This is a genomic window from Ensifer aridi, from assembly GCF_002078505.1.
In the GTDB taxonomy this organism is placed as follows: Bacteria; Pseudomonadota; Alphaproteobacteria; order Rhizobiales; family Rhizobiaceae; genus Sinorhizobium; species Sinorhizobium aridi.
Genome location: NZ_LUAV01000004.1, coordinates 220,966 through 326,540 on the forward strand (window position 1 = coordinate 220,966; position 105,575 = coordinate 326,540).

Here is a 105,575-nt window from a genome sequence, read left to right on the forward strand (position 1 = left end):
AAAGTGCTACAGCGCCCTTTGTGCGTCTGAAAAGACGCACGGCGCTGTAGGGTGAGGGGCGATCGCAGACGCGTCGGGCTATGATCAGAGGAAGAAGTCGTCGACCCGAAGGCTCGTCACGCCGTTCACCTTGATCTGGAAATCGGCGTAGCCGTCACCATTGACGTCGCCGGAAACGACCCCGTTGATAACGTTCAACTCACCCGCTTCTCCCGAAAAGCCGCGGTTACCGATGAAGGTGAAGCTCTGATTTCCGCTCCAGGTGGTATCGGCGTCGATCGTCGAAAGGTCGATGACGTCCCATTCGGACCGGTGGAAATCGGTGATCACGTCGCGCCGGCTGCCGACTGCGGTTTCCGCGATCGCATTGAAATCGAAATTGTCCGCGCCGGTACCGCCGGTGAGATAGTCGAACCCGGTGCCGCCGCGCAGGATGTCGGCCCCCGAGCCGCCATGGAGGTTGTCTGCGCCCGAGCCGCCGTCGAGGAAGTCGTCGCCGCTGAGGCCTTCGAGGACGTCGTTGCCGCCGAGACCGCGCAGCACGTTGGCGACGGAACTGCCGGCAATGTCGTCATGGCCGTAGTTCGTGCCGGTCGCGTTCTCGATGCTGATCAGGTCTTCACGGCGGCCGCTTGCCGTGGTCGCGTATTTGTAGCCGAGATCGATGGTGACGCCGCGGCCGCGCTCCGAGCTCCAGTCGTCCTGGAACTGGTAGCTGATCGTGTCGATGCCGGTGCCGCCGTTAAAATAGTTATTGAAGCCGACGGAGAGGAAAGTATCGTTGCCGCTCTCGCCGTAGTAGTCGCTGGCATAGCCTTCGATTTCGAAGCGGTCGTGGCCGCTGCCACCATAAACGACATCGTAGGAGCTAGCATCGCGTGTGCGGATGTCGGCGACATAGAGATCGTTGCCGCCGCCCAGATAGATATCGTTGCCGCCTTCGAAGTAGTTGACGACGAGGTCGTTGCCGTAGCCTGCATCGACGAAGTTGTATCCGCCGTAGCTGTCGGTCCGGTTCAGGTAGATGTCGTCGTCGCCGTCATAGGCGTAGATCTCGACGGCGATATAGCCGTTCTGCTTGAGGATGTCGGCGTAATTCGTACCGTAGATGCGCGTGACCATTGCTGGACCTTTCAGCGAAGCCGTTGAAATCTAACGCCGATCATGAGGCGGCAAAGCTGAATGGCCCGTGAACCGTTTGCGGCGCTTTCGTGAATTCACGAGGGCCGTTCGAAGACCGGCCTCGACTTCGATTCCCCGATCTCCCCGCCGCGGCCGAGACTGCCATAGGGTTGAATGCCGTAGGCCGCTAGATCGAGCTTCAGCTTCTGGGCACCGGTGAAGTGGACCGCATGCCAACCAGCAGCCCGGGCACCCTCGACATTGGCGAAACTGTCGTCGATGAACATCGTTGCTGTCGCTTCGAGGTCGAAGGCCCTCGCATGGGTCCTGTAGATCTCGACATCGGGCTTGATAAGGCCGACATCGCCGGAAACCGTGACGCCGCGCGGCAGTGTCAAGAAGGGGTAAAGCTTTTGCGCCTCGCGGAAGGTGTCGGAGGCGAAATTGGTCAGCATCGTCACGTCCCGGCCATCGGCGATCAAGCTCTCCATAATGCTTACCGTCTCGACATAGGCGTGCGGCACCATCTCATGCCAGTAACGACGGAAAGCGCGGATGTGCTCCTCCCGCTCGGGATAATCGCGGATGAGGAGGGCTTCCGCCTCTTCCCATGACCGGCCGCGATCCTGTTCCACGTTCCACTCCTGGGTGCAGATATTGGCGAAGAACCATTTGCGCTCCTCCTCGTCCGGGATGATCCGGGAATAGGGGAGGTGTGGGTCGTAGTGAATCAGCACCTTGCCGATGTCGAAAACGATGTGGCGGATTTCGATGCCGTTCATTGGCAATTCCTGCGCGATTAACGACTTGCGATTAGAAATTGGACTCGTCCGACTTCGCTTTACTTCGCTTTGAACGCCTGCGGTATAGCTTTTGCGATTGCCTTCTTCATGACGGTCGGAAGCGCCTGCTCCTTGAGCGAGCCGATCGGTTCCCACCAGCCGTTTGCCGCCCCCCGGGCGTGTCCGACACTGGCGCGATAGACGGAAAGGCGCAACTCGAAATGCGTGAACACGTGACTGACCGTGCCGCAGGGCTCCCAGGGAGCGGCGAAAGGCTGCGCCTCGATCGACGTGTCGCCGTCGCGACGCGCAGACCAGTCCGTGCCGGGGACCTCGGTCATGCCGCCGAGGAGACCCTTGTCGGGTCGCTTCTGCAGATAGACGGCTTCGGAGCTGTCGATCGCCACGAAAGCGGCACCGAGGCGCAGCGGCTTTGGCTTCTTGGCAGCCTTGCGCGGAAACGTCTCCGGGTCGGCCGTCACCAGCGCCCGGCAGCTTCCGCGGAAGGGACAGAGCGAGCAGGCCGGACGTCTCGGCGTGCAGATGGTCGCGCCGAGGTCCATCATTGCCTGCGCGAAGTCGCCCGGCCGATCGGCCGGCGTGAGGCCGAGGGCGAGGGCCCGCATCTCGGGCTTGGCGGCCGGCAGTGGCGTCTCGATCGCATAGAGGCGAGAAATCACGCGCTCGACATTGCCGTCGAGAACGGCGCTTCGCCGGTTGAAGGCGATCGCCGCGACGGCCGCTGCCGTGTAGTCGCCTATGCCCGGAAGCAGCTTCAGCCCTTCCTCGCTCTCCGGAAAACGGCCGCCGTGCTCGCGCGCCACCACCTCGGCGCATTTCTTCAGGTTGCGGGCGCGGGCATAATAGCCGAGCCCGGCCCAGGCCTTCATCACGTCCTCGGTCTCGGCGGCGGCGAGATCTTCGATCGTCGGCCAGAGCGAGAGGAATTTTTCGAAATAGGCCTTGACCGCCCGAACGGTGGTTTGCTGAAGCATCACCTCGGACAGCCAGACATGGTAGGGATCGGCGGCTGCACCCTTTTGCGCCATCGGCGGCGAGACTCTCCACGGCAGGTCGCGGTGGTGGCGGTCATACCAGTCGAGGAGGAGGGCGACGTCCATCGCCTGAGGGGTTTCGCGCATCATTTGCCGGGGAGTCCTTTTCCGGCCTATACTTGGCGGAGGCCAGCTCCTGCTGCAAGGCTCTGTGACAATTGCAAACAGAAAGTCGTTCCGTGAGTGAGGGAAAAGCCCGTCGAGGCGTCGTTCAGATCAGCGAAGTCGCCAACGGCCTGATCGATCCGGTGCTGGCGAAGCGCGCCGGCATCAATACGATGCTGCTCGGCTCCTGGGACGAGATCGCTGGCCAGGAGTTCGCCGATTGCACCCGGCCGGAGAAAATCGCCTGGCCGCGCCGCGCATCCGAGATCGGGGCCGAAGGCGGCTACCAGCCGGGGGTGCTGACAATCGCATGCGAGGGCGCGCGGGCGCTCTTCCTCACCCATGCCCAGGGTGAATTGATCCAGCGCATTAACGGCTTCTTCGGCTTCCATGCGATCGGTCAGGTGCGCATTGTCCAGAAGCCGGTATCAGCCCCGCCGAAACGCAAGGGTCGGCCGCGCCCCCTTGCGGGTGAGGCTGCCCGCCGGCTCGAGGCCATGGTGGAGGGCATCGAGAGCGAGGCGTTGAAGACAGCGCTTACGCGGCTCGGCACGGCCGTGCTTTCGTCGCGCCGGTGATGAGCGCGACCGTGGCGCCGCTCGTCGTTTGCAGTCACAATTCTTTGAACTCTGTTGAAACTGCCCCCCTTGTCGCCCTGCGCCGGGCAAGTTATCGAAATCACACCTCAAATTTCCCTCAAAAGAACACGGGTCCTTCCATGTCCGCTTCCGAGAAAAGCCTTCCGAAACGCCTGCTGAGCGGCGTCGCCATTGCGGCGGTCGCCCTTGTGCTTGCAGCCTGCAGTGAAGAAAACAAGGAGGCGGCTTCCAAGGCGCCGGCTGAGACGACGACGGGCGCGGACGCTACGACGACCGCCTCGACAACCGCAGCACCGGCCGCTTCCGGCGAGGCGAAGCCGGCAACTACCGAAGTGGCGCAGGCAACCAGCCCGGCCGCCAAGGTCGAGCTGCCGCAGCCGGAAGGCAGCGTCGATGTAGCCAAACTCATGGAACCGGGAGCGCTTCCGGAAATGGCGGTCGGCGAGGTCAATGCGCCGGTGACGATCGTCGAATACATGTCGATGACCTGCCCGCATTGCGCCAATTTCCACAACAACACCTTCGACGCCATCAAGACCAAATACGTCGACACCGGCAAGGTGCGCTTCATCGTGCGCGAATTCCCCTTCGATCCGCGCGCGGCGGCTGCGTTCATGCTGGCGCGCTGCGCGCCGGAGGGACAGTATTTCCCGATGATCTCGATGCTGTTCAAGCAGCAGGAGCAATGGGCCGCCGCCCAGAACGGCCGCGATGCGCTGCTGCAATTGTCGAAACTCGCCGGTTTTACACAGGAGAGCTTCGAGGCCTGCTTGACGAACCAAAAACTTCTGGATGATGTGAACGCAGTCATGCAGCGCGGCGCCAAGGAGTTCGGAGTGAAATCGACGCCGACCTTCTTCGTCAACGGTGAGCATTATTCGGGGGACATGTCGGTTGACGTTATGTCGGCCCTCATCGACAGCAAGCTCTGATCCTTCGCTTTTCCTGACAACGGGCGACGGCGGCAGCCGCGCGCCCGTTTTTCTTGTTTGCAGGGCAGACCCTGCTGCGAAGGGCAGAGGGGGAAGACGGCTCTTCGCCGCCCCGGCGTGCCCCTCATGAAGTTCAACAAGCTTCGCCTGCTCGGCTTCAAATCTTTCGTCGAACCGACGGAATTCATCATCGAGCGCGGCCTGACCGGGGTCGTCGGTCCGAACGGCTGCGGCAAGTCGAACCTGGTCGAGGCGCTGCGCTGGGTGATGGGCGAGAACTCCTACAAGAACATGCGCGCCTCCGGCATGGACGACGTGATCTTTTCCGGATCGGGCAACCGGCCCGCGCGCAACACGGCAGAGGTCGGCCTCTATCTCGACAATAGCGACCGCACGGCACCCGCCGCCTTCAACGACAGCGACGAGATTCAGGTGACGCGCCGCATCGAGCGCGAGCAGGGCTCGGTCTATCGCATCAACGGCAAGGAGGCACGTGCCAAGGACGTGCAATTGCTGTTCGCCGACGCTTCGACCGGCGCGCGCTCGCCATCGATGGTCGGGCAAGGGCGTATCGGCGAGCTGATCGCCGCGAAGCCCCAGGCGCGTCGCCAATTGCTCGAAGAGGCAGCCGGCATTTCCGGCCTTCATTCGCGCCGGCACGAGGCCGAACTGCGATTGAAGGCGGCGGAGACCAATCTCGAGCGGCTCGACGACGTCACGTCCCAGCTCGAAAGCCAGATCGAGAGCCTGAAGCGCCAGTCGCGCCAGGCGAACCGCTTCAAGATGCTCTCGGCGGAAATCCGCCGGCACGAGGCGATCCTCTTCCATATGCGCTGGGTGCAGGCCAAGGAGGCGGAAGCGGAGGCGACGAGCCAGTTGAACCAGATCACCGCGCTCGTTGCCGAGAAGGCGCAGGCGCAGATGGAGGCAGCCAAGGCTCAAGCGATCGCGAGCCTCAAACTGCCGGAGCTGCGCGAGAACGAGGCGAAGCTCGCAGGGGCGCTGCAGCGCCTGCAGATCGCCCGCGCGCAGCTCGAGGAGGATGCGGGCCGGATCCTGCGGCGCCGCGATGAATTGCAGCGGCGGCTGGCACAGCTCGCCGAGGATATCGCCCGCGAAGAGCGGCTCGTCGCCGACAATGCCGGCATTCTTGCGCGCCTGGAGCAAGAAGAGGCGGAGCTCAAGGACGTGCTCGCCGACGCGGACGCCCGCGCAGCGGAAGCGCGCGAAACGCTGGAGGCCGCCAACGAGAAGCTCACTGCCAGCGAAGCCGATCTCGCTCGTCTGACGGCTGAACGTGCCGAGGCACAAGCGGCGCGCAATCAGATCGAGAGGACGCTGCGCGATCTCTCCGAGCGGCAGGCACGTCTGGCACGGCAGCTTTCCGATCAGGCGCGTGATCTCGACGAGCTCGACCGCCAGATGGCGGTTCTCCCCGATCCCCATGAGAAGGGGCGGCAAGTGGATGCTGCGGAGGCTGCGCTTGAGGAAGCCGAGGCCACAGTCCTCGCTGTCGAGGAGAGTCTTTCGGAAGCGCGCGCCGAGGAAGCTGCCGCCCGCCCGCCGGTCGACCAGGCGCGGGCACGCCTGAACGGCATCGAGACGGAGGCGCGCACGATCCGCCGGATGCTGGAAGCGGCTGGCGCCAGCGCCCATCCGGCGGTCGTGGAGGAGATGAGGGTCGAGCGCGGCTTCGAGACGGCGCTTGGCGCGGCCCTTGGCGACGACCTCGACTCGCCGCTCGAACAGGCGGCGCCCTCGCACTGGCGCATGCCTGGCGACCACGTGGACGATCCAACCTTGCCTGACGGTGTTCTACCGCTGATCGATTGCGTACAGGGACCGGAGGCGCTTAGGCGAACGCTACGCCAGATCGGCATCGTCGAAAGCGAGGGGGAAGCGGAGCGCCTGCTGCCGCTCTTGAAGACCGGCCAACGGTTGGTGACGAAGGAGGGCGCGGTCTGGCGCTGGGACGGCCATGTAACGGGTTCCGAGGCGCCGAGTGCCGCGGCTTTGCGGCTTGCCCAGAAGAACCGCCTGTCGGAGCTCGAGAGCGAAGCGGAAGAGGCGGTTGAAGCCTTGCGCCGCGCCGAGGCGGATCTTGCTGCCGCCGGCCAGCGCATCCGCGCCGAGGACGAGCGGCTCCGGCTTTCGCGTGAAGCCCAGCGCATGATCGCCCGGCAACTCGGTGAGGCGCGCGACGCGCTGGCGGCTGCCGAGCGGGCTTCCGGCGATCTTGCGCGTCGCCGCGCGGTGCTCGCCGAGACGAGGCTCCAACTGGAGGGGCAGGCCGATGACGTGGCCGAACAGATCGAGGCGGCGAAGGAGGCTTTCGCCGATCAGCCCGATCTTTCCGAGCTCGAGCTCAGATTGCGCAGCCAGACGGCGGAAGTCGCGACCGACCGTGCGGCGGTTGCCGAAACGCGCGCCGCCCATGACGGCCTTGCCCGGGAAAACGAAGCGCGGCTGCGCCGGCTTTCGGCGATCGCCGGGGAGCGTGAGACCTGGCGGGCGAGGGCGGCGAGCGCCGAGGAGCACATCGCCACACTCCGCGACCGCGAGGCCGAGGCGCGCGAGGAGGTCGAGGAACTTGTCGATGCGCCCGACGAGTTCGACGACAAGCGCCGCGCCCTGATGAACGAATTGCAGAAGGCGGAAACGTCACGCCGGGAGGCGGCCGATATTCTCGCCGAGGCGGAAAACCGCCAGCGCGAGGCCGATCGCCTCGCTGCGACGGCCCTTTCCGAATTGGCCGAGGCACGTGAAAAGCGCGGCCGGGCCGAAGAGCGGCTTGTCTCGGCGCGTGAGCGGCGCGTCGAGATCGAGGCACGCATCATGGAGGCACTCTCCTGCCCACCCCATGAGGTCGTGCGCCTGACGGGTCTTGGCCCCGACGAGGCGCTGCCTGACATGCGCGCCGTCGAGCGCGAGCTCGAACGGCTGAGGATCGAGCGCGAGCGTCTCGGCGCCGTCAACCTGCGCGCCGACGAGGAACAGAAAGAGCTTTCCGAACGGCTGGCCGCCCTCTTGAAGGAGCGCGACGACGTTATCGAGGCGATCCGCAAGTTGCGGAGCGCCATCCAGAACCTCAATCGCGAGGGCCGCGAGCGGCTGATCGCCGCCTTCGACGTGGTGAATGGGCAGTTCCAGCGGCTCTTCACCCATCTCTTCGGCGGAGGCACGGCGGAACTGCAGCTCATCGAGAGCGACGATCCGCTCGAGGCCGGGCTCGAAATCCTCGCCCGCCCGCCCGGCAAGAAGCCGCAGACGATGACGTTGCTCTCCGGCGGTGAGCAGGCGCTGACGGCAATGGCGCTGATCTTCGCCGTTTTCCTCACCAATCCGGCGCCGATCTGCGTGCTGGACGAAGTGGACGCGCCGCTCGACGACCACAATGTCGAGCGCTACTGCAATCTCATGGACGAGATGGCGGCCTCGACCGAGACACGCTTCATCATCATCACCCACAATCCGATAACCATGGCCCGCATGAACCGCTTGTTCGGCGTCACCATGGCCGAACAGGGCGTCTCGCAGCTCGTCTCCGTCGACCTGCAGACGGCCGAGCGCCTGCGCGAAGCGGTCTGAGCCTGCCGTCCTCGGGCCATTCCAGTCTTCTCTCAAGATTGATGCACTGCAGCAAAAATCTTCGCCAAGTGCATTTTCAGCCCGAAGCATATACTGTAGATCGTCTTGAAAAGCTGTTTCTGGGTGGAGAACAGGCATGACGAAATGGGTTTACACCTTCGGCGGGGGCAAGGCCGAGGGCAGCGCGGAAGACCGCGACAGGCTCGGGGGCAAGGGCGCGAACCTCGCGGAGATGTGCAATCTCGGCCTGCCGGTCCCGCCTGGACTCACGATCGTCACCGATGCCTGCAACAGCTATTTCGACAACGGCCGAACCATGCCGGATGGCCTGCGCGAGCAGGTACGCGAGGGCATCGCCCGCATGGAGGAAATCACCGGCCGCGTCTTCGCCGACACCACCCACCCCCTTCTGCTCTCGGTTCGCTCCGGCGCTCGTGCCTCGATGCCTGGGATGATGGACACGGTCTTGAACCTCGGTCTCAACGACCAGTCGGTGCATGCGCTCGGCCATGATGCCGGTGACGCGCGCTTTGCCTGGGACAGCTACCGGCGCTTCATCCAGATGTATGGCGATGTCGTCATGGGCGTCGATCACGAGGTCTTCGAGGAAATCCTGGAGGACGAGAAGGCGCGCCTCGGCCACGAGCAGGATACGGAGCTTTCCGCCGTCGAATGGCAGCACGTGACCTCGCTTTATAAGGACGCGATCGAAGAAGTGCTCGGCGAGCCGTTTCCGCAGGATCCGGAGATTCAGCTCTGGGGCGCGATCGGCGCCGTCTTTTCCAGCTGGATGAACCCGCGGGCCATCACCTACCGCCACCTTCATGGCATACCGGCGGGCTGGGGCACTGCCGTCAATGTCCAGGCCATGGTCTTCGGCAATCTCGGCAATTCGTCCGCGACCGGCGTCGCCTTCACCCGCAACCCCTCGACCGGCGAGAGGGAGCTCTATGGCGAGTTCCTCGTCAATGCCCAGGGTGAGGACGTCGTCGCCGGCATCCGCACGCCGCAGAACATCACCGAGGCCGCCCGCATCGCTTCCGGTTCGGACAAGCCTTCGCTGGAAAAGCTGATGCCGGAGGCCTTTGCCGAGTTCGAGCAGATTTGCAACACGCTAGAGCGGCATTACCGCGATATGCAGGACCTCGAATTCACGGTCGAGCGCGGCAAGCTCTGGATGCTGCAGACGCGCTCGGGCAAGCGCACCGCCAAGGCCGCGCTGAAGATCGCCGTCGACATGGCGGAGGAAGGCCTGATCTCGAAGGAAGAGGCCGTAGCACGCATCGATCCCGCTTCGCTCGACCAGCTCCTGCACCCGACGATCGATCCACACGCCCGCCGCGACATCATCGGTTCCGGCCTGCCGGCCTCGCCAGGTGCTGCGACCGGCGAGATCGTCTTCACCTCCGAAGAGGCGGTGCATGCTGTCAAGGAGGGCCGCAAGGTCATCCTCGTTCGCGTCGAGACGAGCCCGGAAGATATTCACGGCATGCATGCTGCGGAGGGCATTTTGACGACACGCGGTGGCATGACGAGCCATGCGGCCGTCGTTGCGCGCGGCATGGGTACCCCTTGCGTCTCCGGTGCCGGCAATATCCGCGTTGATCACCGCAACGAGCTGCTGATCGCGCAGAGCGTGACGCTCAAGAAGGGCGACGTGATCACAATCGATGGGTCCTCCGGCCAGGTGTTGAAGGGGGAGATCCCCATGCTCCAGCCGGAGCTTTCCGGTGATTTCGGCAAGATCATGCAATGGGCAGACAAGAGCCGCCGCATGACCGTGCGCACCAATGCCGAGACGCCGGCGGACGCGCGCGCCGCCCGCTCCTTCGGCGCCGAAGGCATTGGCCTCTGCCGCACAGAGCACATGTTCTTCGAGGACGACCGCATCAATGTGATGCGCGAGATGATCCTGGCGGAGGACGAGGAAGGCCGGCGGGAAGCCCTTGCCAAGCTCCTGCCGATGCAGCGCTCGGACTTCGTCGAGCTTTTCGAGATCATGCACGGCCTGCCGGTGACGATCCGCCTCCTCGATCCGCCGCTGCACGAGTTCCTGCCGAAGACCGACGAGGAAATCGCCGACGTCGCACGTGTGCTCTCGCTCGATCCTGCCGAGTTGCGCCAGCGAGTGGAGGCACTTCACGAGTTCAACCCGATGCTCGGACATCGCGGCTGTCGCTTGGCGATCTCCTATCCCGAAATCGTCGAGATGCAGGCGCGCGCCATTTTCGAGGCGGCCGTCGAGGCTGCCCGCGACACCGGGGCCGCAGTCGTCCCCGAGATCATGGTGCCGCTCGTGGGTCTCCGAGCCGAGCTCGACTACGTCAAGGAGCGGATCGAGGCGGTGGCCAAAGACGTCATCGGCGAGGCCGGAGTGAAAATCGACTACCTGATCGGCACGATGATCGAGCTGCCGCGAGCCGCGCTCCGGGCGGACACGATCGCCGAGTCGGCCGATTTCTTCTCCTTCGGCACCAACGACCTGACGCAGACCACCTTCGGCATCTCGCGCGACGACGCCGCTCTGTTTCTCGCAACCTATCAGCAGAAGGGGATCATTGAGCAGGATCCATTCGTCTCGCTCGATTTCGACGGCGTGGGTGAACTGATCCAGATCGCCGCGGAGCGCGGCCGGCGGACCAAGAACGGTCTGAAGCTCGGCATTTGTGGCGAGCATGGCGGCGATCCCGCCTCGATCCGCTTCTGCGAGGAGGCTGGTCTCGACTATGTCTCCTGCTCGCCCTTCCGTGTGCCGATCGCAAGGCTCGCCGCCGCGCAAGCGGCGATCAACGGCGGCGCTGACGCCAGGGCCGAGGCGTTGGCGGCAAGCTGACGGCTGTCGGCATCACCTCTTTCGCTTTGGATTTTAGGTCCTAGCATGCGCTTGCCCCAGCCTACCCGGGCGACGCGCATCAGTACCAATAATAGGGGCCTCGTAGGAAAACGTCGTTGCCGTAGCGGAAGGCGCGCGTTTCCGCGCGACGGTCGAGGTCGATGCGCTGCAAGCAGGTGGCAAACGCGTCCGTGCCTCGGCGGAAGCCATAGGAGGCGCAGGTATTTTCGTCCCGCGCGCGCCGCTCCTGCGGCGTCGTCGTCTGGCACGCCGTAGCAAACAGTCCCGCCGCCGCGACGGCAAGCAGTCTCATGGTTATCTTTGTCATCTTTGCCTCCTACAGCGCCGTGCGTCTCTTCAGACGCACAAAGCACGCCGTAGCACTTTGAATTGCTTCATGCTTTTGTCCTTCAAACGGGCACGATTTAAGGAAACTGCAGTAGTCGGCGTTCCTTGGCGGGAACAGAGACCGGCGGCCCGGTTCGCCCTTTCGGCCATGGGTCGCGTCTCGCTCCAACGCATGTCGGCCAAAAGTGTGCAGCGGTTTTGAGACAACGACGTGCACAAACAAGGGCCGTCGCCCGAATTCGATTGAACGCGACGCGCTGTAGGCGCGCGATGAACTGGCGGGCATCAAGGGACGACGCATGACGTGAAGTCCGTGGGCGTGATTCAATCGGACGATATCATGCGCCTGCGGTGCACGGCCGGTCAATCGCCGCGGGCCCGCCGCTCAGAACCGTTCGAGGACGCCGACGAAGGCCTCGGCAAAGCTCCTGAGGCCGGCGATGCGCTCGCTCGGCTGCTCGACCCGGATGGTGCTACCGTCCTGATCGAGGCAGACGATGAGGATCATCGGCGTCTTGTCGTCGGTCTCGCCATGGCGCAAGGCGGCAATCGTCAGGCAATCTTCGATCAGGCCGGAGGCGGGCAGGGCAAAGAGGAATTCGCCACCGATATCGTCCGCCACCGAGCGGATGAAGGCGGCAAAATCGTCCTTGCCTCCGGAAAAGCGATCGAGAGAGAGCTCCAGCTCCAGAAGCGCCATTGGAAGGGCGGCGTCGCCGGCCGCATGCGAAGGGGCGGGGAGCGCTATGTCCATGCTTGTCTGCACTGTGGCCATGATATCTCTCCGTTGGTTGCCGAGCCTCTTGTCCTTAAGCTGCGGCCAAACTCCCCAAGCGACTTGCGCCTCCGATTGGCTGTCCGGTCGCAAGGTTCGCGGCCGGAATCGTGAACCTGAATAAGTGGTTAACGAGAATGGCGAATTTGCGGCACGCGCAAGAGTGGCATATCTTATTCGATACCACCGGCGCCTTGCCGCCCCCGCGCGGGTCATGGTCCAAAGCACCGCATCCCGACCGCCGTAGCGCTTTGAATTTGCCGCACGATTTCTGACTCTAATCGATTCCGATTCAGGCAATCATGCAGTAAGAAGGCGGTGTGTGCCGAAGCCTCGGGGATTGATTCCGCTAGATGATTGTCCGCTACGAGCGTCCCTATTCCTATGCTGCCCATTGGGCACGCCGCATTGCCCGCATCGCCTTTGCGGTGTTTCTGCTGGCGTTGCTGGCGCATCGTTTCGGTCCCCTGACGACGCCGCATTTTCTGGCGCTGGCCTCATTTGCCGCCGCATGCGCCCTTATCGCTGTCTTGCTTGCAGCCGTGGGGCTCACTCGCCTGTGGCAGGTGGCGGCGATCGGCGGCAAGGCTTCCGTATCGGCGCTCTTTTATGCGGCGCTTCCGCTCGGGTTCTTCGGCTATGGGGCAGCGCAGTATTTCCTGCAGCCGGCGATCTACGACATCAGCACCGACACGGTGACACCGCCGCCTTGGATCAAGGAGCCCGTGGTCGAGGAGAGTTGGATCAGGCGCAACCCTGCCGTGACGCCACAGGACCGCGAGGCCCAGGTCGCCGCCTATCCGGGACTCACCGGCCGGCGCTACGACGGGGCGCTCGACCGCGTATTCCAGGGCGTGCGCAAAGTGGTCGGGGAGACGCGGATTGCCACCACCGCCGAGTTCGGGGTCGAGAACGCGAGGCCCGATCTCGGGGACCTAGCCGTGCGTCCCGGCGCGGGTGTGGATACGAGCACGGAGCCGGATGTCATTCCGGTGCCGGCCACGCGGCCCGCGCCGGGCATCGACGGCGGCATTCCGGGCCGGCGCTCCGGCGACATCGTGCTGCAGGGCGAATGGCGGACGCTCGTCGTCGGCTTCCGCTTCGATGTGCTGATCAGATTGCGCGAAGAGGCGGAAACGACTTTCGTCGACCTGCGCGTCGCCTCGCGTTACGGCCAGCACGACCTCGGTATGGGCGCCGAGTTCGCGGAAGAGTTCCTGCGGGCGCTCGATGCCGAGCTCCTGGGGATCGCCGGCGACTAACCCGCATTTCAGGAGAGGATGAACCGGCCGCGCTCCTCTGACGTCGGCACGTAGCATGTCTGTCTCCGGCCGGCGATGCGATAGCGGTTCTTGGCGACGAGGTCGTAGATCGGATCGCGGAAGTGCCGCGGCATGACGCGCAGGAGAGCGGCGAGCGACCAGGGCAGCCCGAGGCCAGACAGGGTGCGGATCGAGGCGTCCGACTTGAACCATGCAACGCCGTTTTCGATCAGTATATTGCTCTCGAACTCTGTCGTATCGAGGCCGTAGTGAAGATAGAGTGCGAGGCCAAGCGGCGATTGCGCGGCGAGGAAGCGATAACGTCCGTGGCGGTCATGGGCGAGCACAAACTGCACCCAACCGGAGCAGAAGATGCATTCGCCATCGAAGACGATGAGCGGGTGATCGTCGGCAAAGGGTGGCACGGCCGGGTCGTCGAGATAGCTGTAAGCGGAACGAGACGCGCTCATCAGGCGCCCCCGCCGGCGAGGCGATATTCGCCGAAGAGCGACGGCGGGCCGTCGGTCTCGACGCGGCCCTGCTCGATCAGATCCTCGATATGAGCGAGCAGCGAAAGTGCGGCCGCCCCGTGTAACCGCGGATCGGTCGAGGCATAGATCACCTTCACCATGTCCGGGATTTTCCGGTCTCCGGCACGCAGACGCTCCAGCACGGCGCGCTCGCGCATCTTGCGATGTGCCTTCAGCGCCCGCACGAAGGCGCCGGGCTCCCTGACGGGACCACCATGACCGGGAAGATAGAGCCGGTCGTCGCGGAGAAGCAGCTTGTCGAGAGACGCCATGTAATCCGCCATGGCGCCGTCCGGCGGCGCGACGATGCTCGTCGCCCAGGCCATCACATGATCGGCGGAAAAGAGAACGCCGCTGCCGTCTAGCGCGAAGGCGATGTGGTTGGCCGTGTGCCCCGGTGTCGCCACCGCCGTCAGGCTCCAGCCGTCACCCTCGACCCGCGCGCCGTCGGCGAGCGCGATATCGGGCACGAACTCCATATCCGAGCTTTCGGCGAAGGGATTGGTCTCGCCCTCGTGCAAGGGACGCGCCGCCCGGTGCGGGCCCTCGGCAACGATGATGGCCCCGGTTTCCGCCTTCAGCCGGCGGGCGAGGGGCGAGTGGTCGCGATGCGTGTGGCTGACGGCGATATGCGTCACCTCGCGTCCGTCGAGCGCCGCCATCAACGCATGGAAATGCGCCTCGTCCTCCGGCCCCGGATCGATGACGGCGACCGAGCGGCGGCCGACGATGTAGGTATTGGTGCCGTGGAAGGTGAAGGGGCCGGGATTGTTGACGGTGATGCGCTGCACACCGTCCGCAACGGTCACCGCCTCGCCGTGGGCAGGCTTGAAATCGAGGTTGAATTCCGGTCCCTGCATGCGTCTACGCCTCGCATTCACTATATATGGAGGACATCGTTTTGCCCCTCACCCTAGCCCTCTCCCCGCTTGCGGGGATAGGGGACTTGGACGGCGCGGCACATCCCTTCTCCCCGCGCGCGGGGAGAAGGTGGCGGCAGCCGGATGAGGGGCGGAGTCGATCTCGGTGGAGGACGTCGGAACGACGGGTGGGCGGTCACGGAACTTACTCATCGAGATCTCCATTTGCGGGCGACAATAGGCCAAAGGGCGACGTGAGGAAACGGCCTCAATCGCCGGTTTCGTCGCGATCTGCGCTTGGCGCCGAACCGGGCGGCAGCGTGCGCAAAGGCGCTAGCCAAGGCAGACACGTCACAAAATCTGCGTGCAAAGCGAAGTTAAGCATTGTGAGCGTGCGCGAGCTTTGCTAATCAGGCGCTCGATTTGGCGAGGTGACTTCTCGCCGGCTTCAAGTTGGGGCGTAGCCAAGCGGTAAGGCAGCGGTTTTTGGTACCGCCATTCCCTGGTTCGAATCCAGGCGCCCCAGCCACCTCACTCAGTATCTTCTAAGAAGAGAAGCCCGCCGACTTTCGTCAGCGGGCCGGAAAATTTCACGTGGCGTAAGCGGTCACTCCGCCTTTGCCCCACCCAAAAACTCTTCGCACCAGCTCGGGCCGTTCGCGCGCTTGCGGTCTCCGACGAGGCGGATCGAGCGGATGACGTAGTCGGAGGAGACGGTGAGCTGGACGGAGCAGCTTAAGTATTCCGTGCGGGCCGGCGAAATGCGCTTGCCGCGTTTGCCGTCGGCGGTCTTCTCGTATTCGGCCGGGATCCTGCGGGTCTTGTAGCCGCCCTTCCAGCTATAGACCGTGTCGCTGCCGGTTTCGACGTCGGAAATGGGCGGGCCGAACTGGGCGAAGAAGGTGCCGGCGGGCTGGCCGAGCCAGCGGCTCTCGACCGCGTTTCTTGCCACTCCGGTCGTCGTCGTGCAGCCGGCAAGCGCCAGCACGAGGCCGGCCGCCGTCATCATGCGGAAATTCATGTCTCTGTCCCTTTGGTCTGTCCTGAAATCAGCGGCGCGGAAGGCCGGTGTCCCCCGGTTTTCCTTGCAATCCGCCGAGGCTCTAGCGCCAAAACCGGCGAAAGAAAATCGGCTGAAAGCCTTCCGAATCAGGAAAATCCGAAGCGTTGCAGAAACGCCCTATGTCGACGGGCGACGAAGGAGCAGGCGAGGTTTTCAACCGCTCGAATTTTTGGAGAGCACCATGCTTTTTTTGAGGAGGGCGCTTGTGAAATCGAAAATGCTGTTCTATAGAGGCGCCGCTGGTCACGGAGTGTAGCGCAGTCTGGTAGCGCACCACGTTCGGGACGTGGGGGTCGCGTGTTCGAATCACGCCACTCCGACCAGCCAAATCAATCGCTTAGATGGTTATGCTTTCAGCTTGGTCTTTAGCCGGATCACGCGCGACGCTTCCAGGCGCTCCAACATCACCTTCGAAAATCCAGGACCTCGCGCGGAATGCGCAGCTTGCCGGAAAAGATCCGGTCAGCCGAGCTCACTGACGATCAATCCGGTTTATTGTTCACCGGGAAATAGTCCGTTCCCAAAACGCCGTCTTATCCGGGTGAACGATTGGCGCGAATATTCCTTCAACGAACATATCCTCTCGTGAGGCAGCGATGTCGAAGGAACCGATTTTCACCCTGCGCGAAATCCTCATCTGGTCCGCCATTCTGGGCAGCGTCGTCGGCTATCAGCTTTGGAACCATGCCGATCCGCCGCCGCTGACGCTCGACCTCACCGCCATAGAGCGGCACGCCTGATCGCTTGCGGCCGGCGAAGACCTGCGGCGATTTACTCGTCCTCCGGGAGCCCGTTGCGTCTTGCGGCGCGCAGCAGGTCCAGTTCGGGCGCGGCAGGGCCGAACTCGTCTTCGAGCCGGTAGGCTTCATCCTCGTCGAGGCGACATTTCCTGCCGAAAGCCTCAATCGTGATTATGCGGCCATGAGGCGCCTCGTCTGGTGTCTCATGTCTGCTGTTGCCGAGCATCGCCGCTCCTCCTGTTTTCGTGGCAGAAAAGGCTAGAGCGACGCAGTCGGTTTGGAAGCTGTGCCGACGCGTGCGGCTGGAAATTTTATGGGCACCAAAAATCGGTGCGATGCCAAAAGAAAGGGGCCTCGCGGGCCCCTTCCGTAAATCAGCTATTTACCTGTTACTGGTCGATCGTGTCGATGATCTCGACCGCTTTGCCGGCCGTGACGCGGCGGACCTCCACGTCTTCGCGGCGGTTTGCGAAGAGTTCCGTTGCCATCAGCTGATCGGCGAGATCGGCCGGCAGCGACAGGATTACGCGGCTCTCCTCGGTGTGGATGCCGCCGAGTGCGGCGCGCTTGGCGGTGATCATGCCGCCGGCAACGGTGTTGTTGGTGTCCGGATCGATCAGGATGAAGGCGCCGGTCGTGCGGTTCTGCTCGTAGGTGTCGAAGATCGCCTGTTCGTCGAAGGCGAGGTGCACCTTGCCGATAGCGTTCATCGGCAGCTCGTCCGCATGGTTCCACTTGCCGGTCTTGAGCTCGAGCTGACTTACCGGCTGCACCTGCACGCGCTGGCGGCGGCTGCCGGACTTCAACCAGTAGCGCTTGCCCGGCTGGATACCTTCCGGCTGCAGCGCGACAAGCTGCGCGTCGAAGGCAAGGCCGATCATCGGCTGGCTGTCGATCGTCGCGATCACGTCGCCGCGGGAGACGTCCACCTGCCGGTCGAGCACGAGCGTGATCGCGTCGCCGGCGACCGCCGCATTGCGCACGAGGTCGAAGGTGACGATCTTCGTCACGTTCGCCACCATGCCGGAGGGCAGGATGACGACGGAATCGCCGGGTTTCACAGAGCCGCCGGCAACCGTGCCCTGATAGCCGCGGAAGCTTTCGCCGGGGCGCGATACGCGCTGCACCGGCAGACGGAAGCCGACGGTCTGGGCCGAGCGGGTCGTCGCGAGCTCCAGGACTTCGATCAGAGTCGGGCCCTCATACCAGGGCATGGAGGCGCGGCCGTCATAGACGACGTTCTCGCCCTTGAGCGCCGAGACGGGGATCGCGGTCACCTGGCGCACGCCGAGCGACAGCGCCAGTTCCTTGAACTCGTGCGAAATCTGCTCGAAGCGGGCGCGGTCGTAGTTCGTAAGGTCGATCTTGTTGACCGCGAGCACGAACTGGCGGATCCCCATCAGCGTCGCGATCGTCGCGTGGCGACGGGTCTGCTCGAGCAGTCCGACACGCGCATCGACGAGCAGCACGGCGAGGTCTGCGGTCGAGGCGCCGGTCGCCATGTTACGCGTATATTGCTCGTGGCCGGGCGTGTCGGCGACGATGAAGGAGCGCTTGTCGGTCGAGAAATAGCGATAGGCGACATCGATGGTGATGCCCTGTTCGCGCTCGGCCTGCAGACCGTCGAGAAGCAGCGCGAAGTCGGGCAGGCCGAGATCGTTCTGCTTGCCGTTGGAATCGCGCTGGAGACTTGCCGCCTGGTCTTCCTTGACTGCCTTGGTGTCCCAGAGCAGCCGGCCGATCAGCGTCGACTTGCCATCATCGACGCTGCCGCAGGTGATGAGGCGAAGGGGACGGGTGTCGCGCACGACCCGCGCCGTCTCCTGCACCGGGAGGGCAACGGCGGTTTCGTCCAAGGCTGCGTTCGCGAGTGCCGGTGCAGTCATCAGAAATATCCTTCGCGTTTCTTCTTTTCCATCGAGCCGGCCTGGTCGCGGTCGATGGCGCGGCCTTGGCGTTCGGAGACGGTCGCGGTTTCAAGTTCGGAAATGATGTCGTCGAGCGTGGTTGCGCTGGAGCGGATAGCGCCGGTCAGCGGGAAGCAACCGAGCGTGCGGAAACGGATCACTTCCTCGCGCTTGGCCTCGCCCGTAAGCAGCTCGAGACGCGGGTCTTCGGCAAGGATCATCATGCCGTCGCGTTCGACGATCGGGCGCTTCTTGGCGAAATAGAGCGGTACGATCGGGATCTCTTCCGCCTGGATGTAGCGCCAGATGTCGACCTCGGTCCAGTTGGAGAGCGGGAACGCACGCACGCTCTCGCCCTTGCGGATCATGCCGTTATAGATGTTCCAGAGCTCCGGTCGCTGGTTGCGCGGGTCCCAGCGGTGATCCGGCGTGCGGAACGAGTAGATGCGTTCCTTGGCGCGGCTCGCCTCCTCGTCGCGGCGCGCGCCGCCGAAAGCAGCGTCATACTGTCCGGCGTCGAGCGCCTGGCGCAGTGCCTCGGTCTTCATGATGTCGGTATAAAGCGCCGAGCCATGCGTGAAAGGGGTGATGTTCTCGGCCGCACCGCGCGGATTGGTGTGGACGACGAGGTCGAGGTCGTATTTCTCGACCATCTCGTCGCGGAAGGCGATCATCTCGCGGAACTTCCAACCGGTGTCGACATGGAGCAGCGGGAAGGGTACGCGGCCGGGATAGAAGGCCTTGCGTGCCAAGTGCAGGAGCACCGACGAATCCTTGCCGATCGAATAAAGCATCACCGGCCGCTCGAATTCCGCCGCGACCTCACGGAAGATGTGGATCGCTTCGTTTTCGAGCGCCTTCAGATGCGGGTCGAGCGGCGGCTTCGTGCTCTGCGGGTTATGCAGTTCCGTTTCCGGATGAGTATGGGGCATTGCAAACTCCGGGAGGATATTTTCTGGTCGACGCCGCGCTTGGCCGTCAGGCGGCATTGCTGGCGTTCGGGATGACGGAGGAGGCCGCTTCAGCGACGTGCAGACCGCACTCACGCTTCTCGTCGTTCTCCCACCACCAGCGGCCGGCGCGCTCGGGCTCGCCGGGCTTGATGGCGCGCGTGCAGGGCTCGCAGCCGATCGACGGATAACCGCGGCCGTGCAGGGGATTGACGGGAATGGCTTCTGCCGCGACATGGGCACGGATCTTCTCGATATCCCAGTCCGCCAGCGGATTGATCTTGATCAAGCCACGCTCGGCGTCAGCTTCCGCAAAGGGGGTGGCGGCACGGTTGCCCGACTGGCCGCGGCGGAGACCCGTGATCCAGTAGCTTGCCCCTTCGAGCGCGCGAGCAAGCGGCTTCAGCTTGCGCACGCCGCAGCAGGCATGCCTTGCCTCGACACTTTCATAGAAGCCATTCATCCCGTATTGCGCGACATAGGCTTCGATATCGGCTTTTTCGGGATAATAGCGCTTGATCAAGATGCCGTAGGTCTCCTCGGTCTTGTCGATGAGCGCGACCGTCTCGTTGAACAGGCGGCCGGTCTTCAGCGTCGAGACCTCGATGTCTAGGCGGTTGGTGCCGATCCCGGCGGTGATCACCTGATCCTCGATGCCGAGCGATGTCGTGAAAACCGCGCGGCCTTTGAGCCCGGCGACGAGCGCCAGCCGGCCGGCAAGATCCAGGCCTTCAAGCTTCTCGTTGAGAGCCTTCGCTTTGGCTTCGAGGGATGGCGTAGTCATGGCTCAATCCTGTTGCAATTTGCACGGAATATCGCAGCCGTTTGTGACAAAGGACAGAAAAACGGATTTCTATTGCCTCAGGATCAGAGCAAATATCTCTCTGATCCATAAAGTTCTAAGAAAACCTAGTAAAATAGTAGATTATTCTGGTCGCCGTTGCGAGGCGAGCATCGCATGGCTGCACGGTCCGATCAGCGACGCCTGTGCCGTTCAAGAATTGTTGAATACCCTGTCTTTCCACTCCGCGCGCTCCAGTTTTCAGGCTGATTCTGGATCACATGAGAGGAGACAAAGATGGCGAGATTCCTGCCACGTCGCATATTCCTCGGCGGTGCTGTCGGCCTGCTTCTCGTCACGGGCGCTTACGCGCATCACGGCTGGTCCTGGGCGGAAGAGGAGCAGATGGAGCTCTCCGGGACGATCCGCCGGATTTCGATGGCGCCGCCGCATCCGACCCTTCAGGTCGAGACGAAAACCGACGGTATCTGGCGCGTCGAGCTCGGCAATCCACGGTTGACCGAACGTTCAGGCTTCGTCGAAGGCGTCGCAAAGGTCGGTGACCCGATCGTCGCGCTCGGCAATCGCTCGCTCGATCGCAATGAGAAAAGGATGAAAGCCGTGCGGATCACCGTCGCCGGAAAGGTCTATGATATCTATCCGGAACGAATACGGACGAATTGATGGATGGCTTGCTGGAGTGGATCGGAGCCCTGCCGTTCGCCGTCGCGATACGGCGTTCGGCGACCCTCTACATCTTCGCAAATGCCGCCCACATCTTGTCGATCGGGATCATCGTCGGCTCGATCCTGCCGCTTGACCTGCGGCTGATCGGGTTTTTCCGCAGCGTCCCGGTCGGGGTGGTCGGACCGTATCTTTCGCGCGCAGCAGCAACCGGCGTTGCGCTGGCCATACTCACCGGCTTCTGCCTCTTCAGCGTCCGGCCGGTTGAATATGCCGGCAATCCCGCCTTCCTGACAAAGATCACGCTGCTCACCCTTGGCGTTCTCAACGCGGCTTTGTTGCACATGACACCGCAATGGCGGGCCGCCGTCAAAGGCGGACCGCTCTCCCTGAGGGTCCGCCTTTCGGCGCTGCTTTCCATGATGATCTGGATCGGAGCGGTGCTAGCCGGCCGCTGGATCGGTTTCCTTCTGGAGTAATCTTACCGGTCGCTCACCGCCCAGCGCGGATTGATCCAGGGCTCCTGGTTCGAGCGGGCGAGCGGCTGCTTGCCAAGGATGTGGTCGGCGGCCTTTTCGCCCGTCATGATCGACGGCGCGTTGAGATTGCCGTAGGTGATGTGCGGGAAGATCGAGGAGTCGACGACACGCAAGGCGTCGACGCCGATCACCCGCGTCTCCGGATCGACCACCGCCATCGGATCGTCCTTCGATCCCATCTTGCAGGTGCCGCAGGGGTGATAGGCGCTTTCCAGGTGCTCGCGCAGGAAGGCGTCGATCTCCTCGTCGGTCTGGACCTTCTCGCCCGGCTGGATTTCCGGGCCGCGATAGAGGTCGAAGGCTTTCTGGCCGAAGATCTCCCGCGTAAGCCGCACGCAATGGCGGAATTTCTCCCAGTCCTCCGGATGGCTCATATAGTTGAAGCGGATCACCGGATCGGCTTTCGGCTCGGAGGAGCGAAGCGCGACGTTGCCGCGCGACTTCGACAGATTGTAGCCGACATGCACCTGGAAGCCGTGCGTGTTCGCCGCCGCCTTGCCGTCATAGCTGATCGCCACCGGCAGGAAGTGGTATTGGATGTCCGGCTGCTTGACGCCCGGGGCCGAGCGCAGGAAGGCGCAGGACTCGAACTGATTGGAAATGCCGAGGCCCTTCTTGAAGAGGAGCCACTGCGCGCCGGCAACCCCCTGCCAGAACCATGGCAGCCAGGAATAGAGCGAGACCGGCTTCGTGCTCACCTGCTGGAAATAGAACTCCATGTGGTCCTGGAGGTTCTGCCCGACGCCCGGACGGTCTACCTTCACCTCGATGCCCACGTCCTTCAGATGCGCTGCCGGACCGACGCCCGAGAGCATCAGGAGCTTCGGCGAATTGAAGGAGGAGGCGGAGACGATGACCTCGCGATTGGCCTTCACCACCTCGATGCGTCCGCCGCGCTCGATCTCGACTCCCGTCGCCCGGCCGTTCTCGATCACGACCTTGCGGGCGAGGCAGCGGATGAGTTCCACATTCGGGCGCTTGAGCGCCGGCTTCAGATAGGCGGAGGCGGCCGACCAGCGGCGACCCTTCCAGGTCGTCTGCTCCATGAGGCCGAAGCCCTCCTGCTTCGAGCCGTTATAGTCCTCGGTGACTTCGAACCCGGCCTGCTTGCCTGCTTCGACAAAGGCGTGGAAGAGCGGGTTCTTGACCGGGCCGCGCTGGACGTGCAGCGGGCCGTCGGTGCCGCGCCAGCCGTCTTCGCCGCCATGCGAGTGCTCCATCCGCTTGAAATAGGGCAGCACGTCGGCATAGGCCCAGCCCTTGGCGCCGAGCTCCTCCCAGCGGTTGAAATCCTCCGAATGTCCGCGGACATAGACCATGCCGTTGATCGACGAGGACCCGCCGATAACCTTGCCGCGCGGCGCGGTGATGCGCCGGTTGTTGAGGTTCGGCTCGGGCTCGGAGAGATAGCCCCAATTGTAGCGGTTCATGCTCATCGGCCAGGCGAGGGCTGCCGGCATTTGGATGAAGGGGCCGACATCCGAGCCGCCGAACTCCAAGACGATGACCGAATGCTTGCCGTCTTCCGACAGGCGATAGGCGAGCGCCGAGCCTGCCGAGCCGGAACCGATGATGACGAAATCTGCCTGCATGCGATTGTCTTTCTTCTAGGTCCATGCCCCTCATCCCGGCTGCCGCCACCTTCTCCCTGTTTACGGGGAGAAGGGAGATGCCGCGCCGCCCGAATCGCCTCTCCCCGCGTGCGGGGAGAGGGCTAGGGTGAGGGGCAAATGCTGTCAGTACGGCGCCTCTACCTTCCCCATGCCGACATAGACGGTCTTGAGCTCGGTGTAGTGATTGAGCGCCGCGACCGAATTCTCCCGCCCGAGGCCAGATTGCTTGGAGCCGCCGAAGGGGATTTCTACGGGGCAGAGGTTATAGGTATTGATCCAGAGCGTGCCTGCCTCGAGCTGGTCGACGACCCGGTGGGCGCGGGCGAGGTCGGCGGTAAAGACGCCGGCGGAAAGGCCGAATTCGGTCGCGTTCGCCCGCGCGACGACCTCCGCCTCGTCGTCGAAGTCGAGCACGCACATGACCGGCCCGAAGATTTCCTCGCGCGCGATCGTCATCTCGTCGGTGACGTCGGCGAAGACGGTCGGCTGGATATAGGTGCCTTCGCCGCTCACATGGTTCGGAATGCCGCCGCCGGTGATCAGTCGCGCGCCTTCCGCCTTGCCCTTTTCGATATAGGAGAAGACCTTGTCGCGCTGCGCCTGGGATACCATAGGCCCGAGCTGCGTCGCCTCGTCCATCGGGTCGCCGATGACGATCGCTTCGGTGCGCTCCTTGAGCCGTGCCAGGAAGGGTTCCTTGATCGTCCGCTGCACGAAGACGCGCGTGCCGTTCGAGCAGACCTGACCGGTCGAATAGAAATTGCCGAGCATGGCGCCGCCGATGGCGCTTTCGAGGTCGGCATCGTCGAAGACGATCAGCGGCGACTTGCCGCCGAGTTCCATGGTGACGTGCTTGAGTTCGGCCGCGGCAGCACCCGCCACTTTCCTGCCCGTCGGCACCGAGCCGGTCAGCGACACCTTGGCGACGTCGGGATGATTGACGAGAAGGGGGCCTGTCGTCCGGTCACCCTGGATGACGTTGTAGAGGCCCTTGGGCAGGCCCGCTTCCACCAGGATCTCGGCGATCTTCAGCGCGCCGAGCGGCGTGTTTTCCGATGGCTTGAACACCATGGCATTGCCGGCGACCAGCGCCGGCGCGCCCTTCCAGCAGGCGATCTGCTGCGGGTAGTTCCAGGCGCCGATGCCGACGCAGACGCCGAGCGGCACCCGCTTCGTATAGGCGAAGTCGCCACCAAGCGGGATATAGTCGCCATTGAGGGCTGCAGCCGCAATACCGCCGAAGAACTCGAAGCTGTCGGCGCCCGAGGTCGGGTCGGCAACGATCGTTTCCTGGATAGGTTTGCCGGTGTCGAGCGTCTCGAGTTCCGAGAGTTCGCGATTGCGCTCGCGCATGATTTCGGCTGCGCGCTTTAGGATTCGGCCGCGCGCCGTCGGGCTCATCGCTGCCCATTCCGGCTGCGCACGCTTGGCCGCGGCGATCGCCTTCTCGACGATCGCCGGCGTCGCGGCATGGAGGCGCGCGATCACCTCACCGGTCGCCGGATAGATGCTCTCGATCACCGTGCCGGCGGCGTCTTCGACATATTCGCCGTCGATAAAGTGCGAGGCTTTCGGTTGGGCTCTCATCTTATTCTCCCCGCGGATAGCGTTTGGATTCCTCGAGATTGTCGAGATTCATGTGGTTGCGCATGTAGCGTTCGGATGCCTTCTGCAGCGGCTGGTGGTCCCAGGGGTAATAGGCGCCGTTCCGGAGCGCCTCGTAGACCACCCAGCGCCGCGCTTGACTTTCGCGCACGGCGGCATCGAAGGCCTCCATGTCCCAATGCGCGGCGCGCATGTCGCGGAAGGCAGTGAGCGTCGCCTGATCGACGGGGCCGCGCGGATGCGCCGCGAGATTGGTCAGTTCCAACGGATCGGCTTCGAGGTCGTAGAGCTGGTCCGGGTCGAGCGCGCAGTGAATATATTTCCACTTGCCCTCGCGGATGGCGACGAGCGGGGCGTAGGAAGCCTCCGCCGCATATTCCATCAGCACCGGCTCCGTGCGCTCCGCGCCGTTGATCATCGGAACGAGGCTGACGCCGTCGGTCCAGGGCTTCACCTCGCCCATCGAAATGCCGGCGAGATCGGCCAATGTCGGCGTCACGTCGAGGTTCGACGTCGGCGCCAGATGCAGGCCGGCTGTCACACCCGGTCCGGCAATCATCAGCGGCACGCGCGCCGAACCCTCGAAGAAGTTCATCTTGAACCAGAGGCCGCGCTCGCCGAGCATGTCGCCGTGGTCGGAGCAGAAGAGGATGAGCGTGTCGTCGAGCATCCTCGTGCGCGTGAGCGTGTCGATCAGCTCGCCGATCTTCTCGTCGAGGTAGGAGATATTGGCGAAATAGGCGCGGCGCGAACGGCGGATGTTTTCTTCTGTCACGTCGAAGTTCTTGTAGTCGCAGGAGAACATGATGCGCTGCGAATGCGGGTCCTGCTCCTCGAGCGGGATGGTGCCGACTTCCGGCAACAGGTGCTCGCAATTTTCGTAGAGATCCCAGAACTTGCGGCGTGCCACGTAGGGGTCGTGCGGGTGGGTGAAGGAGACGGTGAGGCACCAGGGCCGCCGGCCGTCGTCATCGTTCTCGCGCGCGAGTTGATAGAGCTTCTGGTTCGCCAGAAACGCCACTTCGTCGTCATATTCCATCTGGTTGGTAATTTCGGCGACGCCTGCGCCGGTCACCGAGCCGAGATTGTGATACCACCAGTCGATGCGCTCGCCGGGCTTGCGATAGTCCGGCGTCCAGCCGAAATCGGCCGGATAGATGTCCGTCGTCAGCCGCTCTTCGAAGCCGTGCAACTGGTCCGGCCCGACGAAATGCATCTTGCCGGAAAGAGCGGTGTAGTAGCCGGCGCGGCGCAGGTGATGCGCATAGGTCGGGATCGAGGATTGGTATTCCGCCGCATTGTCATAGACGCGGGTACGGCTAGGCAATTGCCCGGCCATAAAGGACGCTCGCGCCGGAGCACACAAGGGAGACGACGTATAATTGTTGCGGAAGCGCGCCGAACGCGCGGCCAGCGCCTTAAGGTTCGGCGCATGCAGAAACGCGGCGGGGCCGTCGGGAAAGAGCTTCCCGTTCAATTGGTCCACCATGATGATCAGAATATTCGGCTTCGCGGCGGTCACGTTGTCAGGTCCTCGATGTTCGATTTGTCTTGTGCTCATTACGCGCGTGCAGGCGGCTGCCCCTCATCCGGCTGCCGTCACCCTCTCCCCGCAAGCGGGGAGAGGGCTAGTCCTCGGGTTAAACCCGAGGAGAGGGGCAGTCTTCACTGTTGCGCGCCCGCAAATGCGCATTCACATAATCTTCCGTCAATGCGATCGAAGCCTCGATGCTGATCGGCGCCGATTTCAGACTTTGCCGAATGTAAAGCCCGTCGATCATCGCGGCCGCGCCCTCGGCGAGGCGTTCCGCGTCATCGGCCGGGCAAAGCGCCTTTAGGCTTGCCAGCAGATTGGAGCGCAGTCGCCGCGCATAGATGACGAGGAGCCGGCGGACCTCCTCGGACCGCTGCGCTTCGGAGTAGAAGGCGAGCCAGGCGGCGACGGTTTCGGGCGCGAATTGATCGGCGCGGAAGCTGATGCGGATCAGCGCGCTCACCTTTTCGCGCGGCGTCGCCGCAGCCTTCAGCGCACTCACCGCGTCCTCGCGCAGCTTGCCGAGCAGGCTGCGGATCGTCGCGATCAGCAATTGCTCCTTGCTGCCGAAATAGTGATGCGCGAGCGCGGGCGAAACGCCTGCTGTCCGCGCGATGTCGGACATCGTGACGGAAAGCGTACCCTGATCGCCGATCACGCGCAGCGCTGCATCGACCAACGCCTTGCGGCGTACCGGCTCCATTCCGATTTTCGGCATGCTAGAACTCCTTGGCGATCATCAGTTTATTTTTGATTGACTCATCAATCAATAAAAATTTTCCGCTTTTTCCCTTTCTTTTTGCTTGGAAATCCGGCTCAATCATCGGGTGGAGATCGTGCTTGCCTGCAGCACTGGAGGTTGAAAATGGCCCACATGTTCGATCTGGCCGGCAGGGAGGCTGTTGCTGGAAAATGGGGATGGTTCGTCGCGCTGGGGGTGCTGCTGATCATGTTCGGCGGCGTAGCCTTCGGCAACCTGCTGATGGCGACGGTCGCATCCGTCTATTATGTCGGCATCATTATGCTGATCGGCGGCCTGCTCAATCTCGCTCATGCCTTTCAGGTCAGGGGCTGGGAAAGCGTCCTCTATTGGGTGCTGAGCGGTGCCTTCTACGCTGCGGCGGGTCTCTTCGCCTTCATCAACCCTCTGCTCGCCTCTTCGGTCTTGACGTTCCTGTTGGCGGTGGCGCTGATCGTCGCCGGTTGCTTCCGCATCTGGGTCGGCTTCAAGCTTCGGCCGCTCGGCGGCTGGGGCTGGATGGTCGTCGGCGGGATCATCACCTTCATCGCCGGCCTCGTCATCGCGGCCGGCTGGCCGGTCAACAGCCTCTGGATCCTCGGGCTGTTCCTGGCAGTCGATCTCGTCATGCAAGGGCTTGCTTCGATCGCCTTCGGCGTTCTTGTGAGGGGCTGAGCGGTCAGCCGCGCACAATCGCCGCAACCCGAGCGAGTGCGGTTCGGCGCGCTCTACTTCGAGCGCCGAACCTTCATCAAACTTTCACATTCGCGAAAGATTTCGTTGACGCTTGACTTCGATGCTGGCGCGCGTCCGTATATCTTTTCCCTGGAGCCCGGCATGTCGGCCGCCCCCGCAGAAGTCCTGTCGCTTCGCCGCTTCGGCGACGACCAGATCATAACGCTTGCCAAACTCGTGATCGAAAACGCTTTTCAGCCAATCGTGGAGGCGACGACCGGGGCGGTCTTCGGCTACGAGTCTCTGGTACGGGGATTCGAGCGCCTGGGCTTTGCCTCGCCGCTCGAGCTGCTCGACAAGGCCGAGGGCGCGGGGCAGTTGCTGGCACTCGAGCACCTGATCAACAGCCGTGCGGTCGCTGCCTTTGCAACGCTTCCGGATTTCTCCGCGCGCACGCTGTTCCTCAATTTCGATTCGCGCCTCGTCGGCGGCGAGGGGGACATCGTCGAGCGCCTCGTCAACCATTTGAAGCGTTCCAACATTGCCCCGTCCTCCATTTGTTTCGAGCTGTCGGAACGCTTCGACAGCGGCAAGATGCCGGATTTCTCCGCGCTGGTGCGGCAGTTGCGGCTTGCCGGCTTCAAACTGGCGATCGATGATTTTGGCGCCGGCTTCAACGGTCTGAAACTGCTCTGCGACCAGCCGGTCGACTATGTGAAGATCGACCGGCATTTCATTGCAGAGATCGACAAGGACTCGCGCAAGCGCCATCTCGTTCGCCACACGGTCAACATGGCCCATGTCCTCGGCACGCGGGTGATTGCCGAGGGCGTGGAGACGGAGGCGGAGTTTCTCGTCTGCCGCGATCTTGGTTGTGATCTGATGCAAGGCTATTTCGTCGCCCGTCCGACGACGCATCTCATCGAGCTGCAGCCGGTCTACCCGCATCTGGAACCCCTCGGCGGCACACGCCCCTCGTCGACGCTCGACAGCATCCTGATCAGGAAGGAGATCGAGCAGCTTCCCGCCGTCAGGGAAAGCGACGATCTCGATTCGGTTTTCGACCTTTTCCGCCGCAACCCGCGCCAGGCCTTCTTTCCCGTGCTGAACGCGAATGGCGAGCCACGCGGCATCCTGCACGAATACCATGTGAAGGAGATGATCTATCATCCCTTTGGCCGCGACCTTCTGAAGAACCGCATCTATCAGCGCCGCATCTCGCACTTCGTCACGCCGGCACCGATTGCCGACCTCGACACCCCGGCCGACGAGATGCTGAAGATCTTTGCCGGCATGGACGGCAGCGACTGCGTCATCCTGACGGAAAACATGCGCTATGCGGGCATACTTTCGGCCTCCTCGCTCCTGAAGATCATCAACGAGAAGCAGTTGAAGATGGCGCAGGAGCAGAACCCGCTGACCGGCCTTCCAGGCAATCGCGCCATCCGCGATTACGTCCAGCACGCCATCCTCGACGGCGATGAGGCGCGCTATTTCTGCTACTGCGATTTCGACGATTTCAAACCGTTCAATGACACCTACGGCTTCCAGAAGGGCGATCTCGCGATCACCCTGTTCGCGGCGCTCCTGCGGCGTCATTTCATAGGCGAGGAGAAGTTCCTGGGCCATGTCGGCGGCGACGACTTCTTCATCGGCGTCAGCGGCTTTACCGAAGAGGAGATCCGTGCGGTCCTTATGCGTCTCGTCGACGATTTCCGGCTGGATGTGCGCCAGCTCTACACGCCGGAGCACCAGGCGGCAGGCGGCATTAGCGGTCATGGCCGCGACGGCCTCGCGAGGGACTTCCCGCTGATGCGCTGCTCGATCGCCGTGCTGGCGCTTCCGGAAGGATTCATCCTGTCCGACAGCCAGACGGTGAGCAAGCGGATCGCGGAGATAAAGGCGCGTGCCAAGGCAAGCGACGACGGGCTCGTGCTGGAACGGCTTGGCCAGGATTGAGCGGGCGGCGAGCCGGCTGTAGGTATAGGCGGAGCTCTGCTTTTGAGGATGCCGCCATGACCCTTCCGACCGAGATGAACTATGTCGACCTGCCAGCCCCGGGCGGACCGGAGAATATGGTTCTGGCGCGCGGGCCCCTGCCGCAGGTGAAGTCGGGAGACATCCTGGTCCGCGTCGAAGCCTTCGGCATCAACCGGCCGGATGTGCTGCAACGCAAGGGCGACTATCCGCTGCCGCCCGGCGCGAGCCCGATCCTCGGGCTCGAAGTTGCAGGCGAAGTCGCCGCTCTCGGAGAGGGCGCGACAGGCTTCTCGATTGGCGACAAGGTCTGTGCGCTGGCCAATGGTGGCGCCTATGCCGAATATTGCGCCGTGCCTGCGACACAGGTGCTTGCCTGGCCTAAAGGCTATGATGCGGTGAAGGCGGCGGCCTTACCGGAGACCTTCTTCACCGTTTGGGCCAATGTCTTCGACATGGCCGGCTTGAAGGCGGGTGACACGTTTCTCGTCCATGGCGGATCGAGCGGCATCGGCACGACGGCGATCCAGCTCGCCAAGGCCTTCGATGCGGAGGTCTTCGCAACCGCCGGCAACGCGGCAAAGTGCGCGGCCTGCGAGGCGCTCGGGGCGAAGCGGGCGATCAACTATCGCGAGGAAGATTTCAAGGCCGTCGTGCTCGAGGAGACCGGCGGGCGCGGCGTAGATGTCATTCTCGACATGGTCGGCGGGCGCTACTTCGATCGCAACATTGCCAGCCTCGCCAAGGACGGGCGTCTATCGATCATCGCTTTCCTCGGCGGTGCGCGGGTGGAAGGCGCCAGCATCGCGCCGATTCTCACGAAGCGGCTGCACGTGATGGGATCGCTGCTCAGGCCGCGAACGTCTGCCGAGAAACAGGCGATCCGAGACGGGCTTGCATCAAGCGTCTGGCCGCTGTTGGAAGCGGGCAAGGTCGCACCGGTGATCCATGCGGTGCTGTCTTTCGATAAAGTCGCCGACGCGCATCGCTTGATGGAAGAGGGTGACCATATAGGCAAGATCGTGATGCGGGTCGGCTGACAATAAGACGATAGTCGCCCTTGTATTGGCGCAAAGAAGGCTTACGTTTAAATCAACGTCAACGAACAGAAAGGAAGGTGATCCAATGTCTAATGAGATTTCGGACCTCGTAATGGACATGGGAGAGGTGAAGGAGTCGAGGCAGCCCTTGGCTTGATTGCCGCCTTCCTTGGGGCCTTCGGGCCCGGCCATTCCAGGGCCAAAACTCATGGAAGGGTCGCCGGAGCGCGGCCCTTTTCCTTTTTTGAGGGCCAGATTAAGTGTCGCGATCAAAGGCTCTAAACTGCCGCTTCACATGCCGAGCCGGCCAACGGCCGGTATCTTGAGGCCGGGCCTTGCAATATCGAGCCCGGCCACCAAGCCCATGAAATGCAGTTCCAGGCCGCTGCGCCAGCCCGCAGAAATGCCGGCGAGGCCGTAGAGTGTCGCATGGACGTCGAGCCCGTCGGCATCGACCTCGAAGAGCCTGCCCTCGGGCAGGTAGTTGCGGCCGACGGCATCGGGCGGCAGCACTGCGTCGAGCTCGGGCACGGAGCGCAGCACATGGGCAACGAAAGTGTTGGAGTTCGGCCCCGGCCAGATGCGATAGGCGCCGGGCGCTGAATAGGGATAGGCGGCAATCGCCTGATCGACCTTGGGAATGAGCCGCTCTGCTTGCTCGCCCGTGACCGATACCACCAAGCGCGGCTCGTTCGAGTACCAGCGGGCGTCGGCCGGATAGGCGTTCTTCCGGATCGGACGGCCCCAGCCCACCTTCTCGTAGCGACTGTAGCTCGGCGCTCCTTCGTACTTGGTGACGATCCACGCGTGGCTTGCCACGGCGCCTTTCATGCCGCCCGTCGTCGCCGAGAAAACGTAAATCGCCGCGTCCGGCTTCGTCGCTGCCTCGGGCAGAATGCCGGCCGACGACCAATCCGCCTCCCGCCAGCTCTGCGGGCGGTCCTTGAGGTACCATAGTCCCGCCGAGGCAAGCGCTGGCAGCAGATAGACGATGATGAAAGCGAGGAAGAGGCGGCGGAGGAATTTCATCGACAACGTCTTTTCTGCCGGTGGAAACCTGATAGATGCATAGCCGGAAGTACGCGGATAAGGAAAGTGGGTGCTTCTTTTGCCCGCATTCCGCTCAAGCAATGATGGAAATTTGAGGGCAGTGCATGTCGAATCCCGTTCTGGTCGAAGTGACGCGCGGAAACATGGTCGAAAGCCGCCACCGTGGCATGGTCGTCGCCGTCGATGGAGACGGCAATGAGCTGTTCTCGCTGGGTGAGGCGGATGCCGCCGTGTTCCCGCGTTCCGCCTGCAAGGCAATGCAGGCCCTGCCGCTCATAGAAAGTGGTGCCGCGGCCGCCTATCGCTTCGGTGCCAAGGAGCTGGCGCTTGCCTGTTCATCACACTCCGGCGAGCCCGAACACGTGGCGCTCGCGGCCGAGATGCTGGCTGCGGCGGGCAGAGACGTCGGCGCGCTCGAATGCGGCGCCCACTGGTCTTCCGACCAGGCGACGCTCATCAGCCAGGCCCGTTCGCTGGAGAAGCCGAGCGCCTTGCACAACAATTGCTCCGGCAAACATGCCGGCTTCATCTGCGCCTGCTGCCATTCCGGCACGGAAGTTAGGGGTTACATCGGCTACGATCATCCGATCCAGCAGGAAATTCGCGGGGTCATGGAGGACCTGACCGGAGCAATCCTGGCGCGCGACAATTGCGGCGTCGACGGTTGCTCGATACCGACCTATGCGGTACCGCTGAAGGGGCTTGCCCACGGTTTTGCAAAGATGGCGACGGGTGCCGGTCTTGGGGCGGAGCGGGCGCGCGCTTCGAAGCGTCTGATCGATGCCTGCATGGCCGAACCCTTCTATGTCGCCGGCACCAAGCGCGCCTGCACGCGGCTCATGAACACCGCGCCCGGCCGCATTTTCGCCAAGACCGGTGCCGAGGGCGTCTTCTGCGCCGCCATCCCGGAGAAGGGCATAGGCATCGCGATCAAATGCGAAGACGGCACGACCCGGGCCGCCGAGGCGATGGTCGCGGCGACGCTCGCCCGCTTTTTCGCGGACGAGCCGCAGGTTCACGCAGGGCTGATGGCTCAGGCCAACCACTCGATGCATAATTGGAACCGTATTCATGTCGGCAACGTGCGCGTGACCGAGGCCTTTATCGCGTGACCTGTAGGGTCGCACGCCTTAAGAAAACATGCAGCAGCGTTCGGAAGTCTCGCTATGCCGTGATCAGCGCGGTGGTACCGTCCTGATAAGGCAATAGAAGGTCGGCTTCCATGTCCGCGGGCACGACAAGGCCGGCGAGCTCGCCGACGCTCATGATGCGGTGGGGAGAGGCGGAGCCGAATTTCTCCGGCGTGGCGAGCACGTAGGTTTCAGCCGCATGCCGGGCGATCGCCCGCTTGATCGCCGCCTCCTCGTAGTCTCCGGTCGAAAGCCCATGGGCAGGGTGAATGGCGGTGACTCCGAGAAAGAAAATGTCGGCCCGAATTTGTTCGATTGCCGAGAGTGCGGCTGCGCCGGTCGTCACCATCGAGTGCTTGTAGAGCCGGCCGCCGATCAGGACCACCTCCGCATCATGACGCTCGAGCTCTGCAGCGATCGTCGGGCTATGCGTGACTATCGTCACGCGGAGGTCGTACGCCAAAGCTCGGGCGATCTCCGCATTGGTCGTACCGCCGTCGAGAAAGACGACCTGACCCGGCTTGACGAGCTCCGCTGCGCGGCGGCCGAGCCGGCGCTTGACGTTGCCGGCGATAGCCTGGCGGGTGGCAAAATCCGGAAGCGGCGGCGTCAGCGGCAGGGCTCCTCCATGAACCCGCTTCAACAGGCCCTCGGCTGCCATTTCTCTGAGGTCGCGACGGATCGTGTCTTCCGAAAGGCCGAGTTCGTCGGCGAGCGCCTTTGCAACGATCTGCCCGTCGCGCGCAAGTCTTGCCGAGATCATCGCTCGTCTCTGTGTGGTCAGCATTGATTCCTCCTTGACTCTTCACGAAATTGCATGAATCTTCATGATATTTCCAGAAATATCTGGAATTTTCGTGCAAAAAACCGGAGAAAATTCATGCTTATTCTGATTGCTGGACCCTACCGCTCGGGTACGGGCGACGATCCGTCGAAAATGGCGGCTAACTTGAAGCGTCTGGAGGAGCCGTCTTACGCGCTCTTCAAGGCTGGGCACGTACCGATGATCGGCGAATGGGTGGCCTTGCCGGTGTGGCATGCAGCGGGCGGGCGCCATGTGGGCGACGATCTCTACGAGGAGATCTTTCATCCCGTGGCCGGCCGCTTACTCGCCCTTTGCGACGCCGTACTGCGGTTGCCCGGCGACTCGAAGGGAGCGGACAATGACGTGCGCATCGCGCGCGAGCGCGGCATTCCGGTCTATTATCGTCTTGAGGACGTGCCGGGCTGCGCCGGTACGCTGGTCGCCTGAGCACTGGGTCCGGCGGATTGCCGCCGGACCTTCCGCCCTTGTCAATCGCGGCGATTTCATCTCTTCTGCAAAGGCAATTCGCGCTTCCGCGCCGCCACCTTGAGGCAGAACGATGCTGAAACTGTTTTATACGCCCGGGACCTGTTCGCTTGCCTCGCATATCGCGCTCGAGGAGGCCGGAGCGGCCTATGAAGCGCATCGCATCGATTTTTCCAAGGCCGAGCAGACGAAGCCCGAATATCTCGCCATCAATCCAAAGGGGAGGGTGCCGGCGCTCGTGACCGATCGCGGCATCTTGACCGAAACACCGGCCATCCTCGCCTATATAGCTCAGAGCTTTCCAGAGGCGCGGCTTGCGCCGCTCGACGATCCGTTCGAGTTTGCGCGGCTGCAGTCGTTCCTGAGCTACCTCTGCTCGACGGTGCATGTCGCCCATGCTCATGCGCGGCGAGCGGCACGCTGGGCCGATGACCCGGCTGCGCACGAGGCGATGAAGGCGAAGGTGCCGCAGAATATGGCCGCTTGCTCCGATCTGATAGAGCGCGCGATGTTCGCCGGCCCCTTCGTGATGGGCGAAAACTATTCGATCGCCGATCCCTATCTCTTCACGATTGCTAGTTGGCTCGAGGCGGACGGCGTCGATCCGGCGCGCTTCCCGAAGATCCTCGATCATCGCAACCGAATGGCCGCGCGGCCGGCCGTCGCCAAGGTGCTGGCGGTCGTGCAGTCATGATACCGCGGGTCAGGTCGGGCTCGAGATGTCGAAGCGGTCCGCCAGCCGTTTCGGCGCTTTTTGGCGCCAAGCGGCAATCAGCCGGTGCGTCAGCGCTTCGTCGTCGATGACCGAGAGCCTGACCAACATCGCCGGCCATCCCTTATAATGGTCGGTCTCGAAGAAAAGCGACGGATCGAGCTCCACCAGCATCTCCTTTTCTTCGAGCGCACACATCACCACCAGCGTTTCGGCGTCCTTCATCCGTACGAAGCTCTTGCCTTTGACGAGTAGCGCCGGCGTCCCATAGGACGTGCCGACGGTCATTTCTGGTAGCCCCGCGGCTTCTGCCAGCCGCCGCACGCGCTCGAAGGAACGCTTCATCTCGTCCGTCATGGATTTCCTCGGTCAAACGGGAAGGACGTTGCGGATCATAGCTCAGCCGCCGTCGCCGATCACGTGTGGTCGCAAGCCCCGCTCGCTGCAGCGCGCGCCATGGCCATCCGGGGAAACGGCAGGTCCGCAAGTGCCCGTTCATCCATACGGGCGAGATCGGGATGCCGGAGAGGATCTCGCAGCCAGTCGACGGACGCGTCCGTAGAGTAGTCAGAGGCGAGCCCGATGCGCTTGAATATAGAGAAAAACTTCAGCATGGGGTCATCCTTCCTGATGCCGCTACGGTGCCGAAACTGCGGTTGGACGAGCGGGAAAACCTTAGTAGCCATTTGCTCGCCTGCTGAGGAGCCTAGCAGCAGCATTCGCCTGTTTGGCCAAATTTACAATTGAGATTGCCGGGTCTTGAGTTTAGAAAAACTATATGAAGGAACTGAACACGATCCATTTGAACGGACTACGCGCGGCGGAGGCAGCGGGTCGCCTGGGTTCGCTCGCCGCCGCGGCCGACGAACTCGGCGTGACCCCCGGCGCCGTCAGTCAGCAGATTGCCAAGACGGAGGCGCAGCTTGGGCGTACGCTCTTCGAGCGCTCGCCGCGCGGACTCGTGGTAACGGATAGCGCCCGCCCGCTCATGATGCGGCTCTCGAATGCTTTTGCGGAACTCGCCGAAGCCGTCGCGCAGGTGCGTCGTCGCGACGAGTCGGTATTGACGGTGTCGGTAGCGCCGGTCTTTGCGGCTCGCTGGCTGGTCTATCGGCTGAACCGCTTCGCCGAGCGCCATCCGGAGATCCGGCTGAGAATCGACGCGACCACGAGACTTGCCAATCTCGAAACGTCCGACGTCGATCTCGCCATCCGTGTCGGTGCGGGCGGCTGGCCGAGTGTGCGCTCCGAACTGCTTCTCGAACAGGAGGTCTTTCCCGTCTGCTCGCCGGCGCTCGCGGCGGGATTGCGTGTTCCGGCCGACATTTTGAGGTTGCCGGCCGTGATCGACGAGCATGCGATGTTTTCGTGGGAGGTATGGCTGAAGGCAGCCGGTCTTTCCGGCGCCCAGATGACTGTGCGCCACACCTTCAACGATGCGTCGCTCGCGCTCGATGCGGCCATTGCCGGCCAGGGCGTGATGATTGCCTGGCAGACGCTCGCCGGCTATGCGGTGATGAAGGGCAGTCTGGTGGCGCCGTTCGGCATCCGTGCCAAGACCGGCTTCGCTCACTACTTCGTCACCTCTGCTTCGCGACGCGAAAGCAAGGCCGTCATTGCATTCAAGCAATGGGTGCGCGAGGAGGTGGAAGAGGGAATGCGCGAGCTCGACTCTATTCCGGTTCCCTCAGCCGTTCCTCCATCATCGCCTTGAAGGCGGGGCGCGACTGGCACCGCGCCAGCCAGGCCTTCACGCGCGGGTGCCTGTCGAAGAGGGCGGCCTGGCTCATCGTGTAGCGGAACACCTCCGCCAGGTTTAGGTCGGCGACCGTGAAGCGCTCGCCGACGACGTAGTCGCGGCCGGCAAGGTGCCTCTCAAGGACGGCGAAGGCTTTTTCGAGAGACTGTGAGCAGGTGCCGATCAGTGCCCGGCCCTCGGGCGTGTTCTCGATGCCGTTGTCATAGGCAAGGACGATCTTGACCGCATGCGGCTCTACCTCCGTCGCCGCCCACATGGTCCAGTTGCCGATCTGCCCTTCCTCGCCGATGTCAGCCGGGGCCAGCGGCCCGCCGTATTTGCGCGCGAGATAGAGATTGTTGGCGAGCGATTCCGTCAATACCAAACCTTCGTCTTCGATTGCCGGGATGAGACCCATCGGATTGACGGCAAGGAAGTCAGGCGATTTGGTATTCAGAGGAGCCTCAGCCGCCAACGGGTCGCTGAGGCGGCGCGCCTGGATCACCGGCACCGACTTGAAGGGAATGCCGAGTTCGCGCGCCATCCAGTAGTTGCGCGACGCGCGCGAGCGGTAAACTCCATAGATCGTCAGCATCTCGACCTCTCCGTTTTGCGATTGATGGATCCCTTAAGCAATTGCCGCCGTTGGCAAAAGCGGCCGCCATTGATAGGCGCATGAAATCTTTTGATGCGACATCTCTGGAGAACCTTTAGACGATTTTTCGCTGGGGAGTTTAGGGAAGTATAACTTCTCACAACTAAACCTAAGCGAGCGTCGCTCTCCCGGAGGCTGTGCTTGTCAAGGAAAACGTCCCGCAACACCCGTTATGCCGCCCTGAACGCCGGCGACAATCTGGAGACGCGCCGGCTGATCGATGCCGGCAATCGCCTGGCTGAAGAGGTGGCGCGCATCTTCCCGCGCGAACCCGACATCGCCGACCGCCACTACTGGCTGGAAACGATGATCAACCATGTGCCGGACTACATCTATGCGAAGGACCTCGAAGGGCGCTTTCTCATCGCCAACGACGTGACCGTCGCCGATAACAGTCTTGAAAGCTTGCGGGATCTCGTCGGCAAGACCGATTTCGACCTGCACCCGTACGAATTCGCCCAGGCCGTCGCCGACACTGAACGGCGGGTGATCGAGACCGGCGAACCGATCTTCGGCATCGAGGAGCGGGCAATCGTGACCAAGGGACGCGACCGCTGGCTGATGACCTCGAAAGTGCCATTGCGCAGCAAGAGCGGCAAGATCGTCGGCACCGTCGGCATATCCCGCGATATCAGCGACCGCAAGGAGGCAGAGCGTCTGCTCGAAGGCCAGGCGCGCCTATTGGAAATGATCGCCAAGGGTGAGCCGCTTGGTGAATTCTTCGATGAGCTGATCCTGCTGATCGAAGCGCTGTTGCCTGGCATTCGGGGGTCGATCCTGCTCCTCTCGGATGACGGCGGGCATCTTCTGCACGGCGCAGCCCCGAACCTCGACGAGGGCTATTGCGCCGCGATCCATGGCGCCGAGATCGGTCCGGTGGCGGGCTCCTGCGGAACGGCGGCCTGGCGCGGCGAACAGGTGGTCGTTTCCGATGTTTTTGCCGATCCGCTTTGGCAGGACTACGCGCATCTTCTGAGGCCCTCCGGTCTGCGGTCCTGCTGGTCGACGCCGATTCTCTCGCGCGAGCGCAAGGTGCTCGGCACCTTCGCCCTCTATTCGCGCGACGTGGGTGCGCCGAGCGAGCGGCAGCAGGAACTGATCGCAATGGCCGCCCATCTGGCCGGGATCGCGATCGAGCGCAAGCGCGCCGAAGACAGAATCGGTTTCATGGCGCATCACGACTCCCTGACGGGCCTGCCCAATCGCGTCCTCTTCGAGGACCAGGTTACCGTCATGCTCGACGCAATCCGCGGACGGGACCAGTGGGCGGTGCTCGCGTTTCTCGATCTCGACAACTTCAAACTAATCAATGACAGCCTGGGCCATGCCGCCGGTGACGAACTCTTGAAAGCGGTGGCCCAGCGCATGCTGGCCGCCGTGCGCAAATCCGATTTCGTCGTGCGCGTGGGCGGCGACGAATTCATCATTCTGCTGAACGGCCTGCCGAAGGAGCGCGACGTCGTGCTGTCGCGCCTGGAGGATATCCGGGCGGAGATCGCCATGCCGGTGCAGCTCCAGGGCCGCAGCCTGCAGGTCAGTTGCAGCATGGGTGTCGCCTGCTTCCCGGATCAGGGAAGGACGGTGAGCGAGCTGCTCGCCAATGCCGATACGGCCATGTACCGCGCCAAGGAAATCGGCCGCAACAATCTCCAGGTCTTCACCGAGGAGATGGCAGCGCGAGCGCACGAGAAACTGCAATGGCAGGAGGAACTGCGGGAAGCAATTGCCCGCGAGGAATTCCTTCTGCATTTCCAGCCGCAAATGAGCCTCGAAAGCGGCCGCATATTCGCCGCCGAAGCGCTGTTGCGCTGGAAGCACCCGGTGCGCGGCATCATATCGCCGGCGACGTTCATTCCGCTGGCCGAAGAGACGGGACTGATCGTCCCGATCGGTGATTGGGTCCTGCGCGCTGCCTGCCGTCAGTTGAAGGCATGGCAGGAAGCGGGGCTGCCGCCATTGATTGTCAGCGCGAATGTTTCCGCCCGGCAGTTCCGCGAAGGCAACTGGGCGGAGCGCGTGGCGGCGATATTGGAGGAAACCGGCCTCGAGGCGCGGTACCTCGAGCTCGAATTGACCGAAAGCCTGATCATGCAGGACGTTTCCGGGGCGATCGCCACCATGCATGAACTGGAGGCGATCGGCGTGCATCTGGCGATCGATGATTTCGGCACCGGCTATTCGAGCCTCAGCGCGCTGAAGCGGTTCCCTGTGCGAAGGCTGAAGATCGATCGCTCCTTCGTCGCGGACATCCCATCGGATGGCGACGATATAGCAATCACCTCGGCGATCATTTCGCTCGCACAGAAGCTCGGCCTTCGCGTGATCGCCGAGGGCGTCGAGACCCAGGCACAGGTCGAATTTCTGCAGAAGGCAGGTTGCGACGAGATCCAGGGCTATTTCTTCAGCCGCCCGCTGCCCGCCCACGAATTCGAGTCGTTGCTGCGCCAAGCCGGCTGCGACGCAGACGGAATCTGAAGTCGTCAGCGGTTGTACGAGCCATGCCATGATTGTGATCGGAAGTTTACTGACACAAGTTCGGTTCCAGCCATTAATGCGAAGCAGAAGCTAAGCAAGCGGTTTCCACTTGCGTCCCGCTGCGACTTATCGGTAACCATCAACATGGCTCCGGAGCGATTCAATCCGGGACCATCTCGACTTGATTCGCCGGCGGAGCATGTGGGTACCGACGCATGTGGCGCCGCTCTTTACCTCTTCGCCGTACTTGGAACCCGTTAGAGTTCGATGTCATCGCTGCCTGTTTTTTCCCGACGCCAGTTTCTCCGCACATCCGGACTCGCAATCGCCTCCGCAGGGCTTGCGGGCTGCACCTCTTCGATGAACACCGACCGTTTCCGCGAGCAAACGATGCCGGTCTTCCGCAATCCCGCGCTCGAGAGCCGTTGGATCGCGCCGGATGGCGAAGTCCTGTTGGAAGGTCCGGTGGGAGAGGGGCCAATCGGCCTGCCGCCGCAGGACGCCTATTACGGGGAGATCTACGCGGCGAAGGAAGACGGCGGCTTTCTGATCCCGGCCGTGCCCTATCGGCAGCTTGACCCACGCCTCTATCGCCAGGACGTGAGCGATCCGTTCGGCGAGGCTCCTGGCACGATCGTCGTCGATACGGCTGACCGCTACTTGTACCACGTCCAATCGGGCGGCCGCGCGACGCGATATGGTGTGGGTCTTGGCCGCGAGGGTTTCGCCTGGTCTGGTCGCGGCGTGATCCAGTGGAAGCAGAAGTGGCCGAGATGGACGCCGCCGGATACGATGATCGCCCGGCAGCCGATACTGGCGAAATTCTCGGCGGATAATGGCGGCATGCCTCCGGGGCTCGACAACCCGCTCGGGTCGCGCGCGCTTTACATTTTTCAGAACGGTCAGGACACGCTTTATCGCGTCCACGGCACGCCGGAGTGGCAATCGATCGGCAAGGCCGTTTCGTCCGGTTGCGTGCGCATGCTCAACCAGGACGTGATCGATCTCTATGATCGCGTGCGCGGCAAGGCGCCGATCCTCGTCATCTGACCCTTGCTTGCCCGGCGCTCAGTTCTCTAGGTTATTGGCGCCTAGTCGCTGCGTCAGCCGATGCAGCGCATCGCGCAGTTCGCTGACCTCTTCCAGGCTGCAGCCGGTCGCCTTGCCGATCTCCGCAAGGATCGTGAATGCCTCGGTTTTCAATCGGCGACCGCCCTCCGTCAAACTGACGATGACTTGCCGCTCATCGGCCGGATCGCGCATCCGTCTGACGTAGCCCGCCGCCTCCAGCCGCTTGAGCAGGGGGGAAAGCGTGCCCGAATCGAGGCCCAGCTCTTCACCGATCCGCTTCACGGTCATGCTGTCCTGTTGCCAGAGCGCCAGCAGCACGAGATACTGCGGATAGGTGAGCCCGAAGCGGTCGAGCAGAGGCTTGTAGGTGCGGTTGAAGGCATGTGCCGCCGAATAGACCGCAAAGCAGAGTTGCTGGCCGAGTGTAAGCGCCTCATCGGGAAGAGCGTCGAGTTTTGCCGCTTTGCTGATCATGATGCCATTGTCGCAAATTCACAGAGGTAAAGCAATTTGCAAAATTAATTTGCGTGCAATTTAATTTTGCGCTATGCAGATGGTTATCGACAACCGAGCAGAAGGAGACTGTCATGCCAATCCTCTATCGCACCACCGCTTCCGCAACCGGCGGCCGCGCCGGCCAGGCCAAGAGCACCGACGGCGTGCTCGACGTCACCCTCACCGTACCGAAGGAGCTCGGCGGCGACGGTGCGCGCGGCACGAACCCGGAGCAGCTCTTTGCCGCCGGCTATTCCGCATGCTTCCTCGGCGCCCTGAAATTCGTCGCCGGCAAGGAGAAGGTAAAGCTTCCCGAAGACACGAAGGTGACGGGCACGGTCGGTATCGGCCCCCGTGACGACGGCACTGGTTTCTACATCGATGCGGCGCTGGAGATCTCTTCGCCGGGCGTCGACAAGGCCGTGCTCGAGGATCTGGTGCAGAAGGCGCATATCGTTTGCCCGTACAGCCACGCGACAAGGGGCAATGTCGACGTGAAATTGACGGTAGCTTGACAGAAGACCTTGCCAAAAGCTGTAGCCCGGAGTGATGCTCCGGGCTCGTTCCCCGCGGGGAACTTTGGCCGGCCTACAGCGCCGCGCATCTTGCAGACGCCACAGTACATGACAGCAGCCTACTGCGGCACGGGAAGGCTCTCCTCCGATCCTCGTCCTGTGCTTGTCACAGGACGCCAGCCAGCCCAAATCCTTGGGCTAAAAGACTCTTCCGCGCCGCGGACGCGACGCTGGCGGATCCCTGTGACGAGCACATGGATGAGGGTGAAAAAGCATAAATCGGCGAAACATGCAGACAGGCGATAGCCTCGCTGCAGGAGCGTGCGGCCGTCAGGCCTTCTTGAGAAACTCTGTACGCAGCACCAGTCCCTTAAGCTTTTCCACGCGGCATTCGACTTCGTCCGGATCGTCCGTCAAGCGAATGCCCTTGACCAGGGTGCCGCGCTTCAGCGTCGTGGAGGTGCCCTTCACCTTCAGATCCTTGATCAGCGTGACGTTGTCACCATCCTCCAGGATGGCACCGTTCGAATCCTTGACTTCCATGTCGATCCTTTCGGGGCGGCGGCACCTCTCGGCAACATTGTCGAGAGCCGAGCCGCGGTCCGGCCTCCTTAGACTGGCGACAGGCGCGGGGCGCAAGTCGGGCCGTCGTGCAATCCGTCTGTCAGAGGCGCCGGTCGCTGCAGCGCTCGGATTTCCCGCCCGTCCTAGCGCCTCAGACTCCCGAGGATGCCGCGAACCAGCGCCCGTCCCACCTGGGTCGCAACCGTGCGTGCCACAGACTTCATTGCGGCTTCCATGACCGTCTCTCGCTGGTAACCCGAGGATCGCCGCCGAGGCTGCTTGTCGGAGGGCGCTTCGGCCGCGTCGTCGCCGAAGCCGGGCAGGGTCCAACGGCTGCGGCCCGAAGTCTCTTCGGCTGTCTGTTGCTCGGCCTGTTCAGCGGCTTCCGCCTGTTCCGCGGCCTTGGCCGCGCGCTTCGCAAGCATCTCATAGGCCGATTCCCGGTCGAAATCTTCGTCGTAGAGACCGCGCACCGGACTGACATTCATGACGGTCTGCCGTTCGGCTTCCGTCAGCGGGCCGAGGCGCGAGGCCGGCGGGCGGATCAATGTCCGCTCGACCATCGACGGCGAGCCCTTGCCCTCCAACGTCGAGACCAAAGCCTCTCCCGTGCCGAGATTGGTGATCACCTCGGCACAATTGAAGTCCGGGTTGGGGCGGAACGTGTCAGCCGCCGTCTTGACCGCCTTCTGCTCGCGCGGCGAATAGGCGCGCAATGCATGCTGCACGCGGTTGCCGAGCTGCGCTAGCACGGTCTCCGGTACGTCGAGCGGGTTCTGGGTCACGAAATAGACGCCGACGCCCTTGGAGCGGATCAGGCGCACCACCTGTTCGACGCGCTCGACGAGCACCTTCGGCGCATCGTTGAAAAGCAGATGTGCTTCGTCGAAGAAGAAGACGAGCTTCGGCTTGTCCGGGTCGCCGATCTCCGGCAGTTCCTCGAAGAGCTCCGAGAGCAGCCAGAGCAGGAAGGTCGCATAAAGCCGCGGGTTCATCATCAGCTTGTCTGCGGCAAGCACCGAGATCGCCCCGCGCCCATCATTCGTCGTGCGCATGATGTCGGTGATCTTCAGCGCCGGTTCGCCGAAGAAGTGCTCGGCCCCCTGCTGCTCGAGGATCAGAAGCTCGCGCTGGATCGAGCCGACTGAAGACTTCGAGATGAAGCCGAACTGGTTGGAGAGCTCGCTCGCATTCTCGCCCATATAGTTGAGCAGCGCCTGCAGGTCTTTGAGATCGAGAAGCGGCAGCCCGGCTTCATCGGCGATCTTGAAGGCGATGTTCAGCACGCCTTCCTGCGCGTCCGTGGCGTTCATCAGCCGCGACAGGAGAAGCGGTCCCATCTCCGAAACGGTGGTGCGGACCCGGTGGCCCTTCTCGCCGTAGAGATCCCAGAAGATTACCGGGAATTCCTGGAAATCGTAGGGCTTGAGGCCGATCTGCTCGGCACGCTTCAACAGGAAGTCCTTGGGCTCGCCCATCGCACCGATGCCGGAAAGATCGCCTTTTACGTCGGCGCAGAAGACCGGAACGCCGGCATTCGAGAATCCCTCGGCAAGGATCTGCAGGGTTACCGTCTTGCCGGTGCCGGTGGCGCCGGTGATCAGCCCGTGGCGGTTGCCGTACTTGAGTTCCAGATATTCGGGCTTGTTGATCGAATCATCCGACTTGCGGCTGGTCCCGATGTAGAGCTTGCCTTCCTGCAGCATGAGGTTTCATCTCCGTCTTATCGATTTTTCTTAATGAAAGCGGGTATTTCCCGCATGTCGCATACAGTCGGTCATCGAAGCATCGCTCGTTTCTGTTATAGGCGGTGCGCTTGCACCCGGCAACATGGCTGCAAGCGGAGGAAGGCTTGTGCCGTTGCCATCGGCGAAGGTCCGTGGAACGATGGCTTAGAGCAATTCCAGGAAAAGTGTGTAACGGTCTTCCGTCCGGAATTGCGGAGTTTCAAAGAGCTAGATCATTTCACTGTTTCGATGAAGCAATGAAATGATCTAGGACGCAGCGGAAGGGAGTGCAGGGCGGCTGCAGGATCGCTTTGGATCTTTGTCGACGCCCTTGTCATTTCCGGATCGATCATTTACCTTGACGTTAACGTCAAAATTCAGCGAGGAGATTTCCATGAGTGAACTGGTCACGCGCGTGGCGGAAAATGTCGGCCTCGAGCCCGCGACGGCCGAGAAGGCAGTGGGGATGATCCTCGGCTTCCTGCAACGTGAAGCGGCCGAAGGCCCGGTCGCCAGGATGATAGAGGCGATCCCGGGCGCGCCGGAACTGGTCGCTCAGTACAACGGCGAGGGCAGCAATGGCAGCGGCATTCTCGGCGGGTTGATGTCGGCGATCGGCGGCGGCGGTGTCATGGCGCTCGGCCAGCAGCTGATGAGCCAGGGCCTCGGCATGGGCGAGATCACCGCGCTCGCCAAGGAGACGATCGCCTTCGCCAAGGAAAAGGCAGGCGACGAGGTCGTCGATGAGGTGGTCGCTTCCGTTCCGGGGCTCAGCCAGTTCGTCTGATCGGCTCTCGGGCCGGTTTGCGGGAAAGACTTTTCAGGCACCCACCGGGCCCGCTCCGGTGGGTGCTCTGCATTCGTCAGGCCGCTTGGTCCCATTCCGGCGCGAGACCCCGGGGGCTGACGATCCGGCCGTCTGGTCTCGCGAGGCCACGGATTGCCGCCATCTCCTCCCGCGTCAGCGCAAAGTCGAAGATGGCGAAGTTCTCCTGAAGCCGCGCCTCCGTCGCCGTCTTGGAGAGCGCGATTACGTCCTGCTGCTGTACGAGCCAGCGCAGCACCACTTGCGCCGCCGTCTTGCCGTGGCGGGCGCCGATATCGTTCAGCAGCGGATCGGAAGGGACCTTGCCGTTGGCCATGGCATAATAGGCGGTCAGCGACATTCCAAGCCGACGCGCCGTCTGCAGCACTTTCGTCTGATCGAGATAGGGATGGTATTCCACCTGATTGGTCGCGATCGGCGCGTCGCTCAGCCGCGCCGCTTCCTCCATCTGCGCCGTGTTGAAGTTGCTGACGCCGATATGGCGCACCTTGCCGGCCTTGCGCACCTCGTTCAGCGCGCCGACGCGTTCGGCCATCGGCACGTCGCTGCCCGGCCAGTGCAGAAGCAAGAGGTCGACATGATCTGTCTTGAGCTTCCTGAGGCTCTCGTCGACGGAGGCGATGAAGGCATCGTGGCGATAGTTGTCGACCCAGACCTTCGTCGTCAGGAAGATATCCGCGCGTGGGATCCCGGACCTATGTATGGCCTCGCCGACCTCAGCCTCGTTGCCGTAGATCTGTGCCGTATCCACGTGATGAAAGCCAAGCTTCAGGGCTTCCGGGAGCACGCGCAGCACCTCGGCCCCGGACATACGAAAAGTACCGAAGCCGAGGGCGGGGATGTTGGCGCCGTTGGAATTGACTACGTGCATGGAGAACTCCTTGATCAGGATCGCGTCGGGGTGAAGTCGCGACGGAAAGGGAAGAGACATCCTCCTATACTTGTCGCGTCCATCCGGGGCTTCAAGGCGCATCCGTCGTCGTCGGATTCAAGGCGCCTTCACCGCAACGATAAACAGGCGCGGAAAGCGTAGCAGCACGCGCCCGTCGGCCATCGCCGGATAGGCCCTTGCTATCCTCTCGGCATAGGTGGCGAGGTATTCTGGGCGCCGCTCGGCGGGCAGGGCGTCGAGATAGGGACGCAAGCCCGTTCCCTTCACCCATTCGACGATGGCATGCGCATTGGAGAGCGGATGGTAATAGGCGGTGTGCCAGACATCCACCCGCGCCGTTTTCGGGGCTAGCCTTTCGACATAGGTCTCCGCTGAGGGCAGGGGCTTCCGGCGGATCGCCTGGCCACGATAGTGCTCAACGAAGGCGGGTTCCTCGGCCGCTTCCTGCATCAGAAGATGTGATGGCTCGTCGAGATTGTCGGGCATCTGCACGGCGAGCGCGCCGCCGGGCGCCAATGCGTCGACAAGGCGTTCGAGAATGTCTATGTGGCTCGGCAGCCATTGGAGGACCGCGTTGGCGAAGAACAGCGCAGCTCCTTTCGGCGGCACCCACGCCTGAAGATCGGCCTTCTCGAAATGCAGATCGGGCAGCCGCCTGCGAGCGGCCGCCAACATGTCCTCGTCGCTGTCGATGCCCACAAGCCTATTGCCGGGAAAGCGTTCCAGGAGAAGCTCGGTCGAATTTCCCGGGCCACAACCGAGATCGAAAACGGGTCCCTCCGGCAGCTCGGGCACTTGGGCGAGAAGGTCGCGCGCCGGGCGCGTGCGTTCATCCTCGAATTTCACATATTGCGCCGCCGACCAGGCCATCGGCGTTCTCCTTCAAATGCCGAACTGCAGGCTTTCGAGTGAGGGAAGGATGAGCGATGGACCATAATCCTTGTATTCGTCGGGCATATCGGCGCGGTTGATCCAGACCGTGCGGAATCCGAATTTCGTGGCACCGGCAATATCCCAGCGGTTCGACGACTGGAACGAAACAGCGCGCGGATAGAGCCGATATTTCGTCGTCACGAGATCGTAGACGGCGGGCGCCGCTTTGAACATCCTGACGGAATCGACCGAGAAAACGTCGTCGATGATGATGTCGAGCGCGGCGTTCTTGACCGCGGAGGCCAGCATGGCCGGGGAGCCGTTTGAGAGAATCGCGATGCGGGCGCCCCGCTCCTTCAGCCCCTTGAGCACGGCCGGAACTTCCGGATAGCAGTCGAGCGCCCAATAAGCATCGAGCAGCCGCTTCTTGAGCTTCGGATCGGCCGAGGGAAAGCGCTGGAAGGCGTAGTCGAGAGATTGCTCGGTCAATTGCCAGAAATCGACATAGGCGCCCATGAGCGAGCGCACCCAGGAATATTCGAGTTGCTTGGCGCGCCAGAGTTCCGAAAAGGCCTGTCCATCCGGTCCGATCGCATCGGCATGCCGGCGCACGGCGGCGTGTACGTCGAAAAGCGTGCCATAGGCATCGAAGACATAGGCCGCGTGAGACATCGAACTCTCCCGTCTATCCACCGTCCGGCGCGCGCAACACGAACTGGGGTCGCTTACGCGAATGGCTGCCGGAACCAAGGCCTGCGGCAACGCGCCGGGCGGCGCTCTGCCTTCGCCTTTTCTTTTACGTGGATCATGTCAAATCTTTGTGCGCTGCACAATGCCTCCGGCGCCGCTGCCATTGTTCAAGCTTTCCAAACCTTTGCCGGAAAGCGCAGCGCCTGTTTGGCAAGCTTGCCCTTGAAGCCGAGCGCCGCGTCGCAGAGCCCGACCACATGCCGGTTCGGCTTGGCCTCGGGACGAAGGGCGTGAAGCTCGGCCGCGGCATTTTCCGGCGCCACATAGCGCGCCAAAATGCCGAGCGTTAGCGCCGTCGAGCGCCCGATGCCTCTCAAACAATGGATCAAAAGATGCGCATCTGGGGGCAGCCTGTCGATGAAGGCGAATGTCGCGTCGATCGCCTCAGGGCGCGCCGCGTCGGGCGCGTCCGGGTCCGTGGCATCGCCGAAAAAAAGCTCCAGATGCCGCTCCGGCGGCAGTTCAATCATCGATAGAAGCCGCGTCGCGGGGGCACGAATGGAGATGAGATGCGTCGGCGCCCAGAGGCCGCGATTATGCCGCGCCTCCGTCTGCGAACTCACGATCACCCGCACCGGCCAGCCGCTTGGATGCGCCGGGTTGGCTCCGAGAACGGGCCGGTAGAGTTCGCCTTCCGTGGCTTGAGCCGCAAGCGCCATGACGGAACCTCCCTGATTCGTCTTGCTCGGCAAAAGGATAGCAGCGCCGGGAGGCGATCGGAATCCCCGCGCGGTGAGGGCGGCCTTATCCTCCGCCCTCAAAACCGTGTGATGACGCTGATGCCGAGATCGGTGGCGCGGTCCATCGCCACCAGCGCCGGCACCGCCTCCTCAAGCGAAATCTCCCGGCCGATCAGCCTTCGCGGATCGAGCTTGCCGGCGGTGATCATCGCGAGCATCGCGTCATAGCGCCACGCCTGCATGCCGTGGCTGCCGTAGATTTCGAGCTCGTGGCCGATCACCTGCGCCATCGGGATCTGAGGCGTCGCGTGCTCCGCAAGCATCAGACCCACCTGCACGTGGCGGCCGCGGCGGCGGAGATTCTTGATCGAGTTGAAGCAGGTGACGGGCGATCCGAGCGCGTCGATCGAGACATGCGCCCCGCCTTGCGTAATCTCCTTGACGGCGCCGGCGACGTCCTTCGTCTCGCGGGCGTTGATCGCGGCGACGGCGCCGAGCTTGCGGGCGAAACTCAGCTTCTCATCGGAAATGTCGATCGCGATCGGATTGGCGCCGAGTGCGGCGGCGATCATGATTGCCGAGAGGCCGACGCCCCCGCAGCCGTGCACCGCCACCCATTCGCCGCCCTTGACGCGCGCCTGATCGGCGATTGCCCGGAAGGAGGTGGCGAAACGGCAGCCGAGGCTGGCGGCGGTTGCAAAATCCATGCTTTCCGGCAAATGCACGAGGTTCTGGTCGGCAAAATCGATCGCCACATATTCGGCGAAGGAGCCCCAATGCGTGAAGCCCGGCTGGAACTGCGCCTCGCAGACCTGTTGGTTGCCGGAGCGGCATTCGCCGCAGCGCCCGCAGCCGGATACGAAGGGCACGGTTACCCGGTCGCCGACCTTGTAGCGCACAGCCCCGCGCCCGGTCGCCGCGATGGTTCCCGCCAGTTCGTGACCGGGGACATGCGGCAGGCGGATATCCGGGTCATGTCCCATCCAACCGTGCCAGTCGCTGCGGCAGAGCCCGCTTGCCTCGACCTTGATGACGACGCCCTGTTCGCTTGGCGTCGGATCGGGCAGCGTCCGGATCTCCGGCGTCTTTTCGAAAGCATCGTAATACATCGCTTTCATCGGCGATCTCTCCCTTGGCATTTTCGCCATTCTCGCACGGCGGTTCGGTGGGCTCCAGAATGGACGTCATGACATTTTTTGATGTACCCATTCACCCCAATTCTGCTTTTTCCGGCTAGAGCGAATAGAGGACGAGACGAGAAGGAGACGCCGATGGCCGTCGATACATCCCCCCGATCCATCACCTGGACCTATGTCGACGGTGAATGGCTTTCCGGCAATCCGCCGCTGATCGGGCCGGCCTCCCATGCCATGTGGCTCGGCTCGACCGTGTTCGACGGCGCCCGGTGGTTCGACGGCATCGCGCCGGACCTCGACCTTCACTGCCAGCGCGTCAATCGGTCCGCAGAAGCGCTCGGCCTCAAGCCGACCATGGCGGCGGAGGAGATCGAGGCGCTGACCTGGGAGGGCGTGAAGAAGTTCGACGGCAAGACGGCGATCTACGTGAAGCCCATGTATTGGGGCGAGCATGGCTCCTGGAGCGTCGTCGCGGTCGATCCGGAATCGACCCGCTTCGCGCTCTGCCTGTTCGAGGCTCCGATGGGCAACAGCCATGCCGGATCGGCGCTGACGCTCTCGCCTTTCCGCCGGCCGACGCTCGAATGCATGCCGACGGATGCCAAGGCCGGCTGCCTCTATCCAAACAATGCCCGCATCCTCAAGGAGGCGCGCTCGCGCGGCTTCGACAACGCGCTGGTGCGCGACATGCTCGGCAATATCGCCGAAACTGGTTCTTCGAACATTTTCATGGTGAAGGACGGCGTCGTCTTCACGCCGGCCGCGAACAGAACCTTCCTTGCCGGCATCACCCGTTCGCGCGTGATCGGCCTCCTGCGCGAGGCGGGCTTCGAGGTGATCGAGACGACGCTGACGATGGCCGATTTCGAGACGGCGGACGAAATCTTCACCACCGGCAACTACTCCAAGGTGCTGCCGGTGACCCGGCTCGATGATCGCGATTTGCAGGCCGGTTCGATCACAGCCAAGGCCCGCGATCTCTACATGGATTGGGCGCATTCGAGCGGCGACGCATAGGCCGTCGCCGTCTTGCCCTGTTCTCCGCCGCGTGGCCCGCGATAAGGCATGCGCATATACTCGCCGCCGGCCTTGAGTTCGTCGAGCATCTGGGCAATGCGTTTTTCGCGGGTTGCTTCACGCTTTGCCTGTGAAATCCAGCCGAGATAGTCGTTGCGCTGATAGGCCGGCGGGCCGCATAAGCAGTTTCGAGGCCCCGCTCGCGCAGCCGCGCCGCGATATCCTCCGGCATCGGCTGGATCGGGCGCTTGAGCCTGCCCGTGCTGTTCCCGGCCACTACGGCGCCGCGCGTCTTATCAGACGCGCAAACGTCCCTGGGGCGCTTTGAATACTGCATGTTTTTGTCCTTAAATCGGTTACGATTTGAGGAACATGCAGCAGGGTCACGGTTCGATCGGACGCACGACCACATCCGGCGAAGAGCGCGTCGCGGGACCGTGATAGACGGCCTCGACATTGTTGCCGTCCGGATCGAAGACGAATGCGGCATAGTAGCCCGGATGGTAGCTGCGCTCGCCGGGCGCGCCGTTGTCCGTGCCGCCATTGGCGAGGCCCGCGTCATAGAACCGGTGCACGGCATCCGGTCCGGCGGCCTGGAAGGCGAGATGGACGCGGGTCCGATAATCATCCGCCTGGTCGACGAAGAACTCGTCGAACGCAAAGAATGCGTCGGTCTCGTAGGTCGGCCGGTGGCCGAGCGCACCAAGCACTGCCTTGTAGAATCGCTTGCTGACCGCGAGGTCCTCGACGCGAAGATGCACGTGATCGATGAGCCGTCCCTGGTGGAATTCCATTCTCTCCTCCTGTGGCACGGTTAGGCCGGTCGTGGCCTCTCACTGTTTTAAGTAGGTTCGGAAAGTCGTGCGTCGAGACCCGCACGTCACCCGCTTGCCGAGGTTGTCGCTGCGTTTGCAAAGAAAGTATTTTTCGTGGGTTAGGGAAATTTTGGCACCGCATCGGTTGCCTCCGGCCAAGGCGCTGCCTATGTTCCCGCTCACAGATTTCCGTGACGAAATCCCATGCCAAGAGGAGATGCCACAATGGCTTTCGAATTGCCGAACCTTCCCTATGACTACGAGGCGCTCGCGCCCTATATGTCGCGCGAAACGCTGGAATACCATCACGACAAGCATCACCTCGCCTATGTGACGAACGGCAACAAGCTCGCCGAAGAAGCCGGTCTTTCCGACCTTTCCGTGGAAGAAATCGTCAAGAAGTCCTACGGCACCAATCAGCCGCTGTTCAACAATGCCGGGCAGCACTACAACCACATCCACTTCTGGAAGTGGATGAAGAAGGGCGGCGGCGGCACCAGCCTGCCGGCCAAGCTCGACGCGGCGATCAAGTCCGATCTCGGCGGCTACGACAAGTTCCGCGCCGATTTCATCGCTGCCGGTACCGCCCAGTTCGGCTCCGGCTGGGCCTGGGTCTCGGTGAAGAACGGAAAGCTGGAAATCTCGAAGACCCCGAACGGCGAAAACCCGCTCGTCCACGGCGCAACGCCGATCCTCGGCGTCGACGTTTGGGAACACTCCTATTACATCGACTACCGCAATGCTCGCCCGAAATATCTCGAGGCCTTCGTCGACAATCTCATCAACTGGGATTACGTCCTCGAACTCTATGAAGCGGCCGCGAAGTAAGCGGTTTCGCCCGTTTTCGGCAGAAAAATCGGCCCGGCCTTGCGCCGGGCCTTTTGGTTGCGGCTCGTGGCGGAACAGATTGCGGCGTGCTCCGGCGATGCTCGCCTACGCGTCCTCCGCCTCAAGCGGCCGCACCGCGTTCGTCTTCCAGCCGGCGATCCATAATTGTCTCAGCCGGTTGCCTTCGCCGCGGAAATAGGCGTCGACGGGCTCGCAATACTCCACGCGGTCGGCGCGGAAGTTGCGGATATCCTCGCGCAATTCGCACCAGGCGACCATCATCGCATGCTCGGAATAGTAGATGAGCGCCAGCGGCCGTACCGTACGTTCCGTCGCGCGGCCGAGCTCGTCGCGATAGTCGAGCGCCAGCTTCCGCTCGTCGCGGATCGCCCTGCGAATCATGGCGAGGTCGACCGATGGCGGCGGCGGCGCGATCGTCCCCCAGGCGTGCAGGGCTTGCGACTGAAACGCCTTGCGCAGGGGCTCCGGAACGGCGCCGGTGATCTTCTGGCTGACGCGTCGCGCCGCCGACTTCAGCTCCTCGTCGCCGGTGCGCGCCAGAAGGGCCAGCGCCAGCACGATCGCTTCCGTTTCCTCGATCGAGAACATCAGTGGCGGCAAATCGAAGCCGGGTCTCAGGATATAGCCGATGCCGCGCTCGCCCTCGATCGGCACGCGCATCGCCTGCAGCGCGACAATGTCGCGATAGATCGAGCGCGGCGTGACCTCAAGGGACTCGGCGATCACGGCCGCCGTCACCGGTTTGCCGGCAAGCCGCAATATCTGGATGATCTCGAAAAGCCGCGATGCCTTGCGCATGGCCGGACCCCCTTGTGCTGCAAAGGCTCCTGACAAGACCCTGTCAGTTGGACAGCGATATAGCATGTGCCAACGGATTGAAAAAACAGCAATCCGGTTTCGCACCTTATCCAAATTCTATGAGCAACTGACATGACCTACGCGGAAAACCTCTGGCTCTTCTTCACCCTTCTCTTCGGCATCATCATCGTTCCCGGCATGGATATGGTCTTCGTCCTGGCCAATGCGTTGACCGGCGGACGCACCTCGGGCCTATCGGCGACGGCGGGGATCATGGCGGGCGGCGTGCTGCACACGCTCTATGCTGCGCTCGGCGTCAGTGTCGTCCTGCATCTGGTGCCGCAGCTTTTCAATCTGCTGCTCGTTGCCGGGGCTGCTTATATTGCCTGGATCGGCTTCACCCTCATGCGCAGCTCGATCATCATCGGCGGCGTGGAGGGCGGAGCGCGGCTCACGCATTGGGCAAGCTTTCGCCAGGGGGCGCTGACGAGCCTGATGAATCCCAAGGCTTACCTCTTCATGCTTGCTGTCTATCCGCAGTTCCTGAAGCCCCAGTTCGGTCCGGTCTGGTCCCAGGCGGCCGTCATGGCGCTGATGATCGCGGTGACGCAGCTTGCCGTCTATGGCGGGCTCGCGCTTGCCGCGGGCCGCGGCCGCGATTTCATCGTCGGCACTCCGGCTGCCACGGTTGCGATCGGCCGCGCCGCCGGTTTCCTGCTCGTCGTCATCGCCGCCTTCACCGTATGGCAGGGTTGGGGCGGCGCTTCCTGAGCGCCGCGTTCCCGCAAGTATTAAACATGATTGTCCTTTTCATGTTTTTTGAAATCTTCGGATTGGCGCCGCGCCGTCAGGTATTGCGCGGCGAATTCCGCTGAAATGACAAGCACATCAACAAAATGTTACTTCCGTCGAAAAGCCGAAATGCCATCATGCCGGCGCTTCAACAGGACGCCGCTCGAGCGGGTTCGACTGACCGGGAGATCATGATGAGAGTGAGAGCTTTTATGCTTGCTGCAGCCTTGGCGGGTCTGGGCGTGACCGCAGTGACGGCAGCCGACGAGCCGCAGGCGGTACGTCAGCAATTAATGAAGAAGGTCGGTCAGGCCACAGGCGCTCTCAGCGGCATAGCGAAGGGCGAAAAGCCCTACGACGCCGAGATCGTCAAGGCATCGCTGGCGACGATCAGCGAAACGGTGAAGGTCTTCCCGAATCATTTCCCGGCGGGCTCGGAAACCGGCATGGAAACCGAGGCGAGTCCGAAGATCTGGGAAAACATGGAGGACTTCAAGGCGAAGGCCGCCAAGCTCGGCGGCGACGCGGAGAAGCTCCTCGCCGAACTTCCTGCCGACCAGGCCGGCGTCGGGGCCGCTTTAGGCGTTCTCGGCAAGGATTGCTCGAGCTGTCATGAGAGCTATCGCCTGAAGAAAGACTGACGAGACCATCTCCCGCCAATCTTGACCAGCAGATCACGGTCTGGTCGAAGGTGTGCCGGCTTGGCTGGCGCATTCTTGTCTGACGCGAATGCCTGAAGAGGTGCCGATGGGTCGGCGTAGAAGAAAGCTGCTCTTTGGTGTGCTCCTGCTCCCCGCGGTCGCCGCCGGCGCCCTTTGGTGGCTGACGAAGCCCAATCCGTGGGACGCCGCGCATTGGCAGGGACTTGGCGAACCGGACGTCGCCAATGGCGAACAGGTGTTCTGGGCCGGCGGCTGCGTCAGTTGTCATGCCGCTCCGAGAGCGCCGGAAGACCAGCGGCTGGTGCTTGCCGGCGGCCGAACGCTGAAGAGCCCCTTCGGCACCTTTTATCCGCCGAATATCTCGCCGGACGAGACCGCCGGCATCGGAAACTGGACACTCGCGGAGTTCGGCAATGCGATGACGCGCGGCGTCGGCAAGGATGGCGAGCATCTCTATCCGTCCTTCCCCTATGGCTCCTATTCGCGAATGACCGCGAAGGACGTAAATGATCTCTGGGGCTTCATGCAGACGTTGCCGAAGAGCGCCAATGTGGCGCCCCCGCACGACCTACCGTTTCCCTACAATATCCGCTTGGCGCTCGGCGGCTGGAAACTCCTGTTCCTCACCGACGAGCCGCGTGCCGACGTGAATACCGCCGATGCGAAGCTCGCCCGCGGACAATACCTCGTCGAGGGGCCAGGGCATTGCGGCGAGTGCCACACGCCCCGCAATGCGCTCGGCGGGTTCGAGGAGGGGAGATGGCTCGCCGGCGCGCCGAATCCCGAGGGCGAGGGTCGCATCCCCGACATCACGCCGGGCTCGAAGAGTATCGGCAACTGGAGCGCATCCGATATCGTCTCCTATCTCGAGACCGGCTTCACGCCGGATTTCGACACGGTCGGCGGCTCGATGGTCGACGTACAGAAGAACATGGCGAAGCTTCCACCTGCCGACCGCGAGGCGATCGCCGCCTATCTGAAGGCCCTGCCGGCGTCTTGATGCATGTCGCTCCTGCGTTTTACGGCGCTGCAGTGCGCAGCGGTCTTCGGACATGCATGAAACGACGAGCTAGAGCTTCTGCAGGTAGCGCATGCCGGTGACCGGGCGCGGAACGAAGCGCTCGGACTCGTAGAAGCGATGCGCCTGGAAGTTGCCGGTGGCGGCGCTGACGGAGAGGTATTCGCAACCGGCCATCTTCGCCTGTTCGCGGGCCTTGGCGACGAGATGGCGGCCGATGCCGGTGCCGCGGTGACCGGGGCGAACGTAGAGATGATGCAACTCCATCCCGCGCGCCCCTTCGACAGCCCGGTATTGCGGCACGAGGATCGCGTAGCCGATCAACGCACCGCCGGCTTCGGCGACGAGCGAGGTGATCCAGGGCGTGCGTCCGAAGAGGTCCCGCTCGAGTTGTTCGGGCGTGATCGGCGCGGCATCGCCGTGATGGGCGGCGAGTTCGGCGATCATCTCACGCAGCCCTGGGAGGTCACGCGGCTTCGCGCAACGGATCGTCACGATCGGTGCACGCATCGACGGAACGGCATGGAGATTGGGGGTTACGGTCTGCAGCATTCTCGGCTCCTCATGGTCCCGCCGCCATCAGGTGCCGTGAAAAACAAAAGCCGCCTGATGGCGGCCTTGTTGAATATGATCAGCAGGCCGCTCCTATCGGAACAGCCAAAAATATACGCAGGAAATGGGTGCGTTCTTGATCATGCGCGTAGATTGTCCATTTCCCGGAATTTGTCAACGAGGATTCTTCGGGGCCTACTGCATGATGCAGCGACTCAAAGTGCTACAGCGACCTTTGCGCGTCCGATTGGACGCGCGGCGCTGTAGCGGGACGCGGATCAATGCTCGCTCTCGCACAGCGAATGATCTGCGAGCGCGCGAATGACATAGCAGTCGCCGATCGTGTGATTGCCATGGCAGGCGACGATGCGCTCGAGTTCCTGCTCGAGCTTCTTCAGTCGGGCGATCTTCTCGCGCACGGAGGCGAGGTGCTCCGTCGCGATTCGATCCGCCTCGCCGCAGGGGCGTTCGGGATGTTCGCTGAGCGCCAGCAGGTCGCGGATCGCGTCGATCGAAAGGCCGAGATCGCGCGCGTGGCGGATGAAGGCAAGGCGCTCGAGCTCACGCTTCTCATAACGCCGCTGGTTGCCTTCGGACCGTTCCGGCGCAGCAAGCAGCCCCATCTGCTCATAGTAGCGAATGGTCGGAATTTTGACGCCGGTACGCCGGGCCAGGTCGCCAATCGTGTACATGCGAGCTCCATAGCTATAGCTTCTGGAGCTTTATATAGGCTTGTCGCCCTCGTCATCAACCATTCGAAAGACCTCGCGACGCTTCTACGGCAAGGTATACGCAATGACGTAGTCGCCCGGCTTGGTGCCGACCGAGCCGTGCCCGCCGGCAACCATCAGCACATATTGCTTCTGGCCGACCATGTAGGTCATCGGCGTCGCCTGGCCGCCGGCGGGAAGCCGCGCCTCCCAGAGCTGGTCGCCGGTGGTGAGATCGTAGGCTCTCAGGAAATTATCGACCGCTGCTCCCAAGAAGGCGACGCCGCCCTTGGTGATCATCGGTCCTCCGATTCCGGGAACGCCCAGCTTGAAGGGAAGGGGCAGCGGCGTCATGTCGTAGACCGTGCCGTTCTTGCGTTTGTAGGCGATCTTGCCGGTCCTGAGATCGGCGCCGGCGACAAAACCCCAGGGCGGCGCCTGGCAGGGGATCTGCAAGGGGCCGAGGAACGGGCCCATATAGACGCCGTAGGGCGCGCCTTCGTTGCGGTTGAGCCCCTGTTCACTGCCTTTTTCACCTTCGCCCTTCGGCGGAATCTCGTCGCGCGGCACGAGCCGTGACGTGAATGCGAGATAAGTCGGCATCCCGAACATCACCTGGCGTTCCGGATCGACGGCCACCGAACCCCAGTTGAAGACACCGAAATTGCCCGGATAGACGATCGTGCCTTCGAGCGAGGGCGGCGTGTAGCGGCCTGCATAGTTCAACGAACGGAACTCGATGCGGCAGGCAAGCTGGTCGAACATGGTGATGCCCCACATGTCGCGCTCCGTGAGGGGCGGCGGCATGAAGGTGAGGCCGGAGACCGGCTGCGTCGGTGCCGTGAAATCCTCGGAAATCGCGCCGCCCGGAGCCGGCACCTCCTCGACCGGAATGATCGGTTCTCCGGTCCGCCGATCGAGCACATAGATGTCGCCCTGCTTGGTCGGCCCGACGAGTGCAGGCGCCACGGTCCCGTCTTGCTTGGTGATGTCGATGAGGGCCGGTTGCGCCGGTACGTCCATGTCCCAGAGATCGTGGTGCACGGTCTGCCGGACCCAGCGCACCGCGCCGGTATTGATGTCGAGAGCGACAATCGAGGAGGAATATTTCTCCACATGCTCGCTGCGCCCCATGCCGAGCTGGTCGGGTACCTGATTGCCGAGCGGGACGTAGATCAGCCCGAGGCCCTCATCGACCGAGGAGACCGACCAACTATTCGGCGAATTCGTCGTATAGAACTGGCCGGGCGGCAGCGGTGCCGTCTGCTCGGGATTGCCGCTGTCCCAGTTCCAGATGAGCGCACCGGTATCGATGTCGAAGGCGCGGATGACGCCGGATTGTTCCTGTGTCGAGTAGTTGTCGTTGATGGCGCCGCCGATGATGATCTTGCCGGCAACCGCGACCGGCGGCGAGGTGGAGTAGTAGTAGCCGGCCGGATTATACCGCATGCCCTGTTCGAGGTGCAGGACGCCGTTATCGGCAAAGCTCGTGCAGACCTGACCGCTCGTTGCATCGAGCGCGATCAGCCGCGCATCCGATGTCGGCAGATAGACGCGCTCGGCGCAAGGGCTGCCGGGGGCGGCGGCCGGATCGGCCCAATAGGTGACGCCGCGGCAGGTTTGGTGCTGACGGTCCGGGTTCATGCCGGAATTGGAATCATACTTCCACTTCTCCTTGCCGGTCGCGGCATCGAGCGCGATCGCCCAGTTGTGCGGCGTGCAGAGATAGAGCGTGTCCTTCACCTTCAGCGGCGTCACCTGATAGGTGGTTTCGCTGACGTCTTCCGGCAGCTTCACGTCGCCGGTCTGGTACTGCCACGCAACCCGGAGGTTCGCGACGTTTTGCCGGTCAATCTGGTCGAGCGGCGAATAGCGCTGGCCGAAGAGAGTGCGGCCGTAATGATGCCATTCGCCGGGCGGTATGTTGCCGCCGAGATTGGGATTGGCGGCAACGACGTCGCCTGGCAGATCGCCACGGATGTTGTGCGGATCCTGCGTCATCGAGTAGAGCGCGACACCGATCGCAACCACGCTGGCCAGCATCAGCGGCCAGGCGTTGGCGCTGTAGCGCTCGCCCGTAGGGCTGACGAAGCCGAGCGGCCGCCGGATCCAGGGCGTGAGCAGCCAGAGCCCGAGGACGATGATCACTCCTCCTCGGGGTCCGAGCTGCCACCAGTCGAACCCCACCTCCCAGATGGCCCAGGCGAGCGAACCGAGGACGATCACCGAATAGACCCAGAGCGCCGCAGCGTTCTTGCGGAAAAGCAGGAGCCCCGTGACAAGGAACCCCAGGCCGGCGACGATGTAATAGGGGCTGCCGCCGAGCAGCACGAGCCTCGTTCCGCCGCCGACGAGCCCGAGGCCGATCAGAGCGAAGAGGATGGCCGTCGCAAGGATGGGCATGAATTCGAACTCCCCGAGGTTGCGGGACGCTGCGGCGCCGTCGAAGCATGCGCGTAGGTGTGAACGGATCCGGAAAGCTACCCGGCTGGCGCCGGAGCGCTGAAGCTTGTCTCCGCGGGCTCCCTACGTTCGCTCGCAGGTCCCCCCGCACTTTGCATACGCAGAGGCTGCTCTAACAATGTGAACGCTGCATCGTTCCCTGAAGCGTCCGCATTGATTGCAGAGGTAACGCGGACACACGCGCCCTTCAATAGCGCGTCGTGCAAGTGGAAAAGGCGGTCGGCTGCGATCACGTGCCGCAGAAGGTCTGCAGCACCTCTTCGCCGGGCTTCGGCGGCTCCGCATAGCTGGCGCTTTGCGGCTGAGCGTCATAGGGCTTGGCGGTTACGTCGAGCAGTGCCTCGAAGAGCGAGAAATCCGCGCCATCGATCGCTGCCTCGATCGCCTGCTCCACGCGGTGGTTTCGAGGGATGAAGGCCGGATTGACAGCGCGCATGGTTTGGGCTCGCTCGGCCGGTTGCTGCGATTCCCGCTCCAGCCGACGGCGCCAGTCCGTAAGCCACGGCGCCAGAGCCTCCGGATTGCCGAAGAGGCTCAAGAGCTGCGCATCGGCCTTCGCGTCTTCCGCGGATGCCGCAAGCCGCCGGAAGGTGAGGGTGAAGTCCGCGTTGCCCTTGTGCATCAAGGTGAGCAGCGACTGCACGAGTTCGAGGTCCCCGTCTTCCGCCATCGACAGGCCGATCTTGCGGCGCATGCCATCGAGCCAATGGTTTTGGAAGATCGAGCCGTATTCCGTGAGCACGTCGTTGGCGAGGTTCACCGCCCGGTCGGCCACGGGATCGAAGAGCGGCACGAGCGTTTCGGCGAGACGGGCGAGGTTCCACTGGCCGATCGCCGGCTGGTTCGCATAGGCGTAGCGGCCGAACTGGTCGATCGAGCTGAAGACTTTTTTCGGGTCGTAGGTGTCCATGAAGGCGCAGGGACCGAAATCGATGGTTTCTCCGGAGATCGTCATGTTGTCGGTGTTCATCACCCCATGGATGAACCCGATATGCAACCACCTTGCAACCAAGGCCGCCTGGCGCGCCGCGACCGCCTTGAACAGGGAAGGATAGGGCTTCTCGTCGTCCTTTAGCTCGGGATAGTGGCGGTCGATCACGTAGTCGGCAAGCGTCTTGACCGATTCCATGTCGCCGCGCGCGGCGAAGAACTGGAACGTGCCGACGCGAATGTGGCTCGCCGCGACCCGGGTGAAAACGGCGCCCGGAAGAATCTGCTCGCGATAAACGGGCTGCCCGGTGACGGTTGCGGCGAGCGCACGAGTCGTCGGCACACCGAGCGCATGCATCGCCTCGCTGACGATATATTCGCGCAGCACCGGACCAAGGGCTGCCCGTCCGTCGCCGCGGCGAGAATAGGGCGTCTGGCCCGACCCCTTGAGCTGAATGTCGCGGCGTCGACCGTTCCTGTCGATCACTTCCCCGAGCAGGATCGCGCGACCGTCGCCGAGCTGCGGGACGAACGTGCCGAACTGATGGCCGGCATAGGCCATTGCGAGGGGCTCCGCACCCTCCGGAACCTTGCTGCCCGAGAAGATCGCGGCCCCGTCGCGTTCGAGCGCTGCGATATCGAGCTGAAGCTCTTCTGCAAGCGTTCGATTGAGCTTGATCAGCCAGGGTTCCGCCACCGGCGTCGGCTCGACGCGGGCATAGAAGTTGGCAGGCAGCCGGGCATAGCTGTTGTCGAAGCGGAACGGCGACGTACCGGAGGCCTGTTGCGAGGATATCTGGTTCATGACACTCCAGCGGCGGTGCTGAGGGATTTCCGGCCGCCCTTTCCCGACGAGTCTACACGAGCCGTTCGCTTTTCGCGAGGTCGGGGGTTTGCCCCTCCCGCCGCCTTGGCGGGAGGGCAGGAGTGTGCGTTGTCATGCGCTGAGCGCGGAAAGCGGCAGGCAGGCCTCGCATATCGCCGCGATATGGCGATGATCGGTGCCACAGCAGCCGCCGAGAATCCGCAGGTGCGGCATGCGGCCGGTCAATGTGCGATAGCGCCGCGCGAGATCGCTGATGTCGCCAATGTCCAGTGTCTCGCTTTCATCGAGTTCGGCATGGCTTTTCGTCGAGGCGTTGGCGCGGATGCCGCCGATCCGCCGCACCCAGGCCTGACGCTGGTCGAGGCTCTGCTCGAAGTGGCTCGGATGCGCGCAATTGATCATGTAATAGTGCGGATAGCCGCCGGTCTCGGCGTCCACTGTTTCCACGGCCTCCTGGAGGGAGCGGCCCGTCACCAGCCGCCCGTCGGTCTCGACGGTGAACGAGATGGCGCAAGGCATGCCGTGCTTCCTCGCCGCTCTTGCCACGCCGATCGCCTCGTCAACGTTCGTCATAGTGACCGCCGTCACCATGTCGGCTTCGCTGTCGGCAAAGGAGGCAACCTGGGCAGCGTGGTAGTCCTCCGCTTCTTTCGCATTCATCAGGCCGGCCTTGTAGCCGTCGCCGCGCGGACCGATAACGCCGTTGAACACGAGTGGCACCTGAGGCCGCTCGTACTGCGCGCGCAGTTCCGTCAGCAAATAGACCGCGTCGCGATTGACCTGATCCAGGGCTTGAGCATCGTAACCGAGTTTCGCCCCCCAATCGGCGTTGGCGCGCCATGTGGCCGTGTCAAGAACGAATCCGGTATCATGGCATCGGGCGATTTCCAGATAGCGCGTGTAATAGCGCAGAAGCTGCCGGCGGCCTTCAGGCGAGGACAGCAGAACGAAAGACGCGAAATGCGGCAGATCGGCTCTCTCGTGAAAGATCAGCGCCGTCTCCATGCCGCCGTCGCTGAGAAAAATGCCTCCTCGCAGAAGCGGCAGGTCGTGTCGGTACTTGGCGAGTTCGTGTTCCATCGTTCCCTCCTGTTCTTAGCGGACGCTCCGGTGCGAAGTCGGAAGAATTTCTGCCGTTTTATCGTCTGCTAAACTAGCCGGCTTGCGGTACACTATGGCCCAATAATCCGCATACCGATGTTACATTAGGAACTTGGCATAAGATCCCGGCGACAGGCGAATGGCTCGCCGCCGACTTCCGAAGCGAAAACTGTACTGACGGTACAGGAGCGCACCATGCGAAAGGGCAGGGAAACGCGCGCGAAGATCCTCGATGCCGCCGAAGCCGCAGTCCTGGCAAAGGGGTTCGGAGCGACCTCGATCGACGAACTGATCGTCGAAACGGGCATCACCAAGAGCGGTTTCTTCTACCATTTCCGCGATAAGAATGAGCTCGCCAAGGCATTGCTCGAGCGCTACATCGAGAATGACGAGCGCATCTACGACGAGATCTTCGGACGGGCGCGCGAACTTGCGGATGATCCGCTGCAGGCTTTTCTGATCGGCCTCAAGCTTCTTTCCGAATTGCTCTCGGACCTGCCGAACGGTCATCCCGGCTGCCTCGTTGCCACGATGTGCACGCAGGAACGCGCCTTCGATCGGGAAATTCGGGAGATCAATCGGCAAGCGGCGCTGATGTGGCGCCGCCGCTTCGGCGCCATGTTCCGCGACATCATGCAGGTTCATAAGCCGCGCGAGCCGCTCGATGCCGATCAGCTTGCCGATATGGTCTCGACCGTCCTCGAAGGCGGCATCGTGCTGTCGAAGGCGCTCAAGGAGCCGAAGAGCCTGCCGGATCAGGTGCTCGTCTTCCGCACTTTCGTGCGGCTGCTCTTCCAGCCTGCCGGTCAGCCTTGAAAAAACCGATCAGGCTTGGCCCTCCTCCATCGCCGCCGCCATTTCCGCAAGCTTGCGCACGGTGTTGAGGTTGCGCGCCGTGCCAGGCTTCAGCGCCGGCAGCTTGAGCTTCGATCGTCCGGATCCGTTCGGATAGTGGACGTAAATTTCCCGCCCGTGGATCTGCACCTCTTCTCCACCCGGCGCCACGAGCTTGTCGAGCGCGTCGGCCGCCGTCGGTTCAGGCAGGAAGGTAACGAGGAGCAAGTTGGGCTTGGCATGCGGAAAAGGCGCTTGCGACACGACCGCATCGAGTTCGCGCCGGCTGCGCAGCAGAACGCCCGGAGCCTTGCCCATCCGCTCCGCCAGCGCCGACTCGAGCCCTGCCTGCACCTCTGCCTCGCTGAGCTCGGACCGGAAGAGCACGTTGCCGCTCTGGATGTAGGTCTTGACGTCCGCGAAGCCGAGCCGTTCACAAATCGCTTTAAGTTCGGCCATCGGCAGCGTGCCCGTACCGCCGACATTGACCGCTCTGAGCAGCGCTACATAGACCGGCACCGGCTCTCCCCCTACATCTTCCCTGCAACCTTGATGGCGAAGGCATATTCGAAGGCGATCTCCTCCAGCCGTTGGAAGCGGCCCGAAGCGCCGCCATGACCGGCGTCCATGTTCGTCTTCAAGAGGATCGGCTCGTTGCCGGTCGTGTTCTCGCGCAGCTTCGCCACCCATTTGGCCGGTTCCCAATAAGTGACGCGCGGATCGGTGAGCCCGCCGAGCGCCAGGATCGCCGGATAGGGCTTGGCCTCTACATTGTCGTAGGGCGAATAGCTGGCGATGATATTGTAGAACTCCGCGCTCTCGATCGGATTGCCCCATTCGGGCCATTCCGGCGGAGTCAGCGGCAGCGTGTCGTCGAGCATGGTATTGAGGACATCGACGAAGGGGACAGCGGCGATGATGCCGCGGAATTTCTCCGGCGCCATATTGGCGATCGCGCCCATCAGCATGCCTCCGGCCGAACCGCCCTCGGCGACGATGTTCGCGTAAGAGGTGAACCTCTGCTGATTCAAATAGTCAGCCGCGGCGATGAAGTCCTTGAACGTATTGCCCTTCTTCGCCATCTTGCCGTCTTCGTACCATTGGAAGCCCTTGTCTTTCCCGCCGCGGATATGGGCGATCGCATAGACGAAACCGCGGTCGACGAGTGACAGGCAATTGGTGTTGAAGCTGGCCGGGATAGTAATGCCGTAGGCGCCGTAGCCGTAAAGCAGGCAGGGTGCGGAACCGTCGAGCGGCGTATTCTTGCGGTAGAGAAGCGTGACCGGGATTTCCGCGCCATCCGGAGCCGGAGCGAAGACGCGGCGGGTCACGTAGTCGTCGGGATTATGGCCGGAGGGAACCTCCTGGGTCTTTAGCAGCGAGCGCTCGCGCGTCTGCATGTCGTAGTCGAAAAGCTGCGAGGGCGTCGTCATCGACGAATAGGAGAAACGGATGACGTCGGTGTCGTATTCGGCCGCTCCGGCGAGACCCAGGGAATAGGCTTCCTCGGCAAAGGCGATCGCGTGTTCCTCGCCGGTCCTGCGGTCGCGGACGACGATTTCCGGCAAGCCATTGCGGCGTTGTAGCCAGACGAGATGGCGAGCATAAGCCATGTGGCTGAGGATCAACGTGCCCGGCCGGTGCGGCACGACCTCGCGCCAGTTTTCCTTCTCAGGTGCCTCTACGGGCGCTTCCATGATCTTGAAATCCTTGGCCCCGTCGGCATTGGTGAGAACATAGAAAACGTCACCACCCTCGGTCATCGAGTATTCGAGACCCGTCACGCGCTCGGCCACGAGCTTCGGTTTGGCGGCCAGATCCCTGGTCGGGATGATCCGGTATTCGCTGGTCTGGTGGTCATGGATGTCGATAAAGATGAAGTCGTCGAGTAGCGAGCCGCCGACCGACATGAAGAAGCCCGGGTCTGCTTCCTCGTAGACGAGCCGGTCGTCGGTCTGCGGCGTGCCGATGACGTGATGATAGATCTTCGACGGCCGGTGGTTTTCGTCGAGCACGGTATAAAAGAAGCTCTTGCCGTCCGGTGCCCAGGCGCCACCGCCACCGGTATTTTCGATGACGTCGGTAAGATCGTCGCCGCTCGCAAGGTCGCGCACCTTCAGTGTGAAATACTCCGATCCCTTGTCGTCGTACCCCCAGATCCCTCGCGAGTGGTCGCTCGAATGATCGAGGCCGGCGATGCGGAAATAGGCCTTGCCCTCGGCCTCTCTGTCACCGTCGAGCAGCACCTGGCGGATCGACTCGTCATGTGCGGCTCCGTTGCGCGGAATTCGAAAATAACGCGGATGCTCGCCGCCCTTCACGTAGAATGTTCCGTAAGCGAAGGCGCCGTCCTTCATCGGTACGGAGGAATCGTCCTCCTTGATGCGGCCGCGCATCTCCGCAAACAGCGTCTTCTGAAGGTCCTTGGTGTCCGCCATGGCGGCGTTCATGTAGGTGTTTTCCGCTTCAAGGTGCCTGCGGATTTCCGGATCGAGGATCGAAGGATCCTTGAACATCGCTTGCCAATTGTCGGCCCTAAGCCAAGCGTAATCGTCCGTCCGAGTTATGCCGTGGCGGGTATCCGCAACCGGTTTCTTCGGGGCGACGGGTGCGGCGGGCAGGTTCTTGAAAACGGACAAAGGGTGTCTCCGGGATCGGTTCTATGGGGAACAATGAGATAGAGGCGGCCATCACCACGATCAAGCGGAAAGCGGTCGAGGGTGTGACCGGCGAAAAGCCACTGTCACCACCGCCCCTTCAGCGATTGCACCGCATGCTCGATGAAGGCGCGCACCTTCGGCGTCTCTGCGTGCCGGTCGAGGAAGCAGGCATAGAAATCAAGGGGCTCATGGGCAACGCTGGCGATGCCTTTGGTCGTATCGCCGCCGAAGAGCGGCACCAGCAGGCCTTGTTCGATCAGCGGATTGGCGATGAAGGCGCCGAGCCGCGTGACGCCCGCGCCCGCGATCGCCATTTGGGCCAGCGTGTCGATGTCGTTGCTGATGATCGTCGAGCGCAGTTCGGGCTCGAAGCGCAAGCCGTCCCGCACAAAGCCCCAGCGGAACAGCCGGCCATCGACCGCGAAACGGTAGGTCAGGCAGTCGTGATGCTGCAGGTCGTCCGGCGTCTCCGGACGGCCGCGCCGGTCGATATAGGCGGGGGCGGCGCAGATGATCATAGGCACCGAGCCAAGCTTGCGCGCAATAAGGCCCGGTTCGAGCTGTTGGGCGAAGCGCACGCTGATATCGATCCCTTCGCCGATATGATCGATGCTGCGATCGGTGATCACGAGCTCGATCGACACATCCGGATAGCGTGCGGCGAAGGGCGGAACGAGGGGCGAGATGACATGGCGGCCGAAAGCCACCGACGAGGAGATCTTTAGCTGCCCGCGGGGTTCCTCGTGAAGAGCCGAAACGGCCGCTGCCGCCTGTTCCAGATCGTGAATGACGCTGCGCACGCGATCATAGTAGAGACGCCCGCTCTCGGTGAGACCCAGTTGGCGGGTGGTCCGGCTGAGGAGCCGCGTGCCGAGCGTTCGCTCGAGTCTTGCGATGTTCTGGCTCGCCGCGGCCGGCGTGATGCCGAGTTTGCGGGCGGCCGCCGCGATGCTGCCTTCCTCGACGCTCCGCACGAAGCTCTCGATGCCACGCAACGTGTCCATAATCTATTCCATCGAATTGGGATCATTATTCGATAGTTTTGCCTAATTCTGAACAAGGCGGCAATGGGCTACCGCACGCTCGGTGCGGCCGTATAGTAGCGGCAATCCCGATGGAGCATTCCTCCGACCTTTCAGGAGTTTTCAATGTCCGAAGATACGATGCCGCGGCTTCGCGCCGCGCGTAACCGCAAGCTGCCGTCCAGAGCCGTGCCCGTTGCCTTCGCCTTCTTCATGTCGGCGATCATGGCTTTCCTCATGTCCGGCGTGATCGTCGCCGCCAATAGCGGTATCGATGCGGACTATCCGGCACGGGTCATCGGCGCCTATGCGCTCGCCATGCCGGTTGCCTTCGTCTGCGTGCTGATCGTCCGGCCGCTTGTCCTGCGGCTCGTCGCCATGGTCTGCGACATGCCGGCCTAAGGCCGGTCGCAAGCCCCGCCTGCGGTGAGTGCGGCGCCTATGGTGCAAGTTTGAGACCGATGCCCCACGGGTCCGTGAGACTATGGATGCCGTTTTCGCTGTTGACCGCTATTTCGAGCGCGTCAAGCTTCCGGATCACTGCGGCGAGCACCGCCGCATCGTTGAAACGGATCGTATAGTCGACGAGACCGGTCATCTTGCCTTCGCGTTTCGGGGCGCCGCGCGAGTTCCAGATGTTCGCAGCAACGTGGTGATGGTACTTGCCTGAGGCGAAGAAGCTCGCTCCCGGGTAACGGGCCATGAGATCGAGTCCCAAGGCATCGCGGAAGAAGGCGTCCGCCTGGGGGATATCCGAGACCTGCAGGTGGATATGGCCGATCGTGGTGCCGTCGGCGAGGCCGTTCCAAGCACCCTTCGGGGCCTCGTCGTAAAGGGCTTGCAGGTCAAGCGGCAGCGTCTTCATCGCCACTGTGCCGTCCTCCTGGTAAGTCCACTCGTCGCGCGGGCGATCGCGATAGATCTCGATGCCGTTGCCCTCGGGATCGGCGAGGTAGATCGCTTCGCTGACCAGGTGGTCGGATGCCCCTTGCAGGCGCACCCCATTCTCGACGGCATGTGCCAGCCAGCGGCCGAGTTCCTTGCGGCCGGGAACGAGGAACGCATGATGGAAAAGACCGGGCGCGCTACGGGGTGCCTTCGCCGCATTCCCGTCGCTCGTCAGCGTCAGCAAGGGCCTTCCGGCGGCGCCGAGCGTTACACCGCTCTTGCTCTCCTCAATCGGCGAGAGGCCGACGATCCGCTGGTACCAGGCCGATACCGCCTGCAGATCCTGGACGACGAGATGGGAGCGCTCGACAAAAGCCGGCATCGCGATCGCGTGGTCGGCCGGAAGGCTGGTCGTTTTCGGTCCTGCTGTGTTTTCCATTATCTTCGCCTTTCGGGTGGGGCGACGCCCGCCCGATGTCCTTCAAACTGTAACCCAATATGAGCACGTGAATACGTTCACGAAAGCTATTATATTACTTGATGTTGTGTTCGACGAACGTTGACAGTCATGGCGGACGCTCTACCTCATCATAGGGCAATGCGAGCGCACGAGCGGCGGCCGATTTGATTTCAATCAATGCTCGGACTGCCGCCTTTGCGCAATTTCTGGTCGGCGCGGGAGGAGGGGATCTGAGGCGGTTTTCGCCCGTATCCCGCGTAGGGAATTGAGTTGGCTCAAGCCAAGATCATCGTAACTTAGGGGATTGGCCTCGCATGTCGCGCCGGCGACCCGGAGGAGGGCCAGAGAAGGAACGTAGCGGTTATGTACAAGAAGATCATCGTCCCGATCGCCATGGATCAGTTGGAGCACGGCGAATCTGTCCTCCGCATCGCAGAAAAACTGATTGACGAAGGAGGAGAAATTATCCTGCTCAATGTCGTTGAGGACCTGAATGCCTATGCCCAAGGCTACATGATCGTCGATTTTCCACTCGAGATGATCGAGGAATCGCGCAAGCACGCGGTCAAGACGCTGGAGGCGCTGAAGACCAAGCACGGCATCAAAGGGCGCATAGAAATCCGCACCGGCGGAGCGGCCGGTACGATCAATGCTCTTGCCGAGGAGGAGAATGCCGATCTGGTGATCATCGCGTCGCACCGTCCGGGTCTGATCGACTATTTCATCGGTTCGACCGCCAGCCGCGTCGTCAGCCATTGCCCCTGCGCGGTCCTCGTCGATCGGTAATGCCAAAAACAAAAGGCGGCGCAGCCGAACTGCGCCGCGACTCGAAGGAGCCCCGCAATGGACAAGTACGCGCTTGACGATTTTCGCGAACAGCTTCTGCGCCGCAAACGCGAACTCAATGGCCGGCTACGAAAGATCGAGGAAGATCTCGACCAGCCGATGAACGCCGATGTACCGGATCGCGTCACGGAACGAGAAGGGGACGAGGTGCTGGAAGGCCTCGGCCTTGCAGGCCAGGGCGAGATCCGCGCGATCGACGCTGCACTCGACCGGATTGCGGCTGGGACCTTCGGTATCTGCGCGCGTTGCGGCGATCCGATAGCGCCGGAAAGATTGCGCGCCGTCCCGCACGCGCCGCTCTGCCAGACCTGTGCCGCCGAGGTCGCAGGAAGGGCGAGATAGCGTTGGCGCTTTCGCGCCGTCCGGTGCAACCGTCACGCAAGCGATGTTGCTCTGATCGTGCCTCGTGCGGGCGTTTGTGCACGGGGCACGCGGCTTCGAATCGAAGTCCGGCAATTGTTGTAATCCGTTGCAAAATTTGATCCTTTCGCCCTGTCCTGGCGCTTTGCCAGGGGCTCGCTCTGTGGCACGATGAGTTGCAGCGGGATGGGAGACTGGGCCGTCGTCTCGGAGCTCCTCCTCCCGTTCATACTGTTGAAAGAGGGCGCGATCGGCGGCTAACGACGAACGGGAAGCATCGTCGTTTCGACGCAGCGCATGCGGATATCGGGACCGAAGCGGGAGGGGCCTCGTGGATATCGGCGGCGTAAAATGGAACTATGACCGATCGGAGTTGATCGCCGATGGGATTGTCCACGGGATCGGGCTTTCCGCCGCACTCGTTGGCGTGACTGCCTTGATATTTTATGCGACCGTCTGGAGCACCTCGGGTCAGCTTGCCGCTGCCTCGGTCTATGGCGCCGGTCTCATCATCACGCTTTCGGTCTCCTTCCTCTACAATCTCTTTCCGATCTGCCGGACCAAGTGGTTGCTGCGTCGCTTGGATCACTCCGCCATCTTCGTGTTGATCGCCTCGACCTATACGCCGTTTCTGCAGCGCGGCTGGGATGACCCCTTCCTGTTCTCGATGCTGATCGGCATCTGGGCAATTGCGATTGCCGGCATCGTGATTAAGTGCCTTCTCCCGGGCCGTTTCGATCGCCTGGCGATCCTGCTCTATCTGGCGATGGGCTGGAGCGGCCTTCTCGCTGCGCGATCGCTATTCGCGGCCCTCAGCGAAACGACGCTCATTCTCATCGTCGTCGGTGGCGTCATCTACACGATCGGCGTGATCTTTCACGTCTGGGAGCGCCTGCGCTTTCAGAATGCGATCTGGCATGGCTTCGTCGTCGCAGGGTCGGCCGTACATTATTCGGCGGTTCTCACCTGCATCAGCGGCGCGACCGTATCCTGATCAACTGGAGTGCCGACAGGGCTCGCGTTTCGGCTCAATCGGGCGCAGCCTGGCAGCCTTCCGACGGCCGCAACGCTTCGGCCATGCGCGAGATGACGCCGTCGAAGCTTGTGAGCTTGCTCTTGCGGTACTGCAGTCTGAAATAGGCGGCGCTGCCGTCGCACAGCGCGATTGCCCGGGCATAGAAGATGTCATTGTCGCGCGCACCCGAGAAGCTGGCCCAAGCCGGCGTGATGCGCGAAAAGATTATCCGCCAGTCGTCCTGCTTCTCATAGCCGATCCGCTCGGCGACGTCCGTTTCAAAGTCACCGTCAGGCGGATGGGTGCCGAACACCATTAGCGTCGCACCGTTATCGTCCGAAAGAAAGCTCGCGCCATCGCCGTTGTCAGGCTCCTGACGCAGCTCGAATCCGGGCGGTATGTCGACTGTGTAGCCGAAGCGGGGATTGGCATAGGGATGCCAATCGTCGTCGGCTGCGGCGGGCAGGGCAAGCGCCGGAAGGAGAACAGCGGCAATAAAGGCACGACGCATGCGGGGACGTCTCCTCGGCTTATTCGACCTGCAGCCATTCCTTCCGAGCGCGGCCCCCTACGGCGCCGCGCGTCTTATCACACGAAGGCCGCTGTAGCACTTTGAACTACTGCACGTTTTTATCCTTAACTCGGCTCCGATTTAAGGAAACATACAGCAGATGCGTGAAGGTCGCTGCGAGTGCGAGCTGCTGGTTCATTCTATCTCAAATCGATCCCGTTTTAAGCACCATCCGATATCGATGCGTCGGCCGCTGCAGTTCCCGCCGGAACAGCGGTCAACCCTCCTCGAAGATCATCACCGCCTTACGAGTCCTTCCCTCGATCGGCCGGCGAATTGTTGCGCTTTGCACAGTATATCCGTCGCACAACTCCGTTCACGCCCGATTTCTCTTGAGGCGGAACCGCCCTTCTTCTATGTCCGATGCAAGCTTGACCGAATGATCAAACCAGAAGGAGCGCGCCGAGAAGATGGATACCGCGGCCCTGACATTCCTGGCCCTTGGTCTTCCCTTCGCCGCGGCCGCCTTCGCGCCGGTTTTGACGCGCCTTCTCGGCCAGTATGCCGCTTGGCTGCTGGCGCTCGCGCCGCTCGCGATCTTCGCCCGTTTTGCAGCCTTCGTTCCGGAGATCGCGAACGGTGAGATCGTCACGGGCGGCTACGCTTGGGTACCGTCGTTCAACGTCAGTTTCTCCTGGTTGATAGACGGCTTGTCGCTGACCTTTGTCCTTCTGATCTCCGGCATCGGAGCCCTCATCGTGCTCTATTCCGGCGGCTACCTGAAAGGGCATCCCCAGCAAGGGCGCTTCTTCTCGTTCATCCTGATGTTCATGGGCTCGATGCAGGGGCTCGTCGTATCGGACAGCTTCCTGATGCTCTTCGTCTTCTGGGAGCTGACGTCGATAACCTCCTTCCTGCTGATCGGCTTCGATCACGGCCGCGAGGCCGCCCGGCGCGCAGCGCTGCAGGCCCTCGTCGTGACGGGGGGAGGCGGCCTCCTCCTGCTCGCAGGCCTTCTCATCCTCTGGAACGTCAGCGGCGTCACCCAGTTCTCGCTGCTGCTCTCCTTTGGCAGCGAACTGAAGGAGAGCCCGTTCTATCTCGCAGCCCTTCTCCTCGTGCTCGGCGGCGCCTTCACCAAGTCCGCGCAGTTTCCCTTTCACTTCTGGCTGCCGAACGCCATGGAAGCGCCTACACCGGTTTCGGCCTATCTGCATTCGGCGACGATGGTGAAGGCAGGGGTCTATCTCCTGATGCGGCTCAATCCGGTCCTCGGCGGCACGCCGGAATGGCAGGTTCTCCTGCCGCTTTTCGGCGTGACGACTCTGGTTGCCGGCGCGGTTCTGGCCGTGCGCCAGACCGAGCTGAAGCTGATGCTGGCCTACACGACGATGTCGTCGCTCGGTCTCCTGGTCATGCTCACCGGACTCGGCGTCCCGTACGCGATCGAGGCTGCAGCGCTCTATCTCGTGGCGCACGCGCTCTTCAAGGGAGCGCTGTTCATGGTGGCCGGCATCATCGACCATGAGACCGGCCTGCGCGACATCACGCGGCTTGGCGGCCTGCGCTCGGCCATGCCGTTGACCTTTGCCGTTGCGCTGGCGGCGGCACTGTCGATGGGCGGCCTGCCGCCCTCTTTCGGGTTCCTAGCGAAAGAGGAAATCTACGCCGCACTTGCCGGCTCCGACCGTCGCTCCATGGTCTTCGTGGCCCTGACTGTTCTCGGCAACGCGCTGATGTTCGCCGTCGCCTTCGCGATCGCGCTGAAGCCGTTCCTCGGGCCGAAAGCGGCGACGCTGAAGCCCGTGCATGAGGCGCCGCTTCTTCTCTGGCTCGGCCCCGCCATACTTGCGCTGAAGGGCATCTCCATCGCATTGATGTCCGGGCTCGCGCACCGGCTCGTCACGTCGCCGATGGCCTCGGCCATCGCTGGCGAACCGCGGACCGTGGCGATTTCTCTCGCGCCGCACTTCGGCGTGCCGCTTCTGCTTTCCGGCCTGACGGTGCTTGCCGGTATCGCCTTCTACATCAATCTCGCTCGCCTGCGCGCCGCCGTGGCGGCAATTCTTGCCGATATCGGCTGGGGACCGAATCGCGGTTTCGACCAGTTCATGCGCGGCCTCGTGGGCCTCGCCGTCGCGGTGACCCGTCGGCTGCAGAGTGGCCGCTTCGAGGTTTATATGACGGCCACCTTCGTTCTGGTCGCCGTCGCGATGCTGGCGGTGCCGCTCCGTTACGGCGAATTTCCACGGGCTCCGTTCTTTTCCTCGGATGTTCCGCTGCACGAGCTGGCGATCATGGCGATCGCCGTCGCCGGCCTTCTTGCCGTGGTGCTGGCGACCGATCGGCTGACCGCGATCGTCTCGCTCGGCATCCAGGGCTTCGCGGTCGCCGTGATCTTCCTGCTCTACGGCGCGCCGGATCTTGCCTTCACCCAATTCATGATCGAGACGCTCTCTGTCGTCGTGCTGGCATTGGTGATGACCCGGCTGCGGCTGTCGCCCTCCGACCACCGGCCACTTGCCCAGAAGCTCCCCGACTTCGCGATCGCGCTCGCCTGCGGGCTTGGTTTCGGGCTGTTTCTCCTCAAGGTCACGGGCGTGCCGTTCGATACGACGCTGACGGATTTCTTCAATCTCTATTCGAAGTCGATTGCGCATGGCGCCAATGTCGTCAACGTCATCATCGTCGATTTCCGCGGCACGGACACGCTCGGCGAAATCGCCGTCGTGATGATTGCCGGCCTCGCCATTCTCGCGCTCGTGCGGCTGAGGGCAGGGTCGCTGAAGCGCGGGGTGCCCATGGAAGTCGCCGCCGATGAGGCGCATGTGGAGGAGCGGGTATGAAGTCGATTATCTTGCGGACCGTGGCGCCGTTCCTCACGGGCTTGATGATACTCTTCTCGATCTTTGTCCTGTTGCGCGGCCACAATGCGCCCGGAGGCGGCTTTATCGGCGGCCTGATCGCCGTTTCGGCGCTGGCGATCTACGGCATTGCCCATGGCGTCGAGACGGTCCGCCGGGCGATCTTCTTCCACCCGATGGCAATTGCCGGGGCGGGGCTCTTCGCAGCGACCGTCGCGGGCCTCATCTCGATCGTCGTGCGGGTGCCGTTCATGACCGGGCTCTGGATCTATCCATCCGTTCTCGGCGTCGAGATCCCTCTTTCCACCGTCATGCTGTTCGATACCGGGGTCTATCTGGTCGTCATCGGCGCGATCAGCTCGGTAGCGCTCTCGCTCGAAGAACGGGGAGGGGCGTGATGGAGGCCTGGTTTTCCCTGCTCGTCAGCATCTTCTTCACCGTTGCCGTCTATCTGCTGCTGTCGAAATTCATCATCCGCGTGCTCCTGGGCGTCGCGATTCTGGGCAACGCCGTGAACCTGCTGATCTTCACCGGCGGACGCCTCACACGCGCCGTTCCGCCGGTCATCGCCGAAGACGCAGATGTTCTAACCGGTCCCGCCGCCAATGCGCTGCCGCAGGCGCTGATCCTGACGGCGATCGTCATTTCCTTTTCCTTCTTCGCCTTTCTGCTCGTTCTCGCCTGGCGCGCCTATGACGAACTGGCGACCGACAACACCGATGAGATGCGCGTCGCCGAACCGGTGAACGAGCCGGCGCCGCCGCTTGGATACTGACCGCGTCATGGCTGCTTCGATCTCTCCTCCCGCCGACCTTTCTGCCGCGCTGGTCCTCGCGCCATCGACGGCGAGCGAATGGCTGGTGATCCTGCCGGTCGGCTGGTGTCTGGCTGTCGGCGCGCTGCTGGTGATGTTGCGTCGCTCGCTCGGTCTTCAGCCGGTCATCGCTATTGCGGGATTGGCCGGGCTGGTGCTGATCGACGGGCTGCTCCTCGAACGCGTCGCCGCGAACGGGCCGATGACCATGGTGATGGGTCGCTGGCTGCCGCCTTTCGGCATTGCTTTCACCGTGGACCTGACCGGGGCGCTGTTCGCCCTGGTGGCGGCATCCGTCGCGCTCGCCGCCGGTGTCTTCTCTCTTGCCGACATCAACGATAGCGGCCGGCGTTATGGTTTCTATCCGCTGCTGATGGTGTTGATGGCGGGTGTTTCCGGGGCCTTTCTGACCGGGGATATCTTCAACCTCTATGTTTGGTTCGAGGTTCTGCTTATCTCGTCCTTCGGCCTTCTGGTGCTGGGCTCGGAGCGCGAACAGCTCGATGGTACGGTGAAATACGGATTCCTGAATCTCGTCGCCACGACGCTTTTCCTGGTGGCGACCGGCTACCTCTATGCCGTCTTCGGCACGCTCAACATGGCCGACATCGCCCGCAAGGCCGAAAGTCTGCGCGACAGCGCTCCCCTGATGACGCTGGTCGGGCTTTATGTCCTTGCTTTCGGAATGAAGGCAGCCGCTTTTCCAGTGAATTTCTGGTTGCCTGCCTCCTATCACACGCCGCGCGTCGTCGTGTCGGCGCTCTTCGCCGGCCTGCTCACCAAGGTCGGCATCTATGCGCTGATCCGGGTGACGGTCATGCTTTTTCCGGTTGAAAGGGAGGAAATGAGCTTCGTCATAGCGCTTGCCGGCGCGCTGACGATGATCGTCGGCGTTCTCGGTGCGCTGGCCCAGACGGATTTTCGCCGTATCCTCGGCTATCTCATTGTTTCGGGCATCGGCTCCATTCTCGCGGGCGTTGCCGTCGGCGGTCCGGGCGGCGTCGGTGGTGCGATCTTCTACGCGCTGCATTCGATGCTGGTGATGACGGGCCTCTATTTCGCCTCGGGAATTGCCATGCGTCTCGGTGCAAGTGCCTCGATCGTAACGCTCGCCGGTCTTTATCGAAGGCATGTCGGCTTTGCCGCGCTCACTTTGATGCTGTGCTTCGCCGTCTCCGGCCTGCCGCCCTTTTCCGGCTTCTGGCCGAAGGTCATGCTGGTGAAGGCGGCTCTCGACATCGGCGCTTGGTGGCTGGCCGCCGCGCTCCTTCTGACCGGCTTTCTCACGACGATCGTCACCGGACGCCTGTTCCTCTTCGCCTATTGGCGGGAGGCGGCCGATCAATCGGGAGAGGCGGTGCCGGTCTCCGCGGCAAGCCTGGCGCCGCTTGCCGTGCTCACCTTGCTGGCGCTCCTGATTGGCCTATACCCCGACCCGTTGCTCAGGGCGATCCAGAGCGCGGCGGCGGGGCTTGCCGAGCCTTCGGCTTATCTGAACTCGGTCTTTCCCGCGGGAGGCTCGCAATGAAGTTCCTGCTGACCAATCTCGTCTTCACCCTCGTCTGGGGTGCGATCAGTGCCAGTTTCACGCCCGCGAATCTCATTCTCGGCTTTGCCGCTGGCGCCCTGTCGCTCTGGCTCATCCGGCGCGAGCTGCACCCGGTCACCTATCCGCTGAGGCCGTTGCGGATCCTGCTGCTCGCGTTGCTGTTCTTCAGGGAGCTCGCTGTTTCGGCCACGAAGGTTGCCATTCTTGTCATGCGCTCGAACATGGCGCTGAAACCCGGCATCTTCGCCTATCCGCTGACGGTCAAGGGCGATTTCGAGATCACCTTGCTCGCCAATCTCATAACCCTTACGCCCGGCACGCTTTCGGTCGACGTGTCGGACGATCGCAAGGTGCTTTATGTCCATGCGCTCGACTGTGCCGATCCGGGCGCATTGAGGCAAGACATTGCCCGCGGCTTCGAACGGCGCATCCGGGAGGCCTTCGAACGATGATGCCCGCTACGCTTCTAAGCGCCGCCACAGGCCTGGCGCTGGTGCTCCTCGCTCTCGCATTGCTGATGACGGTATTGCGCATCATTCGCGGGCCGACGCTGCCCGATCGGGTACTCGGGCTCGATATGCTGGTGGCGATAGCGATCGGCCTCATTGCTGTGATCGCGATCAGGACCGGGTTCAACCTCTACATCGATATCGCTATCGCCCTCGGTCTCGTCGGCTTTCTCGCGACGGTCGCCTTCGCCCGCTTCATCCTCGTGCGCGGCCTCGCGCCGGAGCACGTGCCTGAGGGAGCCTCCGCGGCGCCGCCGGCAAAGCCATCGTCGAAGCAGGTTCGTTCGGGGCAGGCGGGCCGCCGCAAACGCAAGGGGGCACGCCGATGACGGGCCAAGTCAATGGCGGTGTTGCTGCCATCGTTGCGTTGATCGTCGTCATCGGCGCTTGCTTCTCGCTCCTCGCAGCCCTCGGCCTCATCCGATTTCCGGACCTGTACACGCGCATGCATGCCGCCTCGAAAGCGGGAACCGTCGGCTCGGGCTTGTTGCTCTTTGCCGCCGGGCTGCATTCGCTCGATGTGGCGATCTTTGTCCGCGCGCTCGCCGGATTTGTTTTCTTCATGCTGACGGCGCCGATTTCCGCCCATCTTCTGGCGAAAGCCGCCCATCAGGCGGGCTACAGGATGACGAAACTGTCGGTGATAGATCAGCTTCCGCAAAAGGAAGAGGCGCGGCGCCATTGATCGGCAGCATTTCTGATTCTGTATTTCAGGAGAATTTTCGCGCTCACTGCAATTTTAGCACTTTGGAATAAAGTTGCTGCCTTCGGGCAAAAATTATGTTTGGACTTTTCGTCGATCAGTGTTAATGCAGTAAACGCAAAGTGTCGTTGTGGAATATACTTTGAACTGAAATTCCAGCTTGAGTTGTGATGCTGTCCGTTGCTTTGAGGTGCCAGCCGCAGCGGTGCCTTGGTGACGGATTTCCCTGTTGCAATTCGAGCCTTGATGTTGCGGCGAAACCACGGTCTCCCGTCGCGCGATTAGCGGTCAGTTCCGAGGTGGCAACCGCCGTTCGGCGGCATTTTGCGCATCCTCCCCTGAAACCGGGTTTCAGGGCTAATTGCTGGATTCCGATAGGAGAAAAAGAATGACAGAAACTTCGCTCGGTGCGAGCAATGAACTCCTGGTTGAGCTTACGGCGGAGATCGTCGCCGCCTATGTAAGCAACCATGTGGTTCCCGTTGCCGAGCTTCCGACGCTCATAGCCGACGTTCACTCGGCGCTCAACAACACGACGGCTCCCGCGCCCGTGGTGGTTCCGGTGGAGAAGCCGAAGCCCGCGGTCTCGGTGCGCAAGTCGGTGCAGGACGACCAGATCACCTGCCTCGAATGCGGCGGCACGTTCAAGTCGCTGAAGAGGCATCTGATGACCCACCACAACCTGTCGCCGGAAGAGTATCGCGAGAAGTGGGATCTGCCCGCCGACTATCCCATGGTAGCACCGGCCTATGCGGAAGCCCGTTCGCGTCTTGCCAAGGAAATGGGCCTCGGCCAGCGTCGCAAGCGCCGCGGCAAATGATCCCCGCAGGCTCGACCGCGTCGCGCGGCGAGCCACCGCCGGCAGGAACTATGCCCCACTCGGATGAACAAGTCTGTGTGGCGGCGAAGCTTGCGCCAGTGAAGGCCGGCTGAATCAGTCCGGCCTTTTTTCGTCTGCGCTGGAAGGACGACCGCACCATCCCGGCCCGGTTTATACGGAAATCAGGCCGGGAGGCGGACCTCGGCCTCGTTCTTGACTCGTCGGATCATTGATCTCAGACCGTTGGCGCGCTGCGACGACAGATGCTCGATCAGGCCGATCTTGCCGAAGGTGTCGAGGGCGTCGATTCTGGCGATCTCGGATGCGCGTTTGCCTGAGAAGATGGCAAGGGCGATGGCCACCAGGCCACGAACGATGTGAGCGTCCGATTCGCCCTCAAAGGTCAGAACCGGGTCCTCAGGATCGCCGGCGGTATGAGTCACGAGCCACACCTGGCTCGCGCAGCCTTGAACCTTGTTCTCGCTCGTTCGCAAGGCTTCAGGCATTTCCGGCAGGCTCTTGCCCAGCTCGATGACGTAGCGGTAGCGGTCCTCCCACTCGTCGAGGAAGGCGAAGTCATCGATGATCTGGTTAAGTGAAATCATAGCTGGTCCGACTGTCGGCGCCGCGAACGATCGTCGTTCGCACGAAATACCCTCTTGCGATCCCGCGCCAGGCCGGTCGCGAAATGGGATGCTCATCCCTCATATAGGGGATGCGGGCCGCAAAGAGAACAGTCAATCGTGTTTTCGAGGCGAACCGCCCGGATTCCTGCCCGCTGTGCAAAGAAAAAGAAAGCGCCGCAGAGGAACCGTGCCCTCGCGGCGGCCGCAAGAGCGGCTATAGTCGGGCAGTTGGGACTGGAAGCAAATCTATTTCGCCACCGTGGCCGTGGGATCGAGGCGCCTTTCCGGGACGGGCGTGCGCTTGAAGGTCGGCAAGACGCCGCCAGCCGTTTCTTCGGCGGGAACGCTCGCCTCCGGCGTAACCGTACCGGTCATGATCTTGGCGTCCGGCACGCCCGTATCGGTTTCGGCGAACTGCGTGTCGAGGAATTCGTAGGCGATGCGGGCACCCTCACGGGCACGATGGCCAAGGGCGACGAAGGTCTCCGCGCCTTTTTCACAGACGTCCGGCTTTTGGATGCAGATCGCGCTTATATATTGGAACGCCTCGTTGGCGGCGGAAAAGGTGTCGCCGATCTCCACCTTCGGACCATGCTCGAGCTTGGCGTTGCTCGAAGGATCGAGAAACGGCAGCAGCACGAGCACCAGCGAAAACCAGAATGTCGCCTTTACGAGAAACCACATCTTCTGCCTATCCTCTGTTTCGCCGCGGCTGTTTCCGCTCTTTCATGCGCCGCACCGGCAGAGCGTCGATATTTCGGTTGATACCGCCCGCTCATGTCTTGCCGGCGACTGTAGAGCGGGAATCACAAGGCCGTTTTTCCAAAAACAACGGGATTTGCTTCAAATTTTAATGGAAAGCATGATCTCGGCTTTTTCACATGGTCGGTTTTCTTCGCATTTTAGCGACCGCCGTTAAGGTTCGTGGCATGATTGTCGAGATCAGGCCCTGAGCTCTCGGTACCGATATCGCCGCCGCCTGCCCAAATCATTAACGGAAAGCGAAAAATCCACGAAAATCCGCCGCTTACGCGGCGTTAACCACAACAGACAAAGCTCGTCCAAACTGCCTCAAAACGGGATTTTTCGAGTGTCGGACCTGCCTTCCGGGGCCGCCCGCTTATTCTTTCATTAAGTCGGTAATGCGAGATTCGGATCATCACGAGGCGATCCGCCCGCGCCGTTGCGCGGGGCCCAGAACTGCCTCGCAAAAACAACAAGGCGGCAGGGCAAGTGTGAGTGTATTGCGTAACATGGCTGGCAAATGGGCATCCCGCGTGGATGAAACGGCCGCACCTTGGATGCCGCGCAGCGCCGCCTATGCTGCAGTCCCGCGCCGAGATTTCAGGCGCCTGCGTGCTGTCGCGGCCATTTCGTTGACCGCCTTGCCGATCGTGCCCTTGGCTCTGACGGTGGCATTGCCGGTGTCCGCGGCGTTGCCTGCGGGAACCGCACTGTGGGCCTCCGCTTCCCTGCTGGCAGCAGCCGCGGCGATTGCCGCCGGCCGGACATCGTCCTCGGTCGAGCAGGATTCGACGCTGTGCGCGGAATTGTCGGACCTCTCCGCCGCTTATGATCTTTTTGCCGGCCTCGTGACTGTCCACGACGCCCGCGGGCACGTCCTGTCCGTCCATGGTCGCGATGCCGGGGAGCATCTGAAACTGATACGCGATCCCCATGGACGCGGATTCATAAAACAGATTCACGTGTCGGATCGCATCGCCTTCCTGAGCGCGCTCGATTCGCTGCGCCAGGAAAGCGATCGGGCTGCCGTCGATTTCCGGCTCGAACGGATCTCGGTACCCGCCGAAGGGCCTCAATTCGCTTATATGCGCTGCGAGATGACACCGCTGCGGGACGCCGAAGGGCGGCTGCTTGCGATCGTCGCCCAGTCCCGCGACATCTCCGAAGAAGCGCGCCTGAGAGCGGAGGCGGCGGCGAAGGCTCAGCATGCCGAGTCGGCAAACGACGCCAAGACCCGCTTCCTTGCCGCCGTCAGCCACGAGCTGCGCACGCCGCTAAATGCCATTCTTGGCTTTTCCGATGTTCTCGCGGCGGAATATTTCGGCAAGCTGGAGAACGATCGCCAGCGCGAATACGTGTCGTTGATCCACCGGTCCGGTACGCATCTTCTTTCCGTCGTCAACACGATGCTCGACGTGAGCAAGATCGAAGCCGGCCGCTACGAACTTCTCCGCGAACCCTTCCGTGTGGCCGAGGCGATCGCCGCCTGCGAGGCCATGCTGTCGCACCAGGCGCGCGAAAAAGGCGTGAGACTGGCAAGCCGCATCATGCGCTCGGTAGGCGAAATAAATGCCGACCAGCGCGCCTTCCAGCAGATACTGATCAACCTTGTCGGCAATGCCATCAAGTTCACGGATCCTGGCGGGCTTGTCACCGTTGATGCCGAACTCGACGGAGCCATGCTGAAGGTCACCGTCAGCGATACGGGAATTGGCATCGCCGAGGACAAGCTGCAGATGCTCGGCCAACCTTTCGTCCAGATTCAGAATGACTATACGCGCCGCTATGAGGGCACCGGGCTCGGCCTGTCGCTGGTCAAGGGACTGGCGGAACTGCACGGCGGAAATGTCTCGATCCGGAGCTCCGAAGGGGAGGGAACCGTGGTCGTGGTCTCGATCCCGCGCGAGGGTTTCGACATCGCCGATGCAAGGCACGCGGGCCCTGTCACGGTGGAGTTTCCGCCGCGGCTGAAGGGACGCGACGAAAGAAAGAGCGACCAGGGGAAGCCGGTGCCGGCCACGGCACTCCAAGGTGAAGGAACAGGCAAGGAAAGGGCACATGGCTCCGCGCAAGCGAAAACAGCCTGAGCGGAAGAGGGCGACGCGCCACGGCAGCGGCGTTGCTCTGCGCGGCCTGGCTCTCGCCGGTCGCGGCCTGGTGCTCGTCGGCCGCTTGATCTCTCGCCATCCGATCAGCGCAGGCGGCTCGGCGGTCTTCGCCGTTGTTTTCAGTTTCGTCGCCGCAAACGCCATGTGGTACCAGAACGGCACCCATCCCTCGCCGCTTCTGCGAACACGCGTCCCCCTCGTGAGCCCCGAAGTCGCCGCGCGGTTGGCCGCCGCTAACGGCGAGGCGGTCAAACCGCGCAACGTGACGACCTTCGTCATAGAGCGTGAAGGCGAGGCGAAGACGGAGACCGTCGACGACGCGATCGCTACTGCCGAGAAGCCGGCATCCGAACCGCAGGCGCCGTCATCGACGGAAGCTGTATCCAATACGCCTGCCGCGACGAGTTCGGCATTGGTCGCGAATATCCAACGAGAACTGGTGAGGCTCGGCCTCTATGACGGCGCCCCCGACGGCCGTAGCGGTCCGAGAACCGCGGCCGCAATCCTTCGCTTCGAGAAACAGGCCGGGCTCATGGAGACGGGGGCGCCGAGCACCGTTTTGCTGCAAGCGCTGCGTGCTGCGAGCGGCTCACCGCCGGTCGCCACGCCCGACAGTCGCCCCTATTCCGACCCGAAGACCGCGCCGGCCGCTGCTGACCCCGTCGCGGCGGCGATCCGCAGTGCCGAGAAGGACAACACGCTCGCTCCGCCCGCGGAAGTTCCGGTTTCGAGCGAGATGGTCATGAACATTCAGAAAGGACTGAGCAATCTCGCCTATGCGGATGTCGTCGTGGACGGCGTCGCCGGCGATCAGACGCGTGCCGCCATCCGCCATTTCGAGAAGCACTACCGGCTTCCACAGACCGGTGAGCCCAATGCCAAGGTTCTCAAGAAGCTCAAGGAAATCGGAGCACTCTGAACCATCGGGAAGTAAGCATCGTTTTCTCGCCCTCTCGTTTGCATCTCGCCGGTCCGGCGTGTATCAGCCTCGAATGCGGCTCAAATCCCACATCTTCGTCTCCTCGCTCTTGCGCCATGCTTTTGCACGGGGCGGCTACGCGGCCGTGTTGCGGAAGGGGGCGGAAGAGGCTGGCGCCATCTTCATCCGCCAGCGCACGCGGGTTGGAACCGAGACGCTTTATGCGCCGGCGCCGCAGAACTTCTTCGAGGAGGAAGGCGACACGACGCGCAAGTTCGAGGTGCGGCTGCGGGACGTGGAGGCGGGGATCATCGACCGCGCACTTTCGTCGGAAATCCGCTTCGATCCGGACTGCTGGATCATCGAGATCGAACTCGACGATTGCACCGGGCTGCTCAATCTCGTGGACGATACCGCCAATCCTCTCCGCTGACCCGCGGCGCGGAGCCGTGCCTATCAGCATCCGCTGCTAACGCCGGCCAACACCCCGCTGCGGCTGGGCTATATTGCCGTGACCTGCCGCGGGGCGGGTCTCCTGCCGGCGTGGGTCGGAGGTCCGATTTTCCGCGAACTGGCCCTCGTGACGGGGCGGTCTCGCTCCCTTGCCATCGGCGCGAAGCCAAGCCTCCACGCGTTCGATACTCGCGCCTTGATCGATGTCTCTGATCAGGTTCTCGACGCGGCTCCCGCCGCCGAGCCTCTCGGAAAGATGCGGGTAGAGGGCGACGAGTAGGCTGGCCATCTCGTCGGCGGGGAAGGCGAGGGCGGAAAGCGTCGCGGCGAGCTGCTGGCCGGAGACGTCGAGCAGGATGCGCTCGGCGAGCCCGCGGCTTGCCCCGAGGGCGTCGGCCAAGGCAGCGGCGAACAGAGCCGTTTCCCCGCTGCGCGCAAATCGCATGAGCAGCGCGCAATGAAGCTCGTCGACGGGCTGGACCTGCGCAGCGTCGTTGCGTTCCCTCTTTCCGGCGCGTGCCAACGCCTTGATTTCTTCGCGCAGCTTTTCTTCGCGGTCCGCCGCAGTTGCCGGAGCCGGCATCGGCGGTGGCGCGGATCGATCGATTTCATCGTTGGAGCGATTGGCGGAAGGCGCGGACTGGTGATGTTCGACCAAGGCGTCTACGATCGAGGGAGAGAGATCCTCCCTGCGCGCGATCGCGCCGGCATGCGCCGGCCCTTGCTGGCGTATGATAGAAACGAGCACGCGATCGGAGATTGCCTTCGAGCGGGTGAGGAAGATCGCCGCGATAGAGATCGGCATGCTGCCTATTAGAAGGGCTACAGCTTCCGGCACTTGGGGGCATTGCGAAAGAGCCGCCGCCGCCTGGCGACGGGCTTCGTTGCTGGAGCCGAGGAAGAGCGGCTCGAACAGTTCGGCGAACTGCTTCATGTCGGACTTGCTCGGGATGCGAAGGCTCTCGAAGCCGGTGACGGTCGCCATCAGCACGACGTCCTTCAACCGGCCCGTCTGCGGCCGTTCCAACTCACGAAACCGGTTCGTCACGACATGTCCTAGTACGAAAAGCATGACGCCATTGCCGATGGCTCGGAACGGCACACGTCCTTAAAAGTAGATTGAAAACGTTAGCGTAGCATTAACTATGGACGTTGGGGCTTTATTCAGGCTTGCGTCATTCTCATGACGGGCAAGAAGGGCTCGGCGCGAGGACGCCCGCTCAGCCATAAAAAGTCCACAAGCGCTTCCAATTGATTTCGCTGACGGTGAAGGACGATTCGCCTTCGCCGAAGAAGAGGCCGGTGCGGCCGTCCCATGGGAGATTTGATCTGTGAAGAAAATGTCGTTGCAGCTGGCGGCGGTAGGCGCCCTCCTTGCGATGCCCGCGCTTGCCTCGGCTGCTGAAGGCTTCGCCACTGCCAACGTCAATATGCGATCGGGCCCAAGCACCCGCTACCCGGCCGTGACCGTCATCCCCGCGGGAGAAGCTGTGGAAATCCACGGCTGCCTCGCTGACCGCCCCTGGTGCGACGTATCCTTTTACGGCGGTCGCGGCTGGGTTGCAGGACGATACGTGCAGGCCGTCTATCGCAGCAACCGGGTCTATGTGGAACCGGAATATTATCGCCCGCTGGGTATCCCGACGGTCGCTTTCGAGTTCGATCGTTATTGGGATCGTTACTACCGCGGACGCGACTTCTATCGTGATCGCGACCGCTGGCGAGGCGACACCGATTGGGTCGAGGAGCGCCGTGAACGCGACTGGGAGCGCCGGCGCGAGGATCAGCGGAGAGAGTGGGAGAGCGCCCGCGAGCGAGAGCGGCGCGAGTGGGAGCGTCGCCGCGACGATGATCGGTGGCGGCGACGAGTCGACGAAGACGATCTCAGCGAATGGGACGAGCCGCGCGCCGAGCGCCGTTACGCTCCGAGAAATGACACGGAATGTGCCCTTGGCGACTTCCGGTGTGAAGACGACTAGAGCAGGAGGCGAAAACGCGGGCGGTTTTCCGCCAACGTTTCCGCCTTGACCATTCGGAAGAAAACAACTGACTTCTGCCCTGGTGCAACCCAGACGCATCGTGACTTGATGTGGTTGGCGCGCCGCTCCTTTTCCTCGACGATTGCGTCGTTCTCACCGGAACCAAATCCGATTTCGATGCGTTTGAAACCGCGCAACGGAGGGAGCGAAAACATGGTAGAAAAGAAATTGGCGACGGTTGACGTCGAAGCGGAGACCGAAAAACGGCCACCACCGACCCAAGCCGAACTGGAGATGCAGATTGCCGATCTCAGAGCCGAGATCAGCCGACTGACGGAAACGGTCACGGCCATCGGCACCGGTGCCAAGGCGGTCGTGCAGGGGGAGGCGGAACTGATGACCGAGCGCGTGCGAGAGCGCGTTCGCGAAGATCCGATCTCGACACTGCTGACGGTCGCCGGAGTGTCTTTCCTCTTCGGGTTGCTTGCGAGACGCTAGAGCGGATCGATCCGACCAAAATCACCATGATACGGGAGTGAACCGCACGAGACGCGCTCTTGCGCAACGTGGATTTGCAGGAGGTTAATGTGCCGCGGCCCGGATTAAGAAAGGGTTAACCAGGCTGTGGCTCAATCGGGGCGAGCGGGCTATTATCGGCTTCGCATCTCGTGACCGAAACGAACGACATCCGGGAAACCGGAAGAAGGAGTGAGTGAGAAAGGCGCGTCTGTCCGGACGGTGGCCCGGGAAATGCGTCAGCCCGCAAGCGGGCAGGGTGAAATCTGTACGGTAGTTCATCCGTCTCATGGAATTATGGAGACGAGCATGGCAGACGTAATCAGAATGCAGGACCGCAAGCCCAAACGACCGCGAAGGCGCCCCGTCACGACGGGCGGCGCTAAAGTGTTGTTCTTCACCGGTATTCGTTACGAACGCCTCGATGGCCGCGGGCCACAGCCCACCGCTCCGACGGATAGGCAGGTCAAGAAGCAGTAACCGCTGCACGGCCGGAGGTTGGCCCGCCGGGCTGTACCGGCGTTACCGCCGGACGCGCCATTCCGCCGGCGTGGTCCCAACACCTCCCTCCTTCCCCGCCATCATCTCTGAAAAGGCTCGCATCGCGAATCGGCGAGAAAGTTGCGGACCTGTGCGTCGAAGCTGTCGAGGGGCGCCAGTGCGCGAAGAACCGCATAGCCTTCCTCGTCCTTCATTTCGATCATGATTGATTGTGCCAGCGCCTCCGGCGGCGATTTGCGCAGCTCGACGAGCTGGATCGGCGTGGCGACAACGAGATCGAGATTGCCGTTCACGGCCGTCTGGTCGTTCATGCTGAAGACTTCGTTCGAGCCGCTGTCGAAGATCGAAAGCGACCAGAACGGTACGGCGCCGCGGGCAACGAGTCGGACTGGCGCTTCCCCCAGCGAGAAGCTGCAGGCGGCGGTGCGCAGAAAGGGATCCTTGTTGTCGAGCCCCGTCGGGCCCGGTTCCGTCGTCAAGAGGAAGAAGCTGTCCATTTCCAGCAGGCCGAGCACCCGTGTATAGGCGTCCCGACCCGTAAACTGCGGCAGTGCGAGCACGATGATGATGTGCAGAAGCGCGGCGCCGGCCAGGCCGACGAGAATGGCGAATAGGACGCTACGCATCTCCGCACCCGGTCTTGACGATCTTCGGCATGGCAAGGTCGATCAGTCCGGAAGAGCCGGCGGTCGGCGTGTCGAGCAGCGTTAGTACGAGCTGGAAGTTGCCCATGTGACGGATGGCGAGCCAGTTGCCGGGCTGGGCGGCAGGGGAGGCGTGAATGACGAAGCGACTGTCTGCGCCACGAAGCACCGTCCAGGAATTGATCGCCGATGGCACCTCCGGGCCCGGCCGCAGCGTGGCCCCATCGGAGGTCGTCGCGTAAAGGGTCCAGAAGCGTGCCGGCGGCGTGATGCCGGAGATATCGTAGGAACAGGCGGCCGAGAGGCGCGCGCCACTGTCGTCCGTTGCGGCCGTGAACATCAGCCCCTCGGCGCCGCCGTAAAGCAATTCGCCGGCGCGGGCGCGGTGCGCTTTGGCATAGGGGTCGGCCGTGACGGTCTGCGCCTCGGGGAAGGCGACCCACGGACCGATCGCGATCGACCCGAAGCCGACGGTCGCTTTCAGAGCCCATAGGGCCGAAGCAATGCCGCCGGCGAACGCGACTATGAGGGCAAGGGCGACGAGGAGGGGAACTCGGAACAAGAGGCGGCTCTATCGAATGAGGTGTCGTTTACCCTGCTGGCGCTCGGGCGGCGTCACTTGGTTCGGGGCTCAGAGAACGGATTTCCGGCTGTGAAGTCAATTGTTTGTCGTGTTTGTCCTGGAGCGAGCCGCCGTATCCTCGTCCGGCGCTTCGAGCACGGCCACCTTGCCGCCGGTCTTTTCGCGCGCCTTCAGCGGCGGGACGTTCTCGAACGTGTCTTCGATCTTTTTCAACAGCCGAGTGACCTCGGCGGACAGCGATCGCGGACGCACGAGCGGCGGCAGGGCGTTCTCGTCCGGCTTGGCCGCGACTGCCGGCTGCTCTTTCGATTTCTCGGGAGGCGGGATTTCGATGCCGGGAATCGGACGGTGTTCGATGCCTTGCTCGGCATAGTCCATCAGCCGCTTGAAGGTCATGGCAGGCAGGGAGCCGCCGGTCATCTCGTCGGTGGAGGTGTAGTCGTCGTTGCCGAACCAGACAGCCGTCGTGTAGTCGCCCGTGAAGCCGACGAACCAAGCGTCGCGATAGGCTTGTGTCGTCCCCGTCTTGCCGCCCGTGATGAGGCCATTGTCGAGGGCTGCGCGCCGCGCGGTGCCGATAACGGGGATCTGCGTCAGGATGCGGTTCATCGAGGCGACGGCCTGCTCGCTCAACACCCGCTGTGCCGGCGGCGCGTCGCGAGCAAAGTCGTAGAGGATGTCGCCGTCGTAGTTGAGAATCTGGCTCATGCCGTGGCGTCGCGACTGGAAACCGCCCGCGGGGAAGACCGCGTAGGCCGTCGCCTGATCGAGCACAGTGACTTCCGAAGTGCCGAGCGGCATGGTCTTGTCCGTGCGGATTGGCGTCTCGACACCCATCCGTTTAGCCGTTTGCGCGATGACGTCGGTGCCGAGCTTGTCCTTGGCGAGGCGGACGGGAATCGTGTTGATCGATCTCGCGAGCGCGTTCATGAGCGTCACCCGGCCCGAATAGCTGCGGCCATAGTTCTGCGGCGACCAGCCGCGCCAGGTGATCGGCGCGTCGACGACGACCGTCTCGGGTGTCATGCCTTTTTCCATTGCGGCAGCGTAGGTATAGACCTTGAAGGACGAGCCCGGCTGGCGGAGCGCGCGGGTGGCGCGGTTGAACTGGCTCTCGCCATAGTCGCGGCCGCCGACCATGGCGCGCACGGCGCCGCCGTTCTCGATCATGACGAGCGCGCCCTGCTTCACCTTGTAGCTTTCGCCATATTGCCTGAGGCCCGACTCGACCGCTTCTTCGGCCGCCTGCTGCAGTCCCATGTCGATCGTCGTGCGTACGATCAGCGAATGCTGGGCGAAGGGGGCAGCAATGCGCTGGACCTCTTCGAAGGCCCAGTCGAGGAAGAAGTCCGGCGCCTTCACCTGGGCGCGGTCAATGACGGTCGCCGGGTTGAGGCGGGCGGCGATCACCTGGCCCTCGGTCATCAGCCCGCCCTGGACCATGTTGGTCAGCACTTCGTTGGCCCGGGCGCGCGCCGCCGGCAGGTTGACGTGCGGGGCATAGCGCGCCGGGGCCTTGAAGAGACCGGCCAGCATGGCGGACTCGGCAAGATTGATATCCGTGATCGCCTTGCCGAAGTAGAACTGCGCGGCTGCCGCCGCCCCGAAGGTGCCACCGCCCATATAGGCGCGGTCGAGGTAGAGGCGGAGGATTTCCTTCTTGGAGAGATTGGATTCGAGCCAGACGGCGAGGAAGGCTTCCTTGATCTTGCGCTCGATCGTCCGCTCGTTGGTGAGGAACAAGTTCTTCGCAAGCTGCTGCGTCAGCGTCGAGCCGCCTTGGACCACATTGCCGGCACGGGCGTTCTCGGTCATCGCGCGCGCGAGGCCGAGAAAGTCTATACCCCAGTGGTCGAAGAACCGCCGATCCTCGGTCGCAAGAACCGCCTTGATGAGATGATCCGGCAGTTCGTCGATCGGGACCGAATCCTCGTGGATGATGCCGCGGTGGCCGATCTCGTTGCCGTAGCGGTCGAGGAAGGTGACGGCGAAGTCGCTCTGTGCGCGCCAGTTGCCCTTGGTCTCCTCGAAGGCCGGCAAGGCCAAGGCGAGCATCAGCACCGAGCCGGCGGTGCCCCAGGTCATGCCCTCGCCGAGTACTTCGAAAAGCGCCCTCTTCCAGCCGCGCACGCGAAAGCGGCGGAAGAAGATGGTCGTATCCTCCCACCATTCGGCAAGCCGGAACCCGGCGTTCCACACCGTCGAATCGATCCATGAATCGATCCGAAGAAAGATGTGTCGCCTCTTCGGCCGGTTGTCCTCTTTCTTCGGTTCCTGCACGGCTTTCACGTCCCAGAAGGTTCCTTGCACCACCACAATATTTGCACGGCGCGAAAATCCAATCTACTTGCATATCGCGCTATCGGCCTTAAAAAACCGGCAATTTTCTGCGAAATTTCCATGTTGGCGTGGAACTGACGAAAGTGTGACGTAATGGGCGAAATGCCTTTCTGGAAGACGAAGAGTCTCGAAGAGATGACGACGGCCGAGTGGGAGAGTATCTGCGACGGCTGCGGCCTCTGTTGTCTCAACAAACTCGAGGATTGGGATAGCGGCGAGATCGCCTGGACCTCGATCCGCTGCACGCTGCTGGACGGCAAAAGCTGTCGCTGCAAGGACTATGACAATCGCCGGGCGACGGTGCCGGATTGCATTCAACTGACGCCGGAGGTGGTGCACGAGATCACTTGGCTGCCGCCGACCTGTGGCTACCGCCTCCTTGCCGAGGGCAGGGACCTCTATTGGTGGCATCCGCTCGTCTCCGGCGACCCGGAGACCGTGCATGCGGCGGGCATATCCGTGCGCGGACGCACCGTCGCCGAAGACGGCATCGATATCGAAGACTATGAGGACTATCTGGTGACTTGGCCGCTGGAGGTTGGCAGGGAGCCGGCGGAGTAACGTTCGCGGGCGGGGACGTCCGTCAATGACGGCCGTTCTTCTTGACGAGGCTCTTGGGGGCGACGTTGCGCCAGGCGGTTTCCATGGACTGACGAACCAGTTCCTCATCAACGCCGACGAAATAGAGAGAGGTCCAGCCGCGTGCGCCCCAGCCGCCGGGAACGGCGGCACAGGCGCCAGGCTCCATCTCGAGAAGCATGCGCTGCTGGTCGGGCGTGAACTTGAACACCGCCCGGCCGGCCTCGGGTAGGGTCATGAAGATGCGGTTGCCCACACGGAAGTCCCGCGTTCCGAAATGGGCATTCTCCTGAGTCCCGGGGAGGCTCAGCGCCAGCTTTTCGATCTCTTCGCTTAGCATCGGAAGAGAGTAGCACGGAATTGCCGATTGGCAAAAAGCCTTGCGGCCGCCGCGGTGGCGCGGCCCGCAAGGCTTGCGTCCTACAGCGCCGCGCGTCCTGTCAGAGACGCAGGTCGTCATAGTACTTTGAATTGCTGCACGTCTTATCCTTAAATCGGCAGGATTTAAGGAAAGATGCAGTGGGGATGAGCGCCCTGACGGGTGCTCGTGAATGGAGAGTTATTCTGCAGGCGGAACGGGCTTTTGGGCAGCTTCGCCAGCCGTGCGCATTTCGCGCCACTCGTTCTCGAAACGATCGAGCAGCGACTGCGGAACCCTGGATTGCGGCGATACGGGCGGCTTGTTCGCGAGTGTCTGCATCCGGTCCTCCTAAGCAAGACGTTGAACGCGCAGGACCTTTTCACATCACAAAGGCTTTGTAAATCAGTGGTTTAAATCATTTAAACGATTGAAGAATATTTTAATCGATTAATTTTCTGCCATCCACAGCGTACATCGGAGCAGTCGGGGCCTCATGTCCGGAACGTCTTTCCAACCTCGATCGCAGAGCAAGTATCTTCGCTTGCGGCCAGAACCGCATTCGTCACTCAAGCGCCCGATTCGATTTTCTGAAGCAGCGGATTCGAGCTTTGAAAACGCGCGGCTAAGCGACTCGAAGGATTCGCGAAATTCGCAGGTTGCTGAAACTGGGACATTGTCCTTTTAAGGTCGAACGAGCCGCCGACTCGGCCTCGAGCTTGCTGCAGCGGGGGCGAATCCGTCGTCCAGTCATGTGAAGCTTCCTCCTTCACACCGCCTGCAATCTCTGGTCGCTTTCGCCGAAATGGAGGACAATCGATTCACCGCGGCCCACGCGGTTGTGCGGGCCGACATTCATTTGCCATTCAGCCTGTATCGGTTAATGATTTTGCCATAGTGCTTCCCAAGTCGAAAGTGCGTTCATGTCTTCACCATTGACCATAGCCGCGCTCGCCGCAGGCCTCGCGGGCTTCTCTCCGCCCGCCCTCAACGTGCCTCCGGTTGTCATCCGTGCGGCTGGTGACTGCAGCGCTGCCGCCGCCCAGGTCGTGGCGGAAACGGGCGGCGAGTTGCTTTCCGCCCGGCCGACGGGCGATGGTCAGTGCGTTATAACCGTGCTAATCCCGGGGAATGGCGGCCGGCCGAAAAAGGTGACGGTGAAGGTGCCGATGTAGGCCGCTCAATGTGGCCCATCAGCGAAGGGACGTAAACGAGAGATGCGCATTCTCATAGTCGAGGACGACGCCAATCTGAACAGGCAATTGGCCGAGGCGTTGAAGGAAGCCGGTTACGTCGTCGATCAGGCCTTCGACGGCGAGGAAGGTCATTACCTCGGCGACGCGGAGCCTTACGACGCGGTGGTGCTCGATATCGGTCTTCCCGAAATGGACGGGATTACCGTGCTCGAGAAGTGGCGTGCCGACGGCAAGACCATGCCGGTCCTGATCCTGACGGCACGCGACCGCTGGAGCGACAAGGTGGCAGGCATCGACGCCGGTGCCGATGACTATGTGGCCAAGCCCTTCCATGTCGAGGAGGTGCTGGCCCGTATCCGGGCGCTGATCCGTCGCGCGGCGGGGCATGCAAGCTCGGAGATCGTCTGCGGACCGGTGCGGCTCGATACCAAGGGCTCCAAGGCTACCGTCGGTGGCGTAGCGCTGAAGCTCACCTCGCACGAATTCCGCCTGCTCTCCTATCTGATGCACCACATGGGGCAGGTGGTTTCGCGCACGGAACTGGTTGAACACATGTATGATCAGGACTTCGATCGCGATTCCAACACGATCGAGGTTTTCATCGGCCGGCTCCGCAAGAAAATCGGCAACGACCTAATCGAAACGGTGCGCGGCCTCGGATATCGGATGCAAGCACCCGGCAATGGCCATTAGATCCCTCACGGCACGCGTTCTGGCGGTTTCGACCGTTTGGGCCGTCGTTGCCCTCGTCGTGATAGGGGTGGTCATCTCGGCCCTTTACCGGCAAGGGTCGGAACGCGGCTTCCAGGATTTGCTGCGAGCGCAGCTCTATAACGTCATCAACTCGATCTCGGTCGACGAAAAGGGAGCCCTGTCGGGCAGTCCCCAACTCGGGGACCTGCGTTTTTCCCAGCCGCAGACCGGCTGGTACTGGATCGTCGAGCCCATCGGCGAATTCGATACGCCTCCGCTGATATCGACCTCGCTCGGTACCTCGAAACTGCCGATAACCAGCGTCGAGGAGGTGCCGTTCGATATCCGCTATGAGCGCTTCTACACCACCAAGGACCCGTTCGGGAACGAGGTCGAGGTAGCCGAAACCGAGGTCGTCCTCGACATCCAGGGCCATGCCGCCCGCTTCCGTGTCGCCGGCAATCGCGACGTGCTGGAGGCGGACATCGATCGCTTCACCCGCAATCTGACGATCGCGCTTTCGATCTTCGGCCTCGGCGGGCTCGGCGTGAACGCACTGACCATTCTGTTCGGCCTGAAGCCGCTCGATCAGGTGCGCCGGTCGCTCGAAAAGATCCGCGCCGGCGAGAGCGAGCGGCTGGACGGGGCGTTTCCGCGCGAGATACAGCCGCTTGCCAACGAGGTGAATGCGCTGATCGACAGCAATCGTCGCATCGTCGAACGCGCGCGCATGCAGGTCGGCAATCTCGCCCATTCCCTGAAGACGCCGATCGCGGTGCTGCTCAACGAGGCACGCGTCCTCGAAGTGCCGCATGGCGAACTGATCAGGGCGCAGGCGGACGCCATGCAGACGCAGGTGCAGTCCTATCTCAGCCGTGCCAGGATTGCGGCGCAGCGAGGATCGGTGCTGGCGAGGACCGAGGCTCAGCCGGCGCTCGAAAGGATCGTCCGGGTGATGCGGCGGCTCAATCCGGAAAAGCAGTTCAGCCTGTCGGTCGAGCCGCCGGGGCTGGTGCTCGCGATGGAGCAGCAGGATGTCGAAGAGACGGTCGGCAACCTGCTCGAAAATGCCGCGCGCTACGCGCATGATCAGGTGTGGCTCAATGTCGAGCCGGCTCCGGAAGGCGCCCGCGGCAAGGAGCCTGGCCGCCAATGGATCGTGCTCCAGATCGACGACGACGGGCCCGGGCTCGAGCCCGACCAGATTGCGCTGGCGATGAAGCGTGGCAAGCGGCTCGACGAGAGCAAGCCCGGCACCGGGCTCGGGCTCTCGATCGTAAGTGAGATCGTCGGGGAATATCAGGGCACGGTGGAACTTAGCCGGCGCGACGAGGGCGGGCTGCGGGCCAAGCTGGTTCTGCCGGCTGCTGTCTGACACGGAGGCGGCAAAACCCGCAAAGTGGGATCATCGTGATCCGGCGGTCACACCCGGAGCCGAAAATGCCGCCGCCGGTTAGCGGCGGTTGCCTCGACGGGCGGAGGGTGCAAAAAGGAAATCGAGAGGCGTTGCGAGCTGACGGGGTATCCCGAAGGCGCTTGCGGCACCGGCCAATAAGGATTGAGTAGTCGCGTATCATGAGGAATTACGCAGAGATGGCGCGGGCCTTCGCATCAGGCGGAAGGGTCGCGGTGGTGGCTTCGACCGTGGTGCTTGCCGGCTGCGGCACAACCTCAACCGGCCAGCGCGGCGTGGCGATCGCCGGTCTTGGTGCGAGCTCGACGCGCGGCGTGTCGTCGGCAGCCTATATCGAGGCGTTGCAGGGCGGCATCATTGCGCGCCTCGGGGGTGTTGATCTCAGCAAATCGGATCGGCAACGGGCTCTCGAGGCGGAGTATCGCGCGCTCGAGGCGGCGCCGGGCGGCCAGCCGGTCGCTTGGGAAGGGCGCAATCTCAGCGGCTCCGTTGTGGCGGCCGCCCCCTATCAGGTCGGGTCGCAGAACTGCCGTCAATACAGCCATACTGTGACAGTGAAGGGCCAGACGACAACCGCGCGCGGCACGGCCTGCCGCAACAGCGATGGAAGCTGGACGCCGCTGACATGAACCGCCTACAGCGCGGCGCGTCTTATCAGGCGCGCAAAAGTCGCTGTAGCACTTTGAATCGCTGCATGTTTCCTTAAATTGTATCCGATTTAAGGAAATATGCAGTAGCCGGCGGCGGTCATCGGTGACGGACGGTGCAACGCCTTGAAAGCAGGCTGATTTCGCCTCGATCCGGCGACAATGCCGGCGGGGTCTTGCGGCGAAACGCCTCAAATATGCGTCATTGCCTGTTTTCGAGTTGGAATGACCTGGACCTCATAGTATTCCCGATCCATGTTGTTCTGGATCCTCGTCGCCATCCTTACGGCGGCTGTCGCAGCCGTGCTCATCCTGCCGCTCATGCGCGCAGCAGCGCCGCTCCCGTCTCGCCATAGCCACGACATCGAAGTCTATCGCGATCAGCTTGACGAGCTGAACCGGGACCGCGAGGCCGGGCTGATCGGCAGCGAGGAGGCGGAGCTCGCCAGGGCCGAGATCGCCCGCCGGCTGCTTTCCGCCAGTGCCGCCGATACGACCGCCGCCGAGGAACCGCCGAAGCGGCTTCTTTCGAGCCGGCTCGCACAGGCCTTCATCCTCCTCTGTCTTCCCGCCGTCGGGCTCCTCCTCTATCTGACGACAGGCAGTCCCGGCGTGCCGGCCCAGCCCCTGGCGGCAAGGCTTGCCAATCCCGGCGACGACATCAGTATCCTGATCGCAAAGGCTGAAAACCACCTCGCTCTCAATCCGGACGATGGCGCCGGATGGGATCTCCTGGCGCCGATCTATATGCGCAATGGCCGGGTCGCCGATGCCGTCGCCGCCTATGACCGCGCGATACGCCTGTTGGGGCCGACCGCGCCGAGATTGGGCGGTTACGCCGAGGCCCTGGTGGTGCAGTCCGGCGGTCTGGTGACGGCGGAGGCCCAGAGCGCGCTGCAAAAGGCGCTGGCACTCGACGCCAACGACCCGCGTTCGGAGTTCTACCTGGCGCTCGGCCTGAGGCAGGAGGGCAAAAACGCGGAAGCGCTCGCGGCATTCCGCAAGCTCGCCGGCAGCTCGCCTGCCGATGCGCCGTGGCTGCCGCTGGTGAATCAGCATATCGCCGAACTCGGCGCCGCTGAGCCGAATACCGCTGCCGCCCCGCCGGCAAATCCGACATCAGAGGATATCGCCGCCGCCGAGGAGTTGGACTCGGGCGATCGCCAGGCGATGATCCGCGGCATGGTCGACGGTCTGGCGAGCAGGCTGAAGGAAGACCCCGACAACTTCGAAGGCTGGATGCGCCTCATCCGCTCCTATGTTGTGCTCGATCAACGAGACAAGGCGAGAGATGCCCTACGGGAGGGTTTGAACGCCTTTCCGGCAAGTGGCGAGCAGGGCAAGCAATTGCTGGCGTTGGGCCGTGAGCTCGGAATCGACGCGAGCGGAGAAGTAAAATGACGCGTAAGCAGAAGCGGTTGACGATCATCGGCGGCGGCGTCGCATTTCTGATGGCGGCCGTGTTGCTGGTGATGTTCGCCTTCAGCCAGGCCGTTGCCTATTTCTACGTTCCGGGCGACCTGGCGAAGGCCGGTGTCGCGCCCGGAACGCGCATCCGCCTCGGCGGCCTGGTCGAAGCCGGTTCCGTCAAGCGGGGCGAGGGGAAGACCGTCACCTTCAGCGTGACGGATACTCTGGCGACAGTGCCTGTGACCTATACCGGCATCCTGCCCGATCTGTTCCGCGAGGGCCAAGGCGTGGTCGCTGAGGGGGCGTTCGTTGCCGGCAGCCCGGTTTTCGTTGCGGACACGGTCCTCGCGAAGCATGACGAGACCTATATGCCCAAGGACGTCGCGGACCGTTTGGAGGCGCAGGGCGTCACGCTTGGCGGGAAGGAAAACATCCGATGATCATCGAACTCGGACACTATGCACTGGTGCTGGCGCTCGCGACCGCGCTCATCCAGGCATGGCTTCCGATCCTGGGGGCAAGGCGCGGCGATCGCGCCCTGATGGAGCTGGGGACAAGCGCGGCGCTTGCCTCGTTCCTGCTCGTCGCCTTCTCCTTCGCCGTGCTCGCTTTCGCCTACGTCACCTCCGACTTTTCGGTCAAGAATGTCTGGGAGAACTCGCATTCCCTTAAGCCGCTGATTTACAAGATCACCGGCGTGTGGGGGAACCATGAGGGGTCGATGCTCCTCTGGCTGCTGATCCTCGTCTTCTTTTCCGCCCTTGTTGCGCTTTTCGGCCGGAGCCTGCCCGAGACCTTGAAAGCCACCGTGCTTGCGGTGCAAGCCTGGATCGCGGCCGCCTTCGCCCTCTTCGTCCTGCTGACCTCCAACCCCTTTGCGCGGCTGATGCCGGCGCCGGGCGAGGGCAAGGACTTGAACCCTGTCCTCCAGGACATCGGCCTCGCCATCCATCCGCCCTTGCTCTATCTCGGCTATGTCGGCTTCTCCGTCTGTTTCTCCTTTGCTGTTGCCGCGCTGATCGAGGGCCGGATCGACGCCGCCTGGGCAAGATGGGTGAGACCGTGGACACTTGCTGCCTGGATATTCCTGACCGCAGGCATCGCCATGGGCTCCTATTGGGCCTATTACGAGCTCGGCTGGGGCGGCTGGTGGTTCTGGGATCCGGTCGAGAACGCCTCGTTCATGCCCTGGCTTGCCGGCACGGCACTTCTGCATTCGGCGCTGGTGATGGAAAAGCGTGAGGCGCTGAAGATCTGGACCGTGCTGCTCGCGCTCATGACGTTCTCGCTGTCGCTGCTCGGCACGTTCCTGGTGCGCTCGGGCGTGCTGACGTCGGTACATGCCTTCGCCACCGATCCGACCCGCGGCATCTTCATTCTGGCGATTCTCGTCCTGTTCATCGGCGGGGCGTTTTCGCTCTTTGCCATCCGTGCCTCGCATCTGAAGGCGGGCGGCATATTCGCGCCGATCTCGCGCGAGGGCGCGCTCGTCTTGAACAACCTGATCCTGACGACGGCGACAGCGACCGTGCTCACCGGCACGCTCTATCCGCTGGTGCTCGAGGCCCTCACCGGCGACAAGATCTCCGTCGGCGCGCCGTTCTTCAACATGACTTTCGGCCTGCTCATGCTGCCGCTCCTCGCCGCCGTTCCCTTCGGTCCGTTGCTCGCCTGGAAGCGCGGCGATCTGGCCGGGGCGTCGCAGCGGCTGTTTGCGGCCGCCGCCCTCGGTCTGCTGGTCGCAGGAAGCTGTTACTATGCCGCGAACGGCGGCCCCGTTTTGGCTCCGTTCGGCATTGGGCTCGGTGTCTATCTGATCTTCGGGGCGGTAACCGACCTCGTCCTTCGCTCCGGCCTCGGCAAGGTAGCGTTCGGCGTCGCCTGGAAGCGGCTTTCAGGTCTGCCGCGTTCGGCTTTCGGCACAGCGCTTGCCCATATCGGCGTCGGCATCACGCTCATCGGCATCGTGACAGTAACAGCCTTCGAGACGGAGACGGTCATTGAAATGAAGCCCGGGGCGACCGTCGATGCGGGCCGCTATAGTCTGCGCTTCGACGGCATGCGCCAGGGGCGTGGGCCGAACTACACCGAGGAAACGGGCCATTTCACCGTCAGCCGCGGCGGCGTCACCGTGACCGAAATCTCGTCCTCGAAGCGGCTCTACCCGGCGCGTCGGATGCCGACGACGGAGGCCGGAATCCGGACCTTCGGCCTCAGCCAGCTCTATGTCTCTCTGGGTGACGCAACGAACGGCGGCGGCATCGTCGTACGCATCTGGTGGAAGCCTTTGATCCTCTGCATCTGGGGCGGCGCGCTCGTGATGATGGCCGGCGGCATCGTTTCCCTGAGCGATCGCCGCTTGCGCGTGGGAGCGCCATCGCGCGCCAGGAAATCGGCACGGTTTGCCGTGGGAGCGGCCGAATGATCCGGGTGGTTCTCGCAGTTTTCCTCTGCATTGCCTCGGCCATGCCCGCCTTCGCGGTCAATCCGGACGAGGTGCTCGCCGATCCGGCGCTCGAGGCGCGGGCCCGGGCGATCTCCGCTGAGCTTCGCTGCATGGTCTGTCAGAACCAGTCGATCGACGATTCTAATGCCGACCTCGCCAGAGATCTACGGGTACTGGTGCGCGAGCGGCTGATGAATGGCGACACAGACGAGGCCGTGATCGCCTACGTCGTTTCACGCTACGGCGAATTCGTTCTCCTGAAGCCCCGTTTTGAAATCAAGACGATGGTTCTCTGGGGTATGCCGGTCATCCTACTGATAATCGGCGCCGCCACGCTCATAATCGCCGCGCGGCGCCGCGGTGCACCACTGGCTGGCGCACCGCTTTCCGACGAGGAAAAGGAAAAGCTGGACAAGCTACTGCGGTCGTAGGCCACGTCGGAAACGGGACACGCAGTGGGCGCCGGGCGACGGCAAAGCGCGCGTGCCGCGGTTTTGCCGAACATTACGAAAAATTCATCCACCAGACAGAACTCAGTAATGTCCGCTTCGTTACACCTAGCGTCATCGGCTGTTCCTCTGCAGCTCCACGCGTCCTTTCGGATGCACAACGGTAGCTGTAGCACTTGGAATTGCTGCATGCTTCCGTCCTCAAATCGGCTCTCGCCAATTTGAGGGAACATGCAGTGGTCAGCCAGGCGAGCAGTTCCGGCGGCCAGCCGCGGGAAGCTGGCTCGTGGGAAAGGTTTCGAAGCCGCTTGCCATCCGGCGGCCAGCTTCAAGAACGAGAGAAGGCAAAAACGAATGTCTACGAATAGAACTCTGCGTCCCTCCCTGAAAACGGTCCTGAAGACCTCGACGGTCGCAGGGCTTGCGGCCGTCCTGCTGACGACCGGTCTACCGGCTCAGATCACGCAATCCTTTGCCGAGGCCGTCAACGTGCAGGCTCCGGCCGTTCCGAGCTTCGCGAATGTGGTCGATGCGGTCTCTCCGGCCGTCGTCTCCGTCCGGGTCCAGTCGCGCGAGCGGGCGACCGATGAAAGCAATTTCACTTTCGACTTCGGCGGCCGTGGTTTTGAAGACTTGCCCGACGACCACCCGCTGAAGCGCTTCTTCCGCGAATTCGGCGGCCCCGGCCCGGGTGACGGCGACCGCGCCGAACGCTGGCGTGATCGCCGTGGTCCGCAAGGAGAAGGGCGCCTGCGTCCGCGGGCCCAGGGATCCGGCTTCTTCATCACCGAGGACGGATACATCGTGACCAATAATCACGTCGTCTCCGATGGCTCGGCCTTCACAGTCATTCTGAATGACGGAACGGAACTCGATGCCAAGCTCGTCGGTAAGGACAACCGGACCGACCTTGCCGTGCTAAAGGTCGATTCAAACCGGAAGTTCACCTATGTCACCTTTGCGGACGATAGCAAGGTTCGCGTAGGCGACTGGGTGGTCGCCGTCGGCAACCCCTTCGGTCTCGGCGGTACGGTCACTGCCGGCATCGTCTCGGCGCGCGGCCGCGATATCGGCTCCGGCCCCTATGACGATTACCTGCAGGTGGATGCGGCGGTGAACCGTGGCAATTCCGGCGGCCCGACGTTCAATCTTTCCGGCGAGGTCGTCGGCATCAACACGGCGATTTTCTCGCCGTCGGGCGGCAATGTCGGCATTGCCTTCGCCATCTCGTCCTCCGTTGCAAAGGACGTCGTCGATGACCTCATCAAGGACGGCAAGGTCTCGCGCGGCTGGTTGGGCGTGCAGATCCAGCCGGTAACCAAGGACATCGCCGAGTCCCTCGGTCTTTCGGAAGCGAGCGGCGCGCTCGTGGTCGAGCCGCAGGCAGGTTCGCCTGGCGAGAAGGCCGGCATCAAGAAGGGCGACATCGTGACGGCGCTCAACGGCGAGCCGGTGAAGGATCCGCGCGATCTCGCCCGCCGTGTCGCGGCCCTTCGTCCCGGCTCTTCCGCCGAAATCACGCTGTGGCGCGGCGGCAAGTCGGAGACCGTCAAGTTCGAGATCGGCACGCTGCCGAGCGAGACCAGCGACGCTGCGCCGGCCACCCCTGACGAACAGCCCGAGCAGGGCCAGGCGGGTGAAGAGGCTTTGGCTGATCTCGGCCTTGCGGTGACCCCGGCCGAGGACGGCACCGGCGTCATGATTGCCTCCGTCGATCCGGACTCGGATGCTGCCGATCGCGGCCTGAAGGAAGGCGAGAAGATCGTCTCCGTCAACAATCAGGAAGTGAAGTCGGCTGACGACATCCTCAAGGTGATCAACAATGCCAAGAAGGACGGGCGCAGCAAGGCGCTCTTCCAGATCGAGGCATCGGAAGGCAGCCGCTTCGTCGCTCTGCCGATCGGTCAGGGCTGAGGCCGCGGCGCGATCGGGATTGGGAGCGGGCGGGGATAGGCTGACACGCGATCCTCGCCCGCGTTCCGGTCTGAATTCGAGGACGCCGCGACATCGTTTCGATATCGCGGCGTTTCTATTTCTGCCGAACTCTGCGTTCGGATTTTTGGTTACGACGATTTTCGGCCGGAGCGACCGAAAATCATAAGCGTAAACGCTCGAGAGTTAGGGCGGATGGGACCGGAAACCGCTTAAACTTCCTTCGTCCCGCGCCCAATGCGAACCCGAAACCGGTTGAGACGAACAGAGGTCCGGGACTATGGTCACGCGTATGAAAATACTGATTGTTGAAGACGACCTCGAGGCTGCCGCCTATCTCGCCAAGGCCTTCCGCGAGGCGGGTATCGTTTCCGACCACGCGAGCGACGGCGAGAGCGGTTTGTTCATGGCAAGCGAGAACACCTATGACGTGCTCGTGGTGGATCGGATGCTGCCGCGCCGCGACGGCCTGTCGCTGATCACCGAGTTGCGCCGCCGGGGCGTTCATACGCCGGTGCTCATCCTCTCCGCGCTCGGCCAGGTGGACGATCGCGTCACCGGTCTTCGCGCCGGCGGCGACGACTACCTGCCGAAGCCTTACGCGTTCAGCGAACTCCTGGCGCGCGTCGAGGTGCTCGGCCGGCGAAAGGGTGCGCCCGAGCAGGACATGGTCTACCGCGTCGGCGACCTTGAGCTCGACCGCCTGTCCCACTCCGTGCGGCGGCAGGGCAAGGAAATCCCCTTGCAGCCGCGCGAATTCCGGCTGCTCGAATATCTCATGAAGAATGCCGGGCAGGTGGTGACGAGGACCATGCTGCTCGAAAATGTCTGGGACTATCACTTCGACCCGCAGACCAACGTGATCGACGTGCATGTGTCGCGCTTGCGATCGAAGATCGAGAAGGACTTTGACCCACCGCTTCTGAGAACGGTCCGCGGCGCCGGTTACATGATCAAGGATGACCGGACATCCGACACATGAGCAAGTTCAGCGTTCTGTTCAGGACGACCGCGGTCCGGCTCTCCGCGCTGTATCTGGTGCTCTTCTCTCTATGCGCCGCCTTCCTCGTTTTCTACGTGACGGGCATGTCCGAGCGGCTGTTGCAGCAGCAGACGCGCGAAGCGATCGCCGCCGAGTCGGCGCAGGTCGAGGGCGTCTATGAGCGCGCGGGCGTGAGCGGACTGCTTCGCTCTCTGGAGCGGCGCGCGCGCCAACCGGGCGCCAATCTCTACGTCATTGCCGGGCCGAGCGGCGAAATCCTCGCCGGCAACGTGGCAGGCCTGGAGCCTGGGCTGCTGGACGATGAAGGCTGGACGTCCGAGCCGTTCCGTTACCGTCGCTTCACCGATGAGGGCGGCGCCGAGAGGCACGTGGCGCTTGCTCAGGTTCTGGTGCTCGACAATGGTCTGCGGATTCTCGTTGGCCGCGACCTGCAGGAACCTGAGAAGTTTCGCGCTCTCGTCCGCCAGGCGCTGATGGTGGCGCTCGGCATCATGGGCCTCGGCGCGCTGGTGATCTGGTTTGGCATCGGCCGCAATGCCTTGAAGCGCATCGACCGCATGTCGGAGGCGAGTACGAAGATCATGGCCGGAGATCTCTCGCAGCGCTTGCCGATGAGTGGCTCGGGCGACGAGTTCGACCGGCTTTCGGAATCGCTGAACGCCATGCTGGGCAGGATCGAGAAGCTGAATGAAGGCCTGAAGCAGGTGTCCGACAACATAGCGCACGACCTCAAAACTCCGCTGACGCGACTGCGCAACAAGGCCGAGGCGGCGCTCGCCAGCACGGACGGAGGAAACCAGAGCGGCGCGCTCGAGGAGATCATCGCGGAATCCGACCAGTTGATCCGCACCTTCAACGCGCTCTTGATGATCTCGCGCGTGGAGGCCGGCTCAGCCCCCGCCGAAATGAGCGATGTCGATCTGTCGCAGATCGTCGCGGATTGCGTCGAGCTTTACGAACCGGTTGCCGAGGACAATGCGCTTCGGCTCGAGTCGGATGTCGCGCCCGGCGTGGTGATCTCCGGAAATCGCGAACTGATCGGCCAAGCCCTCGGCAATCTTATCGACAATGCGATCAAATATGCGGAGGGCGCCGCAAATCCGTCGATCCGCGTCGAGATGAAGAAGAGCGACCGCCACGTCATGCTGGCTGTTGCCGATCACGGTCCCGGCATACCCGAGGACATGCGCGGCGAAGTGGTCAAACGCTTCGTCCGTCTGGATGAAAGCCGGTCGAAACCGGGCACCGGCCTCGGCCTCTCGCTTGTCGAGGCGGTGATGGAAATGCACCGCGGCTCGATGGAACTTTCGGCAACTGAAGGGGACGAGCGCGGATTGACGGTGCGCATGGTTTTCCCGGCGGCGGCGACCTGATAAACCGGTTGCGGAGTTGAAAGGGAGTATTCATGCCGGAAGCGATCGAGCGGCGCTTGTCCGATATCGGTACGGTCCCGATCCGGGCCGCAAGCCAGGCGGACGCCAAGGCTGCGCTTTCCATCCTCAAGGATGCATCCAGGGGCCACGAACGTATCGCGGATCTCATCGCCTCCGACGCGCCACTCAAGAATTTCCTTGTCGCCGCCTTCGCCCTCTCGCCGTTCCTGCGCGAAACCGTCGGCAGCCGTCCTGCAATCCTGGAGGCGCTGCTCGGGGAGTCCCTGCCCGACTTCCTGAACCGGCGGATCGAGACAGCGCGCGCCGCCTGGCGGGCGGAGCCCTCGGGAGCCGCACTGCCTGACGCCGAGATCATGTCGCGGCTGAGGCGCACCAAGCGTGAGCTTGCCTTCGCCGTAGCGCTCGCAGACTTGGCGCGGCTTTTCGACGGGCGGGAGACGACGCGATGGCTCAGCGACTTTGCCGAGGCGGCCGTGTCGGCCGCGATCGATCACCTGCTCATCGGCGCACATGAGAGCGGCAAATTCGCGCTGAAGGACCCGGCCGCGCCGAGCGCTGGCTCCGGCGTCGTCGTGCTCGGCATGGGCAAACTCGGCGCGGGAGAACTCAACTATTCCTCGGACATCGACCTCGTCGTCTTCTACGACCCGCAGTCCGGCATCGTCATCGACCGCGACCAAGCGTCGGAAACCTTCGCCCGGTTGCTGCGGCGGCTGATCCGCATTCTGCAAGAACGCACCGGCGACGGTTACGTCTTCCGCACGGACCTGCGCCTGCGGCCCGATCCGGGCTCGACGCCGCTTGCCATCCCCGTCGAGGCCGCGATGCTCTATTACGAGGGCAGGGGACAGAATTGGGAACGCGCCGCCTTCATCAAGGCGAGGCCGATTGCGGGTGATCTGGAAGCCGGCGAACGCTTCCTCAAGGACCTGACGCCCTTCGTCTTCCGCAAATACCTCGATTATGCGGCGATCGCCGACATTCACTCGATCAAGCGGCAGATCCACGCCCACAAAGGTCACCGCGAAATTGCCGTGAAGGGGCACAATATCAAGCTTGGCCGCGGCGGCATCCGGGAGATCGAATTCTTCGTCCAGACGCAGCAACTGATCGCCGGCGGCCGTATGCCCGCCCTCCGGCGTCGCGAAACCGAGGCGATGCTGGGCCTCCTTGCCGACACCGGCTGGATCGACCGGCCGACGGCTGACGAACTTATCGGCGCCTACTGGTTTCTGCGGGATGTCGAGCATCGCATTCAGATGGTGCACGACGAGCAGACCCACGTCTTGCCGGAGACCGAGGGGGAACTCAAACGGATCGCCTACATGCTTGGCTTCGAGGACAGTGCCTCGTTCTCAAAAGAACTGTCACGCGTGTTGCGGACGGTCGAGCGGCGTTACGCGCAGCTTTTCGAGCAGGAGGCGAAGCTCTCGGCCGAGACCGGAAACCTGGTCTTCACCGGGCAGCAGGACGATCCGGACACGCTCGAGACGCTCAACAAGCTCGGCTTCCAGCGGCCGTCGGACATCGCCCGGACCATTCGCACCTGGCACTACGGGCGCTATCGGGCGACGCAGTCCGTAGAGGCGCGCGAGCGCTTGACCGAGCTGACACCGGAACTCCTGCGCGTGTTTGGCGAAAGCCGGCGCGCCGATGAGGCGCTTCTGCGCTTCGATCACTTCATCTCCGGCCTGCCGGCGGGCATTCAGCTCTTCTCGCTCCTCGGCAACAATCCCGGTCTCCTGTCGCTGATCGTCAACATCATGTCGTCGGCTCCACGGCTGGCGGAGATCATCGCCGCCAAACCGCATGTCTTCGACGGCATGCTCGATCCCGGCCTGCTTGCGGAACTGCCGACCCGGGATTACCTGGCGCCGCGAATTGCGAATTTCGTAGCGGGCGCCCGGCATTATGAGGAGGTGCTGGATCGCCTGCGCATCATCGCCGCCGAGCAGCGTTTCCTGATCGGCATCCGGCTCTTGACGGGCGCCATCACCGGCCTGCAGGCGGGGAGGGCCTTCACCGACCTTGCCGATTTGATCATTGCCGCAGCGCTCGATGCGGTTCTGGAAGAGGTCCGCTCCGCGCACGGCCGTTTTCCTGGCGGGCGTGTCGCGGTGGTCGGCATGGGCAAACTCGGCAGCCACGAACTGACCGCCGGCTCCGACGTCGACCTCATCCTGCTTTACGACTACGACGACGAGGCTTCCCAGTCCGATGGCGCCAAGCCGCTCGATCCGGTGCGTTACTTTACCCGCGTAACGCAGCGCCTGATCGCCGCGCTTTCTGCGCCGACCGCAGAGGGGATCCTCTATGACGTCGACATGCGACTGAGGCCGTCCGGCAACAAAGGCCCCGTCGCAACGCGCGTCACCGCCTTCGCCAAGTACCAGCGCAATGAAGCCTGGACCTGGGAGCATCTGGCGCTGACGCGGGCACGATGCATCGGCGGCGACCAAAGTCTGATCGGCGAGGCGGAGACGATTTTCGCCGAGGTTCTCTCCGAAAGGCGGGACGTCGCGAAGATCCGCAAGGATGTCGAGGAGATGCGGGCTCTGATCGACAAAGAGAAGCCGCCGAACGGCATCTGGGATTTCAAGCTTATCCCCGGCGGGCTCGTCGATATCGAGTTCATCGCCCAATTTCTGGCCCTCGTCGCGCCGACGAAGGGCGTGGCGCCTCCTCCCGCCGGGACGCACACTCTGGAGTCGCTGAAGACGCTTGGCGCCGCGATAATGAATGCCAACGACCTCGATACGGCGATCGAGGCCTTGACACTCTTCACCGAGGTATCGCAGATCGTCAGGCTTTGCATCGACGGCGATTTCAATCCGGACGAGGCTCCCGCCGGGCTTGTCGATCTCGTCTGCCAAGCCGGGGATTACCCGGACCTGACGCATCTCGAAGCCGACATTCGTCGTCTTTCGAAGGCGGTGCGCCGGATATTTCACTCCGCCATCGCGGCGTGAGCCATCCTACTGCATGTTTCCTTAAATCGTAGCCGATTTAAGGACAAAAAGATGCAGCGATTCAAA

At 62.8% G+C, this 105,575-nt stretch carries 106 protein-coding genes and 2 tRNA genes; 58 read left to right on the top strand and 50 right to left on the bottom strand.

Annotation, left to right across the window (positions count from 1 at the left end):
* Positions 1–84 precede the first annotated feature (84 nt).
* The 3 genes from AYK65_RS04665 to mutY form a co-directional block, all read right to left on the bottom strand.
* A complete protein-coding gene (locus AYK65_RS04665; RefSeq protein WP_081157976.1) occupies positions 85–1,122 on the bottom strand; it encodes a calcium-binding protein in 1,038 nt (345 codons plus the stop codon).
* Positions 1,123–1,217: 95 nt separating this feature from the next.
* Positions 1,218–1,904, bottom strand: a complete 687-nt coding sequence (locus AYK65_RS04670) for an HAD family hydrolase (protein WP_046118433.1) — start codon at positions 1,902–1,904, stop codon at positions 1,218–1,220.
* Positions 1,905–1,963: 59 nt separating this feature from the next.
* Positions 1,964–3,049, bottom strand: a complete 1,086-nt coding sequence (gene mutY / locus AYK65_RS04675) for an A/G-specific adenine glycosylase (protein WP_081157977.1) — start codon at positions 3,047–3,049, stop codon at positions 1,964–1,966.
* 89 nt (positions 3,050–3,138) lie between these two features.
* On the opposite strand from mutY, the gene AYK65_RS04680 reads away from it, so the two are divergent.
* The 4 genes from AYK65_RS04680 (at position 3,139) to ppdK (ending at position 11,016) form a co-directional block, all read left to right on the top strand.
* Complete coding sequence (locus AYK65_RS04680) at positions 3,139–3,642, top strand: DUF721 domain-containing protein (RefSeq protein WP_026612873.1); 504 nt, start codon at positions 3,139–3,141, stop codon at positions 3,640–3,642.
* Between the two features lie 140 nt (positions 3,643–3,782).
* Complete coding sequence (locus tag AYK65_RS04685; protein WP_026612872.1) at positions 3,783–4,595, top strand: DsbA family protein; 813 nt, start codon at positions 3,783–3,785, stop codon at positions 4,593–4,595.
* Positions 4,596–4,721: 126 nt separating this feature from the next.
* Positions 4,722–8,183, top strand: coding sequence for a chromosome segregation SMC family protein (locus AYK65_RS04690; protein ID WP_081157978.1), 3,462 nt, complete (start codon positions 4,722–4,724; stop codon positions 8,181–8,183).
* 136 nt (positions 8,184–8,319) lie between these two features.
* Positions 8,320–11,016, top strand: a complete 2,697-nt coding sequence (gene ppdK, locus AYK65_RS04695; protein ID WP_026612870.1) for a pyruvate, phosphate dikinase — start codon at positions 8,320–8,322, stop codon at positions 11,014–11,016.
* Positions 11,017–11,095: 79 nt separating this feature from the next.
* Here the strand turns inward: ppdK and AYK65_RS04700 are convergent, their stop codons facing one another.
* Complete coding sequence (locus tag AYK65_RS04700) at positions 11,096–11,344, bottom strand: hypothetical protein (RefSeq protein WP_026612869.1); 249 nt, start codon at positions 11,342–11,344, stop codon at positions 11,096–11,098.
* 405 nt (positions 11,345–11,749) lie between these two features.
* Complete coding sequence (locus AYK65_RS04705; protein WP_026612868.1) at positions 11,750–12,139, bottom strand: hypothetical protein; 390 nt, start codon at positions 12,137–12,139, stop codon at positions 11,750–11,752.
* A 353-nt stretch (positions 12,140–12,492) separates the two neighbouring features.
* Between AYK65_RS04705 and AYK65_RS04710 the strand changes: the two genes are divergently transcribed.
* Entirely contained in the window at positions 12,493–13,401 is a 909-nt protein-coding gene (locus tag AYK65_RS04710; RefSeq protein WP_046118429.1) for a DUF1499 domain-containing protein, read from the top strand.
* An 8-nt stretch (positions 13,402–13,409) separates the two neighbouring features.
* On the opposite strand, the gene AYK65_RS04715 is transcribed toward AYK65_RS04710, so the two are convergent.
* Together AYK65_RS04715 and AYK65_RS04720 are read right to left on the bottom strand one after the other, a co-directional pair.
* On the bottom strand, positions 13,410–13,871 hold the full coding sequence (locus tag AYK65_RS04715) for a thiol-disulfide oxidoreductase DCC family protein (protein WP_026612866.1): 462 nt from the start codon (positions 13,869–13,871) through the stop codon (positions 13,410–13,412).
* Positions 13,871–14,791: an MBL fold metallo-hydrolase gene (locus AYK65_RS04720; protein ID WP_081157979.1), complete on the bottom strand. Its 921-nt coding sequence runs from the start codon at positions 14,789–14,791 to the stop codon at positions 13,871–13,873. The genes AYK65_RS04715 and AYK65_RS04720 overlap by 1 nt, the downstream gene beginning before the upstream one ends.
* A 454-nt stretch (positions 14,792–15,245) precedes the next feature.
* Here AYK65_RS04720 and AYK65_RS04730 point away from each other — a divergent pair.
* A tRNA-Gln gene (locus AYK65_RS04730) sits at positions 15,246–15,320 on the top strand.
* Positions 15,321–15,398: 78 nt separating this feature from the next.
* On the opposite strand, the gene AYK65_RS04735 is transcribed toward AYK65_RS04730, so the two are convergent.
* Positions 15,399–15,812, bottom strand: a complete 414-nt coding sequence (locus tag AYK65_RS04735) for a hypothetical protein (protein WP_026612864.1) — start codon at positions 15,810–15,812, stop codon at positions 15,399–15,401.
* A 288-nt stretch (positions 15,813–16,100) separates the two neighbouring features.
* On the opposite strand from AYK65_RS04735, the gene AYK65_RS04740 reads away from it, so the two are divergent.
* Positions 16,101–16,177 (top strand) — tRNA-Pro (locus tag AYK65_RS04740).
* Positions 16,178–16,450: 273 nt separating this feature from the next.
* On the top strand, positions 16,451–16,594 hold the full coding sequence (locus tag AYK65_RS31470) for a hypothetical protein (RefSeq protein WP_139015573.1): 144 nt from the start codon (positions 16,451–16,453) through the stop codon (positions 16,592–16,594).
* Between the two features lie 31 nt (positions 16,595–16,625).
* Here AYK65_RS31470 and AYK65_RS04745 read toward each other — a convergent pair whose 3' ends face one another.
* The 4 genes from AYK65_RS04745 to AYK65_RS04760 all read right to left on the bottom strand — a co-directional run bounded on the left by AYK65_RS04745 (position 16,626) and on the right by AYK65_RS04760 (position 20,235).
* Entirely contained in the window at positions 16,626–16,820 is a 195-nt protein-coding gene (locus AYK65_RS04745) for a hypothetical protein (RefSeq protein WP_026612829.1), read from the bottom strand.
* Positions 16,821–16,983: 163 nt separating this feature from the next.
* Complete coding sequence (gene cysN, locus AYK65_RS04750; RefSeq protein ID WP_026612828.1) at positions 16,984–18,480, bottom strand: sulfate adenylyltransferase subunit CysN; 1,497 nt, start codon at positions 18,478–18,480, stop codon at positions 16,984–16,986.
* The gene (cysD, locus tag AYK65_RS04755) at positions 18,480–19,433 is read right to left on the bottom strand and encodes a sulfate adenylyltransferase subunit CysD (protein WP_026612827.1); all 954 of its coding nucleotides are present in this window, start codon (positions 19,431–19,433) and stop codon (positions 18,480–18,482) included. Before cysD ends, cysN begins: the two co-directional genes overlap by 1 nt.
* Before the next feature lie 46 nt (positions 19,434–19,479).
* Entirely contained in the window at positions 19,480–20,235 is a 756-nt protein-coding gene (locus AYK65_RS04760; protein WP_081157981.1) for a phosphoadenylyl-sulfate reductase, read from the bottom strand.
* A 294-nt stretch (positions 20,236–20,529) separates the two neighbouring features.
* Here AYK65_RS04760 and AYK65_RS04765 point away from each other — a divergent pair, with 294 nt between their 5' ends.
* Both AYK65_RS04765 and AYK65_RS04770 read left to right on the top strand, forming a co-directional pair.
* On the top strand, positions 20,530–20,916 hold the full coding sequence (locus tag AYK65_RS04765; protein ID WP_026612825.1) for a DUF6152 family protein: 387 nt from the start codon (positions 20,530–20,532) through the stop codon (positions 20,914–20,916).
* Positions 20,916–21,395, top strand: coding sequence for a DUF6644 family protein (locus AYK65_RS04770; protein ID WP_026612824.1), 480 nt, complete (start codon positions 20,916–20,918; stop codon positions 21,393–21,395). The genes AYK65_RS04765 and AYK65_RS04770 overlap by 1 nt, the downstream gene beginning before the upstream one ends.
* 2 nt (positions 21,396–21,397) lie before the next feature.
* On the opposite strand, the gene betA is transcribed toward AYK65_RS04770, so the two are convergent.
* The 4 genes from betA to betI form a co-directional block, all read right to left on the bottom strand.
* The gene (gene betA / locus AYK65_RS04775; protein WP_026612823.1) at positions 21,398–23,047 is read right to left on the bottom strand and encodes a choline dehydrogenase; all 1,650 of its coding nucleotides are present in this window, start codon (positions 23,045–23,047) and stop codon (positions 21,398–21,400) included.
* Between the two features lie 144 nt (positions 23,048–23,191).
* Positions 23,192–24,655, bottom strand: a complete 1,464-nt coding sequence (gene betB, locus AYK65_RS04780) for a betaine-aldehyde dehydrogenase (protein ID WP_026612822.1) — start codon at positions 24,653–24,655, stop codon at positions 23,192–23,194.
* Position 24,656: 1 nt separating this feature from the next.
* Positions 24,657–26,195, bottom strand: a complete 1,539-nt coding sequence (betC, locus tag AYK65_RS04785; RefSeq protein WP_046118426.1) for a choline-sulfatase — start codon at positions 26,193–26,195, stop codon at positions 24,657–24,659.
* A 118-nt stretch (positions 26,196–26,313) separates the two neighbouring features.
* Entirely contained in the window at positions 26,314–26,925 is a 612-nt protein-coding gene (gene betI / locus AYK65_RS04790) for a transcriptional regulator BetI (protein WP_081157982.1), read from the bottom strand.
* A gap of 147 nt (positions 26,926–27,072) precedes the next feature.
* Here betI and AYK65_RS04795 point away from each other — a divergent pair, with 147 nt between their 5' ends.
* From AYK65_RS04795 to AYK65_RS04805, 3 genes are all read left to right on the top strand, one after another.
* Positions 27,073–27,621: an HdeD family acid-resistance protein gene (locus AYK65_RS04795; RefSeq protein WP_046118424.1), complete on the top strand. Its 549-nt coding sequence runs from the start codon at positions 27,073–27,075 to the stop codon at positions 27,619–27,621.
* A 162-nt stretch (positions 27,622–27,783) separates the two neighbouring features.
* Positions 27,784–29,580 (top strand): bifunctional diguanylate cyclase/phosphodiesterase, encoded by a 1,797-nt coding sequence (locus AYK65_RS04800; protein WP_026612818.1) that lies wholly within the window; start codon positions 27,784–27,786, stop codon positions 29,578–29,580.
* Between the two features lie 56 nt (positions 29,581–29,636).
* Positions 29,637–30,638, top strand: a complete 1,002-nt coding sequence (locus AYK65_RS04805) for an NAD(P)H-quinone oxidoreductase (protein WP_026612817.1) — start codon at positions 29,637–29,639, stop codon at positions 30,636–30,638.
* Between the two features lie 291 nt (positions 30,639–30,929).
* Here AYK65_RS04805 and AYK65_RS04810 read toward each other — a convergent pair whose 3' ends face one another.
* A complete protein-coding gene (locus tag AYK65_RS04810) occupies positions 30,930–31,667 on the bottom strand; it encodes a DUF3750 domain-containing protein (RefSeq protein ID WP_026612816.1) in 738 nt (245 codons plus the stop codon).
* Between the two features lie 125 nt (positions 31,668–31,792).
* Between AYK65_RS04810 and AYK65_RS04815 the strand changes: the two genes are divergently transcribed.
* The gene (locus AYK65_RS04815) at positions 31,793–32,800 is read left to right on the top strand and encodes an asparaginase (RefSeq protein ID WP_026612815.1); all 1,008 of its coding nucleotides are present in this window, start codon (positions 31,793–31,795) and stop codon (positions 32,798–32,800) included.
* Between the two features lie 52 nt (positions 32,801–32,852).
* Here AYK65_RS04815 and AYK65_RS04820 read toward each other — a convergent pair whose 3' ends face one another.
* The gene (locus AYK65_RS04820) at positions 32,853–33,605 is read right to left on the bottom strand and encodes a DeoR/GlpR family DNA-binding transcription regulator (RefSeq protein WP_026612814.1); all 753 of its coding nucleotides are present in this window, start codon (positions 33,603–33,605) and stop codon (positions 32,853–32,855) included.
* Positions 33,606–33,698: 93 nt separating this feature from the next.
* Between AYK65_RS04820 and AYK65_RS04825 the strand changes: the two genes are divergently transcribed.
* Together AYK65_RS04825 and AYK65_RS04830 are read left to right on the top strand one after the other, a co-directional pair.
* Entirely contained in the window at positions 33,699–34,070 is a 372-nt protein-coding gene (locus AYK65_RS04825) for a hypothetical protein (protein ID WP_026612813.1), read from the top strand.
* 112 nt (positions 34,071–34,182) lie between these two features.
* Positions 34,183–34,803, top strand: a complete 621-nt coding sequence (locus AYK65_RS04830) for a glutathione S-transferase family protein (protein WP_026612812.1) — start codon at positions 34,183–34,185, stop codon at positions 34,801–34,803.
* A gap of 9 nt (positions 34,804–34,812) precedes the next feature.
* On the opposite strand, the gene AYK65_RS04835 is transcribed toward AYK65_RS04830, so the two are convergent.
* Complete coding sequence (locus AYK65_RS04835; RefSeq protein ID WP_026612811.1) at positions 34,813–35,178, bottom strand: MmcQ/YjbR family DNA-binding protein; 366 nt, start codon at positions 35,176–35,178, stop codon at positions 34,813–34,815.
* Positions 35,179–35,237: 59 nt separating this feature from the next.
* The gene (locus tag AYK65_RS04840; RefSeq protein WP_026612810.1) at positions 35,238–35,435 is read right to left on the bottom strand and encodes a hypothetical protein; all 198 of its coding nucleotides are present in this window, start codon (positions 35,433–35,435) and stop codon (positions 35,238–35,240) included.
* A gap of 164 nt (positions 35,436–35,599) precedes the next feature.
* Here AYK65_RS04840 and AYK65_RS04845 point away from each other — a divergent pair, with 164 nt between their 5' ends.
* Positions 35,600–36,535, top strand: a complete 936-nt coding sequence (locus AYK65_RS04845) for a LysR substrate-binding domain-containing protein (protein ID WP_026612809.1) — start codon at positions 35,600–35,602, stop codon at positions 36,533–36,535.
* On the opposite strand, the gene AYK65_RS04850 is transcribed toward AYK65_RS04845, so the two are convergent.
* Positions 36,495–37,154, bottom strand: a complete 660-nt coding sequence (locus tag AYK65_RS04850) for a glutathione S-transferase family protein (protein ID WP_046118422.1) — start codon at positions 37,152–37,154, stop codon at positions 36,495–36,497. The two genes, AYK65_RS04845 and AYK65_RS04850, sit on opposite strands and share 41 nt — an antisense overlap.
* Positions 37,155–37,355: 201 nt before the next feature.
* Between AYK65_RS04850 and AYK65_RS04855 the strand changes: the two genes are divergently transcribed.
* Positions 37,356–39,689, top strand: coding sequence for a bifunctional diguanylate cyclase/phosphodiesterase (locus tag AYK65_RS04855; RefSeq protein WP_046118421.1), 2,334 nt, complete (start codon positions 37,356–37,358; stop codon positions 39,687–39,689).
* A 267-nt stretch (positions 39,690–39,956) separates the two neighbouring features.
* Positions 39,957–40,739 carry a L,D-transpeptidase family protein gene (locus tag AYK65_RS04860; protein WP_034884876.1) on the top strand — a complete coding sequence of 261 codons (783 nt, stop codon included), beginning with the start codon at positions 39,957–39,959 and terminating at the stop codon, positions 40,737–40,739.
* An 18-nt stretch (positions 40,740–40,757) separates the two neighbouring features.
* Here AYK65_RS04860 and AYK65_RS04865 read toward each other — a convergent pair whose 3' ends face one another.
* Positions 40,758–41,234: a MarR family winged helix-turn-helix transcriptional regulator gene (locus AYK65_RS04865; protein ID WP_026612806.1), complete on the bottom strand. Its 477-nt coding sequence runs from the start codon at positions 41,232–41,234 to the stop codon at positions 40,758–40,760.
* A gap of 113 nt (positions 41,235–41,347) precedes the next feature.
* Between AYK65_RS04865 and AYK65_RS04870 the strand changes: the two genes are divergently transcribed.
* Positions 41,348–41,770 carry an organic hydroperoxide resistance protein gene (locus tag AYK65_RS04870; protein WP_026612805.1) on the top strand — a complete coding sequence of 141 codons (423 nt, stop codon included), beginning with the start codon at positions 41,348–41,350 and terminating at the stop codon, positions 41,768–41,770.
* Positions 41,771–42,100: 330 nt separating this feature from the next.
* Here the strand turns inward: AYK65_RS04870 and AYK65_RS04875 are convergent, their stop codons facing one another.
* Entirely contained in the window at positions 42,101–42,313 is a 213-nt protein-coding gene (locus AYK65_RS04875) for an alkylphosphonate utilization protein (protein WP_081157983.1), read from the bottom strand.
* Positions 42,314–42,477: 164 nt separating this feature from the next.
* Positions 42,478–44,040 (bottom strand): helicase HerA-like C-terminal domain-containing protein, encoded by a 1,563-nt coding sequence (locus AYK65_RS04880; protein WP_046118419.1) that lies wholly within the window; start codon positions 44,038–44,040, stop codon positions 42,478–42,480.
* 415 nt (positions 44,041–44,455) lie between these two features.
* Here AYK65_RS04880 and AYK65_RS04885 point away from each other — a divergent pair, with 415 nt between their 5' ends.
* Positions 44,456–44,848, top strand: coding sequence for a hypothetical protein (locus tag AYK65_RS04885; protein ID WP_046118418.1), 393 nt, complete (start codon positions 44,456–44,458; stop codon positions 44,846–44,848).
* Between the two features lie 76 nt (positions 44,849–44,924).
* Here the strand turns inward: AYK65_RS04885 and AYK65_RS04890 are convergent, their stop codons facing one another.
* The 5 genes from AYK65_RS04890 to AYK65_RS04910 all read right to left on the bottom strand — a co-directional run bounded on the left by AYK65_RS04890 (position 44,925) and on the right by AYK65_RS04910 (position 49,200).
* The gene (locus AYK65_RS04890; RefSeq protein ID WP_046118559.1) at positions 44,925–45,758 is read right to left on the bottom strand and encodes an aldo/keto reductase; all 834 of its coding nucleotides are present in this window, start codon (positions 45,756–45,758) and stop codon (positions 44,925–44,927) included.
* 117 nt (positions 45,759–45,875) lie between these two features.
* Complete coding sequence (gene tam, locus AYK65_RS04895; RefSeq protein WP_026612800.1) at positions 45,876–46,649, bottom strand: trans-aconitate 2-methyltransferase; 774 nt, start codon at positions 46,647–46,649, stop codon at positions 45,876–45,878.
* Between the two features lie 12 nt (positions 46,650–46,661).
* On the bottom strand, positions 46,662–47,324 hold the full coding sequence (locus AYK65_RS04900) for a haloacid dehalogenase type II (RefSeq protein WP_026612799.1): 663 nt from the start codon (positions 47,322–47,324) through the stop codon (positions 46,662–46,664).
* A gap of 185 nt (positions 47,325–47,509) precedes the next feature.
* The gene (locus tag AYK65_RS04905; protein ID WP_026612798.1) at positions 47,510–48,061 is read right to left on the bottom strand and encodes a phosphatase; all 552 of its coding nucleotides are present in this window, start codon (positions 48,059–48,061) and stop codon (positions 47,510–47,512) included.
* Positions 48,062–48,159: 98 nt separating this feature from the next.
* Positions 48,160–49,200 (bottom strand): zinc-dependent alcohol dehydrogenase family protein, encoded by a 1,041-nt coding sequence (locus tag AYK65_RS04910; RefSeq protein WP_026612797.1) that lies wholly within the window; start codon positions 49,198–49,200, stop codon positions 48,160–48,162.
* 153 nt (positions 49,201–49,353) lie between these two features.
* Here AYK65_RS04910 and AYK65_RS04915 point away from each other — a divergent pair, with 153 nt between their 5' ends.
* Positions 49,354–50,235, top strand: a complete 882-nt coding sequence (locus AYK65_RS04915) for a branched-chain amino acid aminotransferase (RefSeq protein WP_081157984.1) — start codon at positions 49,354–49,356, stop codon at positions 50,233–50,235.
* On the opposite strand, the gene AYK65_RS32880 is transcribed toward AYK65_RS04915, so the two are convergent.
* Positions 50,199–50,372: a YdeI/OmpD-associated family protein gene (locus AYK65_RS32880; protein WP_244559951.1), complete on the bottom strand. Its 174-nt coding sequence runs from the start codon at positions 50,370–50,372 to the stop codon at positions 50,199–50,201. The genes AYK65_RS04915 and AYK65_RS32880 overlap by 37 nt on opposite strands.
* A 246-nt stretch (positions 50,373–50,618) precedes the next feature.
* The gene (locus AYK65_RS04925) at positions 50,619–51,029 is read right to left on the bottom strand and encodes a VOC family protein (RefSeq protein WP_026612794.1); all 411 of its coding nucleotides are present in this window, start codon (positions 51,027–51,029) and stop codon (positions 50,619–50,621) included.
* A 246-nt stretch (positions 51,030–51,275) separates the two neighbouring features.
* On the opposite strand from AYK65_RS04925, the gene AYK65_RS04930 reads away from it, so the two are divergent.
* Positions 51,276–51,878 carry a superoxide dismutase gene (locus AYK65_RS04930; RefSeq protein WP_026612793.1) on the top strand — a complete coding sequence of 201 codons (603 nt, stop codon included), beginning with the start codon at positions 51,276–51,278 and terminating at the stop codon, positions 51,876–51,878.
* A 105-nt stretch (positions 51,879–51,983) separates the two neighbouring features.
* Here AYK65_RS04930 and AYK65_RS04935 read toward each other — a convergent pair whose 3' ends face one another.
* Complete coding sequence (locus tag AYK65_RS04935) at positions 51,984–52,697, bottom strand: helix-turn-helix transcriptional regulator (RefSeq protein WP_046118415.1); 714 nt, start codon at positions 52,695–52,697, stop codon at positions 51,984–51,986.
* A 132-nt stretch (positions 52,698–52,829) separates the two neighbouring features.
* Here AYK65_RS04935 and AYK65_RS04940 point away from each other — a divergent pair, with 132 nt between their 5' ends.
* The 3 genes from AYK65_RS04940 to AYK65_RS04950 all read left to right on the top strand — a co-directional run bounded on the left by AYK65_RS04940 (position 52,830) and on the right by AYK65_RS04950 (position 55,151).
* Entirely contained in the window at positions 52,830–53,468 is a 639-nt protein-coding gene (locus AYK65_RS04940; protein ID WP_026612791.1) for a LysE family translocator, read from the top strand.
* Between the two features lie 215 nt (positions 53,469–53,683).
* A complete protein-coding gene (locus AYK65_RS04945) occupies positions 53,684–54,130 on the top strand; it encodes a c-type cytochrome (protein WP_026612790.1) in 447 nt (148 codons plus the stop codon).
* A gap of 106 nt (positions 54,131–54,236) precedes the next feature.
* A complete protein-coding gene (locus tag AYK65_RS04950) occupies positions 54,237–55,151 on the top strand; it encodes a c-type cytochrome (protein ID WP_081157985.1) in 915 nt (304 codons plus the stop codon).
* 69 nt (positions 55,152–55,220) lie between these two features.
* On the opposite strand, the gene AYK65_RS04955 is transcribed toward AYK65_RS04950, so the two are convergent.
* From AYK65_RS04955 to AYK65_RS04975, 5 genes are all read right to left on the bottom strand, one after another.
* Complete coding sequence (locus tag AYK65_RS04955) at positions 55,221–55,721, bottom strand: GNAT family N-acetyltransferase (RefSeq protein ID WP_046118413.1); 501 nt, start codon at positions 55,719–55,721, stop codon at positions 55,221–55,223.
* A 278-nt stretch (positions 55,722–55,999) separates the two neighbouring features.
* Positions 56,000–56,413 carry a MerR family transcriptional regulator gene (locus AYK65_RS04960; protein ID WP_026612787.1) on the bottom strand — a complete coding sequence of 138 codons (414 nt, stop codon included), beginning with the start codon at positions 56,411–56,413 and terminating at the stop codon, positions 56,000–56,002.
* A gap of 84 nt (positions 56,414–56,497) precedes the next feature.
* Complete coding sequence (locus AYK65_RS04965) at positions 56,498–58,834, bottom strand: glucose/quinate/shikimate family membrane-bound PQQ-dependent dehydrogenase (RefSeq protein ID WP_081157986.1); 2,337 nt, start codon at positions 58,832–58,834, stop codon at positions 56,498–56,500.
* Between the two features lie 289 nt (positions 58,835–59,123).
* On the bottom strand, positions 59,124–60,629 hold the full coding sequence (locus tag AYK65_RS04970) for a protein adenylyltransferase SelO (protein WP_081157987.1): 1,506 nt from the start codon (positions 60,627–60,629) through the stop codon (positions 59,124–59,126).
* 132 nt (positions 60,630–60,761) lie between these two features.
* The gene (locus AYK65_RS04975) at positions 60,762–61,730 is read right to left on the bottom strand and encodes a homocysteine S-methyltransferase family protein (protein ID WP_081157988.1); all 969 of its coding nucleotides are present in this window, start codon (positions 61,728–61,730) and stop codon (positions 60,762–60,764) included.
* A gap of 216 nt (positions 61,731–61,946) precedes the next feature.
* Between AYK65_RS04975 and AYK65_RS04980 the strand changes: the two genes are divergently transcribed.
* Entirely contained in the window at positions 61,947–62,567 is a 621-nt protein-coding gene (locus AYK65_RS04980; protein WP_026612783.1) for a TetR/AcrR family transcriptional regulator, read from the top strand.
* Positions 62,568–62,576: 9 nt separating this feature from the next.
* Here AYK65_RS04980 and AYK65_RS04985 read toward each other — a convergent pair whose 3' ends face one another.
* From AYK65_RS04985 to AYK65_RS04995, 3 genes are all read right to left on the bottom strand, one after another.
* Positions 62,577–63,104, bottom strand: a complete 528-nt coding sequence (locus AYK65_RS04985) for a DUF1697 domain-containing protein (protein ID WP_026612782.1) — start codon at positions 63,102–63,104, stop codon at positions 62,577–62,579.
* A gap of 11 nt (positions 63,105–63,115) precedes the next feature.
* Entirely contained in the window at positions 63,116–65,224 is a 2,109-nt protein-coding gene (locus tag AYK65_RS04990) for a S9 family peptidase (protein WP_046118409.1), read from the bottom strand.
* Between the two features lie 104 nt (positions 65,225–65,328).
* Positions 65,329–66,249: a LysR family transcriptional regulator gene (locus AYK65_RS04995; protein WP_026612780.1), complete on the bottom strand. Its 921-nt coding sequence runs from the start codon at positions 66,247–66,249 to the stop codon at positions 65,329–65,331.
* 144 nt (positions 66,250–66,393) lie between these two features.
* On the opposite strand from AYK65_RS04995, the gene AYK65_RS05000 reads away from it, so the two are divergent.
* Positions 66,394–66,669 carry a DUF2798 domain-containing protein gene (locus AYK65_RS05000; protein ID WP_026612779.1) on the top strand — a complete coding sequence of 92 codons (276 nt, stop codon included), beginning with the start codon at positions 66,394–66,396 and terminating at the stop codon, positions 66,667–66,669.
* 37 nt (positions 66,670–66,706) lie between these two features.
* On the opposite strand, the gene AYK65_RS05005 is transcribed toward AYK65_RS05000, so the two are convergent.
* On the bottom strand, positions 66,707–67,594 hold the full coding sequence (locus AYK65_RS05005; RefSeq protein WP_026612778.1) for a VOC family protein: 888 nt from the start codon (positions 67,592–67,594) through the stop codon (positions 66,707–66,709).
* 384 nt (positions 67,595–67,978) lie between these two features.
* On the opposite strand from AYK65_RS05005, the gene AYK65_RS05010 reads away from it, so the two are divergent.
* The 3 genes from AYK65_RS05010 to trhA all read left to right on the top strand — a co-directional run bounded on the left by AYK65_RS05010 (position 67,979) and on the right by trhA (position 69,815).
* On the top strand, positions 67,979–68,401 hold the full coding sequence (locus tag AYK65_RS05010) for a universal stress protein (protein WP_026612777.1): 423 nt from the start codon (positions 67,979–67,981) through the stop codon (positions 68,399–68,401).
* 57 nt (positions 68,402–68,458) lie between these two features.
* Positions 68,459–68,803 carry a TraR/DksA family transcriptional regulator gene (locus AYK65_RS05015; RefSeq protein WP_026612776.1) on the top strand — a complete coding sequence of 115 codons (345 nt, stop codon included), beginning with the start codon at positions 68,459–68,461 and terminating at the stop codon, positions 68,801–68,803.
* A 349-nt stretch (positions 68,804–69,152) separates the two neighbouring features.
* A complete protein-coding gene (gene trhA, locus AYK65_RS05020) occupies positions 69,153–69,815 on the top strand; it encodes a PAQR family membrane homeostasis protein TrhA (RefSeq protein ID WP_026612775.1) in 663 nt (220 codons plus the stop codon).
* Positions 69,816–69,849: 34 nt separating this feature from the next.
* Here the strand turns inward: trhA and AYK65_RS05025 are convergent, their stop codons facing one another.
* The gene (locus AYK65_RS05025) at positions 69,850–70,347 is read right to left on the bottom strand and encodes a hypothetical protein (RefSeq protein WP_026612774.1); all 498 of its coding nucleotides are present in this window, start codon (positions 70,345–70,347) and stop codon (positions 69,850–69,852) included.
* Between the two features lie 470 nt (positions 70,348–70,817).
* On the opposite strand from AYK65_RS05025, the gene AYK65_RS05030 reads away from it, so the two are divergent.
* The 8 genes from AYK65_RS05030 (at position 70,818) to mucR (ending at position 77,606) form a co-directional block, all read left to right on the top strand.
* On the top strand, positions 70,818–73,193 hold the full coding sequence (locus AYK65_RS05030; RefSeq protein ID WP_026612773.1) for a putative monovalent cation/H+ antiporter subunit A: 2,376 nt from the start codon (positions 70,818–70,820) through the stop codon (positions 73,191–73,193).
* On the top strand, positions 73,190–73,609 hold the full coding sequence (locus AYK65_RS05035) for a Na(+)/H(+) antiporter subunit B (RefSeq protein WP_026612772.1): 420 nt from the start codon (positions 73,190–73,192) through the stop codon (positions 73,607–73,609). The genes AYK65_RS05030 and AYK65_RS05035 overlap by 4 nt, the downstream gene beginning before the upstream one ends.
* Positions 73,609–73,986 carry a Na+/H+ antiporter subunit C gene (locus AYK65_RS05040; RefSeq protein ID WP_026612771.1) on the top strand — a complete coding sequence of 126 codons (378 nt, stop codon included), beginning with the start codon at positions 73,609–73,611 and terminating at the stop codon, positions 73,984–73,986. Before AYK65_RS05035 ends, AYK65_RS05040 begins: the two co-directional genes overlap by 1 nt.
* Before the next feature lie 7 nt (positions 73,987–73,993).
* Positions 73,994–75,553, top strand: coding sequence for a Na+/H+ antiporter subunit D (locus tag AYK65_RS05045; protein ID WP_046118407.1), 1,560 nt, complete (start codon positions 73,994–73,996; stop codon positions 75,551–75,553).
* Complete coding sequence (locus tag AYK65_RS05050; RefSeq protein WP_026612769.1) at positions 75,550–76,026, top strand: Na+/H+ antiporter subunit E; 477 nt, start codon at positions 75,550–75,552, stop codon at positions 76,024–76,026. Before AYK65_RS05045 ends, AYK65_RS05050 begins: the two co-directional genes overlap by 4 nt.
* Positions 76,023–76,412: a cation:proton antiporter gene (locus AYK65_RS05055; RefSeq protein WP_046118406.1), complete on the top strand. Its 390-nt coding sequence runs from the start codon at positions 76,023–76,025 to the stop codon at positions 76,410–76,412. Before AYK65_RS05050 ends, AYK65_RS05055 begins: the two co-directional genes overlap by 4 nt.
* A complete protein-coding gene (mnhG, locus tag AYK65_RS05060; RefSeq protein ID WP_026612767.1) occupies positions 76,409–76,768 on the top strand; it encodes a monovalent cation/H(+) antiporter subunit G in 360 nt (119 codons plus the stop codon). Before AYK65_RS05055 ends, mnhG begins: the two co-directional genes overlap by 4 nt.
* A gap of 406 nt (positions 76,769–77,174) precedes the next feature.
* Positions 77,175–77,606: an exopolysaccharide biosynthesis transcriptional regulator MucR gene (mucR, locus tag AYK65_RS05065; RefSeq protein ID WP_026612766.1), complete on the top strand. Its 432-nt coding sequence runs from the start codon at positions 77,175–77,177 to the stop codon at positions 77,604–77,606.
* Between the two features lie 182 nt (positions 77,607–77,788).
* Here mucR and AYK65_RS05070 read toward each other — a convergent pair whose 3' ends face one another.
* Complete coding sequence (locus AYK65_RS05070; protein ID WP_081157989.1) at positions 77,789–78,211, bottom strand: SufE family protein; 423 nt, start codon at positions 78,209–78,211, stop codon at positions 77,789–77,791.
* Positions 78,212–78,478: 267 nt separating this feature from the next.
* Positions 78,479–78,916 carry a DUF5330 domain-containing protein gene (locus AYK65_RS05075; RefSeq protein WP_046118405.1) on the bottom strand — a complete coding sequence of 146 codons (438 nt, stop codon included), beginning with the start codon at positions 78,914–78,916 and terminating at the stop codon, positions 78,479–78,481.
* 569 nt (positions 78,917–79,485) lie between these two features.
* On the opposite strand from AYK65_RS05075, the gene AYK65_RS05080 reads away from it, so the two are divergent.
* The 3 genes from AYK65_RS05080 to AYK65_RS05090 all read left to right on the top strand — a co-directional run bounded on the left by AYK65_RS05080 (position 79,486) and on the right by AYK65_RS05090 (position 82,436).
* Positions 79,486–81,063: a sensor histidine kinase gene (locus AYK65_RS05080; RefSeq protein ID WP_081157990.1), complete on the top strand. Its 1,578-nt coding sequence runs from the start codon at positions 79,486–79,488 to the stop codon at positions 81,061–81,063.
* Positions 81,035–82,003 (top strand): peptidoglycan-binding domain-containing protein, encoded by a 969-nt coding sequence (locus tag AYK65_RS05085; RefSeq protein ID WP_046118404.1) that lies wholly within the window; start codon positions 81,035–81,037, stop codon positions 82,001–82,003. Before AYK65_RS05080 ends, AYK65_RS05085 begins: the two co-directional genes overlap by 29 nt.
* Positions 82,004–82,076: 73 nt before the next feature.
* Entirely contained in the window at positions 82,077–82,436 is a 360-nt protein-coding gene (locus AYK65_RS05090) for a DUF1491 family protein (protein WP_046118403.1), read from the top strand.
* Positions 82,437–82,472: 36 nt separating this feature from the next.
* On the opposite strand, the gene AYK65_RS05095 is transcribed toward AYK65_RS05090, so the two are convergent.
* Positions 82,473–83,528, bottom strand: a complete 1,056-nt coding sequence (locus AYK65_RS05095; RefSeq protein ID WP_046118402.1) for a DUF2336 domain-containing protein — start codon at positions 83,526–83,528, stop codon at positions 82,473–82,475.
* Between the two features lie 268 nt (positions 83,529–83,796).
* Between AYK65_RS05095 and AYK65_RS05100 the strand changes: the two genes are divergently transcribed.
* The 3 genes from AYK65_RS05100 to AYK65_RS33810 all read left to right on the top strand — a co-directional run bounded on the left by AYK65_RS05100 (position 83,797) and on the right by AYK65_RS33810 (position 85,431).
* Positions 83,797–84,435: an SH3 domain-containing protein gene (locus tag AYK65_RS05100; protein WP_420810240.1), complete on the top strand. Its 639-nt coding sequence runs from the start codon at positions 83,797–83,799 to the stop codon at positions 84,433–84,435.
* Between the two features lie 213 nt (positions 84,436–84,648).
* A complete protein-coding gene (locus AYK65_RS05110) occupies positions 84,649–84,933 on the top strand; it encodes a hypothetical protein (RefSeq protein ID WP_026612757.1) in 285 nt (94 codons plus the stop codon).
* 252 nt (positions 84,934–85,185) lie between these two features.
* Positions 85,186–85,431 carry a hypothetical protein gene (locus AYK65_RS33810; RefSeq protein WP_139015618.1) on the top strand — a complete coding sequence of 82 codons (246 nt, stop codon included), beginning with the start codon at positions 85,186–85,188 and terminating at the stop codon, positions 85,429–85,431.
* Between the two features lie 101 nt (positions 85,432–85,532).
* Here the strand turns inward: AYK65_RS33810 and AYK65_RS05120 are convergent, their stop codons facing one another.
* From AYK65_RS05120 to AYK65_RS05130, 3 genes are all read right to left on the bottom strand, one after another.
* Entirely contained in the window at positions 85,533–86,078 is a 546-nt protein-coding gene (locus AYK65_RS05120) for a DUF1254 domain-containing protein (RefSeq protein ID WP_026612756.1), read from the bottom strand.
* Complete coding sequence (locus AYK65_RS05125) at positions 86,071–86,658, bottom strand: DUF1214 domain-containing protein (RefSeq protein ID WP_046118400.1); 588 nt, start codon at positions 86,656–86,658, stop codon at positions 86,071–86,073. The genes AYK65_RS05120 and AYK65_RS05125 overlap by 8 nt, the downstream gene beginning before the upstream one ends.
* A gap of 96 nt (positions 86,659–86,754) precedes the next feature.
* Positions 86,755–88,968: a transglycosylase domain-containing protein gene (locus AYK65_RS05130; RefSeq protein WP_026612754.1), complete on the bottom strand. Its 2,214-nt coding sequence runs from the start codon at positions 88,966–88,968 to the stop codon at positions 86,755–86,757.
* Between the two features lie 144 nt (positions 88,969–89,112).
* On the opposite strand from AYK65_RS05130, the gene AYK65_RS05135 reads away from it, so the two are divergent.
* A complete protein-coding gene (locus AYK65_RS05135) occupies positions 89,113–89,580 on the top strand; it encodes a YcgN family cysteine cluster protein (protein WP_026612753.1) in 468 nt (155 codons plus the stop codon).
* 22 nt (positions 89,581–89,602) lie between these two features.
* On the opposite strand, the gene AYK65_RS05140 is transcribed toward AYK65_RS05135, so the two are convergent.
* Both AYK65_RS05140 and AYK65_RS32325 read right to left on the bottom strand, forming a co-directional pair.
* Positions 89,603–89,938 (bottom strand): MmcQ/YjbR family DNA-binding protein, encoded by a 336-nt coding sequence (locus AYK65_RS05140; RefSeq protein ID WP_026612752.1) that lies wholly within the window; start codon positions 89,936–89,938, stop codon positions 89,603–89,605.
* A 219-nt stretch (positions 89,939–90,157) separates the two neighbouring features.
* Entirely contained in the window at positions 90,158–90,298 is a 141-nt protein-coding gene (locus tag AYK65_RS32325; RefSeq protein ID WP_167549646.1) for a hypothetical protein, read from the bottom strand.
* 581 nt (positions 90,299–90,879) lie between these two features.
* Between AYK65_RS32325 and feuN the strand changes: the two genes are divergently transcribed.
* The 12 genes from feuN (at position 90,880) to AYK65_RS05200 (ending at position 105,509) form a co-directional block, all read left to right on the top strand.
* Positions 90,880–91,131, top strand: coding sequence for a two-component system FeuPQ modulator FeuN (feuN, locus tag AYK65_RS05145; protein WP_026612751.1), 252 nt, complete (start codon positions 90,880–90,882; stop codon positions 91,129–91,131).
* A 42-nt stretch (positions 91,132–91,173) separates the two neighbouring features.
* Positions 91,174–91,845 (top strand): two-component system response regulator FeuP, encoded by a 672-nt coding sequence (feuP, locus tag AYK65_RS05150; protein ID WP_026612750.1) that lies wholly within the window; start codon positions 91,174–91,176, stop codon positions 91,843–91,845.
* The gene (feuQ, locus tag AYK65_RS05155) at positions 91,835–93,220 is read left to right on the top strand and encodes a two-component system sensor histidine kinase FeuQ (protein WP_026618654.1); all 1,386 of its coding nucleotides are present in this window, start codon (positions 91,835–91,837) and stop codon (positions 93,218–93,220) included. Before feuP ends, feuQ begins: the two co-directional genes overlap by 11 nt.
* 200 nt (positions 93,221–93,420) lie before the next feature.
* Positions 93,421–93,888 (top strand): hypothetical protein, encoded by a 468-nt coding sequence (locus tag AYK65_RS05160; RefSeq protein WP_234706681.1) that lies wholly within the window; start codon positions 93,421–93,423, stop codon positions 93,886–93,888.
* Between the two features lie 273 nt (positions 93,889–94,161).
* The gene (ccmI, locus tag AYK65_RS05165; RefSeq protein ID WP_026612747.1) at positions 94,162–95,307 is read left to right on the top strand and encodes a c-type cytochrome biogenesis protein CcmI; all 1,146 of its coding nucleotides are present in this window, start codon (positions 94,162–94,164) and stop codon (positions 95,305–95,307) included.
* Positions 95,304–95,756: a cytochrome c maturation protein CcmE gene (gene ccmE / locus AYK65_RS05170; RefSeq protein ID WP_026612746.1), complete on the top strand. Its 453-nt coding sequence runs from the start codon at positions 95,304–95,306 to the stop codon at positions 95,754–95,756. Before ccmI ends, ccmE begins: the two co-directional genes overlap by 4 nt.
* Entirely contained in the window at positions 95,753–97,741 is a 1,989-nt protein-coding gene (locus AYK65_RS05175) for a heme lyase CcmF/NrfE family subunit (RefSeq protein WP_046118398.1), read from the top strand. The genes ccmE and AYK65_RS05175 overlap by 4 nt, the downstream gene beginning before the upstream one ends.
* On the top strand, positions 97,738–98,193 hold the full coding sequence (locus tag AYK65_RS05180) for a cytochrome c-type biogenesis protein (RefSeq protein WP_026612744.1): 456 nt from the start codon (positions 97,738–97,740) through the stop codon (positions 98,191–98,193). The genes AYK65_RS05175 and AYK65_RS05180 overlap by 4 nt, the downstream gene beginning before the upstream one ends.
* 372 nt (positions 98,194–98,565) lie before the next feature.
* Entirely contained in the window at positions 98,566–100,125 is a 1,560-nt protein-coding gene (locus AYK65_RS05185; protein ID WP_081157993.1) for a Do family serine endopeptidase, read from the top strand.
* Between the two features lie 298 nt (positions 100,126–100,423).
* Entirely contained in the window at positions 100,424–101,125 is a 702-nt protein-coding gene (locus tag AYK65_RS05190; RefSeq protein WP_026612742.1) for a response regulator transcription factor, read from the top strand.
* Positions 101,122–102,519, top strand: a complete 1,398-nt coding sequence (locus AYK65_RS05195; RefSeq protein WP_081157994.1) for a sensor histidine kinase — start codon at positions 101,122–101,124, stop codon at positions 102,517–102,519. Before AYK65_RS05190 ends, AYK65_RS05195 begins: the two co-directional genes overlap by 4 nt.
* Positions 102,520–102,551: 32 nt before the next feature.
* Positions 102,552–105,509, top strand: coding sequence for a bifunctional [glutamine synthetase] adenylyltransferase/[glutamine synthetase]-adenylyl-L-tyrosine phosphorylase (locus AYK65_RS05200; RefSeq protein WP_081157995.1), 2,958 nt, complete (start codon positions 102,552–102,554; stop codon positions 105,507–105,509).
* Positions 105,510–105,575: the final 66 nt, after the last annotated feature.

Excerpts from the sequence above, each read along its gene's own strand:
- AYK65_RS04915 (WP_081157984.1), top strand. The coding sequence starts at position 49,354 with ATGGCCGTCGATACATCCCCCCGATCCATCACCTGGACCTATGTCGAC.
- AYK65_RS04955 (WP_046118413.1), bottom strand. The coding sequence starts at position 55,721 with ATGCTGCAGACCGTAACCCCCAATCTCCATGCCGTTCCGTCGATGCGT.
- feuP (WP_026612750.1), top strand. The coding sequence starts at position 91,174 with ATGCGCATTCTCATAGTCGAGGACGACGCCAATCTGAACAGGCAATTG.
- AYK65_RS05025 (WP_026612774.1), bottom strand. The coding sequence starts at position 70,347 with ATGCGTCGTGCCTTTATTGCCGCTGTTCTCCTTCCGGCGCTTGCCCTG.
- AYK65_RS05075 (WP_046118405.1), bottom strand. The coding sequence starts at position 78,916 with ATGTGGTTTCTCGTAAAGGCGACATTCTGGTTTTCGCTGGTGCTCGTG.
- AYK65_RS04810 (WP_026612816.1), bottom strand. The coding sequence starts at position 31,667 with ATGAAATTCCTCCGCCGCCTCTTCCTCGCTTTCATCATCGTCTATCTG.
- tam (WP_026612800.1), bottom strand. The coding sequence starts at position 46,649 with ATGGCCTGGTCGGCGGCGCAATATGTGAAATTCGAGGATGAACGCACG.
- AYK65_RS05070 (WP_081157989.1), bottom strand. The coding sequence starts at position 78,211 with ATGATTTCACTTAACCAGATCATCGATGACTTCGCCTTCCTCGACGAG.
- AYK65_RS04940 (WP_026612791.1), top strand. The coding sequence starts at position 52,830 with ATGACCTACGCGGAAAACCTCTGGCTCTTCTTCACCCTTCTCTTCGGC.
- AYK65_RS04835 (WP_026612811.1), bottom strand. The coding sequence starts at position 35,178 with ATGACGGACGAGATGAAGCGTTCCTTCGAGCGCGTGCGGCGGCTGGCA.
- AYK65_RS05110 (WP_026612757.1), top strand. The coding sequence starts at position 84,649 with ATGGTAGAAAAGAAATTGGCGACGGTTGACGTCGAAGCGGAGACCGAA.
- AYK65_RS04905 (WP_026612798.1), bottom strand. The coding sequence starts at position 48,061 with ATGGCGCTTGCGGCTCAAGCCACGGAAGGCGAACTCTACCGGCCCGTT.
- AYK65_RS04710 (WP_046118429.1), top strand. The coding sequence starts at position 12,493 with ATGATTGTCCGCTACGAGCGTCCCTATTCCTATGCTGCCCATTGGGCA.
- cysD (WP_026612827.1), bottom strand. The coding sequence starts at position 19,433 with ATGCCCCATACTCATCCGGAAACGGAACTGCATAACCCGCAGAGCACG.
- AYK65_RS04670 (WP_046118433.1), bottom strand. The coding sequence starts at position 1,904 with ATGAACGGCATCGAAATCCGCCACATCGTTTTCGACATCGGCAAGGTG.
- AYK65_RS05140 (WP_026612752.1), bottom strand. The coding sequence starts at position 89,938 with ATGCTAAGCGAAGAGATCGAAAAGCTGGCGCTGAGCCTCCCCGGGACT.
- AYK65_RS04825 (WP_026612813.1), top strand. The coding sequence starts at position 33,699 with ATGCTTATTCTGATTGCTGGACCCTACCGCTCGGGTACGGGCGACGAT.
- AYK65_RS04820 (WP_026612814.1), bottom strand. The coding sequence starts at position 33,605 with ATGCTGACCACACAGAGACGAGCGATGATCTCGGCAAGACTTGCGCGC.
- AYK65_RS04720 (WP_081157979.1), bottom strand. The coding sequence starts at position 14,791 with ATGCAGGGACCGGAATTCAACCTCGATTTCAAGCCTGCCCACGGCGAG.
- AYK65_RS04760 (WP_081157981.1), bottom strand. The coding sequence starts at position 20,235 with ATGACTACGCCATCCCTCGAAGCCAAAGCGAAGGCTCTCAACGAGAAG.
- AYK65_RS04765 (WP_026612825.1), top strand. The coding sequence starts at position 20,530 with ATGGCGAGATTCCTGCCACGTCGCATATTCCTCGGCGGTGCTGTCGGC.
- AYK65_RS04715 (WP_026612866.1), bottom strand. The coding sequence starts at position 13,871 with ATGAGCGCGTCTCGTTCCGCTTACAGCTATCTCGACGACCCGGCCGTG.
- ppdK (WP_026612870.1), top strand. The coding sequence starts at position 8,320 with ATGACGAAATGGGTTTACACCTTCGGCGGGGGCAAGGCCGAGGGCAGC.
- AYK65_RS05055 (WP_046118406.1), top strand. The coding sequence starts at position 76,023 with ATGATGCCCGCTACGCTTCTAAGCGCCGCCACAGGCCTGGCGCTGGTG.
- feuQ (WP_026618654.1), top strand. The coding sequence starts at position 91,835 with ATGGCCATTAGATCCCTCACGGCACGCGTTCTGGCGGTTTCGACCGTT.
- AYK65_RS04875 (WP_081157983.1), bottom strand. The coding sequence starts at position 42,313 with ATGGAAGTCAAGGATTCGAACGGTGCCATCCTGGAGGATGGTGACAAC.
- mucR (WP_026612766.1), top strand. The coding sequence starts at position 77,175 with ATGACAGAAACTTCGCTCGGTGCGAGCAATGAACTCCTGGTTGAGCTT.
- AYK65_RS04800 (WP_026612818.1), top strand. The coding sequence starts at position 27,784 with ATGTCGGCCGCCCCCGCAGAAGTCCTGTCGCTTCGCCGCTTCGGCGAC.
- AYK65_RS04880 (WP_046118419.1), bottom strand. The coding sequence starts at position 44,040 with ATGCTGCAGGAAGGCAAGCTCTACATCGGGACCAGCCGCAAGTCGGAT.
- AYK65_RS04860 (WP_034884876.1), top strand. The coding sequence starts at position 39,957 with ATGTCATCGCTGCCTGTTTTTTCCCGACGCCAGTTTCTCCGCACATCC.
- AYK65_RS04865 (WP_026612806.1), bottom strand. The coding sequence starts at position 41,234 with ATGATCAGCAAAGCGGCAAAACTCGACGCTCTTCCCGATGAGGCGCTT.
- AYK65_RS04690 (WP_081157978.1), top strand. The coding sequence starts at position 4,722 with ATGAAGTTCAACAAGCTTCGCCTGCTCGGCTTCAAATCTTTCGTCGAA.
- AYK65_RS05090 (WP_046118403.1), top strand. The coding sequence starts at position 82,077 with ATGCGGCTCAAATCCCACATCTTCGTCTCCTCGCTCTTGCGCCATGCT.
- AYK65_RS05045 (WP_046118407.1), top strand. The coding sequence starts at position 73,994 with ATGGCTGCTTCGATCTCTCCTCCCGCCGACCTTTCTGCCGCGCTGGTC.
- mutY (WP_081157977.1), bottom strand. The coding sequence starts at position 3,049 with ATGATGCGCGAAACCCCTCAGGCGATGGACGTCGCCCTCCTCCTCGAC.
- AYK65_RS04870 (WP_026612805.1), top strand. The coding sequence starts at position 41,348 with ATGCCAATCCTCTATCGCACCACCGCTTCCGCAACCGGCGGCCGCGCC.
- AYK65_RS05190 (WP_026612742.1), top strand. The coding sequence starts at position 100,424 with ATGGTCACGCGTATGAAAATACTGATTGTTGAAGACGACCTCGAGGCT.
- AYK65_RS04995 (WP_026612780.1), bottom strand. The coding sequence starts at position 66,249 with ATGGACACGTTGCGTGGCATCGAGAGCTTCGTGCGGAGCGTCGAGGAA.
- AYK65_RS05180 (WP_026612744.1), top strand. The coding sequence starts at position 97,738 with ATGATCCGGGTGGTTCTCGCAGTTTTCCTCTGCATTGCCTCGGCCATG.
- AYK65_RS05030 (WP_026612773.1), top strand. The coding sequence starts at position 70,818 with ATGGATACCGCGGCCCTGACATTCCTGGCCCTTGGTCTTCCCTTCGCC.
- AYK65_RS05175 (WP_046118398.1), top strand. The coding sequence starts at position 95,753 with ATGATCATCGAACTCGGACACTATGCACTGGTGCTGGCGCTCGCGACC.
- AYK65_RS04795 (WP_046118424.1), top strand. The coding sequence starts at position 27,073 with ATGGCCCACATGTTCGATCTGGCCGGCAGGGAGGCTGTTGCTGGAAAA.
- AYK65_RS05000 (WP_026612779.1), top strand. The coding sequence starts at position 66,394 with ATGTCCGAAGATACGATGCCGCGGCTTCGCGCCGCGCGTAACCGCAAG.
- AYK65_RS04840 (WP_026612810.1), bottom strand. The coding sequence starts at position 35,435 with ATGCTGAAGTTTTTCTCTATATTCAAGCGCATCGGGCTCGCCTCTGAC.
- AYK65_RS04910 (WP_026612797.1), bottom strand. The coding sequence starts at position 49,200 with ATGAAAGCGATGTATTACGATGCTTTCGAAAAGACGCCGGAGATCCGG.
- AYK65_RS04890 (WP_046118559.1), bottom strand. The coding sequence starts at position 45,758 with ATGCACGTAGTCAATTCCAACGGCGCCAACATCCCCGCCCTCGGCTTC.
- AYK65_RS05160 (WP_234706681.1), top strand. The coding sequence starts at position 93,421 with ATGAGGAATTACGCAGAGATGGCGCGGGCCTTCGCATCAGGCGGAAGG.
- AYK65_RS04735 (WP_026612864.1), bottom strand. The coding sequence starts at position 15,812 with ATGAATTTCCGCATGATGACGGCGGCCGGCCTCGTGCTGGCGCTTGCC.
- betI (WP_081157982.1), bottom strand. The coding sequence starts at position 26,925 with ATGCCGAAAATCGGAATGGAGCCGGTACGCCGCAAGGCGTTGGTCGAT.
- AYK65_RS31470 (WP_139015573.1), top strand. The coding sequence starts at position 16,451 with ATGTCGAAGGAACCGATTTTCACCCTGCGCGAAATCCTCATCTGGTCC.
- AYK65_RS05195 (WP_081157994.1), top strand. The coding sequence starts at position 101,122 with ATGAGCAAGTTCAGCGTTCTGTTCAGGACGACCGCGGTCCGGCTCTCC.
- AYK65_RS05035 (WP_026612772.1), top strand. The coding sequence starts at position 73,190 with ATGAAGTCGATTATCTTGCGGACCGTGGCGCCGTTCCTCACGGGCTTG.
- AYK65_RS05040 (WP_026612771.1), top strand. The coding sequence starts at position 73,609 with ATGGAGGCCTGGTTTTCCCTGCTCGTCAGCATCTTCTTCACCGTTGCC.
- AYK65_RS05095 (WP_046118402.1), bottom strand. The coding sequence starts at position 83,528 with ATGCTTTTCGTACTAGGACATGTCGTGACGAACCGGTTTCGTGAGTTG.
- AYK65_RS32325 (WP_167549646.1), bottom strand. The coding sequence starts at position 90,298 with ATGCAGACACTCGCGAACAAGCCGCCCGTATCGCCGCAATCCAGGGTT.
- AYK65_RS05185 (WP_081157993.1), top strand. The coding sequence starts at position 98,566 with ATGTCTACGAATAGAACTCTGCGTCCCTCCCTGAAAACGGTCCTGAAG.
- AYK65_RS04830 (WP_026612812.1), top strand. The coding sequence starts at position 34,183 with ATGCTGAAACTGTTTTATACGCCCGGGACCTGTTCGCTTGCCTCGCAT.
- AYK65_RS05085 (WP_046118404.1), top strand. The coding sequence starts at position 81,035 with ATGGCTCCGCGCAAGCGAAAACAGCCTGAGCGGAAGAGGGCGACGCGC.
- AYK65_RS05120 (WP_026612756.1), bottom strand. The coding sequence starts at position 86,078 with ATGCGTAGCGTCCTATTCGCCATTCTCGTCGGCCTGGCCGGCGCCGCG.
- AYK65_RS04950 (WP_081157985.1), top strand. The coding sequence starts at position 54,237 with ATGGGTCGGCGTAGAAGAAAGCTGCTCTTTGGTGTGCTCCTGCTCCCC.
- AYK65_RS04745 (WP_026612829.1), bottom strand. The coding sequence starts at position 16,820 with ATGCTCGGCAACAGCAGACATGAGACACCAGACGAGGCGCCTCATGGC.
- AYK65_RS04815 (WP_026612815.1), top strand. The coding sequence starts at position 31,793 with ATGTCGAATCCCGTTCTGGTCGAAGTGACGCGCGGAAACATGGTCGAA.
- AYK65_RS05015 (WP_026612776.1), top strand. The coding sequence starts at position 68,459 with ATGGACAAGTACGCGCTTGACGATTTTCGCGAACAGCTTCTGCGCCGC.
- AYK65_RS05080 (WP_081157990.1), top strand. The coding sequence starts at position 79,486 with ATGGCTGGCAAATGGGCATCCCGCGTGGATGAAACGGCCGCACCTTGG.
- feuN (WP_026612751.1), top strand. The coding sequence starts at position 90,880 with ATGTCTTCACCATTGACCATAGCCGCGCTCGCCGCAGGCCTCGCGGGC.
- AYK65_RS04805 (WP_026612817.1), top strand. The coding sequence starts at position 29,637 with ATGACCCTTCCGACCGAGATGAACTATGTCGACCTGCCAGCCCCGGGC.
- ccmI (WP_026612747.1), top strand. The coding sequence starts at position 94,162 with ATGTTGTTCTGGATCCTCGTCGCCATCCTTACGGCGGCTGTCGCAGCC.
- AYK65_RS05050 (WP_026612769.1), top strand. The coding sequence starts at position 75,550 with ATGAAGTTCCTGCTGACCAATCTCGTCTTCACCCTCGTCTGGGGTGCG.
- AYK65_RS04700 (WP_026612869.1), bottom strand. The coding sequence starts at position 11,344 with ATGACAAAGATAACCATGAGACTGCTTGCCGTCGCGGCGGCGGGACTG.
- AYK65_RS04850 (WP_046118422.1), bottom strand. The coding sequence starts at position 37,154 with ATGCTGACGATCTATGGAGTTTACCGCTCGCGCGCGTCGCGCAACTAC.
- AYK65_RS04975 (WP_081157988.1), bottom strand. The coding sequence starts at position 61,730 with ATGGAACACGAACTCGCCAAGTACCGACACGACCTGCCGCTTCTGCGA.
- betA (WP_026612823.1), bottom strand. The coding sequence starts at position 23,047 with ATGCAGGCAGATTTCGTCATCATCGGTTCCGGCTCGGCAGGCTCGGCG.
- AYK65_RS05005 (WP_026612778.1), bottom strand. The coding sequence starts at position 67,594 with ATGGAAAACACAGCAGGACCGAAAACGACCAGCCTTCCGGCCGACCAC.
- cysN (WP_026612828.1), bottom strand. The coding sequence starts at position 18,480 with ATGACTGCACCGGCACTCGCGAACGCAGCCTTGGACGAAACCGCCGTT.
- AYK65_RS04960 (WP_026612787.1), bottom strand. The coding sequence starts at position 56,413 with ATGTACACGATTGGCGACCTGGCCCGGCGTACCGGCGTCAAAATTCCG.
- AYK65_RS04935 (WP_046118415.1), bottom strand. The coding sequence starts at position 52,697 with ATGCGCAAGGCATCGCGGCTTTTCGAGATCATCCAGATATTGCGGCTT.
- AYK65_RS04770 (WP_026612824.1), top strand. The coding sequence starts at position 20,916 with ATGGATGGCTTGCTGGAGTGGATCGGAGCCCTGCCGTTCGCCGTCGCG.
- AYK65_RS04845 (WP_026612809.1), top strand. The coding sequence starts at position 35,600 with ATGAAGGAACTGAACACGATCCATTTGAACGGACTACGCGCGGCGGAG.
- AYK65_RS04965 (WP_081157986.1), bottom strand. The coding sequence starts at position 58,834 with ATGCCCATCCTTGCGACGGCCATCCTCTTCGCTCTGATCGGCCTCGGG.
- AYK65_RS04900 (WP_026612799.1), bottom strand. The coding sequence starts at position 47,324 with ATGTCTCACGCGGCCTATGTCTTCGATGCCTATGGCACGCTTTTCGAC.
- AYK65_RS04685 (WP_026612872.1), top strand. The coding sequence starts at position 3,783 with ATGTCCGCTTCCGAGAAAAGCCTTCCGAAACGCCTGCTGAGCGGCGTC.
- AYK65_RS05135 (WP_026612753.1), top strand. The coding sequence starts at position 89,113 with ATGGGCGAAATGCCTTTCTGGAAGACGAAGAGTCTCGAAGAGATGACG.
- ccmE (WP_026612746.1), top strand. The coding sequence starts at position 95,304 with ATGACGCGTAAGCAGAAGCGGTTGACGATCATCGGCGGCGGCGTCGCA.
- mnhG (WP_026612767.1), top strand. The coding sequence starts at position 76,409 with ATGACGGGCCAAGTCAATGGCGGTGTTGCTGCCATCGTTGCGTTGATC.
- AYK65_RS04665 (WP_081157976.1), bottom strand. The coding sequence starts at position 1,122 with ATGGTCACGCGCATCTACGGTACGAATTACGCCGACATCCTCAAGCAG.
- AYK65_RS04945 (WP_026612790.1), top strand. The coding sequence starts at position 53,684 with ATGAGAGTGAGAGCTTTTATGCTTGCTGCAGCCTTGGCGGGTCTGGGC.
- AYK65_RS04925 (WP_026612794.1), bottom strand. The coding sequence starts at position 51,029 with ATGGAATTCCACCAGGGACGGCTCATCGATCACGTGCATCTTCGCGTC.
- AYK65_RS33810 (WP_139015618.1), top strand. The coding sequence starts at position 85,186 with ATGCGTCAGCCCGCAAGCGGGCAGGGTGAAATCTGTACGGTAGTTCAT.
- AYK65_RS04885 (WP_046118418.1), top strand. The coding sequence starts at position 44,456 with ATGAGTGAACTGGTCACGCGCGTGGCGGAAAATGTCGGCCTCGAGCCC.
- AYK65_RS05010 (WP_026612777.1), top strand. The coding sequence starts at position 67,979 with ATGTACAAGAAGATCATCGTCCCGATCGCCATGGATCAGTTGGAGCAC.
- AYK65_RS04930 (WP_026612793.1), top strand. The coding sequence starts at position 51,276 with ATGGCTTTCGAATTGCCGAACCTTCCCTATGACTACGAGGCGCTCGCG.
- betB (WP_026612822.1), bottom strand. The coding sequence starts at position 24,655 with ATGAGAGCCCAACCGAAAGCCTCGCACTTTATCGACGGCGAATATGTC.
- AYK65_RS04970 (WP_081157987.1), bottom strand. The coding sequence starts at position 60,629 with ATGAACCAGATATCCTCGCAACAGGCCTCCGGTACGTCGCCGTTCCGC.
- AYK65_RS04705 (WP_026612868.1), bottom strand. The coding sequence starts at position 12,139 with ATGGCCACAGTGCAGACAAGCATGGACATAGCGCTCCCCGCCCCTTCG.
- AYK65_RS05100 (WP_420810240.1), top strand. The coding sequence starts at position 83,797 with ATGTCGTTGCAGCTGGCGGCGGTAGGCGCCCTCCTTGCGATGCCCGCG.
- AYK65_RS04980 (WP_026612783.1), top strand. The coding sequence starts at position 61,947 with ATGCGAAAGGGCAGGGAAACGCGCGCGAAGATCCTCGATGCCGCCGAA.
- AYK65_RS05200 (WP_081157995.1), top strand. The coding sequence starts at position 102,552 with ATGCCGGAAGCGATCGAGCGGCGCTTGTCCGATATCGGTACGGTCCCG.